This window comes from Paenibacillus sp. RC84 (genome assembly GCF_041260495.1).
In the GTDB taxonomy this organism is placed as follows: Bacteria; Bacillota; Bacilli; order Paenibacillales; family NBRC-103111; genus Paenibacillus_F.
The window spans coordinates 173015-288357 of sequence record NZ_JBGBYL010000010.1 but is presented as its reverse complement, the minus strand read 5'-3'; the positions used below and the strand labels follow the sequence as shown (position 1 = coordinate 288357).

Sequence of the window (115343 nt, the reverse complement as noted above, 5' to 3'; positions counted from 1 at the left end):
GCATAAGCCTCCCAGCCCCGCCAGGGAGCGAAAAGCTGCCGGATCTCTTCGAGAGCCGGCTTTTGCGTGCGGTGCAGGAGCTGCTTCAGCGCGTTGTGAAGCCCCGCGTCCCCGATCGGGAAAGCGGCCGGGTTCCGCAGGCAGCGCATCAGCACGTAATGCGCGGTCCACGGACCGATGCCGCGGATGGCTAGCAGGGTGCGCTCGGCCGCCTCGTAGGAACCGGAGGCGAGAAGCGCCTCCTTCGACAGCGTGCCGCTGTCCATCAGACCCGCCACATGGAGGATATACTCGGCTTTCTTGCCGGTGAATTGGAGCTGCCGCAGCTCTTCCACGGTCACGTCCGCCAGGTCCCTCGGTTTCGGGAAAAGCCAGTAGGTACGGCCTTCCCAGACCAGCTTTTTGCCGTAGTTCTCCACAAGCCTGCGCTTGAGCGTATAAGCGAACGTTAAATTAATCTGCTGCCCGGCGATCGCCCAGCAGAGGGCTTCGAACAAATGCGGCACGCCGATGATGCGGAGCCCGTAATACCCGGAAGCTAACGGACCGAGCAGCGGATCGGACTGTGCCGCCGCATAGAAGGGCGTCATGTCTCTGGCGAGGTCCATCCATTCCGCCGTGTAGGCCACCGCTTCCCGGACGGCGTTTGGATCTGCGGGCGGGCCCTGCAAAAACCGGAGCTGGAGCCGACCGGGACCCGGCTCGCTGATTTCGACCGGCAGCAGTTCTTTTCCCGCTTCCAGGAGCTTGTAAATGCGGCGGTTCTCCACGCTGTGAAGGCACTCAAGGGGAGAGCGCGTCAGGTACAGAAGCGTTTCCGGGTAACTGAACGCCGCCGGAGTTTCGATCTGCGCGATTCCCGTCTGTTCGTCAAAACTGAAAACGGGCGTGTCCTTTTGCCGTATAGTCATGGAATCCCTCCAGTCTGAGCAGCTCTTCTTTGACCTGAAGGCCTCCTCTGAAACCGGTAAGCGTCGCATTTTTGCCAATGACGCGGTGGCAGGGCACGATGATGGGAACGGGATTGGCGCCGTTGGCCGTACCGACCGCTCTTACGGCTGCGGGACTGCCCACGCTGGCCGCAATGTCGGAGTAGCTGCGTGTTTCGCCGAACGGAATTTCGGCAAGAGCCTTCCAGACGGAAGTCTGGAAAGCCGTACCCCGCATATCGAGCGGAACGTCGAATTGTTGGCGGTTCCCTTCGAGATACTCTTTTAGTTGAAGGAGATAGCCAGCCATTCGTTCTTCGTCTTCGATCAGCACGGCTCCGGGAATCTGCCTGGCGGCCCAGCTTTCCAAAGTGTCCAGACTCTCGGTCGGCCACGTAATACGGCATAATCCCCGGTCTGTCGCGGCTACGTATAAAGGTTTGTTCCGGAAAAGGGGATGCACCAGGGCCGCCCAATAAATTTCGGTTGTCGCCGAAAGAGTGTTCATTTTTTAGTTGCCTCCTGCTTGTCTCGGTTTGAATTGAATTGAATTGGTTTTACTTTGGCTTCGGTACTCACTCAAGAGTTTCGGGCATTCTGTTCTCTAAATTCATTCGGCGTACAGCCGGCAGTTTTATGAAAAACGGCGGAGAAATGAGAAGCGCTGCGGAACCCGACTGCCGCGGCGATTTCGCCGATAGGCTGTTCACTCCGTGCAAGCCTGTGCTTCGCTTCCTCCATGCGGGTAAGAAGAAGCTGGCGCGAGGGACTGATCCCGGTCGTCCGTTTGAACGTCCGCTGCAGATGATAAGGGCTCATGTTCAGCTCGGACGCAAGCCCGTGCAGCGTCAGATTTTCGCCATAGCGGGTGCGGATCAGGCCGAGTACGGTTTCCGCCAGCTCCGCATCGGGTCCGTGGGGACTCGGATTCTCGGGCTTGCACCTTTTACAGGGGCGGAACCCGGCTGTCAGAGCTCCTTCGATGCTATCGTACACCCTCACATTTTCGGGCTTGGGAGTCCGGGACCGGCAGGATGGCCTGCAAAAAATGCCCGTAGACGTAATGCCCACATAATACTGCCCGTCGTGACGGGTATCTCTGCTTAAAATCGTCTCGTAGACGGATTTGAAAATAGCGTCCTCGTTCATCCGTTAACCGCACCTCCTTCTCTTAACATTATAAACTTCCGTCCGGTGCTTGATAATAGGAGTGAAATAGGACAGCAAAAATTCGCTAAGACCTTGAATGTGCGAGAATCTGGAAGCAAAAGAAGGATATAGACCTTGATCGGCTGTGCCGTCCGGTTTTCCTCGGCCCCGCTTTCCACTATAATGAAGGAAGATTTTGTACAAAAAGGATGGAGGAGATCAGACAATGAAACGCATAGCGGTTTTCTGCGGATCAAGCAACGGAGCATCTGAAGTCTACAGGGAAGGGGCCGCAAGGCTTGGACGCGAGCTTGCGGAGCGGGGCCTCACACTCGTATACGGAGGCGCCAGTGTCGGACTGATGGGAGCTGTGGCCGATGCGGTTCTGGAAGCCGGAGGCGAGGTTATCGGGGTTATCCCGAAAATGCTCGAGAACCGGGAAATTTCCCATCACGGCCTGACCGAACTGATCGTCGTCGAGTCCATGCATGAGCGTAAAGCGAAGATGGCGGAGCTTGCGGACGGATTTATGGCTCTTCCGGGAGGACCGGGTACGCTGGAGGAATTTGTGGAAATTTACACATGGGGGCAGCTCGGTCTTCACCGGAAGCCGTTCGGGCTTGTCAATCTCAATCATTATTACGATCCCCTCGTCGCCCTCTTCGACCGGATGAATCAGGAGCAGTTTATGCAGGATAAGTACCGCTCGATGGTGCTGGTGAACGAAGACCCGGCCAAGCTGCTTGAACAGTTTGCTTCCTACAAGGCTCCGGAAGTCAAAACTTACATAAAGAACGATCAGACCTGAAATTTCAGGCATCCTTAGTAAAACGCACCGAAAAGAAGCATACTAGAGTCGTTTACGGCCTTCTTGGTGAAGAAGACTGTAAGGGGCTCTTTTTTATGCCCGGGAAAAAGAGCGTAAGAAGCCTAAAGACACAAAAATGACATGAACATAATTTTATGATGTGTTTTACATATGTTCATACGTGTGCTATCATGAAGGCATGAAATTCCTAAACACATTGTCTTTTTAAAGGGCATGATAACTCATAATCAAGGAGTGTAAACACATGAGCATAGCCGGAATGATCGATCACACGCTGCTTCGCGCAGACGCGACAAAGGCTGAAATCACCAAGCTGACGGAAGAGGCGAAAAAGTACGAATTCGCGTCCGTCTGTGTAAATCCGACCTGGGTTGCCTATGCGGCCGAACAGCTCTCGGGATCGCCCGTGAAAGTTTGCACCGTCATCGGATTCCCTCTGGGCGCCACGACGTCTGCCGTGAAAGCGTTTGAAACGAAGGATGCGATCGCAAACGGTGCCGGGGAAATCGATATGGTCATCAACATCGGCGCCCTGAAAGCAGGGGACGATACGCTGGTGGAAAGCGACATTAAATCCGTTGTCGACGCGGCCGCGGGCAAGGCACTGGTGAAAGTCATCATCGAAACAAGCCTTCTTTCGGACGAAGAAAAAGTGCGCGCAAGCGAGCTGGCGGTTAAAGCGGGAGCGGACTTCGTGAAGACGTCCACCGGGTTCTCGACCGGCGGAGCGACACCTGCGGATGTAGCGCTGATGCGCAAAACCGTCGGTCCCGACGTTGGCGTCAAAGCATCGGGCGGCGTACGCAGCCTCGAGGACATGAACGGCATGATCGAAGCCGGGGCAACCCGCATCGGAGCTAGCTCGGGCGTTAAAATCATGGAAGGCGGCCAGTCCACTTCTTCCTACTAAACCCTGACCTTTGAGGAGGACGGATCCATGAAAGACCAGCTGATTCAAGAAGCAATCGAAGCCCGCAAGCAGGCCTATGTGCCTTATTCGGGCTTCCAGGTCGGAGCGGCCGTGCTCACGGGCGGGAAGGTTTACCGGGGATGCAACGTTGAGAATGCATCCTACGGTTTAACCAACTGCGCGGAGCGAACAGCTATTTTTAAAGCCGTTTCGGAAGGCGAAGGCGGGCACAAGCTCGAAGCTATCGCCATCGTGGCGGACACGGAAGGACCGGTATCGCCATGCGGCGCCTGCAGACAGGTTATCGCCGAATTCAGCGACCGGAATACGAAGATTTACTTGACCAATCTTCACGGCAATACCGAAGAATGGACGATCGACCGGCTGCTCCCGGGAGCTTTTCAAGCCGATGACATGGAAAAAAAGTAAAAATCAATATGAAACTTCTTTTTGTAAACTGATTGTAAGCGCTTAATAGTTTTTCAGGTTCAGAGAGCTGTACCTGCAATCAAATCTGCTAATGCTGAGCAACCATTGGGGGAACCACTAACATGAAATATTTAGTTGCTATTCTGGGCGTGCTTGTCGTGTTCGGGCTTACTTACGCCGCCAGCAACAATCGTCACAAAATCCGGTACCGTCCGCTGTTCGTCATGATCGCCCTGCAGGTGGTCCTGGCTTTCGCCCTTCTGAATACAAGCGTGGGCGAATTTCTGATCCGCGGTTTCGCGAGTGTATTCGAATCGCTTCTCGCGTACGCGTCCGAAGGGATCAATTTTGTGTTCGGCGGCATAGCGAACGACAAGACGTCTCCGTTCTTCCTGAACGTGCTGCTTCCTATCGTATTCATTTCCGCATTGATCGGGATTTTGCAGTATACTAAAATTTTGCCGTTTATCGTCAAATACATCGGTCTGGTGCTCAGCAAGGTCAACGGCATGGGTAAGCTTGAATCTTATAATGCCGTGGCATCTGCTATACTGGGTCAATCGGAAGTATTCATTTCGGTGAAGAAGCAAATCGGCCTGCTGCCGAAACACCGCCTGTACACGCTTTGCGCTTCGGCCATGTCCACGGTTTCGATGTCCATCGTCGGAGCTTACATGCAGATGATCGAGCCGAAGTTTGTCGTAACGGCGCTGGTGCTGAACCTGTTCGGCGGATTTATTATCTCGTCGATTCTTAACCCTTACGTGGTTACGAAGGAAGAAGATATTCTTGAAGTGCAGGAAGAAGAAAAGCAGTCTTTCTTCGAAATGCTGGGAGAATATATTCTCGACGGTTTTAAAGTCGCCATTATCGTGGCGGCCATGCTGATCGGTTTCGTGGCCCTGATCGCCTTGATCAACGGTGTTTTCAACGGCATTTTCGGCATTTCGTTCCAGTCTTTGCTCGGGTATATTTTCGCTCCGTTCGCGTTTGTAATGGGCGTGCCTTGGGCCGAAGCGGTCGAAGCCGGAAGCATTATGGCAACCAAGATGGTATCCAACGAGTTCGTCGCCATGCTCGACCTTGCCAAACATACGACTATGTCTCCGCGGACCGTCGGAATCGTATCGGTGTTCCTCGTTTCCTTCGCGAACTTCTCTTCCATCGGGATCATCGCCGGTGCGGTTAAAGGGCTTCACGAAAAGCAGGGCAACGTTGTGGCCCGTTTTGGTTTAAAATTACTGTATGGAGCTACATTGGTCAGCGTCCTGTCGGCTACGATTGCGGGGCTGTTCCTGTAAGCTGAATAGGAAAGGAAGCGAGAAACATGACTACGTTTAAACGGATTCACCTGATTGTACTGGACTCGGTCGGTATCGGCGAAGCGCCGGACGCCGCTAAATTCGACGACTTCGATGTCGATACCCTCGGACATATCGCACGGGAGAGAGGCGGCCTCAACATGCCGAACATGGCTAAGCTGGGCCTCTCCAACATCCGTCCTATCGAAGGCGTGCCTGCGGCGGACAAGCCGCTGGCTTACTACACGAAGATGCAGGAAGCGTCGAACGGGAAAGATACGATGACCGGGCACTGGGAGATCATGGGCCTGAACATCGAAACGCCTTTCCGCGTGTTCCCGGACGGCTTCCCGGCTGAGCTGATCGGGCGCATCGAAGAGAAAACCGGCCGCAAGGTGATCGGCAACAAGCCGGCCAGCGGCACCGAAATCATCGACGAGCTCGGTGAGGAGCACGTGAAAACCGGAGCGCTTATCATTTACACGTCCGCGGACTCCGTGCTGCAGATTGCCGCCCACGAAGACGTGGTGCCGCTGAAGGAGCTTTACGAAATTTGCGAGTTCTGCCGCGAAATTACGCTGGAAGATCCGTATATGCTGGGCCGCATCATCGCTCGCCCGTTCGTCGGCGAAGCCGGCAGCTTCAAACGGACGGCCAACCGTCACGATTACGCCTTGAAGCCTTTCGGGCGCACTACGATGAACGAGCTGAAAGACAAAGGCTTCGACGTGATCGCGCTCGGCAAAATCTCCGACATCTACGATGGCGAAGGCGTTACGAAAGCGGTCCGGACCGTTTCCAACATGGACGGCATGGACAAGCTGGTGGACACGCTTGGCGAGTCCTTCACCGGACTCAGCTTCTTGAACCTCGTCGATTTCGACGCTCTCTTCGGCCACCGGCGTGATCCGCAAGGATACGGACAGGCGCTGGAGGAATACGACGCCCGCCTGCCGGAAGTGTTCGCCAAATTGACGGACGAGGATCTGCTGATCGTCACGGCCGACCACGGCAACGATCCGACCTACCGCGGAACGGACCATACGCGCGAATACGTGCCGCTGCTCGTTTACTCGCCGCGTTTTGCGGATGGCGGCAAAGAGCTGCCGCTGCGCCGCACGTTCGCCGATATCGGCGCTACCGTAGCGGACAACTTCGGCGTCACGCTGCCCGCCCACGGCACAAGCTTCCTGGCGGACTTGAAATAAACCGGGACGATAAACCGTTCCTTCTATCCTTATTTATAACGGAGGTATACGTTCATGAGCGTTCATATTGGTGCAAAACCGGGCGACATCGCCGAAACGATCCTGCTGCCCGGCGACCCGCTGAGAGCGAAGTATATCGCGGAAACTTACTTGTCCGACGTAATCTGCTACAACGAAGTCCGCGGCATGCTGGGCTTCACGGGCACGTATCAGGGCAAGCGGGTTTCGGTGCAGGGATCGGGCATGGGGATCCCTTCGATCAGTATTTACGTTAACGAGCTGGTCAGCCAGTACGGCGTCAAAAACCTGTTCCGCGTCGGCACGTGCGGAGCCATGCAGGAGCATGTCCGGGTCCGCGATGTGATCCTGGCCCAGGCGTCCTGCACGGATTCGAGCGCGAACCGCCATGTGTTCGGCGGCTTCGACTACTCCCCGATCGCGAGCTTCCCGCTCCTTAAGGCCGCTTACGAGCGCGGTGTGGAGAAGGGACTTAAGCTTCATGTCGGCAACATTTTCAGCTCCGACATCTTCTACCGTGACGACAAGACGGTCGTGCAGAAGCTGATGGATTACGGCGTGCTCGGCGTTGAGATGGAGACGACCGCCCTTTACACGCTGGCGGCCAAATTCGGCGTGAACGCTCTGACGATTCTGACCGTGAGCGATCACCTTCTGACTGGCGAGGAAACGTCGTCGGAAGAGCGGCAGACGACCTTCAACGAGATGATGGAAGTGGCTTTGGATACGGCGATTTCGCTGTAGGACGATACTGAAGACATGAAGACAGACGGATGACGGATAAACGGGACACAGGTTTAGATCTGGTGCCCCGTGAATAGGAATTAGTTAAGAGTACTTACTGGTAAAGCGAGGAGAAAAGACGATGAGAATGGTCGATTTGATTGCGAAGAAGCGTGACGGCAAGGAACTGACGACGGAAGAAATCAACTTTATTATCGAAGGTTACACGAAAGGGGATATTCCCGACTATCAGGTCAGCGCACTGGCGATGGCGATCTACTTCAAGGACATGACGGCGCGCGAGCGGGCCGATCTGACGATGGCAATCGTCAACTCCGGCGAAACGATTGACTTGTCCGCGATCGAAGGCGTCAAGGTAGACAAGCACTCCACGGGCGGAGTGGGCGACACGACGACCCTGGTGCTGGCTCCGCTCGTAGCGGCTTTGGATATTCCCGTTGCGAAAATGTCCGGACGCGGTCTGGGCCACACCGGCGGTACGATCGACAAGCTGGAAGCTATCGAAGGCTTCCACGTGGAGATCTCCAAGGACGAGTTCGTGAGCCTGGTGAACGAACACAAAATCGCCGTGATCGGGCAGACCGGCAACTTGACGCCTGCCGACAAGAAGCTGTACGCTCTTCGCGACGTGACGGCGACCGTAGATTCCATCGCGCTCATTGCCAGTTCCATCATGAGCAAGAAAATCGCCGCAGGCTCGGACGCTATCGTACTCGATGTCAAAACGGGCGCAGGCGCGTTTATGAAAACTCCCGAGGACGCGAAAGAACTGGCGCATGCCATGGTCAGCATCGGAAACAACGTAGGCCGCAAGACGATGGCCGTTATTTCCGATATGAGCCAGCCGCTCGGCGCCGCCATCGGTAACGCGCTGGAAGTGCGGGAAGCTATCGATACGCTTCGCGGCCAAGGACCGAAGGATCTGGAAGATCTCTGCCTCGCCCTGGGAAGACAAATGGTCTTCTTGGCAAACAAAGCTGCTTCCCTGGAAGAAGCCGAAGAGAAACTCAAAGAAGTAATCCGCAACGGCAAGGCGCTGGAGAAGTTCAAGGAGTTCATCGCCAACCAAGGCGGGGACGCGTCGGTCGTGGACGATCCCGAGAAGCTGCCTAAAGCGAAGTTCCTGATCGAAGTGCCGGCACGCGAGGACGGTGTCGTAGCCGAAATCGTCGCCGATGAAATCGGTACGGCGGCTATGCTGCTCGGAGCGGGACGCGCCACGAAGGAATCGGAGATCGACTTGGCCGTCGGCCTTATGCTGAACAAGAAGATCGGCGAGAATGTTAAAGCGGGCGAATCGCTCGTAACGATCCACGCCAACCGTGAAAACGTGGACGATGTGATCGCTATGATTTACGACAACATCCGTATCTCGGACCATGCCGAATCTCCTGTCCTCATTCACGATATCGTGACGGAGTAGAGCTTGGGCGAAGCCGCGAACCATACAGCTTTGCGGCTGATAAAATCAGCCCGTCCGGCCGCAGGCCGAAGAAACCGCCGCATCATAAGGGATGCGGCGGTTTTTTTGTGCGCTGCGCGAATGTATCGGGGCGGACGGTCACAGGTTCGCTCGACCCCCGCGCTGCGCCGCAACATGCTTCTTGGTTTTGCGCGCGTTGGAAAACATGGAAAGGACGTTTCTCATTTCGCGGTTGACAACAATTGGAAAGGGGAATAGAATGAACGAAATGATAGTGAGTACTAACAAACATAACGAATCATTTGTTCTCCTTAACGGGAAGAAACATACAGATACGGAAGGAGGGGAAAGCATGAGCGGCAGCTCATCCTCAAGCAGCTCCGACAAACTGCTGCTGGCGGCTATCGATCTCATAGCGGATAGAGGCTATAAATGCGTCACCACCAAAGAAATCGCCGCTACTGCGGGACTGAGTGAAATGACGCTGTTCCGGCACTTCGGAAGCAAACAGAATTTGCTCGAATCCGCCTTCGACCGGTTTCATTACGCCGGGGAGATGCAGAAACTTTTTACGGAAAAGCTGGTATGGGAACTGGAAACCGATCTTCTCCTGATCAGCCGGACCTACCACGAAATCATGAACCGCAACCGCAAAATGATCCAAATCAGCCTGAGAGAATCCGGAAGCCTGCCCGGTTTTCGGGAAAAGACGCAGAAGCATCCCCGCCATTTAAGAGAGTTTTTGACGGACTATTTCGTGAAGATGGCGGAGCGGGGAAAAATGGTCTCGACCAATCCCGATCTCCAGGCGGTCTCGTTCATGTGGATGAATTACGGCGCGTTTATGAATAACCGGGAAGGTTGGGGAGAGGGGACGTTCGCCGATGTTGCGCTCGACGATTTTATCCGGGAAAGCGTAAAGGTGTTCGTCAGGGGGCTGACTCCCTAGTTTTTTCACCCGATCTGTTAGTGAGTACAAACATACAAAGCTTTAATGATAAATGAGGTTAACCGCCGTAATTCGGATATCATTTACATACTGAGGAGGCGAAAGCCGTGTCAACCGCTGTACAGAAAACAACCGGCGATAAAATTATGCGGGTTCTGGCGTTCACTCTGGTCATTTCGGTCATGAACGCCTCGATTTTCAACATCGTGCTGCCGCAAATCAGCGCGGAATTTCATCTGAATTCGGCCCAGGTCAGCTGGGTGGCTTCCATCTACATGTTGGTCTACGCCATCGGGTCGGTCATTTACGGCAAGCTCGCGGATAAATATCCGTTGAAACGGCTGATTACGTTCGGCCTGATCGTTTTTGCGCTCGGTTCCGTCATCGGCCTGTCGGCCACCGCTTACTGGATGGTTATCCTGGCAAGGGGATTTCAGGCCGTGGGTTCCTCGGTAATCCCTGCGGCCGCGATGATTATCCCGATCCGGTTTTTTCCGCCGGAGACTCGCGGCAGAGCCCTGGGCATCTCGGCTATCGGGATGGCGCTCGGCAACGCGCTCGGACCGGTTCTCTCAGGCCTGATTATGAGCGTAGCGGACTGGCGCTGGCTGTTCTGCCTGTCTCTGCTCACGCTGGTGACGCTGCCCTTCTACCGCAAATTGCTGGACGATAAGCGCGGGACGGCGGGCAAAATCGACGCGTGGGGCGGCGCTTTTCTGGCGGGAACCGTCAGCCTGCTGCTGCTCAGCATTACGAACGGCGGCTGGATCACCGTAATCAGCGGAGTCGTGCTGCTTGGACTTTTCATTCTCCGCATTATGAAGGCGGAGGAGCCTTTTATCCAGCCCCGGCTGTTTATGAACAAACATTACGTAACAGGCCTGATCGTCTCTCTGCTGATCGTGGGCATCGGTTTTTCCCTGTCGTTCCTGATTCCCCAGCTCATGTCTCACGTGAACCATATAGAGCCGGGCCTGATCGGCTTTATGATGGTGCCGGGAGCGGCCGCATCCGCAATGATGGGTCTCAGAGGAGGCAGGCTGGCGGATGAGAAGGGCAACTCCTTTCTCGTGTATCTTGCGTCCTTTCTGCTGTTTATCAGCTTTGTTCTGCTGTCCTCCTTGTCCGGTGCTCTTCCCGCGCTCGTGTCGGCTCTGCTCATCTTCGGCAACGTAGGCATGACGTTCATGCAGATTGCGCTGTCCAACACCATTTCGCGGTCTCTGGCGAGAGACCAGGTCGGCGTGGGAATGGGGCTTATGGCCATGATGAATTTTATCGGAATCGCGTCCTCGTCGGCTATTTACAGCAAGCTCCTGGACAACGGGGCGACGGTGACGTGGAATCCCTTCAATCTGTACCAGGGAGCTTCCGTATACAGCAACATTTACTTGGGGCTTGCTGTCCTCGTTCTCGCGGCGGCCGGTATTTATTTCTACCGGTTCGGCAGAACTCCGGCAAACGCAGTGCCGCGAAAAGCGGAAGCTTAAACCCCGGGGGAACGGTATAGTGGAGGAGAAGTACCTAAACACCCTATGCAAAAGCCGCGCCTATCACGTCTATATAGGAGGTTCCCATATGTCTTATACGTTTGAGGAATTTGCACTGCCGGATAAGGATTCGGGTCCGTACGGTTTGACGGCCGGCAAGGACGGGGCCATCTGGTTTACCGAGCAGAAAGGCAACCGGATCGGCCGCATTGCGCCGGACGGGACGATAACGGAATATCCGGTAACCGCCAAAGAGGCCGGTCTCTCCGTGATCGTATCGGCAGCGGACGGCACGTTATGGTTCAGCGGGTATAAAGCTGGTATAGTCGGGCGGATCCGCTTAACGGGAGAAATCACGGAATTTTCGCTGCCCGCGGCGGATTCCGGGCCGTTCGGCCTTGCCGAGGGACCGGATGGAGCCGTGTGGTTCACGGAAATGACGGGAAATAAAATCGGCCGGATCACGGCGGACGGGACGATAACGGAATACGGGCTGCCTCTGCCGGGAGCTTTTCCTTCCTTTATCGCGCGAGGTTCGGATGGGTCGATGTGGTTCACGGAAAATCAGGGCAACCGGATCGGACGCATTACTTCTGCGGGAGAGATAACGGGATACCCGCTCCCGAGGGGACAGGCAGGCCCGGTGGGTATCACGGCAGGCCCGGACGGCGCCTTATGGTTCGCCGAGATTAACGGCAACCGGATCGGGCGGATCTCGACAACGGGCGGGATCACCGAATACCCTCTTCCGGAGCCGGGGGCAAAGCCTCATGCGATTACCGCAGGCACGCAGGGGGATTTGTGGTTTACGGAATGGGGAGGCAACAAGATCGGCAGGATCAATACAGCCGGTGAACTGTCGGAATATGCGATCCCCAGAGAGAAGGCGGAGCCGCACGGGCTTGTCGTCGGGCCTGACGGAGCCGTCTGGTTTGCACAGGAGAGCGGCCAGATCGGCCGGTTAACGGTCCGTTCGTTTTGAATTCGTAAAGACGAAGCACGGGAAAAGGAGATCACTGCGCGTATGCGGTGATCTCTTTTTTTGTTGCTGAAAGAAGGGTCTGATGTCCCCAAATTCAGGGTTGGTTAGGGGAGGATTTTTTTATAAAAAGGTTTCGTATTATGGAATTTTTTTACTGCAATTGTGCTTGTAACCTATGGTTTAATGAAGAGAGATGACAAAATGAGCCTTTTTCTCACATTCGGGCCCTGATCTGGAAACGAACCGGTTTACTTATGCCTGTCCAATTTTTTTGAAACCAGCGGGTCCATCCAACATTTGCGGAGGTTATCATGAAAAATATATGGATACGCAATCTGCTTGCTTTCTCCCTTTTGACCGGAATGGCCTATACCTCGTTTATGACCCCGGAAGCTGCGGCAGAGTCCTCCCGGACTTCGGCCGTGCACGGCTATACCGTACAGTCAGGCACGATAAGGGGAGCGGGCGGGATGACTTCGGCCGCGCCTTTCTTGGCGGACGGTATGATTCTGGCGGCACCCGAAAAGGATGAGAACGTGAATCACATAGGGCTTAAGGAACTCGGGATTTTTGCGGGTATCCTTTTCGTTATCTATCAATCGTTTCGTGTTTTCCGGCAGTGGAAGAGGAAGGAAAAGCTGCTCCGGGAAGCGCAGGCTTATTCTACGGATCTGTACCGGGAGAGCGAGCGCCTCGGGCTGCTGGTCGATCTGTACAAAGGGCCTTCGGCCGATAAGCGCATCCGCCCCGTAGAAGCCGAAATGAAAGATGTTTCTTCCATTCTGGATGAGATGACCGGCATGATCTCGGGCATCAAGATTTCTTTTATCCGCAATATCAAAACGATGGAAGAAACGATGGGAGAATGCCGGGTGCTGTTGAGGCAGTATCAAGGGGTATACGGCAGTCTGAAAGGGAGCATAGACAGGCTCTGCGAGCTGGAGAAGCAGAACGACAAAGTCGTATCGGAGCTTCAGGCAAAAATCGGGTCCCTTCTGGCCAGAGCAAAGGACCGTTCGGCCGCCTACCGGGTGGATGATCTGGAAGAGGAACTGCTCAGTCTGCAAAAGCGGATCGGAATCATCGACCGGGAGCAGATGAGCGATTTTATTGACGTGCAAGAGCATCTTGCGCCGGAACGCGAGCAGCTCGCCGAGATCGAACGGCTGCTTGCGGAGCTGCCTGAGCTGCATAACCGGCAGCAGAAATTCAAAGGTCAGATAGAGAGCGCCCGGGATGACGTGAACCGCTCCATACGCGAGCACGGGCTGGACTCCTCGGATTTAACTTCCTTTGCGAGTCTGGATCGTGCGGAGGCGCTCTCGGCCGCGATGCTGGAGGCGCTTAATGCAGGCCGAATCCGGGAAGCCGCGCGCATTTCCTCGGACGTGACGGGCCTGATCAAACATTCGGTCATCGCGGCGGGAGAACTGGCAGAGCTGAGGGAAAGCCTGACCAAGACACTGCGGCTTCTGAAAAGCGGCATGCGTGAGATGGATTACCCCGAATCGGCCTTTAAGGAAGAGCTAAAGCGGGTAAAAGCGTATTTTGCGGAATCCGTCTGGTCGTTTATGCGCGGTGAATTCGATCAATTTACGGTCTTGTTCCGCGAAATTACTCAAAAGCTTCCCGAGGTGGAAAATCTGCTGGCGGAAGGGCGTTTTAACGAGGGCGGCAAAAAACTCATCGCTCTGATGGAGCAGTACGAGCTGGCCGAAAAGAAACATGCCCGCCTTCAGGTGTATGAAGCGGCCAATAAGGAACTGAACGGTCTGAGGGAGAGCGTGCATGCCTGCTGGATGGATTTTCAGGAGACGGTGTCGTTTATTTTGTCGGAAGGTTTGGAAGAAGCGCTGCACTCCCGCGATCTCGGCGATTTGAAATACAAAATTCATGACCGGAAAGAAATGATCGACCGCCGGATGAGCAGTCCTCCCGTCCAGCTTGACCGAATCAAGCGGGATGCGGAAGCGATGGCTACCGATGTCCAGGCTTACCGCGCGCGTGTCGAGCAAATCGCCGATCAGCAGGAAGAATACGAGGACGAAGAGGAAAGAAAAAGCGTTGTGATCAACGTGAACTTTAAGTGATTTTGCGGGCAGGCGAGGGTTGGGTCTTGTAGCGAAGTTATTTTGATTCTGCTGTCCGGTAAAGGCCGCCGCTTCTAATCATGCAGAAGAAGCCCGTATATCAATCCGAGCCTATTTCCTCGCCCGGAAAACGGCGGTTGTGAAGCCGACGCCGGGTAACAGGAGCAGAAAGGAAGAAAAATTTTCGATGCCATTCATCGTATGGCGGCAAGTCTTGATCCAACCGTTAAAACCCGGCAAGATGATCAAGTGAAGGTGATAGTTACCTCGCCGTACCCGGAACAGCAGGAATCCAAGAAGCAAAAGCGCGGCGAGAAAAGCGGCTAGGAGAACCGCGGGGATGGCCATGTTCCGAAGGGAAACCGAAAATAGGGAATTGGAAAACGGCGAAGACAAGCAACTGCTCTCTTCCCGCAACCGCTCATAAATGCTGATAAACCGTTTCGGCCCGGAACGGTTTTTAGTTTGCCCGCGGGATAGCAGTGAGCCGTTGACATTATGTCAGTTTAGTAATAAACTCATAATTATCAATGAAAGCGGGGTGAGCCGATGGAAGAGAATAAGAGGGAGCCGCTCCTCTCCAAGCAGGAAGAAAAGCTCGGGGTGCTGATCTGGTTCCGGCTGTCTCGCGTGTACAATAAGAGCATCCGACAGTCCAACCAGCATTTGAAGGCCTGGAACTTATCGGCCGCGCAGTTCGATGTGTTGGCTCAGGTCGGTTCGCACGAGCGGCTGACTCAGCAGGAATTGGCGGACAAGCTTCTGGTCACCAAGGGAAATATTACGCAGCTGCTGAGTAAAATGGAGGAACTGGGCTGGATCAGACGCGAGCAGGAATGGAAGACCAAATATATTTCGCTGACGGCGGAAGGACAAGCTTTGTTTGACGAGGCCGTTCCGCAGCAGGAACAGTTTCAGGCTTCCCAATTTGGCGCTTTGGACCGGGAAGAGAAGAAGCAGCTTCTGGAGCTGCTGAAAAAAGTCCAGAAACAATCCTGACAACATAACCGGGGAGGGCATTATCATGGAACTTAAAGGCATCCACCACGTATCGGCCATCACGGCGCAAGCACCGGAAAATTTCGAATTTTACACGAAGGTTCTGGGACTCCGTCTGGTGAAGAAGACGGTCAATCAGGACGATATCAGCGTGTATCACTTGTTTTACGGAGATGAGAAGGGCAGTCCGGGAACGGAATTGACGTTCTTCGAAATTCCGATGGCGGCGCGGAACCGCGAGGGGGTCAGCAGCATTTCGGCCGCGTCCCTGCGTGTTGCCGGCGATGAAGCATTGAGCTGGTGGAAAAAACGGTTCGCCGAATTCGGCGTCGATCACGACGAGATTCAAGACCGAGCGGGACGCGCGACGCTGGCTTTCCGCGATTTCGAAGGGCAGCGCCTGATCCTGGTGTCGGATCAACACAACACGGGAGTTGAAGGCGGAACGCCATGGGACAGAAGCCCGGTTCCCGCCGAATACGGTATCCTCGGACTCGGTCCCGTCAAATTGACGGTACAGGACCCGGAACCGACGGTGATTGTGCTGACGGAGCTTTTGGGCTTCCGCGAAAAAGGCCGCTACGCGGCCGACGTGCCGGGACAGCCGGATATCGTCGTGTACGAAACCGGCGAAGGCGGCAGCGGGGCCGAGGTTCATATCGAGCCGAGGAACGATCTCTCCCGTGAACAGCTCGGCCGCGGCGGCGTACACCATGTCGCTTTCCGAGTGGATAACGAGGAAGAGCTGCGCGCCTGGATCAACCGGGTCCGGCAGGTCCGGTTCCCGAATTCCGGCTTCGTGGACCGGTTTTATTTCCGGTCCTTGTACTTCCGCGAACCGAACGGGATTCTGTTCGAGCTTGCGACGGACGGGCCCGGCTTCGACACCGACGAGGATATCCGTCATCTGGGCGAATCGCTGGCACTGCCGCCGTTTCTGGAATCCAAGCGCCCGCAGATTGAAGCGGGGTTGAAGCCGCTCCACACGAAAGCGGACTAAGCCCGCTGGTTTAGCATCGCTGTGAATGCCTTGCATAAGCCTCCCCTTGGACCGAAAGGTTCATCGGGAGGCTTTTTTAGTTCAGTCGGCTGGTACGCTCTTTGTCGTTTATAACTGAGGAGCGCGATGTACTAGCACGGCACTTGAAATGAATTTTTCATGTTTTGCAAACTCCGCGGCCCTTACCACCATTCTACAGCGGGCAGACGCGGTTTTTATTCGTTTACAAACTTACCCAGGGGCACTGTGATTGACGAAAAATCCTAAAGGGGCTATAGTATCAATATACCCATACGGGTATGAGTATAAAACGAAATGCGATCCGCCAATAAAAAGTCCCGATTGAACTCGGCGAGACAAAACGGCGGAGGTATGCCGCCGCGGAATAACATCAGGGAGGTACTCAACGTTATGAATATTCAAATTCATCAAATACTCGACGCCAAAGGGCTGGCCTGCCCGATGCCGATCGTACGCACGAAGAAGGCTCTGGAGCAGATGGCTTCCGGCCAGGTGCTGGAGGTTCAGGCAACGGACCAAGGTTCTTTGGCCGATATCCGGAGCTGGGCCAAAGCGAGGGGCCACCAGTACCTGGGCTCCACCGAAGAAGGGGAGGTGCTGCACCATTTTATCCGCAAGTCCGATCCTTCCGAGGTTAAAGAAGAGCGGAAATTTCCGCATGCCGTAACCAACAATGAGCTGGAGCAGTGCCTGCGGGAGAAGCCGCTAACGAACGTTCTCGATGTACGTGAGCCCGCGGAATATGCATTCGGGCACATACCGGGTGCGGTATCCATCCCCTTGGGAGAACTGGAGCAGCGGATCGGCGAGCTGAATGCGCACGAGGAGCTGTATATCGTCTGCCGGACGGGCAGCCGCAGCGATATGGCCGCGCATCTGCTGGAGCGCCAAGGTTTTAAGCACATCCGCAACGTGCTTCCGGGCATGTCCGCTTGGACGGGGCCGCTGGAGAAGTCGGCGGGCATTTGACACCCGGCCGGCGGGAAGCTTTTTACCGCCTGAAATTTTAACGAGCTTAAATCCAACATCTTAGGAGGAACTTACCATGAGCAGAAAAGTAGCGATTATCGCATCGAGCGGCGGCATATTCGACGCCTAGAGAACTGCCTGGGCAGACGATTACGGGTTGGATCATTAAAACCATGAATCATTTATAGGAGTAGGGAGGCTGTACGGATGAATGCGAGAAATCAAGAGGAAGGGCGGCTTAAAGGAATGACGGCTGCCGCGCTGGCGGAGAAGGTTCTGGGCAATAAGCCCCTTTTTATAGTGGATGTACGCAATGAAAGCGACTTTGCCGATTGGAAAATCGAAGGCAAGCAGGTCGATGTGCTGAACGTGCCTTATTTCGAGCTGCTGGACGGGGTGGAAGCCGTAACGGATAAAATCCCGACGGACCGTCAAGTGCTGGTCGTATGCGCCAAAGAAGGCTCGTCGAAATTCGTGGGCGAGCAGCTTGTGGAGGCCGGTTTCTCCGATGTTTCGTACCTGGTCGGCGGGATGAAATCGTGGAGCGAGCACCTGGAGCCCGTGAAAGTGGGCGATCTGAAAGACGGAGGAGCCGTCTACCAATTCGTCCGGATCGGCAAAGGCTGCCTCTCCTACATGGTGATCTCGGGCGGGGAGGCCGCGGTGATTGATGCGGTGCGGATGACCGAGGTGTTCGCCGATTTTGCCCGGGAGAAGCAGGCGGTGATCAAGCACGTGCTGGATACGCACCTGCATGCCGACCATATATCCGGAGGCCGCAAGCTGGCCGCAGAAACGGGAGCGGCTTACTGGCTGCCGCCTAAGGACGCGGAAGAAGTGGTGTTCGGCTACTCGGAGCTGGAGGAAGGCGCGGATATCCCGGTCGGCTCCACCCGTATCGCGATTCAGACGTTGTATTCCCCGGGCCACACGATCGGAAGCACGTCGTTTGTGGTGGATGACCGCTACCTGCTGACGGGAGACATCCTGTTCGTCGCTTCCATCGGGCGTCCCGATCTGGCCGGAAAGGCGGAGGACTGGGTAGCGGACCTGCGCACCACTTTATACGACCGCTACAAGAAGCTGTCCGAAGAGCTGATCGTGCTGCCGGCGCACTTCGGGCGGTTTGCCGAGCTGGGGGAGGGCGGAAAAGTGTCCGCCAGACTGGGCGATCTGTTCGCGGGCAATCCGGGGCTGAATATAGGAGACGAAGACGAGTTCCGGAAAACCGTATCGGAGAATCTGCCTCCGCAGCCCAACGCGTACAAGGAAATCAGGCAAACCAACATGGGCAAAATAACGCCGACGGAAGAAGAGCAGCGCGAAATGGAGATCGGCCCGAACCGCTGTGCCGTGCACGACCACTAATACGATATTTTACAAGAGCAATCCTTAACGGGATAAACGATAGAGGAGGACTACAAATGGAAGTGAACGTAACGGTAGACACGAAGGGGATGGCTTGTCCGATGCCGATCGTCAAAGCCAAGAAGGCACTGGATTCGCTGGAATCCGGAGGCATTATGCAGGTTCTGTCCACGGACAAAGGCTCGCTGAACGATTTTCAGGCTTGGGTCAAGCAGACCGGGCACGAGCTGATCAAGCATGAGGAAGATAACGGCGTATACACATTCTACGTGAGAAAACAATAAGACGGGAGCGTCGGGCACAGGTTGCCTGAAAGCTCGGTTTTCCGGGCTTTTTCCGCAACTCCCGTATCAGTTATCGGTATAAACAACACGGACACCCAGATGACCGTAGGTTTCTTCGGTGTAGTGACCGCCGGGGCAGACTTTAACTACGCGGTGCGCGGTAGCCTCATCGCTTTGGAGGGGCTGCCCGCAATGTGGACATACCGAAACGAATAAACGTTTGAGTTGTTGAATCATTTTTAAAACCCCTTTTTCCAACTTAAATACTTGGTATTAGTTTATTATAGCCGGATCGGCGGCACAAGTATAGGGCTTCTTCCTTTTAATTTATGCCGCCGGAATGTCGTGCAGTCATTCGCATCAGGTGAGACAAGGAGGATATTATGGATGTTTTGTTAGCGGTCATCATGCTGGCGCTGGGGTTGGCCGGATCTTTTTTCTCGGGCCTGCTGGGAATCGGGGGAGCCATTATTAACTATCCGCTCCTGCTTTTTGTCCCTCCCCTGTTCGGGGAAGCCGCTTTTACGGCCCAGGAAGTTTCCGCGATCTCGATGTTCCAGGTGTTCTTCGCCTCCTTGTCCGGTGTCCTGTTCCAAAGACGCGGAAAAAACGGACTTTCCCTCGTTCATAGAGGGCTTGTCCTGTATATGGGCGGCGGCGTACTTGCGGGCAGCCTGATCGGCGGACTGGCTTCGAAATATATGCCGGGCGACACGATTAATGTGATTTACGGCGTGCTGGCGGTAATCGCGGTGGTGCTGATGCTGATCCCGGTCAGGGGCAAGCGGCGGGAGGAAGGGAGCGGTTTGTCCTTCAACAAGCCGCTTGCCGTACTTTCCGCGCTGGCAGTGGGTCTGGTGTCCGGGATCGTCGGCGCGGGCGGGGCGTTTATTCTTATCCCGATCATGTTGACCCTGCTGAGAATTCCTACCCGCACCACGATCGCTTCTTCGCTGGCCATTGTGTTTATTTCGGCGGTCGGCGGGGTGATCGGGAAAATCGGGGCGGGGCATATCCCGCTGCTTCCGGTTATTTTTACGGTTATCGGCAGTCTGCTCGGAGCGCCGCTCGGTTCCCGGATTTCGGCCCGGATTAACGTGAAGTATCTGCGGTACGCATTGATTGTGCTCATTGCCGCCACGGCGTTTAAAATATGGCTGCCAATTTTATTGTAGAAAGCTGGTCCGCTGCGGATCGGCTAAAATTTTCACAATTTGTATACCTATAGGTGTATATGTATAAAGGAGTAGCATGATGGAGGAGCAAAAAGAAGGAACGACGATTGTGTTGTTCAGCGGGGAAATGGATAAAGCTATCGCTGCTTTTATTATAGCGAACGGCGCGGCGGCTTACGATCACGAGGTGACGATCTTTTTCACCTTCTGGGGACTGAATGCGCTGCGCAAAGATGAGCCGGTCAAGCTCAAGAAAGGCTGGCTGGAAAAGATGTTCGGCCGGATGATGCCGAGAGGGCCGAAGAAGCTGGGCCTGTCCAAGATGAACTATATGGGCATGGGCCCGAAAATGATTCAGCATGTGCTGAAGAAACACAATGCGCTGACGCTTCCGCATCTCATCGAGCTGGCGCAGGAGCAAGGCATTAAGCTCGTCGCCTGTACGATGACCATGGATCTGCTCGGCCTGCAGAAGGAAGAGCTGCTGGACGGGATCGAGTACGCGGGCGTAGCCGCTTACCTGGGCGATGCCTCGCAGGCGAAGGTGAATCTGTTTATTTGACGGCGGGGGAAAAGAGCGAAGCCGCTGGACGGGCTGACCCTCCGGCGCCGTTGCCGCGTGCAGCTCCCGGTGCCGCCGTATCGCGCGCCCGGGAACTGCACGCGGTGTGAAACACGGCCGCAGGGCAAGGCTGCGGCAAAAAGGGAAGGAGCCGGACTCCTTCCCTTTTTTTGCGCGCGGCGGGCGTCACTCTCCGGAAGGGATCTCTTCGCTGCCGAGCAGCGACCATACGGCATTGCCGTGGAGGTCTTTGGACTGCCGCAGATGCGAGACATGAATATCCCCGTTGGCCCGCTCCCAGACGACTTTAGCTTCCGCTTTGTTGTCGTGCAGAAGCAGCGCATACATGAGATCGCCGGGTTTAAGCCCGCGAGTCGCCGTAATAAAAACTTCATTGAAAGAGGAAGCTTCGTTCCGGCTGAGCTTGCCTTCGAATTCAGCCTCAATATCGGGACCCGCAATCAAATTCCACTGATCTTGCGCGAACGCGGCCGGCTGTTTGGAGTCTTGATTTGCTTCCTTAGAAGGCTTTTGATCAAGCGCCTGAACGGCCCTGTTCCAGGAGCTTTCTAATTTCGAATACACGTTGGGGGCGGAAAATTCTTTATAAGGAACGGGTTTAGAAGAGGCCTCTGGGGCAACCGCTGCCGGATATTTTTCGATAAACGAACGAGCCGTATCGGTGGAGACCGATCCGGTTGTCGTATTCGCGGCGTAAACAACAGTGCCAGATATGATCACAGCAGCTAGGGTGGTAATTCCGATGATTACTTTTTTATTCATTTTATCCTCCTGTTACTTATCATTTCCAAGTTGTACTGCCAATGCGGTACTCTGAGCGCTCATCTCCAGCACGATAATAAAAATTGTGCCATGTTTTCATGAAATATTCGCCTTGAGCAGGATGTCTTTTTCGTTCGATTTCATCTTCTGCCGTTTTCTGACCAATTGTTTGGACTTGATGCTCTCCCATATAAACTCCATCATGAAATAATTGCAGACCTGCAATTAATGATGCAGGTATACCGTCTGTGCCGGAGAAAGATCCTCCAACCATATATCCCTGCTCAGCAGTAAGAATCCTCAGATCGACATTTCCATAATAAGCATGACTTGATGACGGATAGAACAAGCTACTCGTAACTAGAACGATAGGATTGCGATTAATTTATTTCTATTCATCAGTATCCTCCATTAGGTTTAAATGGTCAGGTTCAAAAAAGTATAGCTTACTTCTTGTAAAAATGGCAATTAAAGTTAAATCCAAAAACCATTCTAATCAATTCAAAAAACTTATTTCAAAAACCAGTGATCTAAACTTCACTCCCCCGGCGAAGGTGAATCTGTTCATTTAACGGCGGGAAAAGAGCGATGCCGCACAGCGGCAGGGCAAGGCTGCGGCAAAAAGGAAGGAGTCCGACTCCTTCCCTTTTTTGTTTGCGCTCGGCGGGCGGTATCGCCGTCCGTCTTCCGCGGTACTGGCGGCACCTACCGGAGCCTCTAGGCTCCGTACGGGCACGAGCAGACGTGCATCCGGGCTGCGTAGGGGCACGAAGCCCGCGAGTGCAAATAGAGAGCGCGGCGGCGGATCGGCGTGCTCAAGCATACGCCGCCGCTTCTTGCCGTAAGCTACGCACAGACGATGCTTGTTCCGTCCGCGGCTGCCCGCCGAATGCCGAACGCTGTTCCGCTGCGCCATCAATCGTAAGCTGCTGCGTCAAGCCATCAGTCGTTTTTCTTGTTCTACTAAATGATTTTTTCAAGGAGCACTATTCAGCACATTTTTATGCTTCGTTTCATAACTATTTGATTTTTAATATTATTTTCCCTTTAGCCCTACCAGACTCTGCATATTCCATCGCTTTTTGAGCATCTTCAAAAGGAAAAACTCTATCAATTATAGGTTTGATTTTACCAGTCTCCATAAAGTTTGCGATTACACGTAATTGCTCTCCACTTGGCTTCATAAACAAAAACGTATATTGAACATTATGCTGTTTTTCAAGCGCAGTAAGCTTATGACTTGCTGCTGAAAACAACAACGTTTTAAAAAATCCGGAACCATATTCTTTGCCAAAACGAGCATTCGGTAATCCCGAAACGGAAACAATTTTTCCTCCGCTTTTTATCACTTTGAATGATTTTTCGAGTATCTCGCCCCCAAGTGTATCAAATACGGCATCATAGTTTTTCAGTAGTTCTTCAAATTTTTCTGTCTTGTAATTTATAATTTCATCTGCACCAAGAGATTTTACTAAATTCGCACCAGCTTCACTCGTAGTCGTTGCAACAGTGGCACCCATTAATTTGGCTAGTTGAATAGCAAAGGTACCGACACCACCAGCCCCAGCTTGAATTAAAACCTTTTGTCCCTTTTGTAATTGCAAAATGTCTGTTAGGGCTTGATAGGAGGTTAACCCAACCAGTGGGATCGATGCTGCTTCTTCAAAGCTCAAATTTTTAGGCTTTAAGGCGATGTCATCTTCATGAATAGCGATATATTCAGCAAAAGTACCGATTTTACTCTTACGTGGACGTGCATATATTTCGTCACCAACTTTAAAACGAGTCACTTTTGCGCCAACCTTTGCAACGACACCAGAAAAGTCATTCCCTAAGATAAGAGGCATTTTATATTTAACTAACAATTTCACTTTCCCATCGCGTATCTTAAAATCAATAGGATTAATACTAGCTGCATGAATTTCTGCGAGTACCTCATATTCACCAATTTCAGGTGTGGGCATTTCTGCCAAACGCATTGGAACTTTTCCATACCTATCAATAACCATTGCTCTCATAGCCTATACCTCCAAATAATGTCTGTTTAAATTCCTTCCTTTCAATAAAAGTTCTGCATGAACTTATCCATATCCAACACAAGCGTTCTTAATAAACCTAATTCTGTACGTACATTAATATAATAAAAGTTTTTTGTCCCTTCTTTGCGCATTAAAATAACACCGGCCTCCCGTAAAACCTTAAGATGATGGGACACAGCAGGTCGAGAAAGATGTGTTTGTTCAGTGATTTCACCCACACGTAATCCTGTTTGACAATCCGTCCCCATTAGAGCTAACAAGATCGATTGACGTGTTTCATCACCAATTGCCAATAGTACTTTTTGACAATTAATAAAATCTTCTTTGATTATTTTTAGTTGGTCCTGTTTATTCATTCAGTAATACCTCCAACAATCAGTTTAATGGTTTAAGTTGATGAACCATATCACTGAAGACAACAATATACGATTGCTATGTTAGGTGCAATATTGAGAAAGCAAATCGAGACGAATACATTTTAGAGGGGAAGCATCATTAACTTTTAATGTTCAAGCCGTACGATTATCTCTATTGGGGCAAGAGATGTTTCCAATGTTGGCAACAGACAATATAGAGATTTTGAGGAATATTTACTAGTGTTCAATTCTCTTCTTACTTTCCAATTGGCAATAAAAGTAAAAAGAATTTGGCCGTCTCCCCAAAAAACTTTTTAAAAAAACAGTGATCCAAACTTCACTCCCTTGCGTTACACCCTATGTAAAGACCAAACAAGAACAAGCAGAACCAAAAACGGAAACGCGAAAAACACATAGACCAAGGGAGTGAACGTCCATGCAAATGAAAAAATTACTTCTTCCGGCACTGAGCTTGTCCATCCTCATGCCAACGGTGGCAGCTAACGCCGCTACAGTGGTTAACACGCCGAAACCTACCGTAAACACACCGGCCGCCGATCTGAGGGCCAGCCTGGATCACCTGCTCTCCGAACACTTCGCGCTGGCGGTTACCGCCATGACGAAAGCGTACGACGGCTCCGCAGATGCGGCCGAAGCGTACAAGGCGCTGGATCAGAACGCGCTGGATATGACGCCGGCGATTGCTTCCCTTTACGGAAAAGAAGGTGCGGCCGAGTTCGAACGGATTTTCCGGGCCCACAACAAGTACACGGACGATCTCGTGAAAGCGACCAAGATGAACAACCAGGAAGCCCGCAAGAAAGCGGAACAACAAGTGCAGGGCTTCGTGGACGAATTCTCGGCCTTCCTGGACAAAGCGACCGCCGGCAAGCTTCCGAAGCAGGCTGCCGCGCAGGCGATCCGTCTTCACGAAGATCAGGTTCAGGAAACGTTCGATGACTATATCGCAGGCGATTACCAGGGAGCGTACGCGGCGTACCGCGAAGGCTTCAAGGAAATGTTCACGATCAGCAAAGCGTTGTCCACGGCTATCACCACGCAAATGCCGGAGAAGTTCGACAACACGAAGGCGGATACGCCGGCGGCTGATTTAAGATCGGCCCTGAACAACCTCGCGGCCGAACATCTGGCCCTGTCTACGCTGCAAATGCAGAAGCAGTACGACGGCAGCAAGGACTCCGACGCGCTGATCAAGGCGGAAAGCGGAAATACGGCCGATTTTAAAGCTGCGATCAGCTCGATCTACGGCGCCGAAGGCGGTATGGCCTTCGAGAAAATCTGGGTCACGAACCACGTGAACGCCCAAAGCGACTATGTGACCGCCGTCAAAAACAAAGACGAGGCCGCAAAAGCCGCCGTGGAGAAGAGAATCTACGGGTTTACGACCGAGTTTGCCAATTTCCTCGGTACGGCGACCGCCGGCAACCTTCCGGCCGCTGCCGCCCAGGATGTGCTGCGCCAGCATGAAGGTCAGGTGCAGAAAGTGCTGAACGAATATGCGGCGGGCAACTACGAGGCTTCTTATAAAACGGACCGCGAAGGCTTCAAGCTGATGTTCGGCGTAGGCCAGGCTCTGGGGAGTGCCATCGTGACGCAGTACGGCGAGAAGTTCCAGGAGAAGGCGGACCCGTCCATGACCACGGTCTGGATGCAAATCGGCAGCCATGACCTGAACATCAACGGGACTGTAACGAAGATGGACACGACTCCGTTCATCTGGAATGACATGAGCTACATCCCGCTGCGTTACCTGGCGGAAGGAATCGGCGCGGAAGTGACTTGGGACAATGAAGCCCAGTCCGTCTGGGTAAAGGCCGGGAGCGACAAGATGCAGTTCTGGATCGGCAAAGACTTCATGGAGCTTAACGGCATGAAGAAAAACATCGGTTCCAAAGTATTCGTCAATGCGGATGGCAGAACCGTTCTGCCGCTGCGCTTTATTACGGAACTGCTCGGCTGGGACGTTAAATGGGGCCAGCAGGACAGATCCATCACCCTGACGAAATCCATGTAATTCAAGCATCACAGACCGCCAAGAAAAGTTAACGGCCTTAATCATTCCGCCTCAATCAACTTTCTTCCTTATTGGAAAGAGGCGGAAACTACATTCAAAAGGACTGCCTTTCGAGGTGGTCTTTTTCTTTTTTTATCCATATAAGCATAGGGCTTCGCGCCACGGAACTGACAAAGGCGGTTAGGTTGTATAGGCGGCGGCATGCTATAATCGAGACGGATAACGTTCAGGGAGGGCAGACCGCATGGGTGTCAGGAGAATCTACCGCAACTATTTGAAAAACAACTTGTTTCTGAAAATGATCCTGATGTTTTCCCTGATCACGATCCTGACCATCATTACGCTTTCGTATTTGATGTTTTCTTTCATGTCCCAATCCATCGTGCAGCGGGAGCTGGCCAACCAGAAAAAGGCGATGGAAGGCGTCAGCTCGTACGTTAACGGCAAATTCGAGTGGGTGCAGTCGCTGCTCACGGACATTTACCAGAACGACGCCCTGTCGGCCAACATGTCGTATTTTCTCCAGCATCCTTATCAGGAATATGCCGAGCACCGGCTGGATCAGTTCTATAAAGATACGAATTTCTCGACGGATGTTCTGAAATATTTGCAGAACAAGCTGGACGCGGACCCGGATATCCAGAATCTCATGCTCTACAGCGCGGAGGAACAGTATCTCTACACGTACAATTCCAACCGGCTGAGCAAGCTGATTTCCACGAACGCTTCGCGTTCCTACATTCCAGACATTATGGCGCAGGAGACCCGCACGATTGCCCCGCCGAACGTCTGGATGCGTAAGACGCTGAACCAGTGGGACCCCAGACTGTATTCCATCCGCGTACCGGTTAACGATAAATATTCGCTCAAAAATATCGGGCAGCTGCTTCTTTATTTCAATTCGGACGGGATAGTCCGGGCTCTCGAAAGCTACAAGCCGGATTTGAAAGGGACCATCTTCGTCATGACCCCCGACGGGGATGTGATGTTTGATTCTTCCGGGCAATACTACGGGAAGAAGTTCCCCTACACCGACAGGATCAACAGTTTGTACGATACGGGCACGCTGCAAAACGGCATGTATTTGACGAAACTGACGCAGAGCCGGGGCGGATTTATCGTCATGGGGGCCGCCCCCAAGGAAGAGATTGCGGCTTCCTACCGGGGCCTGCGCAATACGATCCTGCTCGTCAGCGCGATTGCTATTCTGTTCGCGATCCTCATTCCGTCGCTGTTCATTATGAACTTCGCAAAGCGGACGAACCGGATCATCCAGTTCACGCGGCGGGTGAAGCGGGGGGACCTGAAAGCCCGGATCCGCGATACGCGCGAAGATGAGCTCGGGCAGATTTCCAAAAGCTTTAACGATATGCTGGACGAGCTGAACAACTACATCGACCGCGTGTACAAGGCGGAGATCAAGCAGAAGCATACCGAGCTGACCGCGCTCCAGGCCCGGATCAATCCGCACTTCCTCTATAACACGCTGGAGGTGATCCGGATGAGGGCGCTGTCCCAAGGGGCCAGCGATGTCGGCGAGATGATTTACAGCTTGTCCGTGCTATTCAAAAGTTTCGTGCAGCAGAAGACGATTTATACGATGAAGGACGAAGTCGAGGCGTGCCGGATGTATTTGGAGCTTTTCCGTATCCGGTACAAGGACCGTTTTTCGTACGAAATCGTGTGGGAGCGGGACTTGGTGCACGTTCAGATTTTGAAAATGTCCCTGCAGCCGATCATCGAGAACTACGTCGTTCACGGAATCCGCAGCGACCGCAAGGATAACCGCCTGACGATTACGATCGGCGAAGAGGGCGGATTCGTCCGGGTCCGGGTGCGGGATAACGGCAACGGCATGACGGAAGAGAAGCTGGCCGAGATCACGGAGAAGCTGGACCGGGAGGAAACGGAAGGCGAATCGTTCGGTCTGAGGAGCGTTCACGAAAGGCTGAAGCTGCAGTACGGGAGCGAGTACGGGATTGAACTTCACAGCGAGCCGGGACAAGGCACTACGGTAATCGTCCGATATCCCGGCGCAGAGGGACAGGAGGCGGCCCATGTATAGAGTATTTCTGGTGGATGACGAGCCGTTCATTATCGAAGGGCTTTACGATATCATAGACTGGTCCTCGTTCGGGCTCGAAATTGTGGGCCAGGCCGAGAACGGCCGGGAGGCGCTGGAGGCGTTGAAGAAAACGCCGGTGGATCTCCTGATCACGGACATTTCGATGCCGGTTATGAACGGGCTCGATCTGATCCGCGGGGCGCGGGAGTTTCATCCCGACCTGAAGGTGGTGGTCCTCAGCGGGTTTAACGATTTTGTGTATTTGAAAGAATGCATCCGGCTCGGCATCGAAAATTATTTGCTGAAGCCGATTAATCTCGACGAGCTGAAAGCGACGCTGGACAATACGGTGGAGAAGCTGAATGCTTCAAAATCCGAACGCTTGTTCAACGAATACGGCGTACAGATTTTGAAAGATAATATGATGCACCGCTGGCTGACGGGGCAGATTGCGTCCGGCGAGTACAGGGAGCGGGCCGATCTGCTCGGCATCGAGATGGACAAGCCGTATATGGCCGCCGCGGTTATGCGGCTCGAAGAGAACTTCGTCCAGGTGTTCGAGCTGATTTCGCGGCAGATGAAATACAACGAGTCGATCATCCCGTTCCGGGATGTGGACGGAGACCTCGTGATCCTTTTCGTGATGGACGATCCCGAAGAAGGCAAGCGCGAGATGATCGGCACGATCGAAGAACTGCTGGACCGGCTCACGACGTACCAGCCCATCCGCACTTCCATCGGAAGCGTGCAGCCGCTCCCCGATCAGGCGCCGCTCGGCTACCGGCACGCGAAGAAGGCGCAGGAATATTTCCTGCTCTACCCGGAGCACGGCCTCATCGACTACAGCGACCTGCCTTCGGGCAAAGATGCGGGAAAAGCTAAGTTTCCGATTGACTGGAGCGAATATACGAAGCTGATCATGGCCAAAGACCGGGAGAAGCTGCTCCTGCGCATCGAAGAGGATTTCGAGGAGATGCAGACGCTGGAGGGTGTCACCCCCGGGGACATTCAGGATATCGCCATGGAAGTCATTATTCTTTTCAAAATGGCGCTGAAAGAGATCAAGCACGTGGAGGAAACCGAGCTGTACAAGGAAGGTTTCGAGAAAGTGCGGCAGGCGGGCACCCTGCGCGAGCTGATCAAGGCCATCCAGGACGTGGCGGGGCTTACGGTCGATTCGCTGGTCCGGGATATCAAGAGCCCGGTTGTCCAGCAGGTGCTCAATTACATCCACGAATCGTATGCGGAAGAGCTCTCGCTGAAAGCGCTGGGCGCGCTGTACAATATCCATCCCGTCTATCTGGGCCAGTTGTTCCATAGGGAGACAAGCGAAACCTTTACGGAATACATCAACAAATACCGGATCGAGAAGGCGAAGGAACAGCTGAAAACGACCCATCTGAAAGTGCATGAAATCGCCCGGAATGTGGGCTACTGGGAAACGGGTTACTTTTACAAACAATTTAAGAAATATGTGGGAATCTCACCTACGGATTTCAAGGGACTGCTCTAGCGGATGGCCGCGGGCGGTCTCTTTTCTTTATTTTAGACACGATAACTTTAATTTCTCTTCTATTTGAAACTGCTTTCATCACGTACAGTAAAGATAGTCCTCGAAGCAAGCGGACAGCGGCCTAAAGCCCCATGCATAGGGCATTTCCCGGTTCCGCACAATGAATAGAGCAGAAGATCGCGTAGAAAAGCCGTCTGCCCTGTTCGTGCAGAGATGGCGGATTTATTAAAGGGGAGGATACACACATGAACAGAAGCAAGAAAAGTCTGGCTGTCGTACTTGCCATGCTGCTTACGTTTACTCTGGTGCTCAGCGCCTGCGGCGGCAAAGACAGCAAACAAGGCGAGGGAACGTCCGATAAGCCGGTAGAACTGATCTGGTACACGATCGGGACTCCGCAGAAAGACACGGACCGCGTCATGGAAGAAGTCAGCAAGTACACGAAAGAGAAAATCGGCGTTACCGTCAAAATGAGACAAATCGATTTCGGCGACTACTCGCAGAAGATGCAAGTTATGGCCGCTTCCGGTGAGCCGATCGATATCATGTTCACCTCTTCGTGGGCATTCGATTATGTCCAGAATGCAAGAAAAGGCGCATTCCTGGCGATCGACGACCTCTTGAATAAACAAGGCAAAGGCATTAAAGACGCTCTCGACCCGGCGTTCCTCGAAGGCTCCAAAGTAGACGGACACAACTACGGGATTCCGGCTAACAAAGAGCTTCCGGCACAGGAAGTATGGCGCTTCAACAAGCAGCTGCTCGACAAGTACAACCTGGATATCACCAACGTGAACACGCTGGAAAGCCTGGAGCCGCTGCTCAAAACGATCAAGGAAAAAGAACCGAACGTATTCCCGCTGGCGGCGGACAAAAACTTCGGTCTGTACGTTCCTTACGACTACGTCATCGAAAAAATGCCGATGGCCGTCAAGCTCGACAGCACGGATCTGAAAGTCGTTAACGTTTTTGATACACCTGAAATGAAACAGGCGCTTCAAACGATGAACAAGTACTATAAAGCCGGCTACATCCCGACTGAAGCGGCTACACTGAACTCGCTGAGCGACGTTCAAGCAACGGGCAAATGGTTCGCGGACAAAGCGACCAACCAGCCTTTCGCCGACAACCAATGGTCCGCAAGCTACGGCTATCCGGTTGTATCGACTCCGGCCGGTCCGTCCACTATCTTCAACTGGTCCGTAATGGGCTCCATGCAGGCGATCTCCGCCAACTCCAAGTATCCGGAGAAAGCGATGGAATTCCTGAACCTGCTGAATACCGATCCGAAGCTCCGCAACATGGTTGATTCCGGTATCGAAGGCGTGCACTACAAGAAAGTCGGCGACAACGTGATGGAAAACCTTCCGGATGCGAAGAACTACGACATGCCGACCTTCTCGCTCGGCAGCGTTATTATCACGTACCTGAACAAAGAAGACCCTGCCAACAAGTGGGACGAGTTCAAGAAGTTTAACGATGCGGGCAAACCGGCTCCGCTGCTCGGCTTTAACTTCGACACTTCGAAAGTGACAACTGAAATCGCCGCCGTACAGAACGTGAAGGAAGCTTTCTGGACTTCACTGATGACCGGTACGGTAGATCCGAATCAATACCTGCCGCAAGCTAACGAGAAAATGAAAGCTGCGGGCCTGGATAAAATTATGGCGGAAGCTCAGCGTCAAATCGACGAGTGGAAAGCTTCCAAGAAGTAAGAGAATCAGAATCGGATTAGGCGAATGTTTCCCGCATTCGCCTGATTTTTTATGCTCACAAGCGTTACCGGCTTCGAATTATTTCTCAAAAGGGGTGATAGGGTGTGACAAGGATTACGAATTTCTTCAAAGACATCAACAAAAACAAAGCACTCCTTCTCATGGTACTGCCAGGCACGATCTGGTTCCTGTTCTTCTCCTATCTGCCGATGGCAGGTATGGTCGTTGCGTTCAAACAATACCGGTACAGCCGGGACGGCTTCTGGGCCAGCATAGTCGAAAGCAAGTGGGTCGGCCTGCAAAACTTCAAGTTCCTGTTCAGTACGAACGACGCTTACATCATTACGCGCAATACTTTGCTGTATAACTCCGTATTTATTATCGTCGGCCTGGTCCTTGCGGTCCTGCTGGCTATCGTTCTATCCGAAATCGTCAATAAACGGCTCGCCAAAATATATCAGACCGGCATGTTCCTCCCGTACTTTCTGTCCTGGGTCATCGTCGGCTATTTCGTATTCAGCTTCCTCAGCTTCGACAAAGGTCTCGTGAATAAAGTCGGCGCCATGTTCGGCGTAGATCCTACCCAGTGGTACAACAACCCGACATACTGGCCGCTGATCATCATCCTGGTGTTCCTGTGGAAGTCCGTCGGCTACAACAGCGTCGTTTACCTGGCCGCCATTATGGGGATCGACAAATCCCTGTACGAAGCAGCCATGATCGACGGCGCAAGCAAATGGCAGCAGATCATCCACATTACGATCCCGATGCTGAAGCCGCTGATGACGATTCTGACGCTGCTGGCGATCGGCCGCATTTTCTATGCCGACTTCGGTCTCTTCTATCAGGTTCCGAGAGATTCGGGCACGCTCTACTCCGTGACGAACGTTATCGACACGTATGTATACCGCGGCCTCAAAACGACCGGTGAAATCGGCATGAGTACCGCCGCAGGTCTTTACCAGTCCCTGGTCGGCTTTATTCTCGTCATTACCTCGAACTACATCGTACGCAAATTCAACAAAGAGAATGCCTTGTTCTAAGAGATCAGCATGTGAAAGGGGGAATTGGTTGTGCAAGCCCAAACGAGAAAAAAAAGCCGCGATTTTCATCAGCTCCCAACCGTCTGGAACGTTGTCTTTAACTTGATTGCAGCCTTGTTCGCTTTTGCCTGCGTCTTTCCGTTCCTGTTCGTTACGATCATCTCCTTCACGGATGAAACGACACTGGCCGCCAACGGCTATCAGCTTATCCCGGAAAAATGGAGCCTGGAGGCTTACCGCTATTTGTTCAAAGCGGGCGATCAGCTTCTCCGCTCGTACGGCGTCACGATTCTCGTCACAATTGTCGGGACCGTTATCTCCGTCATCATGACGGCGCTGTTCGCTTATGCCATTTCGCGTAAAACGTTCAAATACCGCAATTTCTTCGGATTTTTCGCTTTCTTCACGATGCTGTTCAACGGCGGTATGGTACCGACGTATATCGTCGTAACCCAGCTGCTCGGCATGAAAGATTCGCTCTGGGCGCTCATTCTGCCCTTGGCGGGGAACGCCTTCTACATCATGATTATGCGGACGTTCTTCAGCACCTCGGTGCCGGACGCGATTGTCGAATCCGGTAAAATCGACGGCGCGGGCGAATTCCAGATCTTCTACAAGCTCGTCATGCCGCTGGCTCTGCCCGGTATGGCGACGATCGGCCTGTTCAGTACGCTCGGTTACTGGAACGACTGGTTCAACGCGCTTCTGTACATCGACGATCCGAAGCTGGTTCCGCTCCAATCGATGCTGATGCGGATCGAGAACAGCATGCAGTTTCTGCTGCAGAACACGAACAACCCGTCGCTCGGGATGGGTGTGCTGCAGTCGCTGCCGCAGGATACATCCCGGATGGCGATGGTCGTCCTGGCGACCGGACCGATCATTCTCGCGTATCCGTTCTTCCAGCGTTACTTCATTCAAGGCCTGACGATCGGCGCCGTAAAAGAATAGGCCGAGCGCAGTGCATAACGGCCCTGCAGCCTGCGGGGCCGCTCCTGCATGGAGAGCGGAACGCCCGCCCGGTGCCGCTTTTCGCAGCTTAAGAGCAGAAGCGACATACCGGGTCAAAACCTACACATATAAGAAACGTGATAAATCGAGTAAACTAGCAGACAAACTGGGAAATTATTGGAGGAACCGAAGCCATGGAACAATTCAGACTGCCCAAAATTCCGATGCCTAAGCTGGAGCTCCCGCAGGCCATTCAGGAAGTATTGAAGGAAGCCGAAGTGAAGCTGGCGCACCGCCCGAAGCTTCTTCAGCTGTTCAAAAACTGTTTCCCGAACACGCTGGAAACGACGACGAAACTGCTGGATGACGGCACCACCTTCGTCATTACCGGAGACATCCCGGCCTCCTGGCTGCGAGATTCGGTCGAGCAGGTGATCCAATATGTGCCTTTTGCCAAAGAAGACAAGGATTTGCAGCGTATTATCGGCGGTCTGATCAAGCGCCATATCGCTTACATCCATATCGACCCGTATGCGAACGCGTTCAACGAATCCGCCAACGACTGGCACTGGAACACCACCGACATTACGGACATGTCCCCATGGGTGTGGGAGCGCAAATTCGAGCTCGATTCGCTCTGCTTCTCGATGCGTCTGGCCTACGCGTACTGGAAGGAAACCGAACGGACGGACATTTTCGATGCGGGCTTTAAAGGCGCGATGCGCAAAATCGTCGAGCTGTTCAAAACCGAGCAGCGCCACTTCGAACAATCTCCTTACCGCTTCACGCGCGACAACGGGATTCCGACCGATTCGCTCCGCAACAGCGGCCTGGGGATGCCGGTCAATTATACGGGCATGGTCTGGTCCGGCTTCCGTTCCAGCGACGACGCCTGCGACTTTCATTACAACATTCCGGCCAATATGTTCGCCGTGGTGGCGCTTCGCCATATGCAGGAATTCGCCGAATGGGTTTTCCGCGATATGGAGTTCCTGAAAGAGCTGAAAGACCTTGAAGCCGATATCGACCACGGGATTCAACTGTACGGCATTTACCGCCACCCTGAATTCGGGCCGATCTACGCATACGAGACGGACGGCTTCGGTAACTACTGCCTGATGGACGATGCGGGTACGCCGGGACTCATGTCCATTCCGTACCTCGGGTATGTGAATGCGGACGATCCTATCTACCAGAACACGAGACGCTTCGCCCTCAGCAAAGAAAATCCGTTCTACTACGAAGGGACCGCGGCAAAAGGAATCGGAAGCCCGCACACCCCTCCGGGCTATATCTGGCACATGGCCTTGTCCATGCAGGGACTGACCGCCACAACGGCCGAGGAGAAGCTGGAGATGATCGCGATGCTGGAAGCGACCGACGCGGATACGGGCTTTATGCACGAGGGCTTCCATGCCGATGATCCGAACACGTTCACCAGAACCTGGTTCGCGTGGTCGAACAGCCTGTTCTCCCAGCTCGTTTACCGGGCGATTAAGGACGGACTGCTATGAGCGTGAATCAGCCGGTCGTTCTTTTCTATGATCCGTCGTTTCCGATAAGCACCGCAGAACAAGCAAACGTGAAAACAGGCCGGCAGACCGTGCCGGTCATGAAGGAAGAGGTTCGGCAGCCGGACTCCGCCGCGGGCTTAACGGACGCTGCCGGCGCCGCGCTCCAGACCGATACCCTGGCGGGTATCGGTAACTTCGTCAGCGCAGACGGCTTGGCCGAATCCCTGAACGAAGCGGCCGGCGGCTGCTTCGTGAACCTGCACGCGCCGTATTTCCCGAAGGCGGCGTGGTCGGCCATTCTCGGCTTCCTGTCGAGAGGCGGAAGCCTGATCTCCGTCGGCGGCGCGCCGTTCAAGCATCCGGTGCGCCGCGAGGGCGGCGAATGGCACGTGGAAGCCGAGCAGACGGCTTACCACCAGGAGCTGCACATCCACGAGGCGCTTCGCGTGGACGCTTCTTCCGCGGCGGAACTGTCCGCTTCGGACACGGTACCGCTGCTGGCGGGGCAAGAATCGCTGTTCAGCGTGACGGACACGTGGAATCTCGTGCCGCACGTGACCAAAACAAGCGATCTCCCGCACCAGATGGGCTCCGCCGGACCGATGAGCACGCAGATTTATCCGCTGCTCAAAGGGATTACCGCGGAAGGCCGCGAAGTGTCGGCCCCCGTCGTGCTGTGGGAAAACTCGCGCGGCAAGTTCGAAGGCTCGCGCTGGCTGTTCGTGAACCAGCCGCTCCGCGCGCAGTTCTGGGAGCAGGGCGGCGCCGCGGCGCTCAAGCAGTGGACGGAATTCTGCGCGGCAGGCGTGACCGAGCTGTGGCTGAAGCCGAATTACGCTTCCTACGAAGCAGGCGAGCGTCCGCAGCTTACCCTGCAGACCCAGCGGATGACGCGCGCTTGCGCGGACAGTCGTGCGAAACGGACGGAGGACTGGACGTTCTCCATCACCGTGGAGCACGAGAGCACCTCCGATCGGTGGACGTGTGAGCTGCAGCAGGAGGTAACCGGCGAATTCGGCCTCGTCCGTATCCCGGTCCCGCTCGACATGCGAAGCGGACTGTACCGGGTGGAATGCCGGGCCGAATCGGCGCGCGGCGAGATCCGCATCCTGCGCCAAGGGTTCTGGGGCCTGGACGCCAAGATGCTGGCGGAAGGCCAGCCGATCGGCCGGGACCGCGACTACTTCATCCAAGACGGCAGACCGCTGCCGGTCGTCGGCATGACCTACATGACTTCCGACGTGGCCCGCAAGTTCCTGTTCCTGCCTAACGCGGCGGTATGGGACCGCGATATGGCCCAGATGGCCCGCGCGGGCATCAATTGGATCCGCACAGGCATCTGGACCGCTTACCGCAATATTATGCAGGTGGACGGCCATGTGTCGGAGGATGTGCTTCGGGCGATCGACGCGTTCCTGATGACGGCCAAGAAGCACGGCTTGCAGGTCACGTTTACGTTTTTCTCCTTCACGCCGGAAACGTGGGAAGGGGTCAATCCTTACCTCGATCCGCAGAGCGTGGAAGCGCAGAAGCGGTTTATCCGCTCTATCGTTTCGCGCCACCGGAATACGAAGAACGTGGATTGGGATCTGATCAACGAGCCGTCCATGTTCGAGCCGGAAAAAATCTTCTCCGACGGCCCGCGCTCCTGCCGCGATCCTTTTGAGAAAGCGGCCTTTATCCAGTGGCTCCGCGAGCGGCACGGCTCTATCGAAGCGCTTCAGGAGCGGTGGAACATGTCTCCGGAGCAGCTTCCGGATTTTGCGGCGGCTGCCGTACCGGAAGCCGAGGAAATCAATTTCGATGTGCAGGATATGCACCGCGGCAAGAAAGGGACCCGCTGGCTGGACTACTGCCTGTTCTCCATGGACATGCACAACCGCTGGGCCAATGAGCTCTACGAGACGATCAAAGAGCAGTGCCCGGATCATCTCGTGACGGTCGGGCAGGACGAAGCGCTCGGAGCCCAGAGACCGTCGCCGTTCTTCTACGAAGAAGCCGTCGACTATACGACCGTGCATTCCTGGTGGCTGAACGATCAGCTTCTCTGGGACGGCATTTTCGCCAAAACGGCGCATAAGCCGAATCTCGTCCAGGAAACCGGCATCATGTACGTGGAAACGCCGGACGGCCGGGCGAAACGGACCGAGACGGAGCTGCGGAACCTTCTGGAGCGCAAGTATGCTTACGCGTTCGCGACAGGCGGCGCAGGGGCGGTCCACTGGATCTGGAACACGAACTTTTATATGGATAATGCCAACGAATCGCATATCGGGGCTCTCCGGGCAGACGGCACGGAGAAGCCGGAAGCGGACGTTTCCTATGACTTCGGAACGTTTATGGCCGGTATCCGCGATTTGTTCCGGGAACGGAAACTGGAAGATATCGTCGCCGTTTTCCCGTATTCGAACGATTTTTCGAACCGGAAGCTGGCGTTCGATGCCACTACCCGGCTGACGCGTGTGCTGGCTTACCAGCTTAATCAGCCTTTCCGGGCGGCTTCGGAGTATCACCTGGATGCGCTGGAGCAGGGTCCGGTCAAGCTGATCCTGCTGCCGAGCGCCCATAACGTGGACGATCAAGCGATGGCGGAGCTCGTGGAGTTTGTAAAACGTACGGGAGCCGTTCTGCTTGCGACAGGTCCGCTGGGCATCGACGCGTACTGGAGAGAGACGCCCCGCCTGGACGATGTGCTTGGCGGCGGCAAGCTCGCCAACGTGCGCCGGGAAGAAATGCTGAGCATCGGCGGCTCCATTCAGCCGGTTTCATTCGGGCAGAGACGCATTGCGGAAACCGTCAAGGAAATCCGCCTGAACGACTCCGGACAAGGAGGCGGCATCGGCGCGGGAACCGGAACCGGTGGTGTAACGGGACAAAAAGCTGACAGCCCGCAAGGCGACGCTGTTGTGGATATCCCGCTCGGCAAGGGCCGCCTGATCTGGAGCCCGCTGCCTGTCGAGCTTAACGAGAGAACCGAAGCCGTCGCCGAACTCTACCGGTATGCTCTTGAGGCGGCGGGCTGCGAGAGCGGTCTGGAATGGCGCCGCGGGGGTAATCTGCCGGGCGTGTACGGCCGCAAAATCAGCTTCAAGGAAGGCTCGCTCTTCGTATTCGTTTCCGAATTCGCCTGGGATGCCCCTGTAGAAGTGAAGGACACGGAGACCGGCGCGGTCTACTCCTTCCTGCTGGAGAAAGAGCGGTCCGTCTTGTTCGCCGCCGATTCGGCAGGCAAGCTTCTCGCCGTTTACCGGCCGGATGAGGTTCAAATTCGCGTAGGTAACGAGTAAAACGCGAGGGAGCGTAAGGGTACGTGTTCGGGTACGTCTGCACGTACCTGCGTTATCCTTAACCCGTCAGGCAGACCCTTTTAACTAACGACAATTCATGCTGGAGAACACGCCGCTCGGATGCGGAGCTCTCCGGCCCTTTTTTCAATAGAAGATCTGCAAACAAACGGCACCACGACAAAGAAAGGCCAGGAGGCGAAAGATCATGAGCAAAAAAAGAACGGCGCACATCATTTCCCATACGCATTGGGACCGCGAGTGGTACCTGCCTTACGAAAAGCACCACGTCCGGCTAGTCAAGCTGGTCGATACGCTGCTGGATAAATTGGATGCGGGACCCGAGTACAAAAGCTTTTATCTCGACGGCCAGACCATCATTCTCGAAGACTATTTGCAGGTCCGCCCGGAGCAGAAAGAGCGCCTGGAGAAATACATCCGCGAAGGACGTATTTTTATCGGCCCCTGGTACATTCTGCAGGATGCTTTTCTGACCAGCCCCGAGGCGAACGTGCGGAACATGCAAATCGGGCATCAAGATGCCAAACGGTACGGCCCGGTATCCAAAATCGGCTATTTCCCGGATACGTTCGGCATTTACGGGCAGGCGCCCCAGATTTTGCAGCAGGCGGGCATCCGCAACGCGTTCTTCGGACGCGGCGTGAAGCCGACCGGCTTTAACAACACCGTATCGGATTCCGGATACGAATCGTCGTTCTCGGAGCTGATCTGGGAAGGAACGGACGGCTCCAAGGTGCTTGGCGTCCTGTTCGCGAACTGGTACTCCAACGGCAACGAAGTGCCGGCGGGAGAAGAGGAAGCGAAGGCGTACTGGGCCCGCAAGCTTGCGGACGCCGAGAAGTACGCGTCCACGGGCGAGCTGTTGTTCATGAACGGCTGCGACCATCAGCCGATCCAGCTCGACCTGCCCGAAGCGATCGAAACGGCGCGGAAGCTGTACCCGGACACGGAGTTCGTCCATTCGAACTTCGCGGCTTATCTGGAGGCGCTGGGCGACAGCGTGGAGCGCGAGCTGTCCTCCGTCAAGGGCGAGCTGCGCAGCCAGCGTACGGACGGCTGGTCTACGCTCGTCAACACGGCGTCGGCCCGCGTCTATTTGAAGCAGATGAACCAGGAAGGCCAGGCGCTGCTTGAAAAAGTAGCCGAGCCGCTCGCTTCCTTCGCGCATCTGCTCGGAGAGCAGTACCCGCATCATCTGTTTACGTATGCCTGGAAAACGCTGATGCAGAACCACCCGCATGACAGCATCTGCGGCTGCAGCGTGGACGAAGTGCACCGCGAAATGGTGACGCGGTTCGAGAAGAGCCGCCACGTGGCGGAATCCATCGTGGACGACAGCAAGCGTGCCATCGCCGAAGCGGTCGACACGAGCGTGTTCGCGGGATTCGGCGAGGATGCGCTTCCGGTCGTCGTGTTCAACACGACAGGCTGGGAACGCACCGGCACCGTCTCCATCGAGCTTGATGCGGCGCGTCTGTACTTCCGGGAAGGCTATTCCCTGGAAGAAACGGCAAGCCGCATGAAGAACGTGGACCTGTCGGGCCGCGTGCTCGTCGACGCGGAAGGCAAGGTCATCCCGTGCACGGTGGAGGACCTTGGACTCCTGTTCGGCTACGACCTGCCGGACGACCAGTTCCGCCAGCCGTATTCGTGCCGCAAGGTGAAACTGACGTTCGAAGCGCGCAACGTTCCGGCGCTCGGACTCCAGACCTACGCGTGGGTGCGCAGCGATAAGGCGCCGTCCGCGCCTGCTTCCTTGTTCGCAGGCGAACGCGTGCTGGAGAACGAGAGCCTCAAAGTCGAGATCGCGCAGGACGGATCGTTTGCGCTGACCGACAAAGCAAACGGACGGACGTACCGCGACCTCGGCGTGTACGAGAACACCGGAGACATCGGCAACGAGTACATGTACAAGCAGCCGGAAGGCGAAACCGCGTTGACCACGAAAGGTCTTCCGGCACAGGTCCGCGTGCTGGAAGACACGGCTTTCCGCGCTTCCGTGGAAATCGTCCACGAGTGGGAGATTCCCGTGTCCGCCGACGAGACGCTGGACCGGGAGCAGCGGGAAATCGTCTATTTCCCGCACCGCAAAGCCCAGCGTTCCGCCGAAACCGTGCCGATGGTCATCCGCACCGTCGTCAGCTTGGACCGCGGAGGCAAGGGCGTGGAGCTGTCCGTCTCCTTCAACAATCAGGCGAAGGATCACCGTATCCGCGCGCTGTTCCCGACGGACCTTCAGGCAAGCTCTCATGCGGCCGACTCCGTCTTCGAAATCGCCCGCCGGGACAACGAGCCTGCGGCTGAGTGGGAAAACCCGAGCAACACGCAGCATCAGCAGGCGTTTGTCGATGTGAGCGAGGCTCAGGCCGGGCTGACGGTCGCCAACCTCGGCCTGAGCGAGTACGAAGTGCTGCGCGACGGGCGCAACACCATCGCCGTGACGCTGCTCCGTGCGGTCGGAGAGCTCGGCGACTGGGGACTGTTCCCGACACCGGAGGCACAGTGCCTGGGCGAACACATAGTCCGCCTGATGCTGATCCCGCACAGCGGAGACGGCATCGCCTCCGGCGCTTATGCGCAGGCGTACCAGTTCCAGATCCCATGGACTCTCAGCCAGACCGGCGTGCATACAGGCGCCGTTAAGCCTGTCTACGCGCCTGTCCAATGGGAGAGCCGGGAGCTGGCCTTCTCCTCGCTTAAAATGAACGAGGAGTCGGGAGACATCCTGCTCCGCTGGTTCAACATGAGCCCGCAGCAGGCGGAGCTGCCTGTGCGGACCTCGCTTCCTCACAGCGGCTTCTACAAGAGCAGCATCATGGAGGAAGCAGGGGAGGAGATCTCTGCGGAGAACGGCGCTATCCGCGTGTCTGTCGCGCCTCATGAGATCGTGACAATCGGGCTTCGCCGTTAGAAGATCAATCAAACAAATCGGGCAGACTGCGGCTGTTAAGGCCGGAGTCTGCCCGATTTTATTTTTGTCCTCAAAGAAGGGTCTGTTACGGAGCCTGTTACCTTAATGGAGGATGTCTGCGGGTATATGGTTTTTATTCGGCAGCTATTGCGTCCGCTTTCGTTCTATGAATCGTACCGAACGGATGCTCGGGCGGCGCATAAATAGAATAAAGCTTAAGCGGTGTATGGCCCGTATTGGTTACATTGTGCCATTTACCGGCGGGTACCATGATCGCGTATTCATCATAAACTCTTTTTTGGAAATTTAAATGATCTTTGGTATCACCCATTTGAACGAGACCTTGACCCTGTTCAATACGCAAGAATTGGTCCGTTGTGGGATGAACTTCTAAACCGATGTCTTCTCCGGGGTTGATACTCATTACCGTGACTTGTAAATGATCTCCTGTCCATATGGCAGTGCGATAAGTATTGTTTTGCTTTGCAGCCTCGCTAATATTCACGACAAACGGTGTTCTTCCATAATCTTTCAACTCGGTTTTGCCGTTCATGTTCGAAGGTTGCCGATGACCCAATCGGTCTGCATTCTCTAATTCATGTGGAATAGCCCGGTACACAGGCTGTCTGGCATAGTTATACACGGGTGCGTTAACGTAGTATGGATATGGAAACCTATTTCCGGCGTAATACATGGAGTTTCCTCATTCCCTTCACAGAAGTATAGAATAGGGTATTCATGTGGCTTGGGCATGGGTACACTTAAAAATATCCTCGATCGGTTGACAGAACAGGTGCGCCTCATGAGATCGTGACCATCATCGGGCTTCGCCGATAGAATAATAAAATGATTAAAGCCGGAGCGCTCTGCTCCGGCTTGTACTTTTTGCAACGAATAGTTAAGCAAGCGAAATTTTCCTGAAAGTGTACAGGTGGTACAAATTACATCGGTTGTTCATTATCTTGCTTACTGGCTCGGAGGTGCACCTACCAGGCGATTCGTCATGTTTATAAATGGCTTGAATCATTCTACCTTAGTTCAACTGCTCGTACATGGTTATTTGTTTTGTTAATCGTGAGGATTATTCGATGTGCAAATCGTGAAAAATAAGCTAAAGTCTCGGAAGTGAGAAGCTCGTCGCTAAAAAGCCAGTTTTGAGGAACTAGAATAATGTTACCATCGAAATCGAGATGCGTCTCTTTGAAGAACTTCCATAAGGAATCATTCATCTCGTCAAATGATTTCTTGTTTTTCATCTACATTCCAGCTCTTTTGTAGCTTCCGAATATAACAGATTTGACCAATGTGATATGCATTATGAGTTGATAAATTTCCAAGTAACTCCCACCACTTGGCACACACTGGAAACCCGATTACATCACTTTCGACTTTTTCTTCAGTAAGTAGATCTTGCCATTTTAAAAGCACATCTAATAATTGATCTTTTAAATCAGTGAATTTTTTGTCCTTAGGAATTATAAAACTTTTATTATTATTTCCTATGGAAGGCACGGTATTGACATCAGATTTTTGGTACCTGGTTTGCCAGGTTTCATTCCAATAAAGTAAATGCTGCACAATTTCAGCGATACTATTACTATCTTCACTAGGTTTCCAAAAAGCTACTTCCTCTGACAAATTTTCGACTGCAGCTGAAAATGGTAGGTACCAACTAGGGTCATTAGCATTTGCTAATAACTGATCGGATAAAATATCTTTTACATGAAACATACTTTCCACACTCCTCCTTACTAATATGCGGCGACCTGCTAGTATTCATGTTGAACCAACTTTCGCCGTTAGTTCAATGGCAAAATTCTATTCTAGTATTATTTTCCCATCGAACCTGTCGCGCCTCATGAGATCGTGACGGTTGGGCTTCGCCGATAGAATACTAGAAATAAACAAAGCGGGAGCAGAGCGCTCCGGCTTTTCTTTTTGCCATGAATATTAAGCAAGCAAATTGTGCCTGACTTAAAAATAGTGGGCATTATTGTGGAAGGGGTCAGGGAACAACTCTTACCTTCATACGTTAAAGAGAGTGTTTTACCTTAGTTCAACTGCTCGTACATGGTTACTTGTTTTGTTAATTGTGAGAATCATTCGGTGTGCAAATCGTGAAAAATAAGCTAAAGTCTCGGAAGTGAGAAGCTCGTCGCTGAAAAGCCAGTTTTGAGGAACTAGAATTATGTTTCCCTCATAATCGAGATGCGTCTCTTTGAAGAACTTCCATAAGGAATCATCCATCTCGTTAAATTCCAATCTGCAAAGGTTGCGAAATTCCCGAATCATTATTTCAACATTCTCACAGTCGATTGCTCCCTTTGTTTCCGAACCGAGATCTTTCCTCATATAAAAGTCATTAACAATCGGGCTTAGCTGCATATTCTCTTTCTTGTCTTGAAAATAATTTTGAGTCGCCAATTTAAGTTCGCTGAGTCTGATCATCGTAAGTTTTTGATTTTCATAGATACCTTGAACGGTATTAAAGTGGCCTGCCACATGATTTAAAATGTAAGTTTGTATTTCCGGTGTATGAATCGGAACCTGGTAGCACAACCCTTCCTTCTTCTTAAGAAATGGGCAGATGATCCACTGTAGAATTAAATCATCTTTAATTCTATTCAATGCAGGTGAATTAGTAGATGGTATGGTTGAGATAGAAAAATCAGGTTCATCAATTTCTTGGTAATTATCATTTTCGGGTTCCTGAAATATACGGTACCAAGTCATATGGTTCTCCTTTACGAGCAAAAGGGCTGCCCTGATTAGGACAGTCCTTTCTTTATTAATATACTGTTACGCCCGCGGCTTTATGGGGCCCTTATAAAGAGGTTGCTTATAACTTCGTTTGTTCCTACAGTATCACGAATTTAGTTTTTACTTCAAAAAAACCCAGCTTTTATTTTTTACGTTGGGAGTCTGATTACAAATAAAAGGAAAATTTAATTAGTCCTAGAATGTTAAATGAAATAAAGTACGAAGTCTATGATTTTCCGTTTTTTAGACACGGATCAGGCGAGGTGTATTTGTGAAAACACAATATGAATGGAAACGTTATTGGTGCTCAAGAGAAGGTACTATAAGACTTACTTCCGAAGGTTTCTTGGAAGATCCGCATGCATATATGAAATTAGGTCATGTCGTATCCTCTGAAGAAATATCGCAAAAAGAATGCTTGGCATTATTGGGTGAACCTGGAATTGGTAAAACAAATTCATTAAAACTGTTTGTTGAATCTATGAAGGACGTAAATAAGCCAATTTATTTAGATCTAAGATCATATAGTTCAGATGAAAGGTTGATTAAAGATTTATTTGAAAGTCCGTTATTTCTTGATTGGAAGAGATCCAACAGCGGTGACATATATATTTTTTTGGATAGCTTGGATGAATGTTTGCTTAGAATGGATCATATTAGTTTTCTTTTGTCGCAAGAATTTGAAAAATACGATGTAGAACGTATTAAATTACGTATTGCGTGTCGAACTGCTAATTGGCCTAGAGAATTAGAAGAGGAATTGATAAAGCTATGGGGTAAGGATTCATATGAAGCCTTTGAACTTGCGCCTCTCCAGAAAAAAGACGTTTATGAGGCTGCTTTAACTAATGGGATCAATGCCAGTCAGTTTATTGAAGATATTATTAAAAAAGGTGTTGTATCTTTTGCTATAAAGCCAGTTACCCTTCAATTTTTGATAAATACGTATACTAGATACAGAGGTTCATTGCCATTAACTCAGAAAGATATATATCTAGACGGTTGCGCTATACTTTGTGAGGAACTAAATAGTAAACATAAAAAACACACTAACTTATCAGTTAGAGAAAGACTAAATATTTCAACTAGAATTGCTGCCCTTACTGTATTTACTAATAAATTTGCTGTTTGGACTGATGTTGATTTAGGAAATGTTCCCGATGAAGATATTACTCTTGGCGAAATAGCTCACGGTTTAAATAGAGGGATCGACTCGACGCTAGTATTAAAGGAAGAAGACATATTAGAAGTTTTAGCTACGGGGTTATTCACTTCTCGTGGATTAAATCGCTTTGGTTGGGCTCATCAAACATATGCAGAATTTCTAGCAGCCTTATTTGTAATAGAAAACAATTTTTCTTTTGAGCAAATAATTTGTTTAATCGAGCATTCTAATGATCCCCAATTAAAAATAGTTCCACAGTTACATGAAGTTACAGGATGGCTTGCCTCGTACAACTCTGAAATTTTTAATTATGTATTAGGAAGAGACCCAGAGGTTCTGTTAAAAAGTGATGTTATTAGCATGAACGATGAAGATAAAGAACTTATAGTTAATAGTCTCCTAGAAAGCTATAACGACGAACTGATTATTGACTTTGATACAGATTTTACGAACTACTATTATAAATTAAAGCATAAAGATCTTAAAAGTCAGTTAGAACCATATATTTGTAATAAAAATAAGGGGTTTTTAGCTAGAAGAGTTTCCATAAGAATGGCAAGAGCATGTGAACAAACTGATTTACTTGAGGATTTATTGAAAGTTGTATTAGATAAAGAAGATGACTATAACATTAGAGTTAAAGCCATACATGCGTATTACCATTTGAGTAATGCTGAACAGAAATTAATGCTTATTCCCTTAACACAGATTGATGTATGTGAGGATCCTGATGAGGAATTAAAAGGAATTGCTTTGTCGTCTTTATGGCCCGATATGATGTCCGCCAAGGAACTTTTCACCTTATTAACATTACCAAAAAGAAGAAATTACGTCGGGAATTATCGCATGTTTTTACGTCATGTGATTATTGATAGCCTGAATGATACCGATCTTGTTTATGCGCTTGAGTGGATTGTTCCTTATCTTAGAAATAATATGATAAAGAGCGATGTAGAGCCTTTATTTCATCATGTAATGAACAAATCATTGGATTATCTTAACGACATTAATATTTTAAAAATCTACATTAGAATATTACAGATTAGAATAAGACGTTTTGATCATTTTCACTATTTGGAGCGAATTAAATACTACAAAGAAATAAGAAGATATTTAATAAAAGAATTAGTTGGGTCTCTAGATCTTAATAATGAACGAATAGGAATGCTTGCTTTCTCTCGTTTTGTTGCGGATGAGGACTTCCCATGGTTAGTAGACCAGATTACCAATGAAACAGATGTGTTGCTACAAAACAAGTGGGTTGAAATTATAATTAGACATTTTAGAATAAATGACCTCAGCCATGTACAATTAATACATAATGCAATGCAAGAAAGTAACATTTTGAATGAAAATTTTTCCCGATTATTTAATAGTATTTCCTTAGATTCTAATGAGGCAAGAGCAGCCAAGAAGGAATACTATAGAAATCTTAAAATTAAGAAAAAATTAGAGGAACGAGAGCGTAAAGTTTCAGCAGCCTCTTTACATGAAAAAATAAAAAATAGAGTAAAAGAAATTTATTCGGGAAACGTAGATGCATGGAGGTTGCTCTGTATAGAGGCAGGGTTTGATACCGGAAAAGATACATTAAAGGAATTAATAAATGATGAAATCAGGGATAGTATAGTTCAATGTTCTAAAATTTATCTTTTAGATGAGGAATCAAATCCCGAAGAAGGACTTATTAAAAATTCCCCGTTTGCAACTTATATAGCATTGAGACTGTTGTATGAGTATGATTATCAGTTTTTAATTCAGATACCCTTTGAACGATGGCACAACTGGTCTCCAGTTGTTCTGTTAAAGTGGACGGATGAAGACGATACCATACGAACTGAACTATTGAGTATGGCATATGAACGTGTACCCGATTCAATAATCAGTGATTTACTAGTTATACTATCTAAAGAAAATGCTCAAAACTCAGATCTCTATATATTAAGGAATTTAGAGAAGTGCTGGGATGAACGTTTAGGTCAAGCTTTATTTGATTGGCTTGAGTCAAATGACCTGCAATTAAGGACTAAGCAAAGCTTAACCGAATATTTGTTGCACCACTCAGTAACAGGTGTCGAAGAACATGTAATTAGTGTAATAGATAAAGATATCTGCTCTTCAGATGATATAGAAAAGAAGAATGCATTAATATCTTTAGCTGCGCTTTGTAGTCACTTTGAAGGTGGATTAAAAATAGCTTGGAGTTTTATTGAGGACAACGATAACTTGTTTAAAAAATTGATGTTAATGATTTCAGGTAATGGTAGTTTTAAAATTAAAATTAATAAGCTAGATGAGAAAATTCTAGCCGACCTCTATATCAAATTAGTTTTGCAGTTTCCCTACGAAGAAGATCCTAAATTTGATGATGAAGAAATGGCTCATTTTGTTGGACCTAGGGAACATGTGGCTGATTTTAGAAATGATATCTTAAGTATATTAATTAACCGAGGTAACGATCATTCGCGGGATGAAATGTTACGAATATTTGACGAGTTACCTAAAGAAAAGTGGTTGAAACTACGGTTGATACAGGCACAAAAAGTAGCACGGCAAAAGTTATGGGTTCCACCTAGTGCATTAGATATTATACTGTTAACCGGCAATGATGAAGGAAGACTTATCTATAATGGTGAACAGCTTTTAGAAGTTATTCGTACATCGCTTGAAAAAATTGAAAGAAAGCTTCATGGAAACACACCAGAAGTATTTTTACTATGGAATGACCTGGGGGATAAGAAATTTAAGCCACGGACAGAAAATGAATTTTCTGACTATGTTAAGCAACGATTAGAAGATGATCTCACAGGAAGAGGGATAATTTTAAATAGAGAAGTTGAAATTCGTAGAAGTTTTGGCTCTTATCCCGGAGAAAGAACAGATATTCAAGTTGATGCTGTATTAAAGAATGAAAGAGGCAATTACGACAACATAACAGTTGTTATAGAGGTTAAAGGAAATTGGAACAACAATGTTTCTCAGGCGCTTGAAACTCAATTAGTAAATCGATATTTGAAAGAAGAAAAAAATAAATATGGAATATACCTAGTAGGGTGGTTTGAAAGTGGGCTATGGGATAAAGAGGACCCACGTTATAAGAAAGCAAATACTATTAAAAAACATGAGCTTGAAGTGATACTTTCCGAGCAGGCCCGAAAATGCTCAACCCATTCTTTAAAAGTGATGCACTATATCATGAATTTAGAATATTAAGTTGAGTTAATCCTCAACCCGTATCTCGCCGTTCTTCTTCTCAAATTCTTCAACGTATTGTTCAATTAAATACTCTATTTGCATCGCGATAGAACGTTTGTTTCTTTCAGCGATGTATTTTATTTTCTCGAAGTTTTCTTCCTCTAGACGCAGAGTGAAGACTCTTTTATTGGTAGCCATAAAACGGGCCTCCTTCAAGGTGATGTCATTATTATAGCAATGTGAAATAAAACGATATACGATCACCTTGACATCGTTATGATGTCACTATAAAATTGGGATTAAGTGACATCACTTTGATTTCTAAAAGGAGTGGGAGCTATGCTCGAAAACTTAAACGGCTATTTGAAATCATTTATTGAGAAAAGAACGGATGAATTAGGACAAAATGTTCTTATGGGACATAAGGATTATCAACTTTTATCTGAGCTACTTAAGACAAAATTTAATGAAGTTCTTGAGCAAGCCTCGGATGAACAAAGAGAGTTGCTGTTGAAATACGAAGAAGAGGGACAAATTCAAACCGCGTTGGCAATTGAGCTTATGTACAAGCAAGGGTTAATGGACGGCATCTACATTTATCAGCGCGTATTTGGGAATTAATTGCTGAATATTTTCTTTTTATTGTCCTACTACTAGAAATATCATCCCATCCGGTTGACACAACTGGGGGAGATGTTATAATACTCTACGAACCCAAATGATAATGAATCTCATTATTAATGAGAAACATTCTTACTACAAAGCTACATAACCAAATTACCCGCCCAAAGGACAGCTTATGAAAAAGAGATATCTGGTGATCGCGCTTATCGTTTTATCCGTCGCATCGATCTTTATCGGGGTGAAAGATATCAGCCCGTTGGATCTGTTCAACCTGAGCGACGATAAAGTCCATATCCTGCTAGTCAGCAGACTCCCCCGGTTAATCAGCATCCTGATCGCAGGCATGAGCATGAGTGTCATCGGCCTGATCATGCAGCAGCTGAGCCGCAATAAGTTCGTGTCGCCGACTACGGCCGGTACGATGGATTCCGCAAGGTTCGGCATACTGGTCTCGATGATGCTGTTCACTTCGGCCGGTCCGCTGGAGAAGATGTTGATCGCCTTCGTTTTCGCTCTGCTGGGAACTTTCATCTTTATGAAGATTCTCGACCGCGTCAAGTACAAGGATACGATTTTCATCCCGCTGGTGGGTCTGATGTTCGGAAATATCGTAAGCTCTATCACTACCTTTTTCGCTTACAAAAACAATCTCATTCAGAACATGTCCTCGTGGCTGCAAGGAGATTTCTCGATGGTGATGAAGGGCCGGTACGAAATCATGTACATTTCGATCCCGGTGCTTGTTATCGCGTATCTGTACGCCAACCGGTTTACCATTGCCGGCATGGGGGAGGAGTTCTCCACCAACCTGGGGCTGAAATACAAACAGGTGGTCAACATCGGGCTCGTCATCGTGGCCCTGGTATCCTCCGTGGTCATTCTGACGGTCGGTACGCTGCCGTTCCTGGGGCTGATCATCCCGAACATCGTCACGCTCTATATGGGAGACAATCTGAAAAGGGCGCTGCCCCACACCGCCCTGCTCGGAGCCGTGTTCGTCCTTTTCTGCGACATTCTGGGACGGATTATCATTTTCCCGTATGAGATTTCGATCGGGCTTACGGTCGGGGTAATCGGAAGCGGCATCTTCCTTTACATGCTGCTGGCAAGGAGAAAGGCCTTATGAATTCACAAGCAAAAGTTAAAATCAGCATCCTTGCCGTACTCGCTCTTGTGCTTATCGCGGTCTTTCTCCTGATTGACGCCTCCGGCAACTGGGATTACGTGCTTCCCCGCAGGGGCAGGAAGATCCTGGCGATTGTCATAACGGGCGGCGCGATTGCCTTCTCGACGATGGTGTTCCAGACCATCACGAACAACCGGATTCTGACGCCGAGCATTATCGGTCTCGATTCGCTCTACATGCTGTTTCAGACCGCGATTGTGTTCCTGGTCGGCTCCGCCAGCTTCCTGATGAATAAGAATGTGAATTTTCTTATCTCCGTCGGCTTGATGGTAGCCTTCACCGGCGTGTTATATAAGCTGCTTTTCAAGAAGCAGGGGCAGAACTTGTACTTCCTCCTGCTGGTAGGACTGATCTTCGGGACGTTTTTCCAGAGTATCTCTTCCTTTATGGAAGTGCTGATCGATCCCAACGAATTTCTGATCGTGCAGGACAAAATGTTCGCCAGTTTCAACAACGTCAATACGGACCTGATTATTATTTCGGTCGTGCTGCTTGCTCTGGTGGGTGTTTATTTTGCAAGATTCACGAAATACCTGGACGTCCTGGCGCTGGGCAGAGAGCACGCCGTTAACCTCGGCATCGATTACGATTATGTGGTCAAAAGGCTGCTCGTCGTCGTCGCCATCCTGATCTCGATCGCTACCGCTCTGGTAGGTCCGATTACGTTCCTGGGCCTGCTTGTCGCGAACGTGTCGCACGAATTTCTCAAGACGTTCCGGCACAAGGTGCTGATCACCGGCTCCATTCTTATCTCCATTATCGCTTTAGTAGGAGGCCAGCTGATTGTAGAGCGGGTATTCACCTTCTCGACAACTTTGAGCGTGATCATTAACTTCATCGGTGGTGTCTACTTTATCTATCTTCTATTAAAGGAGAAAAAATCGTGGTAGAAGTCAAGGGCGTATCCAAACTATACGGCAGCAAACATGTGGTCGAGAACGTGTCGGTCCAGATCGCCAAAGGCAAAATCACTTCCTTCATCGGTCCCAACGGCGCCGGCAAAAGTACGCTGCTGTCCATGGTGAGCCGCTTGATCGACAAAGATCAAGGGGAAGTGTTCATTGAGGGCAAGGAGATCGGCCAGTGGAAGAGCAACGATCTTGCCAAAAAAATCTCCATTCTCAAGCAGTCCAATCACATCAACATTCGTCTGACGATCCGTGATCTGGTCGGCTTCGGACGGTTTCCATACTCGCAGGGCCGGCTGACCGCAGAGGACAAGAAGTATATCGACGAGGCCATTCAATACATGGATCTGGGAGATATCCAGGACAAATATTTGGATGAGCTGAGCGGCGGCCAGCGGCAGAGAGCCTATCTCGCCATGGTGCTTGCCCAGGATACCGAATACATCCTGCTTGATGAGCCGCTGAACAATCTCGATATGAAGCACTCGGTCCAGATCATGAAGGTGCTGCGCAGGCTGGTCAGCGAGCTGGGCAAGACGATCGTTATCGTCATTCACGATATCAATTTCGCTTCGTGCCATTCGGATTATATCGTCGCTCTGAAGAACGGCCGTGTCGTGAAAGAGGGCACAACGGACGAGATTATCGACTCCGCCGTTTTGAAAGAGATTTACGACATGGACATCGAGATTCATAACCTTAACGGCAACAGAATCTGCACCTACTTCGCTTAGGAAGCAGATTCCCGCAGACAGCCGTTTTACAGATGGTAACCAATTAGACGGATGATGCCGGACGGTATCATGCCGCTAACTAAAAAAACCAATTAAACCCATAGGAGTGATTAGAATGAGTAAGAAATTATCCTTGCTTCTCATGACCCTCGTACTAGCCGTTATGGCTGCCGCGTGTGGTAATAAAGAGGTGGCTACAACGTCTTCCAAAGAAGGAACGGCTCCAACGGCTGCCGCTTCCAAAGAACTGACCATCAAGCATCAACTGGGCGAAACGAAAGTGAAGACGAACCCTGCGAAAGTTGTCGTATTCGATATGGGCGTGCTGGATTCCCTGGATAAACTGGGCGTAGAAGTAGCCGGCGTACCGCAGGACGGACTGCCGACTTACCTCAAAAAATACAAAGACGCTAAATACACGAACGTCGGCAGCCTCAAAGAACCGGCTTTTGAAGTGATCAGCAAGCTGAAACCGGATCTGATTATTATTTCCGGCAGACAGCAGGATGCTTACAAAGAATTGAGCAGCATTGCCCCGACTATTTTCATGGGCGTAGACGCGAAGAAATACATGGAATCTTTTAAAGAAAACGCGAAACAGCTCGGCCAAATTTTCGGCAAAGAAGCTCAAGTGGATCAAGAGCTTGCCAAAGTAGACGAAGCGATCAAAGGTATCAAAGATAAAGTGGGCGCCGGCAGCAAAAACGGTCTGATCACTCTCGTGAACGGCGGTAAAATCAGCGCTTACGGTCCCGGCTCCCGTTTCGGCATCATTCACGACGTATTCGGCGTTCCGGCCGTAGACAAAACGATTGAAGTGTCCACGCACGGTCAAAGCATTTCCAACGAATTTATCGTAGAGAAAAACCCGGATTATCTGTTCGTTATCGACCGTGACTCCGCGGTCGGTACGGAAAGCGCGGGAGCCAAGAAAGTCATCGAGAACGAACTGGTGAAAACGACTAAAGCGTTCAAAGAAGGCAACATCGTTTACCTGAACCCGGACTACTGGTACCTGTCCGGCGGCGGACTTGTATCCGTAGCCGAGATGGTTAAAGAAGTCAGCGCAGGCATTAAGTAAGTTTGCAGCGGTTAACGGCCCTTACGGGGCCGCCCGGCACTTCCTCCCGAGTCTCGGGAGGAAAGATGCCAAAAGGCCTCCAGTCACACCCGAAGGGGTGGAACTGGAGGCCTTTTGGCGTGGTGCGGCAGTTGTCTTCTTCAGCGCAGTATCACAAGAAGCTTGGCATCCCGCCGGCGTCGCTATTCAGCATCGCGAGGAGCCCGGTTGCCGCTGGCGCTTGCCTAGCATCAGCGGGAGAGGCTTCCTTAATGCGAAGCGGGCCCGTGCTGCTGGTTGGGGTCCAGCTTCTCCCGGCTCATCGCAATGGCGCATACGAGCGCCAGCGCCGCGGGCAGCACCGTCCATGCGAACGTATGGACGATGGAGGAGGACAGCGCCTGCGTGATCTTATCGAGCACCGGAGCGGGGATAAGCGCCCGTTTGGCCGGATCGAGCAGGCTGCGCGCGTCGCTCGTATCGAGTCCCTGAGGCGCCTGCGCCTGTCCGGCGAACGATTCCGTGAGCTTGCGGGTGAACGCGTGGCTCTGGATGATGCCGAAGATCGTAATGCCCAGCGTCATGCCGAGCGAGCGGAGGAAGTTCAGCGTACTGCTCGCGGAGCCGCGCTGGCGCGCATCGAACAGATGAATCGCGGCATTGCTCAGCACGGAGAAGGAAGCTCCGATTCCGAGGCCGACGATCACCATATAGATCGTGACCAGCCACCGGGGAGAATCCGCGTTCAGCGTGGTGAGCAGGAGAGTCCCTGCCACGAGAATGGCGGTAGTCGGGATCATGATGGTGCGGTAGCTCACCTTGTTCATGAGGAAACCGCCTCCCGTGGCCGTCACGACGGAGCCCAGCATCATCGGCAGCAGAACCATGCCGGAATTCGTGGCCGAGCCGCCGAGTACGCCCTGGACGAAGATCGGGATATAGACGGACGCCGTAATAAAAGCGGCTCCGCTGAAAATCGCGGTCGCGTTGCTCGTGGCGTAGAGCCGGTTTTTGAACATGCCGAACGAAATAATCGGTTCGGCCACCCGTGTTTCGATGATCAGAAACAGGACGGCCAGAACGGCGAAACCTGCGAACAAGCCCAGAATAATCGCGGAATCCCAGGCGTATTCTTTGCCCCCGAGCTCCAGAGCGAACATCAGGCAGATAATGGCCCCGACCAGGGTGACCGCGCCCAGCCAGTCGATTTTTTGCTTGGAATGCTCGTGCGATTCTTTGTAGAAAGCCGCGATAAAGACCAGAGCGATTAATCCAAGTGGAAGGTTGATATAGAAAATCCATTCCCAGTGGATGTAGTCCGTGATATAAGCGCCCAGGAGCGGTCCGAAAATGCTGGACATGCCGAACACGGCGCCGAACAGTCCGCCGAGCTTGCCGCGCTGCTCCACGGGAACCGCATCGAACATGATCGTGAACGCGATAGGAACGAGCGCTCCGCCGCCGATTCCCTGAATCGCCCGGTAGATGCTGAGCTGGACGATCGAAGTTGCCGTTCCGCACAGGATGGAGCCGATCATAAAGACGATAATGCCGAATACAAAAAACCTCTTGCGGCCGTACATATCCGACAATTTGCCGAAAATCGGCATGCCGGCCATCTCCGCTACCATGTAAGCGGAAGTAACCCACACGAATTTGTCGAGTCCGCCGAGCTCCCCGACAATCGTTCCCATGGCCGTCGAGACGATCGTATTGTCCATGGAGGCCATCAGAATGCCGAGCAGGAGCCCCGCAATGACGATGCCCAGATGTTTGGTTTTAGCTGGTGCCATAAAGCTTGTTTCCTCCGATTCAATGAAAATGATTTACAGAACCGTGATACGATCCCGGTTCGCTTTGTGTCCTTTAAGGGCCGCTCTTTCCTATAGAAGCAGGTCCGGGATATGTTAAGCCGTTTCCCAGTTGTTCTTGTTCCTATGGTAAATCCGGATTCCTTTCTCCGTAATGCGGTAATTCAAGTTTGAAGCTAATTTGCTGTCTTTATCCGCGAAAACCTCGCCTCCCGCATTACAATATAAACAGAAGCACTTTGCTTGTCAAAGTAATTTAGGTGTCTTAATCCCACTCCCCGATTGAAACTTCGTCCCTGCGGCCCTAGAATGGAAATGTCCGGAAAGGAGCGCGAGGTGATGGAATATGTCCAAAGCGGATAACATGCTTGCCGTGCTGTGGCACTTGAAGTCGGGGAGAAAAATGACCGCCCGGGAACTGGCCGAGACGCTTGAAATCAACATCCGGACCGTGTACCGGTATATAGATGCGCTTTGCGCCAGCGGAGTGCCGATACTCGCGGATTCCGGACATAACGGCGGCTACAGTCTGCTGCCGAATTTCCGGGAGGCGCCGCTGTTCTTTAATGCCGCCGAGCAGAAAGCCCTCGTTCATGCCGCCATATTCGCGCAGGAAGCGGGCTACCCGTTCGGGGACGCGCTGAACAGCGCCGTGGGGAAGCTCAAGCAGTATACAAACCCCGAGCAGCTCAGTGCGATCGAGCGGCACGAAGCAGGCTTCGATGTCATTCACCCTCCGACGGATTCTTCGCTGGAGGCTTACCTGCAGATGTTGGAGATAGCCGTTGCGGACGGGCATACCCTGCACATGGAGTACAGCAAGGGAAACTCCCTGGCGGTCCAGAGCAGGAGCATTGATCCGTACGGGCTCGTTCACTGGAAGAGCAAATGGTATTTGGTCGCCTATTGCCACCTTCGCGGCGAGCTTCGAAGCTTCCGTGTCGACCGTATCCGGGCGTTGTCCCATACGGAGGGCGTCTTCAGCAGGCCGCCGGGATTTTCCGCCCGCCAGTTTTTTATGAATAATCTTCTCCCCGACACTAGCCGGCAGGAACAGCTTGTCTCCATCCGGATTCAAGGGGCTCCCCAGGCGATAGCCGAGCTGTGCGATCACTGGCTTTTCAGCCATACGATCGTGGAACGCACGACGGATCAGATCCATATGAAGCTGGAGGAGAAAGCGATCCGCAGCTATGTCCCTTATTTTCTGATGATCCAAGGGAAGTCGATCCGGGTTCTTGAACCTGCTCTGCTGAAAGAGCAGCTGATTGACGTGACGTCCGATCTGCTTGAATTTTATAAACAGCTTTAGCTTCACTGACCGGAACTGTCAGCTAATCCGGGTTATCCTAAGAAGGCAAGACCCCAACATATCCACAGGAACAGGGAGGAACCGGAATGTCATCGGATACGCAGCATCAGGAACAGGAAAAGGCGGCTTTGTTAAGCGGTTATGCGGAGCAGCAGTACGACTACCATGTGTGGGCAAACGGGAAGGTTTTCGCAGGTCTTAGGGCACTGCCCAAGGAGCTGTCCTTCGAGCAGATTCAGAGTATTTTTCCGTCCGTCGCGGACGCTTTGAACCATATCTACATGATGGATGAAATGTGGCTGGTCATTATGAAAGGGGGCGGCTATGAAGAAGCCAGGAAAGTCGTGACGGATCTCTACGCGCAGGGCCGGGGAGATTCGCTGGACGAACTACAGAAGAGATTCGCTCTTGCCGAGGAGAAGTACCGGGCTTTCTTCGCCGAGGGAGAAGGCGCGGCCGCCGAAACGGCTCCGTCGCATCCTCAGTTCGGTTCCCTTGAAACCCGGGTCTATGCGTTGGTTCAGCATGTGGTGAATCACGGGACGTATCATCGCGGCAACATATCCGCCATGCTGCGTCAGCTCGGTCATAGGGGGACTCCGACCGATTATATCGCGTTTTTGTTCGAACGCGGCATTCGCTAAGGAGTTAGTTTGATTAGCGTGAAGAGCGCCGTACATAAGTTTCATGAGGAAAATGTCTCGAAAAGAACTCCGAAAACGGAGTTCTTTTCTTTTATTTTGGAAAGGATGATGGTAAGATATAAAACCCGCCGTTAAGTGGGGAGGAACATATACACAGGGTTATACACAAATCAACAGTCCAAAATCGCAGGCTGTGCATAAGTTTGAAATTTTTATAAACATATCCACAGATAAGGTTGTCCACAGTTTTTGGCGCGGACTAGTCTGTAATTTTTATGTTGACAGTTAGGATTTTAAAACCTATCATAGGAATATACCCGTACGGGTATTTATTTCAGGATGATAAAGACAGAAACGATATAGGAGAGCTGGAATGGCCTTTCAAATACCTAAGAGCTGTACCCCGCAGGATCTGGCGCGGCGCATTCAAGACGGAGAGGATCTATATATCCTGGATGTCAGGGAAGATGAGGAATGGGCGGAGGGGCATATCGAGCAGGCCGTTCATATCCCGTTGGGACATTTGATGCAGAGACTCGGCGAACTGGACCGGAATCGGGAAATTACGGTGGTATGCCGCAGCGGCAACCGCAGCGGATTGGCTTGCGAACTGCTGACGGAGCAAAACTTCGACGTCGTTAATATGACCGGCGGTATGAACAACTGGTCGGACCGGATTTCATACGGACGTTAGTTAGAACGAAGAGCCGAAAAGACGAGAAGCCGGCAGATAGACCGGAAACCGATTTATAGCTGTCAACAGCGTGAATAGGGAGGGATTGTCGAATGATTATGTGGGAGATCATCGCGGGAATGATGGTCTTGGCGCTTGTGCTGAACTGGCTTCCGGTAAAGGGCCTGAATTATCTCAGTCAAGAGAAGGCAAGAGAGCTTCTGGCTTCCAAAGAAGAAGGACGGATTAAGGTACTGGACGTGCGGGACGCTTCGGATTATGAGGAAGCGTCCGGCTTTCCTTCCATTAATATGTCCGTCGGCCGTCTTCCTTACTTGTGGAAGGATGAATTCTCTCCGGAAGACCGTGTTCTGCTGGTCGGGGATTCTAACCGTCACATCAAGAAAGCGGCCCGTTTTTTGAAAAGGCGCGGATTCAAGGGGCTCTACGCCATGCAGCTTCGTTCCGAACTTCGCGCTTTGGGAACTCGTCCCGAGAAGACCTGCGGGGCCGGCTGTTCTTAACATGGAAGCAATCAGCAGCATACGGAAAGGAAGATCGCGATGAACTACGACGAGAGCATAGTCCGCCGGCTGAAGCGGATGGAAGGCCAGGTACGCGGCATTCTCAAAATGATGGAAGAAGAAAAAGACTGCAAAGACGTCGTCGCTCAGCTTTCCGCAGTCCGAAGCGCGGCCGATAAGGCGATGGCCTATATCGTAGCCACCAACCTGGAGCACTGCATCCGGCAGGAGGAAGAGAAGGGCAAGGATACCGGCAAACTTGTGCAGGAAGCTGTCGAGCTTCTTATCAAAAGCCGCTGACCCGGAGCCTTTCGGGCATCCGCCGAGGCGTTAAATAACAGGAGCTTTCCAATGATTCCTTAGGGGATTAATGGAAAGCTTCTTTTTCTTGACATGGGCAAATTTTTAACAATTTATTAAAATATGGTATGATCAAGGCTGTTCCCGATCTCTTTGTTCAGGACCAGGAATCAGTGAAGAAAGGAAGACCTTTTATCGCAATGAATACGAAATTAAACGTTTTGCTGACCCGTTCTTTTCTCGTTTGTCTCTTACTGGCCTTATGCTTCGGTATGGTGGCGCTGCTTGTCAGCCGCCAGCAGATTGCCTGGTTCGACGAAACGATCATTTCGTTCGTGCAGGGGGCGGAAAGTCCCGGCTTAACCGCGGCTGCCGGTCTGCTGTCCGAAATCGGTTCCTCCGCCGTCGTCCCGTTTATAACGATCGCCGCCGCTCTGTATTTATACTTCGTGCTGAAGCACCGGTCGGAAGTCATTCTGCTTATTGCCGCTATCGGCGGCTCCGCTATTTTGAATACGATTCTTAAAAAGATCTTCCAGCGGGAACGTCCGACCATCCACATTATTATGGAAGAAGCCGGATTCAGCTTCCCCAGCGGACATTCCATGGCCGTGGTCGGTTTGTATGGAATTCTGGTCTATTTGCTGTGGAGGCATATTTCCAGTGCGGCGGGAAAAGCCGTTCTCATCGTGCTGGCAGCCGCAATGATCGTGGGGATGGGACTCGCCCGGATCTACCTCGGTGTGCATTATCCCAGCGACGTGCTGGGCGGTTATCTGGCCAGCGGTTTCTGGCTGGGCGTGTGCATTTGGACGTACCGGAGCTACCGGAACAGGCGGCAATCGGCCGTGAGGTAGCCCGCGGATGCGGATGTGACAGGAAGCCGGGAGTAGGGAGTATTTCTTGTACAAAAGTTAGAGCGTGGAAGCTCCGGCATGTCCCGGCCGGCCCTGGCGGGCGGCATGGCGACCGGCGCTAACACGCACGTGTGCCTGCGCCTTGGGCGCAAACAAGCAAAAGCCCTTCGCATGTGCGAAGGGCTTTTGCTTTAGGGCTGTTCGGCCTTCAGGCGGTCGAACAGCAGCTTCGCGGCGCCGAACATGCCTGCCGTGCCGCCGAGCTCGGCCGGCACGATCGGGACAGGCGCCGCCGTGTAGGCCGGCATGGTCATGTCCAGGACATGCCGGCGGATCAGATCGAACAGGAAGTCCCCCTGTTCGGTGACGGCCCCGCCCACGACGATGGCGGGCGGGTTGAACGCGTGGATGAGACCGCTGAGCCCCGTGGCGACGTACTCGGCGTACAGCCGCACGATGGCCATCGCGGTCTCGTCCCCGGCGCGGGCGCGCGCGAACAGCTCCGGCGGAGACGCTTCTTCCAGCGTCTCCCCGCCCCGTTCGCGAATAAGGCGCTTCAGCGCGGTCACGGACGCGTACTGCTCCCAGCAGCCGCGGTGGCCGCAAGTGCAGGGCTCGCCGCCGAAAGCCACGACCATGTGGCCGTAGGCTCCCGCGAAGCCGTCCCGCCCGTGCAGCGGGCTGCCCTCGCGGATGTAGCAGCCGCCCACCCCGGTGCCCAGCGCCACGCAGAGGAAGGTGTCCCAGCCGCGTCCGGCTCCGAGCCACTGCTCGCCGAGGGCGATGACGTTGACGTCGTTATCGACGGCAGCGGGCAGGCCGGAAAGCTTCTCGATATCCGCGCGCAGCGTCGTTCCGCTCCAGCCGGGCAAATTATCGGTCGCGAAAGCTACGGTTCCTTCGCGGTTAATGTAGCCGGCGCTGCCGATTCCCGTTCCGGCGAGCTTCACGCCTGCGGCAGCGGCCTCTTCTGAATACGTTTGCAGAAGTCCTGCGAGCTTAGCCATGAGACCGGATTTGCCGGCGGACGCTTCCGTCTCGGTTTTGTGGGAGGCAAGCACTTTCCCGTCGGGAAGGATGAGCCCGCTTTTAATATGGGTGCCCCCAATGTCGATGCCGATCGCTGCGTAAGAAGACATGAACCTTTTCCCCCGCTTCGTGATTTTAGAAGAATTAATTTTCCTTAATTAATAAATATAAAAGAAATTTTACTTCTTTATTATAGGAGAAGCCTGCTGCCCTGTAAATGAAAAACCGGCAGTTTATCCGTACCCGGTTCCACCTGCAAAGCCGTCTTCGTCCCGTAAAGTTCCCGCGCAATCAAACTCCTTCCCCTCGGTAAGATAGGAATACTTCCTCCGTATTACCCGGCACACTTTACTTGAATAGAATAGCGAGGCCGCTTTTATCCCCGCACTGTACTCTACATGTGCCTTCCAATTCACCGGCGTTTCCCTAGGATTTCCGTCTTTTTACCAGACCCCGCGCGGTTTCTTTAAAACCCACAAAATTTTTTAGAAAAAAACCGAAAACCCTGTTTCAAGTTTAACGGAAGCGGGTATAAAAGCGCATCAGCGTGCCATAATGTCGAAAAATGTTTCGAAGCCCGGATTTTTTACCGGGAATTGTTGCTGTGACAATTTTTTTGCAAACAGAAACTATCTTCACATGGGGACGTAATTACAAAGGACGTGTAAGGACCAAAGGGAACAAACCTGTCATTTGAGCGGAAAAGGGGGACAAACCGGCGATATGTAAGCGGTAACGCAGCGGGAATCGTACTTAGACTGAGAGGGGCTCCCGCGTGCGAATAGGCATACAATTTCCTCTACTTGCTATTGTATTCGGTTTTTAGAAACACTACTATTAAAGTTGACATAATTCAAAATTTCGATTTATTTTTTTCTATATATACAAATTCGGAGGAAAAGCCGTATGTCGGAACAAGACCAGAGATCCAATGATTCCCTAGATGTTTTGGACGAAAAACAGTTGCTTCAGGTGTTGCTGGCTTTTAAGAAGGGCGACTTTTCCGTGCGCATGCCCTATGACCTGAACGGAATGCCGGGCAAAATCGCCGATACGCTGAACGATATCCTCGATATGCAGGAGAACGTGGTGCAGGAAGTGCAGACGGTCGAGCGGGTTGTCGGCAAGGAAGGCAATACCAACCGCCGCTTTATGTGCCGGAGCACGGGCGGAAGCTGGAACGCGTTCAACGATTCCCTGAACAATCTGATCAGCGATCTGATTCAGCCTACGAGCGAGATGGTGCGGGTTATTAATGCCGTGGCGCAGGGCGATCTTTCGCAGAAAGTGGAGCTTGAATTTGAAGGGCGCGCTCTTACGGGCGAATTTTTGCGAACCGCCAACAATATCAACCGCATGGTCAATCAGCTCGGGACGTTTGCGGCCGAGGTTACCCGAGTGGCGCGTGAAGTGGGAACGGAAGGCATTTTGGGCGGACAAGCCGAAGTGACGGACGTATCCGGTACGTGGCGCGATTTGACGGAGAGCGTCAATAACATGGCGAGCAACCTGACGGATCAGGTACGGAACATCGCGGATGTGACGACGGCTGTCGCGAAAGGCGATTTGTCCCGCAAGATTACCGTTAACGCGAAGGGCGAGTTTCTGGAGCTCAAAAATACGATTAACACGATGGTGGATCAGCTCAGCACGTTTGCTTCCGAGGTTACCCGTGTGGCCCGGGAAGTAGGAACGGAAGGCAAGCTGGGCGGGCAGGCCGACGTTAAGGGTGTGTCCGGTACCTGGTACGATTTGACGGAGAGCGTTAACGACATGGCGAGCAACCTGACGAACCAGGTGCGCAACATCGCGGTCGTCACGACGGCCGTTGCGAACGGCGATTTGGGCAAGAAGATTACGGAAGAAGCGCAGGGCGAAATTCTGGAGCTCAAAAATACGATCAACACGATGGTGGATCAGCTCAGCACGTTCGGTTCCGAGGTTACGCGTGTGGCGCGCGAGGTGGGAACGGAAGGAATACTGGGCGGCCAGGCCGACGTCAAAGGCGTGTCGGGCACATGGCGCGATCTGACGGAAAGCGTTAATTACATGGCGACCAACCTGACGAATCAGGTGCGGAATATCGCCGAGGTCACGACGGCGGTTGCAACCGGCGACCTGTCGAAGAAAATCGCCGTAGACGCCAAGGGCGAGATTTTGCAGCTGAAAAGCACGATCAACACGATGGTGGATCAGCTCAGCACGTTCGCGTCCGAGGTTACCCGAGTGGCCCGCGAAGTTAGTAACGACGGCAAGCTGGGCGGCCGGGCCGACGTTAAAGGCGTATCCGGCACTTGGAAGGACTTGACCGACAGCGTGAACTACATGGCGAGTACGCTGACCGATCAGGTGCGCAACATTGCGGACGTCACGACCGCCGTCGCGAAGGGCGACTTGTCCAAGCAGATCACGGTTAACGCGACCGGCGAGATTTTGGAGTTGAAGAACACGATCAACACGATGGTGGATCAGCTCAGCACCTTCGCCTCCGAGGTTACCCGTGTGGCGCGTGAAGTAGGAACGGAAGGGAAGCTGGGCGGCCAAGCCAACGTGAAGGGCGTATCCGGAACGTGGAAGGACCTGACGGAGAGCGTAAACGACATGGCGAGCAACCTGACGAACCAGGTGCGGAACATCGCCGTCGTCACGACGGCCGTCGCGAACGGCGACCTGTCCAAGAAAATCACGGAAGACGTACAGGGCGAGATTCTGGAGCTGAAAAACACGATCAACACGATGGTGGATCAGCTCAGTACGTTCGCGTCCGAAGTTACCCGTGTGGCGCGTGAAGTAGGAACGGACGGACGCCTCGGCGGCCAAGCCCAGGTTAAAGGCGTTGCCGGAACGTGGAAGGACCTGACGGAAAGCGTAAACGACATGGCGAGCAATCTGACCGACCAGGTACGGAATATCGCCGATGTAACGACGGCGGTTGCGAAGGGCGATCTGTCCCTCAAGATTACCGTTGACGTTAAAGGCGAAATGCTGCAGCTGAAGAGCACGATCAATACGATGGTGGATCAGCTCAGCAACTTCGCATCCGAGGTTACCCGTGTGGCGCGTGAGGTCGGAACGGAAGGGAAGCTGGGCGGCCAGGCGGATGTAAAAGGGGTTTCCGGTACGTGGAAGGATCTTACCGACACGGTGAACTACATGACCGGCAACTTGACCAGCCAGGTGCGGAACATCGCGGCCGTTACGACCGCCGTCGCCAACGGCGACTTGTCGAAGAAGATTACGATCGACGTTAAGGGCGAACTCCTGGAGCTCAAAGAGACGATCAACACGATGGTGGATCAGCTCAGCTCGTTCGCCTCGGAGGTTACGCGTGTAGCCCGCGAGGTAGGAACGGACGGCAAGCTGGGCGGCCAGGCGCATGTGAACGGGGTCGGCGGAATCTGGAAAGACTTGACCGACAACGTTAACATTATGGCGACGAACTTGACCAACCAGGTGCGAGGCATCGCGAAGGTCGTTACGGCCGTCGCCAACGGTAACCTGAAGCAGAAGCTGATGGTGGACGCGGCGGGCGAGATCTATGATCTGAGCGAAACGATCAATAACATGATCGACACGCTCGATACGTTTGCCGACCAGGTTACGACCGTGGCCCGCGAGGTAGGGGCCGAAGGAAAGCTGGGCGGCCAGGCGCACGTGCCGGGGGCTGCCGGAACGTGGCGTGACTTAACCGATAACGTGAACTACATGGCGTCCACGCTGACGACTCAGGTGCGCCAGATTACAAACGTTGCGACTGCGGTGACGAAGGGCGACTTGTCGCGGACAATTGATGTCATTGCGGCGGGCGAAGTCGGAACGCTCAAAGATAACATCAACGAAATGATCCGCAACCTCAAGGAAACGACGCGGATCAATACCGAGCAGGATTGGCTCAAGACCAACCTGGCCCGGTTCAGCCGTCTTCTCCAGGGTCAGCGCGACCTGTACGAAGTGTGCCGCATGATCATGTCGGAGCTGGCTCCGCTTGTTTCCATGCAGCACGGCGTGTTCTACATGAACGAAGCGAACGGCGAGGAGCAGGTGCTGCGCATGTTCTCCAGCTATGCGTACCAGCAGCGCAAGCACCTGTCCAACGAGTTCCGTCTGGGTGAGGGCCTGGTCGGCCAGTGCCTCATCGAGAAGCAGCGGATTCTGCTGACGAACGTGCCGGAGGATTACGTGATGATCGCCTCTGGACTCGGCGAAGCTGCGCCGCTTAACATCGTGCTGCTGCCGATCATGTTCGAGGATCAGGTGCTGGCCGTGATGGAGCTGGCTTCCTTCCGCCGCTTCACGGAGATCGACATCGCGTTCCTCGACCAGTTGACCGAGAGTATCGGAATCGTGCTGAACACGATGCAGGCCAACATGAGAACCGAAGAGCTGCTGTCGCAGTCGCAGTCTCTCGCGGAAGAGCTCAAGAAGCAGCAGGAAGAGCTGCAGAACACGAACGACGAGCTGGAAGATAAAGCGAAGCTGCTTGTCATTCAGAAAGCGGAAGTCGAAAGCAAGAACAACGAAGTCGAGCAGGCGAAACGCTTCCTCGAAGAGAAAGCGGAGCAGCTTGCGCTGACGTCCCGGTACAAATCGGAGTTCCTCGCGAATATGTCTCATGAACTGCGGACGCCGCTGAACAGCCTGCTTCTGCTGGCCGAGCAGCTTTCCGAGAATCCGGATCATAACCTGACCGACGATCAGGTGAAGTTCGCGCGTACCATCCATGATTCGGGTCTTGACCTGCTCAACTTGATTAACGACATTCTCGATTTGAGCAAAATCGAATCCGGTACGATTGCGCCGGACTTCACCGAAATCAAGCTGACCGAAATTACCGGTAATATGGAGCGGACTTTCCGACATATTGCTCAGGATAAGAAGATTGATTTCAAAATCAAGGCGGAAAAAGCGCTGCCGGAATCCATTATTTCCGATTCCAAGCGTCTTCAGCAGATCTTGAAAAACCTGCTTTCCAACGCCTTCAAGTTCACCGAGAAGGGCGAAGTCGTTCTCCTCATGCGCCGGGCGAGCAGCGGTTGGAGCCAGGACAACGAATCGCTGAACCGCGCCCGCATGGTGCTGGCCTTCTCCGTCGGAGACACCGGGATCGGCATCTCCGAGGACAAGCAGCAGATTATTTTCGAAGCGTTCCAGCAGGCGGACGGCAGCACGAACCGCGAATACGGCGGAACGGGCCTGGGTCTTGCCATTTCCCGTGAAATCGCGGGCATGCTCGGCGGGGAGATTACGCTGTTCAGCGTTGTCAACGTCGGCAGCACCTTCACGCTCTTCCTGCCGGTCGATCTCGATCCGGCCATGTTGGAAGCGGCCGCCGCTTATGTGCCGGAAGTGATCGACGTACCGGCTGCGCAGCCTAAAAAGTACGAATACGACCGGTTCGATACGACACAGCTCGTAGATGATCGTGCGAACATTGAAGCGGGCGACCGTGTATTCCTGATCGTGGAAGACGATATGAAATTCAATGAGATTCTGCTCGATATGCTTCACCGGAAAGGCTTGAAGGCGATTATTACGCCGAAAGGCAACAAGGCGGTCGCTCTCGCCAAGAGGTACAAGCCGGTTGCGATTACGCTTGACCTGCGTCTGGAGGACATGAACGGGTCTTCCGTTCTGGATCAGCTGAAGGAAGACATCGAGCTGCGTCATATCCCGGTAACGGTGATGACGATCGAAGACGATGCGACCGAGCTTTTGCAGAAGGGCGTGTTCGACTTCCTCTGCAAGCCGATCAAGAACGAAGATCTGGAGAACGCGATCGACAAGCTGAATGCTTTCGGCAATAAGCCGTTCCAGCAGCTTCTGGTCGGCATGTCCGATTCCGAGCGCCGCAGACAGACGGTGGATCTCGTGAAGAACAGCGACATTAAGGTCAGCGCGACCGATACCGCCCGCAAGGCGCTGAACCAGCTGAAATCCAAGGACTTCGACTGTGTGCTCGTCGATACGGACCTGCCGGACATGGGCCCGGCCCAGTTCGTGAGAGAGATGCAGAAGAACGCCAAAAATAAATACAAGCCGGTCCTGATCAACCGGAGCGAGAAGCTGACCAAAGAGGAAGAGGACGATCTTGAGGAACTGCGTTCCATGGCGGTCATCAAGGAAGTGAAATCTCCGATTCAGATTGTGGACGAAACGATGTTGTTCCTCCACCGCAAGCTGGAAAATCTCAATGACAGCCAGAGAGATATTCTGATTAAAAAGCACCAGTCCAACGAAATGATCGATTCGAAGAAGGTGCTGATCGTCGACGACGATATCCGTAATATTTTCGCTCTGACGACCATTCTGGAGCGTCAGAACATGAAGGTCATATCCGCGGAGAACGGCCATGACGCCATCGAGATCCTTGAGCAAATGCCGGACATCAATATCGTCCTGATGGATATTATGATGCCGGTTATGGACGGGTACGAGACCATGCGTGAAATCCGCCGCAGACCTCAGTTCCAAGACCTGCCGATCATTGCGCTTACGGCCAAAGCGATGAAAGGGGACCGCGAACAGTGTCTGGAGGCGGGAGCCTCGGACTACATCACCAAGCCGGTGAACAGCGCCCAGCTTCTCGCTATGCTGCGGGACTGGTTCCTGGCCCAGGACGGACTTCAACCGAGTCCGGCCGAGCTTCCGGGTTCCGAACCTTTCGGATGGATGAAAGGACAGTAACGCCGTTTTTAAGCCTTGTGCGCAAGCACAGGGCTTTTTTTGTATGGCCGGGACTTCCGGAGGGTGCCTTGCATGAGCCGCTTCAAAACAGGACGAAAAAGTAAAAAAATGCGGAATATGTAACTTTTTGTTGAGAATATGTGTCTATAAAAGTGAACATGCAAAGAGCCGGGAGTATGGGAAGGAGTCACGATAAACTAAAAATAAAGAAAAAATGCTCCAAAATTAAGTTGAATTACGGATAATTACTTCATATAATAAAGTGACGGGTTTTCTTATAAATGCCGGCAGCGGTGCCGGACGGTCTTATAACTAACGGAGGTACAACTATGGAAAAACACAGCCTATTGGAAGCAGTCAAGGGAGGAATTATCGTGTCCTGCCAGGCATTGCCGGATGAACCTTTGTTCGGAAGCGAGATGATGGTCAGGATGGCGCTGGCCGCGGAGGCCGGGGGAGCAGTCGGCATAAGGGCCAATACGCCGGTCGATATCGCCGCGATTAAATCGAGAGTAAAGCTGCCGCTTGTCGGGCTCTGGAAGCGTGACTATGAAGGCAGCGATGTATATATCACGCCTACCTTGGAAGAGGTAGAGGCCGTTTGGCGGGCGGGAGCCGATATAATCGCGCTGGATGCGACGATGCGGCCGCGTCCCAAAGGGGAAACGCTGAAGGAAATCGTGTCCGAAATCAAAAAGCGGGCCGGCGTTCTCCTCATGGCGGATATCTCTACCGTCGAAGAAGGGCTCCATGCCCAGGAAGCCGGCTTCGATATCCTGTCTACGACGATGTCCGGGTATACGCCGTACAGTCCTCAGCAGGAAGGGCCGGATTTCACGCTGATCCGCGAGATGGCGGCGCGGGCCGATATCCCGGTATTTGCCGAAGGGCGTATTCATACCCGGGAAGATGCGACAGAATGCTTCCGCAGCGGTGCGCATACCGTCGTTATCGGGGGCGCTATCACAAGGCCTCAGCAGATTACAAAACGTTTTGTCGATTTCGTACGTATACACGTTTAGACCGGCTCCTGCCGGACGATTGGCGCAATTATCACTTTTTCTGATCAGGGGAGATCATTGGGATGACGAAAATCGTATTTGTACCGCTCGACGAGCGGCCGTGTAACCTGGAATACCCGCAGCGCCTGGCCGAGATGACCGATTTGGAGCTTGCCGCTCCGCCCATGTCCATTCTGGGACGCAAGAAAGCGCCGGGGGACACCGAGGCTCTTGGAAACTGGCTGCTGCGGGAAGCGGAAGGGGCGGACTATGCCCTGGTGTCGCTGGATATGCTCGTTTACGGAGGCATCGTACCTTCCCGGCTGCACTATTTGACCCGTGAAGATGCGCTGAAGCGCCTTGAAGTGCTGCGCGAACTCAAAAGGAATAAGCCGGACCTGCGGATCCACGCTTTTAATCTGATTATGAGGGTGCCCGCCTATTCCAGCAGCGAAGAGGAGCCGGATTATTACGCGGATTACGGCCGCGAGCTGTTCCTCTACGGCTGGTATACGGACAAGAAACAGCAGGAAGCGCTGACGGACGAAGAAGAGCGGATTTTCGCCGGCATTCTGGACAAAATTCCGCAGGATGTGCTGGAGGATTTCACCGGACGGCGCGAAATCAACGCGTTCGTCAACCGGACGGCACTGGAGCTTGCGGAAGAAGGGATTATCGACTATTTGATCATCCCACTCGACGATAATTCCCAGTACGGCTTTTCCCCGCTGGAGCAGAGAGCGCTCGCCATCCTCTCGGAAGAGCTGGACCTGACGGATCGCGTTGCGATATACCCGGGGGCGGACGAAATCGGCTGTACGCTGTTTGCCCGGATTTTCTGCGAAAGCAAAGGATACCTTCCGAAGCTGTTCGTCCGGTATTCCTCCACGAGGGGACCTTTCTGCATTCCGAAGTACGAGGACCGCAGCTTGAACGAGAGCATCAAGGCGCACCTGACGAGTGCAGGCGCTTTTATGGCGGACAGCTCGCAGGGTGCAGACGCCGTGCTGATGGTCAATTCGCCGGCCGTGGGCGAATCGGACATGGCGGAAACGTCGCAGGCGTGGAGCCAGCGGCACCGGTCCTACTTCTCCGAGGTGAATTTGCGCGAGTTCGCCCAGGCGATGCGCGTGTATCTCGGAGAAGGGCGGACCGTAGCCCTGGCCGACGTGGCGGTCTGCAACGGCGGCGACACCGTGCTGCTCAAGCTGCTTGCCCGTCAGGGCCAGCTTGAAGGGCTTTCCGCGTATGCCGGGTGGAACACCTCCGGCAATACGCTGGGCACCGTCATCGCGCACGCCGTCATCGAGGCTTACTACGCGGGCGCGAGGGAAACGGCCGGCGGGACGGACGCGGACACCCCGGCGGGAGGCCGTTTGCGCAGCGAAGCACAGAAGCGGAGCAGCCGGGCCTTCTACTTCTACCGGCTCGTAGAAGACTGGGGCTACCAGGCCCTCGTCCGCAAGGATGTGACGGCGAACGTGCTTCCGGCGTTCGGAGCGGGATATTTCGGGCTCGCCGGCAAGCAGCCTGAAATCGAAGCCGTCATCGCGGAGAAACTGCGCGCGTTTGCCAGTGAGCGCCTCGCCGGGCTGACGTCCGGACAGATCCGGATCGCCAACGTTCATTTGCCGTGGAACCGGATGTTCGAGGTCGGGTTTGATCTGGATCTGGTCGGGGACGGCAGCCCTGATCCGTCCCGCGAAAGTAAAGAGACCGCCCGGAGCTGATCGGGATCGGGTTTTGTTTTTGCAGATGTCTTCATGTATCGCCATCGGATTCGGGCATCGGATCGGAAGATGTAAGCGCTTCGGCTTAAGGGCCGGGGCGTTTTTTTTGTACAGGGGAGAGTAGGGAAGGGCGCGATAAGCTTTGCAAAAGGATAGCTGGCCGACGGCTTCGTTCTCGGGAATGCGGTTCATCTGCATATGCAGACTGTCCGCCATCCGGTTGGTTGATGGCCTGAACTCAACTGCCGGCAACGCCCCGCCCTTCAAACCGCCTCCAAATTGGACCCGGAAATTTCGCGGAATACGTTAAATTCCTGGGAAAATCGGAATTGGTGTCCTTTTTTCCGGAAAGGCCCCATACACTATAACGGAGGCCAAATTAGCGCATCCAGCGGGAAACGGGTATAATGGGGGTATTATAAAAGTCAGATTGTGCCCATGCAATCTTAACATCAAGGAGGTACCCTATGTCCGGATTTATCGGGAAGATTAAACAGGGCGCAGCCGAAGCGGGGAAAAAAGCGCAGCAGACGATCGAAGTTAACCGGTTGAAGCTGCAAATTGCGGCGAAGCAGAGAGATATGCAGAAACTGTATACGCAGATCGGCGAATTCGTCTACGAAGCGGGCAAGCAGAAGCAGCCTTACCCGGAGACGCAGGTCGCGGCCGTAACGGCTGAGCTTCAGGCTATCGAAGATGAAATCAAGGCGATGCAGAACCGGATTTACAGTCTGTACGACGAGAAATCGTGCGAATGCGGACACGTGGTCGCGGTGGATACCCGGTTTTGCCCGAACTGCGGGCGGAAATTCGAACCGATTCACGAGCAGGCGGATTTTACGGCTATTATGGAATTGAAGCCTTTCTGCCCCCAGTGCAAAGAAGATATCGAACCCGGTATGCAGTTCTGCACGACCTGCGGATACCGGCTGACGGAAGAAGAAAGCTAGACTGCCGGTTAGCCTGCGGAAGGCGTCATACATGCCATAGGATAAAGACGATTATACAGGCGACATGCCAAAAAGGATGAAGGGATTCTTCGCGAATGCCTCATCCTTTTTGGCATGTTTATCTACTTCTCGTCTTCGCAGTCGTCCGCGGGTTCCTTCACCTGAGCGTTTCCCGTCCTGCGGGTATCCGAACTGTTGCCGTATTCTTCTACGGTCTTCCAGGCGTCCGCGTCGTCGATTTCGGCGCGGCCCGTGTCGTCATCGTTCGGAGACTCCAGGATCGGTTCGAGAATTTCTTCTTCTACCGGGCGTTCTGCGGGATCGCCTTGCGCACGTATCTCCGAATGTTCAACGCAGGTAGAAGCCCATGGAATCGCCTCCAGGCGTTCGAACGGAATCGGCTCCTTGCATACTTCGCATACACCGTAAGAACCGGATTCAAGCCGGCCGATCGCATGTTTGACGTCTGTAAGCTGTTGTTCCATATTTTCATCCACCGCCTGGTCCCGGCCTCTTTCGAACGCTTCGGTTGCGATGTCGGCGGGGTGATTGTCGTATGAGGATAGTTCTCCGGTAGAGTCTCTCAGAGAGTCTTCTTCCCGGTCGGACTCAAGCACGTGCTCCAGCTCGCTTTTTTCCTTGTAAAGCCGCTGCTCCAGCTTGTTTTTTTCTTCTTCGGTCAGCGCTGCCATCGGACATTCCTCCCCTTCGGATACGTGGTTGGGACGGTTTCTCCTGAAGAGATGAACACCGCCCGATCGTACTTTTTTATTACCCGAAGATCCCTTTCTTTGACGCAAAAGCGGAGGATGGAAACATACGGAAGCGGGTATCTGGAGCTTGCCGGAAATAGACGAGCTCGGTTCCGGCCGTTTTTTACGGGAAAATTTAACTTGTAATTGGAAAAAGGATAAGGTAAGGTTAAGATAACCTTATATGTTTCGGGAGCTGGATGAAGTCCGGCTGAGAGTGTGACCGCGAATGTCACTAACCGTATCTGATCTGGGTAATGCCAGCGTAGAGAGAATAACCCTGCCGACCAAGGCCGCACGGTATATTCCGTCCGGTCTTTTTTAGTTCACTGCAAGCCTGAGGCTGCTACCGGTTGTTCCGGAAAATCTTGTCCGCTTACGAACCGCCCGGCGGCCGTAGGCGCGAGAAGACCGGAATTGGAGAAATACCGGTACGGTCGGTCGTTTCCGCCAATCGGCGGAGCGGCGTCCAGGCTCGCGTGCAACGGTGTACGGGAAAACCACTTTCTGCGGAAAGTGGTTTTTTTGCGTTTATTGCCGCTTCGTCTGTCAGAAAGCGGGACCTGCCCGAGGATAGATTATAAGCCGCTCTATACAAGCCGAGAGGAGAAGAACGAGATGACCCCTTATCCCGCCGGACCGGAACTCCACGCCATCTCAACCGGAAGGCAGAAACCGGAGGAGCTTATACGGGTTGCCTCCGCCATTCATCCTTACGTAACGGCCATTCATGTGCGTGAAAAAAAGCAGTCCCCGCGGGAGCTGTGGGCGCTGCTCTCGGGGCTTGCCGCCTGCGGGGTCCCGCCGGGCAAGATTGTCGTCAACGATCGCGCCGATGCGGCCCGGCTGTCCGGAGCGGCCGGCGTGCAGCTTCCGGGAAGCGGCCTGCCCGCCTCCGCCGTGAAAAAAGGGTTCCCCGGCCTGCGCGTAGGCGTCTCCGTTCACGGGCCGGAGGAAGGCGGCCGTGCCGCGAAGGAGGGGGCCGATTATGTGATATTCGGCCATGTATTCGCCACAGGCTCCAAACCCGGAGCGGCCCCGCGCGGCGCGGAAGCGCTGCGTGAGACGGTGCTGGCTTGCGGACGCCTCCCGGTTATCGCGATCGGAGGGATTCTTCCGGAGAACTGCGCCGAGGTGATTCGTGCGGGAGCAGCGGGCGTGGCCGTAATGAGCGGCATATGGGAAGCGGAGAATCCCGCGGAGGCTGCGGAGCGTTACCGGCACGAGCTGGAGCTTGTCCTGCAGCCGGAGAAAACAGGAGGAGAGCTGAGATGAATCGGGATACGGATATTGTCGTGATCGGAGGAGGCGTCATCGGCTGCTCGATCGCCTATCAGCTGGCGAAGCGGGGAGTCCGAGTGACTCTGTTGGAAAAGGAGCGTATTGCCGGGCAGGCGTCGGGCGCGGCAGCCGGGATGCTTGGGGCCCAGTCCGAAATGCACGAGGCGGGGCCGATGTTTGATTTTGCCCGCAGGAGCCGGGATTTGTTCCCGGAACTGGCGGAAGAGCTCAAGGAGCTGACGGGCCTGGACATCGGCCTCACCCGCCGGGGGATGCTTAAAGCCGCTTGGACCGATGCCGAAGCGGCGGCGCTCAAAGCGGACGGCCGTTTCCAGCAGGAGGCCGGCGGCCGGGCGGAATGGCTCAGTCCGTGCGAGACAGGCTGGCTGGAGCCCGGGCTGAGCAAGGAGCTCCGCGGGGCGCTTCACCTGCCCGACGAGGGGCACGTGCTGGCGCCGGAGCTGTCGGCCGCTCTGGCCGCCGGAGCGGCGCGGCTTGGCGCGCGGATCATGGAGCACGCCGACGTGACCGGACTCCTGACGGAGTCGGGCCGGGTGATCGGCGTGCAGACCCGCGAAGGGAAGATCCGCTGCGCCGGCGCGGTGCTGGCGTCCTCGCTTTGGAGCGCCCAGATTCTGGCGCCTCTGGGCGTGGAGCTGCCCGTGTATCCGGTGAAGGGAGAATGCTTCTCCCTCACCGTACGGCAGCCTCTTCTCGCGAGGACGATCGCTTCGGGCGGCTGCTATATCGTGCCCAAGCCGGGCGGGCGGATCATCGTGGGAGCCACGGCTCAGCCCGGCTCCTTCGACCGCAGTCCGCGTCTTGGCAGCCTGCTTTCGCTGGCCGCGCAGGCGCAGCGGCTCGTGCCGGGGCTTGCGGATGCCGAGTGGGAGCGCGCCTGGGCGGGGCTGCGGCCTCAGACGCCCGACGGGATGCCTTACATCGGCGAGGTAACGGCCTGCAAGGGGCTTTTCGCAGCCCTCGGGCATTACCGCAACGGCATCTTGCTGTCGCAGGCGACCGGCGTGCTTGCCGCTTCGGTGCTCACGGGCGGGGCCGCCGCTGCCGAAGCGGCTCTGCCGGGGGCGAGTGAGCTGCTCGAAGCGTTCCGGCCGGACAGAAAGGCGGCAGCCGCGGCTGTAAGGCAGTAGACCCCGCCGGCTGGGGAGCATGGCTCCGTGTACCGGCCCGGAGTCTGCATTTTGCAAGTGAAGGAGGCATTTGACGAGTGAAGCTGCATGTAAACGGAGACGACATTACGGTGCCGGAAACGGTACATACCGTAGAAGGGCTGATCCGGCACCTTGGATTAAAACGCAATCTGCTTATCGTGGAGACCAACGGGCATATTTTGCAGGCGGAAGAGCATGCGGATGCCCCGGTGGCGGACGGCGACCGGATCGAAATCGTTCATTTTGTAGGAGGAGGCTGACTCTATGCTGAAAATCGGACCTTACGAATTCAACTCCAGGCTGCTGCTGGGAACGGGAAAATTCCCGGATTTTACGATTCAGAAAAAGGCGGTCGAGGTTTCCGAAGCGCAGATTTTAACTTTTGCCGTGCGGCGGATGAATATTTATGACCCGGAACAGCCGAACTTTTTGTCCATGCTGGATGTAAGCAAGTTCAAGCTGCTGCCGAATACGGCGGGAGCCAAAACGGCCGAAGAAGCGGTCCGCATCGCCAAGCTGGCGAAAGCATCCGGACTCTGCGACATGATCAAAGTGGAAGTGATCGGCTGTGACAAGACCTTGCTGCCCGATCCGGTAGAAACGCTGAAGGCCACCGAAATGCTGCTGGCCGAAGGGTTTCTTGTCCTGCCGTATACGTCGGATGATGTCGTGCTGGCGCGCCGTTTGCAGGAGATGGGCGTTCATGCGATCATGCCGGGGGCATCGCCGATCGGTACCGGTCAAGGCATTATCAACCCGCTGAATCTCAGCTTCATTATCGAAGAAGCGCGCGTACCCGTCATCGTGGACGCAGGCATCGGGGCTCCTTCGGACGCCGCGCTGGCTATGGAAATGGGAGCGGACGGAGTGCTGCTGAACACGGCGGTTTCCGGCGCAGCCGATCCTGTGCGGATGGCGTATGCCATGAAACTGGCCTTGGAGGCCGGAAGGGCCGGGTACGAAGCCGGACGAATCCCGCGCAAGCGTTATGCGACCGCGAGCAGTCCTTTGGAGGGAGTCAGCGTAGGCTGACGGATGTGGTGCAGGCGGGAGGCGAAGATTACTCAACGCCATCCAAAACCGCAGCATCGAACGGAAGGGACGAACGGCCAGACCAACCGGCATCAGAAGCAGGACTTTCCTCAAGAATTTCAAGACCTGCCGCTGACTGTGTGACTACCTATATCTTTATAGTCGTGTAGACCTATGCGAAAAAGAGGAATTATGTCGGCCACTGCAAGTTAATGGAGGTGCAACCTGATGAACATGTCCTTAAACAAACAGCAGCATCCGCCGGAACCTTGCCGTCAAGCTCCGCTCGTTCCTGCGGCGGCCACGATTGCCGGTTCCGACAGCGGAGGAGGGGCGGGCATCCAGGCCGATCTCAAAACATTCCAGGAGCTCGGCGTATTCGGAGCAAGCGCTTTGACGGCCGTAACGGCACAGAACACGCTTGGCGTTCACGGAGTTCATCCGATCCCTTCTTCTATGGTGGCGGCTCAGATCGACGCGGTTGCCGGAGATATCGGGCCCGCCGCCTGGAAGACGGGCATGCTTTTCAGCGCGGAGATCATTGAAGCCGTAGCGGACCGCGCGTCTTTCTACAAATGGTCCCGTCTGGTCGTGGACCCCGTCATGATCGCCAAAGGCGGAGCAAGCCTGCTGCAGGAGGATGCCGTGCAGGCGCTTAGGAGCCTGCTGCTTCCGCTGGCGCAAGTCGTGACGCCGAATATCCCCGAGGCGGAGGTTCTGACGGGAATGCGGATCGCAACGATGGCGGACCGCAAAGAAGCCGCCCGCCGGATTCATGCGTGGGGAGTGAAATACGTGGTGCTGAAAGGCGGCCACGGAGGGAACCGCGCCCAATCGCTGGACCTGCTGTACGACGGCCGCGTGTTTACGGAATTTGCGGCTCCCTGGATAGAGACGCGGCATACGCACGGCACCGGCTGCACCTTCGCCGCCGCTTTGACGGCGGGTCTTGCTTCCGGGCTACCTATGGACGAAGCGGTGCTGCTCGCCAAACGCTTTATCCAGGCGGCTCTCGCGAACCCTCTGAACCTTGGAGCGGGGCATGGCCCGACCAATCATTGGGGGTACAACAGACCGGGGACGGCAGGCGCTTTCTTCAAAACGGCACCGGCCGCGGCCGGAGAAGGAGAGGGATGGCTGTGATGACAAAAACGGCTGCCGAAACCCGGTATACCGGCAATCTCAGGGAAGCGTTGAAGGTTTATCTCGTGATGGGGAGCCCCAACTGCGGGGGCAGAGACCCCGCTGCCGTATTGCAGGCGGCCATAGAAGGCGGCGTCACGCTGTTCCAGTTCAGGGAGAAGGGCCCCGGCGCCCTGCAGGGCCAAGAACGGACGGAGCTGGGGAGCCGGCTCCTCGGCGTCTGCCGCCGGGCGGGAATCCCGTTCATCGTGAACGACGATCTCCGCCTGGCGGAAGAGCTGGAGGCCGACGGAGTTCACGTCGGCCAAGAAGATCTGGCGCAGTGGGACACGGCCGGACTGCGCCAAAGATTTAAAGGGCGGATACTCGGCATATCCGCCCATGACCCCGCCGAGGCGCGGGAGGCGGTCCGCTGCGGCGCCGATTACCTCGGCGCGGGCCCGATGTACGCCACGGCGACGAAACCGGATGCCCGTGCCGTGCAGGGTCCGGGCATCCTTGCCGCCATGCGGGCGGACGGCATTGCGCTGCCGCTGGCGGGCATCGGCGGCATCACGCCGGAGGGCGCGGGCGCCGTACTGGCGGCCGGAGCCGACGGCGTGGCGGTCATCTCGGCCATCAGCGGCGCCGACGATCCGCGCGAAGCGGCCCGGAGGTTTTCCCGCCTGTTTACGGGGGGATAAGCCGGCGCCGACAGTTAATTTTACCGGTTGGCTGCAGGCAGTCTATCAGCGAGCATAAACGCGTTCGAAAAGGTATGCCAAACCGCCGTTTAAGCCATAAACGTCCATTAATAAGGCTTTTACAACGAGCCAATAAAGTTCGGGAGGGGTTTTTAAAATGACCAAAAGTACAGAAATCCAGGAGCCTAACGTATCCGCTTTTCCGGGGAGCCGCAAAGTTTATGTGGAAGGCTCTCGTCCGGACGTGCGCGTAGCGATGAGGGAGATTCAATTGAGTCCGTCCTCCGGGCGTTTTGGCGAAGAAGAGAATGCCCCGGTCCGTGTTTACGACACGAGCGGTTTGTACACGGATACCGAAGAGGCAACCGATATCCGCAGGGGTCTGCCTTCGAACCGGTACGGCTGGATTGTGGAGCGCGGCGACGTGGAGGCTTACGAGGGCCGCACCGTGAAGCCGGAGGACAACGGGCTGCGCAGCGAGGAAGCGCTGGCGAATACGGAAGTGTTTCCCGGCCTTAACCGGAAACCGCTTCGTGCCAAGCCGGGCAGCAATGTGACCCAGATGCACTATGCGCGCAAAGGGATCGTTACGCCGGAGATGGAGTACATCGCCATCCGCGAGAATGTGGCGCCCGAATTTGTCCGTGATGAAGTGGCCCGGGGCCGTGCCGTTATTCCTTCGAATATCAATCACCCGGAAAGCGAGCCGATGATCATCGGGCGCAATTTCCTTGTGAAGGTGAATGCGAACATTGGCAACTCGGCCGTAGCTTCTTCGATTGAGGAAGAGGTGGAAAAAATGACCTGGGCGACCCGCTGGGGAGCCGATACGGTTATGGACCTATCCACGGGCAAAAACATCCACACGACGCGCGAATGGATCGTGCGGAATTCACCGGTGCCGATCGGAACGGTGCCGATTTATCAGGCGCTGGAAAAAGTGGGAGGCAAGGCCGAAGAACTCACGTGGGAGATCTACCGCGATACGCTTATTGAACAGGCCGAACAAGGGGTCGATTACTTCACGATTCATGCGGGCGTGCTCCTCCGCTACATTCCGCTGACGGCCAAAAGAACGACGGGCATCGTTTCCCGCGGAGGCTCGATTATGGCTGCCTGGTGCCTGGCGCATCATAAGGAGAACTTCCTCTACACCCATTTCGAAGATATCTGCGAAATTATGAAAGCTTACGATATTTCGTTCTCGCTCGGAGACGGATTGCGTCCCGGTTCGATTGCGGATGCGAACGACGAAGCGCAGTTCGCCGAACTGGATACGCTCGGAGAGCTGACCCGGATTGCCTGGAAGCATGACGTCCAGGTCATCATCGAAGGCCCCGGCCACGTTCCGATGCATCTCATCAAGGAGAACGTCGACCGGCAAATGGAAGTTTGCCAGGAGGCGCCGTTCTACACCCTCGGTCCGCTGACAACGGACATCGCGCCGGGTTACGATCATATTACGTCCGCGATCGGTGCGGCGATGATCGGCTCGTTCGGTACGGCGATGCTCTGCTATGTAACGCCGAAGGAACACTTGGGCCTGCCGAATAAAAACGACGTGCGCGAAGGCGTAATCGCCTATAAAATCGCTGCACATGCGGCAGACCTGGCCAAAGGCCATCCGGGAGCGCAGGACCGGGATAACGCCCTTTCCAAAGCGCGGTTCGAGTTCCGCTGGCGCGACCAGTTCAACCTTTCGCTTGATCCGGAACGGGCGATGGAGTACCACGACGAAACGCTCCCTGCGGAAGGGGCCAAAACCGCCCATTTCTGCTCCATGTGCGGTCCGAAGTTCTGCTCCATGAGGATTACGCAGGACATCCGCGAGTATGCCCGCGAGAACGGCCTCGGCGAACAGGAAGCGGCGGAAGCGGGCATGGCCGATAAAGCCGCCGAATTCCGGCGCGAAGGCAACGTGATTTATAAGTAGGCCAAGAATCGGCCTGCGAATGACAGCGAATGACGGCGCACGAGTGCATGACAGTGCATGACAGCCCGTCCGTTTGTCCGCCAAGCTTGCAGTGCAGTATGAAGCCGCAAAAGCAAAAACCGTATTTCTCCTGTCCAGTGGAGGAATACGGTTTTTCTTATGAGCGAAATCTCGAGAGAATGAGAATGTTGCGGGCAGCCCCGCAATCGGTCCGAAGCGGGCTAAAACGGGCGCTAGCCGTTCGGCTGCTTCTCCTCCGAAGCGGCCTCCGAAGCGGCTTCCGAACCGGCGCGCAATTGAACAGGCTGCCGGCTGTGTATTCCATCCGTCCGTGCGCTATCTACTTCCGCAGTCGCCCATTCCTTGACGGAGGCACTGTCCGGTCCCGGTTCCGCCATCCATTCATGATGGGCTGCGGACGTGTGCTCTTCCTCTTCGTAATCAAAGGATGACACGCCGTATTGGTCCCGGGCACCTTGGATACTTTTTATGAAAACGGTTACAACTAAAAAGCCGAAAATGAGCAATGTTAATGTTCCCCATAAGGCTGTCATTTTGAGCTGCCTCCTTGAACGTACGAATCGACTGCGGAAGAAAAGAGCCTTCCTACCATATGTACGCGTAAGTTCCGGAGAAGTTTCTGCTCACGCCCAGGAAATATCTAGTTTTTTTGATGGCATATTCGTGTGTAGGAAAAAAGAATGAAAAAACAATGTTAATTACATGTCGTGTATATTGAATCTTTAAATTTTTTATATCGAAAAAAGCGGCGGACCGCATGACGGCCACTAGCTTCCTCGCAGAGCTCTCTGCGGCCTCGCGGAAAAACGAAGAAGCCTCCTCCCGCCCGGGGAAGAGGCTTTTTCATTTTTCCTTAGTTCGCGTGTGGCGATATTTCGAAATTTTACATCGTGTATTGCTGCTGTGCTTGTCCCGCCTGATTGTAAGGAGGTTGTGTGTAGGAGTATCCTTGGTGCTGGCCTCCGGAAGACAGGTAGGGATTCACGAGTTGCTGGGTTTGTTGTCCCGATTGCTGGGAGTGCTGAATTTGTTTGTCGATATCCTGACGCAGGGCTGGAGAGGGAGTGGTGTACATGTTATTTTGTTTCATAAACGTGTACAGTTCCCCTTGCAGATGCAGGGTATCCAGCGTGAGCTGGTTAAACAGCTGGCGGATCGCCGGGCAGTTGGATTCCGTCGTTGCCGTTGCATATTCTCTGACCACGCGCTTATGGTCGGCAAGGATTGCGAACAGGAGGTCTTTGTCGCTCAGGATGGAGCCGCTCTGGCGGTTCTGCTGTTGATTCGGCTGTTGATTTTGCTGGAAACCTTGCGAGTACGGATACGCGGACTGCTGCTGAAAAAGCTGCTCCAACTGCTGTTGGCGCTGGTTATGCTGTTGCTGCTGCTGGTAGGACAGCTGCCGGTTTTGGCTGTTTGGTTGCTGGTTCATAGGAAATCCCTCCTTTTGTCGGGCTTGAATAAAGTTATTGCTGCTGCGGCTGGTTCGGAGCAAGCTGGGCATGCTGCTGAAGAGCGGACAAAATTTGAGCGTAATGCTGCTGGTGACTCTGGATCAGATGCTCCGCGATCTGCCGGATAGCCGGGTTTTGAGCATGGGCGATGGCATTCGCCGTCTGTTTAATCAGCAGATCCTCATTGGTGAGGGAATCGGCCAGGTAGTCCAATTCTTTGCTGGTTATCGGTTGCATGGAAAATCCTCCTTTCCGTTCCTTAGTAATGTAACCCGGTTTTATGGAATTATTCGGAAAAAGTGATTTTACCGAAAATTGCAGACCGAGCAGCCGGCCCAGCGCAGCAAAAAGAACCCCGCTTCTACGAAGGGGGCGGAAAAAGTATGGATGTTTACTTGCGCGGAGGCCGCTTGGCGATTTCCTCCGTCACCACAAAGGCAAGCTCTTCATTGCCGAACATGGACAGCACGCCGAGCAGAGTGTCGTCGGGGATTTCTCCGGCTTCTTCCTTGGAAACCGTAAGCTCCAGCGCCTGCTGAAGCTCCGTGTTGTTCCCCTGCTGGGGATAGGCCTGCGCATACAGGGCGGCCGGGTCCAGTCCGTGATTAATGCACCACTGGGCAAAAATCAGAATCATCATTCGTTCGTCGCGCTGATAGTTCTCGATGATGCGTTTTTCCATCTCCTGCTGATTCATGTTCATAGGGTAGTGCCTGCTCCCTTCGATCGTGTGAATTAGAGACATCAGATTTAAAAGCTGCCGGGGAGTCTCATCGCCCGGTTATGCCATTTGCCCAGAAGCAGCAGGGAAAGGACGGCGCCGATCAGAGCGCACATCATGTCCCATTGGGTGTCCCAGACATCGCCTTGAGTGCCGAGGAAAGATTCCGCCGCCGTCCCGGTCAGCTTGGCGACAGTGAACTCCAGGAGTTCGTAGAAAGCGCTGAACCCCAGGCAGACGCTGAGCGTAAGAAACGTAAGCCAGCCTCCGGGCTGTATGGGAACTTTGCGGATTAGAATCTCGCGCGTGAGAATGGCGGGTACAAAGCCCTGCATAAAATGACCGAGCCGGTCGTAATAATTCCGCTCCAGATCGAAGGTATCCCGAAGCCAGTTGAAGAGGGGGACCTCCGCATACGTGTAGTGCCCGCCTACAAACAAAATCATGACATGAGCCCACACCAGCGTATACGTGAGAAGGGTAAGCGGAGTCTGCCGGTAAATGCCGATTAATACGGCTACCAGAATCAGCCCCGGCGTCACTTCCAGCAGCCAGGTGAAATAATCGTGAGGCCGTATGCCTGACCAGATGAAGACGGCCGCCAGGCTGCCCAGCAGAGCGGAATAGCTCCGGGTGGGGACACGGGAAGATTTCATGGGGCGGAAGAACCTCCTGTAAGTTATTGTGCGTGCTTTTTTGCATTTCGTCCAATTTTTGAGCCTGATTCGTGCGCATCCTATATCCGGAACCGGAGCGGTAAGCTATACTGACTCTATCGTACCATGAAAGCGGGAAAGGGAGGTAGACCATGTCATCTTCGAACCGAAAAATAAGGTGGGGCATTCTTGGGTGCGCTTCCATCGCTCTAAGGGCAACCGTGCCCGCCATTCAGGCATCGTCTACGGGGGAGCTTGCCGTTATTGCCAGCCGCGACGTGTTCAAAGCCAGGGAAGCGGCCCGGCGTCACGGAATACCTGCCGCCTATGGAAGCTATGAGGAGCTGCTCGCCGATCCGACCCTAGATGCGGTGTACATTCCGCTCCCGAATCATTTGCACTTTGAATGGACGATTAAGGCCGCAAGAGCGGGGAAACATGTGCTCTGTGAAAAACCGCTTGCCCTTACGGCTGCCCAGGCGCAAGGAATGGCCGCGGCGTGCAGGGAAGAGGGCGTCCTCCTTGCGGAAGCCTTTATGTACCGGCATCATCCCCGGTACGACCGAATCCGCGAGATTCTCGCGGCCGGGGAACTGGGCGTTATACGCGCGATGCGCGCCTCCTTCACGTTCGATAACTCCGCGGATACGGGAAATGTCCGCTGCCGCAAAGAGTGGGGCGGCGGTTCGCTTTACGATATCGGCTGCTATACGCTTAATGCGGCCCGTTATCTGCTTGGCGAAGAGCCGGAAGCCGTTACGGTGCAAGCTTTCTTCTCGCCCGGGCACGGCGGCGTAGATATGATGGCGTCTGGGCTTGCGGAGTTTCCGGATGGCGTCGCCTTGACGTTCGATTGCGGCATGTGGGCCGCCTCCCGCAATACGATCGAAATCGTCGGGACGACGGGGACGATTGAAGTGCCGAGCGCTTTTGTCGCACCGGAGGGAAGAGGAGCCGACTTTACCGTCACGGTGAACGGTGCTCGCCGGACGGAGGCCGCGCCTTCCGTGAACCAGTACGCCGTGCAGTTCGACGACTTCGGACGGGCCGTTTTGGGCCGGGAGCCCTATCGTTTTTCGGCTGAAGATGCCATTAACGGCATGAAGGTCCTGGAGGCCTGCCTTCTTTCTGCGGAAACCCGGGCAAGAATAAGCCTCTAAACTAGCAAAAAAAGGATGGCGCCCGGGAACGTTTTGTACTATGATGGTACTAACAGGGACTTGGAGACTAGTCGGCTAGTCTTACATCCCGAAAACCAAGCCAGGCGCCTATCTTCGGGATAGCGGCGCACAGTGGAGCGAGGAAGTCACATGGGGTCTGTGACCGCAACACTGCTATGAGCTTGGTTTTTTTGCGTTTTTTTGCGCTCGGGGGCGGCTGTTCGTACAATAGGAAATAGGAGATAAAGGGAAAAGAAGCGGCCGGATCGTTCGGCCGCGGGCAATCGGAGGAGGAACATGCGATGAACAGGAAAAGATATACGAACATGGACCCCGCAGCGGGACTGAGTACATTCTCGGATCTTCGCAAATGGCGTAAGGAAAGAAGCGGCAAAGTGAAGGATCTTTCCTTCGTTGTAAAAACAAGTCCGGATAAAGATCCCGACTACTTGAAAGCCAACCGGAGCGAGACGACGATCACGTGGATCGGCCATTCCACCTTTCTGCTTCAGAAAAACGGCCTAAACCTGGTCACGGACCCGGTATGGGCGAGCCGTATGGGGTTCGACAAGCGCCTGGCTGAACCTGGGCTTAAGCTCGGCGAACTGCCTCCGGTGGATGCGGTTCTGCTCTCGCACGGGCACTACGATCACCTCCATATCGGTTCCTTGCGTGCTCTTCCCGGAAAACCCAAGCTGCTGGTCCCGGAAGGGCTGGGGAAGACGCTTCGGCGTAAGGGCTTCGACGATATACAGGAGCTTTCCTGGTGGGGAAGCCATGAGCTCGGCGGTCTGCGCCTTCATTTCGTTCCAGCGCAGCACTGGACCCGCCGTTCGCTGACGGATACGAACACCTCCCACTGGGGAGGCTGGATCATAGAGGATGCCGGCAAGCCGGGGACGGACCCGGACAGTCTCTATTTCGCGGGCGACAGCGGGTATTTCCAAGGCTTCCGGATGATCGGGGAACGATTTCGCATTGGCTGCGCCCTGATGCCTATAGGAGCTTACGAGCCCGAGTGGTTTATGTCCACTCAGCACGTTTCCCCGGAAGAAGCCGTGCAGGCTTTTGTGGACACCCAAGCGGACATTTTCGTGCCTATGCATTACGGCTCGTTCCGCCTTGCCGACGATACACCGCAAGAAGCGCTGGACAGACTGCGGCTGAATTGGGAACAGCGGAAGCTTGATCCCCAGCGTCTGAAGGTGCTGCTGCACGGACAAACACTGAAGACCGCTTTAAGCGGCGCAGTAAATAAATTTCCCGCTGAATAAGGACAAACCCGTCTTTTTCGGCTTCCGGACGGCATATACATCATGAGGGACCCTGCAGGCACGATGCGGTCCGAACGAATACCGAGGAAGCGGGGGAGGAAGATGAAGAACTGGAAAGTCGTGCTGATCCTCGGTTTTGCCGTATATGCGGCTGCGGTAGGATTTTATTTCGGCAGAGGGGACATCTACAGTCTGCCGCCAGGCTCGGCGGGCACCACCATAGATCCGCACACGTTTATGAGCGAAGGAGAGATCGATCGGGCAGAAGTGTTGTCGCGCATCCGCTCGATTGTGTACTTTTTGCAGACTCCCTTGCAGCTTGTTCTGCTGATTTTGCTTGTGGGCACGGCTATCCGGTTCAGGGACCACATTGAAGGCTGGACCCGGCGCTATCTACTGCGGACAGGCTTGTTCGTTTTTCTGTTCCTGCTGGTCGTGTATGTCCTTATGCTGCCGTTCGACTACTTTATGCTTAGTGTGGAGAGACACTACGGAGTTTCCAACGTCGGCTTAGGCACCTGGCTGGTTGACCATGCGAAGAACCTTGGGATCGAATGGCTGACCACGACGTTCCTTCTCTTGCTTGTCCTTGCCTTGATGAAACGAAGCCCCCGGAAATGGTGGTTGTGGCTGTGGGCTTTTTCCGTACCGCTCCTGCTGTTTCTCCAGTTTATCCAGCCGGTAATTATCGAACCCCTATACAATGAATTTACGCCGCTGCGGGCGGGTGAACTGAAAAAAGAGCTGCTGCATCTGGCCTCGCAGGCCGGAATCGCGGCGGATGACGTATACGAGGTCAACATGTCCGAGAGGACGAATCAGCTCAACGCCTACGTGTCCGGAATCGGGTCCAATGCCAGAGTCGTTCTGTGGGATACGCTTCTGCAAAAAATGGACACTCGCGAAATTCTGGTCGTCATGGCGCACGAGATGGGGCATTATGCGGAGCGGCACGTCTTCTGGGGGAGCGGATTGGGGCTTGTCATGAGCTTCGGCCTCCTCTGGGGCGGAAGCCGGATTTACGAGATAGCGGTGCGCAATTGGGGCAGAGCGAGAGGACTTCGCGGTCCTCGGGATATGGCCGGACTGCCGCTGCTGCTCGCCATTGTCTCTCTGCTGAGCCTTGCGGTAACTCCTATAGACAACGCCGCTTCGCGGCTGATGGAAGTCAGGGCCGATTCCTATGCGATGAAAATGACCGGAGACGGCCAGGCGGGCGTGAGCGCTTTTCAGAAGCTTGCCGCAGCGAATTTGAGTCCGGTCACGCAGCCGGCGCTCCTGCAGTGGTTTCTCGGTTCCCATCCGACCATAGAGGAACGGATCCGGTATTTCGGCGAGTTTGCCGCGCAAAAAGCCCGTTAAACTAAAAAGCGTACCGTTTTCCGATTTGCAAACAGGTTTTGCGAATCGCGAAAAGGCACGCTTTTTTTCATAGGGAAGAGCTATAGGGCACGCGTCCGAGCAGGGTGATCTTCACAACGGGGTAAGAGACCGCTTTAGTCCTGCTTAGGCGCGTCGATTCCTTGGCGGCTGCGTGTCATTTGCTGCCAGACCGAGCCTTCCGCGGCATGTCCGCCCTCGATGCGGGCAATTGCCATCTGGACCTGCATGCTGATTTCGAATTCCGGATCGTCCGCCGCTTCGCGCAAGGCCTCGAGGCAGGAATCGTCACCGACTTCGTACAGAAAACGGGCGGCACGCCAGCGGACCAGCTTGTTGGGATCTTTCAAGGCAGTGGACATAGCCGGAACGGCTGCCGGATCCCCCAGATCGGACAAAGTGTCTCCCGCCGTACGGCGGACGGCCGGGGTGCGGTCCTCCAGAGCCTGGAACAGGTAAGGAAGCACTTCCGGTTCCTTGATATCGCCGAGATATACCGTTGCAAGTCTGCGTACGGACGTTTTCTCATCTCCGAGAGCCTTGGCGAGCAGAGGCAGCGTCTGGGGAGTGGCTTTGACGCTTTGCAAAGCGGCATACCGTTTTTTCCAGTCGGGATCGTCCAGGAGCCGGGCGATTTCCTCTTCGGTCAATTCGGCCGGACGCTGGGCTTCCGCATAGTCCGTATCGGACAGCCCTTGAGCGGCCTGTTCCGTAAGCAGGCTCAACCTCTTGTCATCGTAAGACGCATCCACTTCCTGAACGACCTCATTCAGCACATCCTGAAGCTCTCCGTAACGGACATCGAGCTCTTGCAGCTTCCGCTCCTTGAGCAGGTGAGGAGAATTTTCGGTCGCTTTCATCGCAGCTTGTGTAAAACGTTCCGGAAGAGCGGCACGAGCTTCTTCGCCGCCTGCGTTTACCCGGATCTGCATAGGGATGCCGCGGAAGGTCTGGAGCAGTACCTTAACCTCTCCGAAACCGGACCCCGCTTCGTCTTCGCCGGGAAGAGAGGCTTGAGAGCCGCCGCTGCCGAGCAGTTCCCGGGCCTGTGTGAGAATCTGCTTCCAGTCTCCTTTGGGGGAGCGGTCAAGCGCGATAAAATCGGCTACCTGAAAAACGCTTGTTACCCCGGGGATATCGAGGAGTTGTTGAATATAGCCGGGCGCATTGTCGCGCTGTTTCCGGGTAAAAGTCAGGCTGCGGCCCTTAGGCAGCGCCTTATCTAAGTTAAGCTTCATGGTATTGGGACTCGGGGTTGGCTCAATCGATACTAAATTCACTGGATCACACCCTCCTTTGTTCCTCTTTATGATACCACATTTTTGCTAAAAGACCTTTCGGGCCAAATCTCTGTGAGAAAAGTCACTGCATGCAGGTATAAATTACCTATAATTAACTAAAATGGAATTTTGATATCTCTGTTTTGTTGAGTTTCTTCTATATAATAAGCTGCTTCTGAACCCCGTTTAATACAGGTAAAAAAGAAAACCGGAACGTGAAGTCCCGGTTAGTTGCAAAACATTTCCGATTAGCCTCTTTCCACAAGGCGGGGGGTCTATCCGAAGCGAAGCTTAAAAGGTAGTTAGCCAGCTTGCTGATAAAATGCCGGCTCAACGCAGGCCGCTGACTACCTGCCGCGCTTGGAACCGCCCCGCGGAGCAGGTCCGCTGCTTCGCGAACCGCCACTGCGCGGGCCTGCACCGCGGCCGTTAGAGCCGCCGCTGCGTGATCCGCGCCCGGCGCTGCCGCCGCTTCGCGAGCCGCCGAAGTCGCTGCGGCCGGAACCGCCTCCGCGTGATCCGCGGGAATCGGCGCCGCCGCGTCCGCGGCTGCTGCGGGCTTCCGCCTCTTCACGCTGCTTGGCGCTTACGCCCCAGCCGGCTTCGCCGAACGGGCCCGCCGCGCTGTTGCGGTCGCCGCGTCCGCTGTCGCGCGCGCTCTCGCTGCGCGGTCCGCGCCCGGCGCTGCCGCCGCGTGCGCCGGCAAAGTCGTCGCGGCCCGAGCCGCCGCGTGGGCCGCCGAAGCCGCCGCGCTCCGAGCCGCTGCGTCCGCGTCCGCCGCGGTCCGCGCCGTCGCGACGCTCCGCGCTATCGCCGCGGAAGCCGCCGTCGCTGCGTGTGCCGCGCCCGGCGCCGCCGCTGCGCGGTCCGCCCGCGTCGCGCGCATCCGCACGGCCGCGGTTCCGGCCGCCCGCACCGCCGCGCGGTCCGTCGGTGCGGTGCTCCCAGCGGCCTTCGGAGCGTCCCGCTCCGTCGCCGCCGCGGGAGCGCCCGCCGCCTTTGCCCGCAGGCTTAGCTCTGTCGCCGCCGAAGTTCCGCTCGCCGCGAGGGCTGCTTCCTCCGCGCTCGCGGCGCTCGTCGGTCTCCTCGCCGCGTTCGCGGCGTGGAGCGTCCTGCCGCCGGAGCTGCTGGCGGATGCCCTGCTCGATCTGGTCGACGTAGACCTGATCGCGCGGGCTGGCGAACGTGACGGCGACACCGGTTTGGCCCGCCCGTCCCGTCCGACCGATGCGGTGGATGTAGCTTTGCGCGTCGTGCGGGATGTCATAGTTGAAGACGTGTGTAACGCCTTCCACGTCGATCCCGCGCGCAGCCACATCCGTGGCGACCAGCAGTTGGATGCTGGCGTCGCGGAACCGCTTCATGACCTGCTCGCGCTTGGCTTGCGACAGATCGCCGTGAAGCTCGTCCGACTTGTAGCCGCGCTCCTGCAGGTCGGCGTTCAAGGAAGCCGCTCTCCGCTTCGTGCGGCAGAATATCATCGCGAGGTAAGGCTTATCCGTATCGATGGCTCTGCATAAGGCGTCAAGCTTGCCGCGATCCGATACGCGCACTACGGATTGGTCAATCTCCGTGAGTGTAACTTGCTTCGCTTTTACCCGGATTTCTTCCGGATTGACCATGTAACGCTTGGCCAGGTTCCGGATCGGGTCCGGCATCGTTGCGGAGAACAGCATCGTCTGCCGTCTCTGAGGAGTCTGGGCAATGATTTCCTCGACTTCATTCAAGAATCCCATATGAAGCATTTGATCGGCCTCGTCGAGGACCAGCATGGAAATCTTGTACAGAGCGACGGATCCTCTGCGCAGGTGATCGAGCAGGCGTCCGGGAGTTGCGACGATCAGATGGACACCGCCTGTCGAGGAAAGCTTGCGCAGCTGTTTCTCGACATCCTGTCCGCCGTATGCGGCCAGTACGTTAATGCCGAGGGCGGGCGCCAGCTTGGCGGCCTCCGCGGCGATCTGTATGGCAAGCTCCCGTGTAGGGGTCAGAATAAGCCCCTGCACTTCGGCGCGTGTGGGATTAGTCCGCTCCAGCATGGGAAGCAGGAAGGCGAGCGTCTTGCCGGTTCCGGTCTGTGCCTGGGCAATCACATCGCCGCCGCGGAAAACAACGGGCAGCGCCTGCTGCTGGATGGGAGTCGGATCGGATACGCCGCTTCGAGCCAGCAGTTTGGCCAGCTCCGGACGAACGCCGAGGTCTATAAATGGAAAAGACATATTGGTGTAAGCTCCTTCGAATGTAGGGATGCTTCCCATTCTACCCTAACGGCCGCACGATGGAAAGCTATGGCTTGGTTTCCTCTGTCTGCTTATTAACAAGAAGCATGCCTCCGCATGACTTTCTTCCTATAAAAAGGTGTTTTTTCTGACATGAATCTCCTTTTACGGTTACGGCTGCGGTTTCGTCCCGAATATCCGTGTCGCTCCTTGATTAAACTCGTTCACATAAGGTTTGAGGGAAGCGCCCGACAGGGCATCCAGTTTATAATGGTTGAGCTGGTTAATGAATTCACGGTTAGCCGAGATGTACACATCATGCACCGTCGGATCGAGCTGTCTGATTTTAAGGGCTATTTCCTGCTTGAAGTTATGGGATAAATTTTTATGATCCTGGACCGTCACGTAGCCGAGGAAGTCCGAAGCGAGTTCGTTCGTATACAGGTTCTCGTAGTAGGGCTGGGGAATTTGGTTTTTCATGTCCCCGGGGCCATGCGTTTTCGTTTCGCTGCGCCCCGCTTTGGTTCCGGATGCGGAGTTGTCCACCATGATGGCGGCGTAGGCATTTCGGTCTGTTCTCATCACGATAGCTCCCATCACCCCGTGCATGGCCGCAATTTGCGTGGATAGCTCATGATCGTACGCGAAGAAAGTATTGTTGTGGGAAACGGCGCTGACCTGCTGCTGGGTCTGATAAGCCCGGCTCTGGCCTTTTCCCTCAATCCGCTGCTTGGGATGCCCGTAACTGGTTTCCTTCGGATACGTATTAGTGCATCCCGATACAGTTACAATAATGAAGCCGGCCGCGGAAAGGGCAGGGATGAAACGGCGCATGATCTTGTTCATGATTGCTCCTCCTTGTTGAAGACTGACTTAAATTTAGGATGAAGCGGGGAGGTGTGAATTATACGGGACGCAATGATGCATCCTAATGCTAAAAACCGAGCAGGAAGGAAATCAATGCAAGACAAATCAACAAAAAAATCGCAAAATGCAACAGCTTTTAGAACAATTTGTGAACTTTCCAAGAAGAATTGACAAAAAAGTTTTACCTAATTATAGTTAATTAAGTGATAAGGTTGATTGACATAGGCCTGTCGTTCGTGGTAAAAATATTGGTTTACAAAGTGGGGTTGATAAGCAATGAGTCGATGGAAAAAGAATTGGCGTCTAGTCCCCCTATTTGCGGTGATGACGTTCCTCCTTGCGGGTTGTGGAGACCCGACGCTTTCCGCTTTGCGACCTAGAGGGCCGGTGGCATCAGAACAGCTGTTTCTGATGAAGATCTCGATCGCCATCATGCTTCTGGTTGTAGTAGTGGTATTTGCATTGTATTTGTTCGTAATCATCCGTTTCCGTAAACGGAAGGGACAAGAAGGCATTCCGAAGCAAGTGGAAGGTAACCACGTGCTGGAGATTGTCTGGACGGTTATTCCGATTCTGCTGCTTATCGTGCTGGCCGTACCGACGGTTTACTATACGTTCAAGCACACTACGAACTACGTGCAGGATAAGGATGCTATCCATGTTAAAGTAACCGCTCACCAATTCTGGTGGCAGTTCGAGTATCCCGAGCTCGGCATTTCGACCGCTCAGGATCTTGTAATCCCTACAGGAAAGAACATCGCGCTTGAGCTTACCTCCGCGGATGTTACTCACTCCTTCTGGGTTCCGTCTCTCGGCGGTAAAATGGATACGAACACTAACATGACGAACGTGTACTATTTGAAAGCTGATGATGTCGATGTCTTCAAAGGTAAATGTGCGGAGCTTTGCGGCGCGTCCCACTCCTTGATGGACTTTAAAGTGAAATCGCTCGCACAAGGTGATTTTGACGCTTGGGTGACGAATATGCAAACTCCTGCCGCTGTTCCTGCAGATGCGAAGCAAGGCGAAGAGCTGTTCAAACAGAAATGCCTGCAGTGCCATGCGATCGATCCGAAAGGACTCGGTTTCGGTCCTAACCTGAACGGTTATGCGGACCGTGAAATGCTCGCCGGTGTTCTGGAACACAACGACGAGAATTTGAAAAAATGGATCAAAGATCCGCAATCCGAGAAGCCGGGAACTTTAATGCCTAAAGTGCCGCTCGAGGATAATCAGGTTAACGAGCTTGTTAAATATCTGAACAGCTTGAAGTAAGACTTCTCAGGAAAAAGGAGGTTAATACGTTGGCACAAGCACACGCCCACGCGCATGCGCACGCACACCATCAAGTGAAGCGGTACACCGGCTTGATGGATTGGCTGACCACCGTGGATCATAAGAAGATCGGTATTTTGTACTTTATGGCCGGCGGACTGTTCTTCCTGATCGGTGGACTGGAAGCCATTCTCATCCGGATTCAGCTTATGAATCCAGATTTGAAAATTTTTATCGGTGATACGTTCAACCAGCTGACAACCATGCACGGTACGACGATGATCTTCTTCGCGGCCATGCCTATGATTTTCGGATTTATGAACGCGATAATCCCCTTGCAGATAGGGGCCCGGGACGTTGCGTTTCCGTTTCTGAACTCCCTTGGATTCTGGCTTTTCTTATTCGGGGGTATCCTTCTGAACCTGTCCTGGTTCATGGGGGGCGGAGCCAATGCCGGTTGGACGGCATACGCTCCACTTTCATCTATAGTAGATAGTACGAAAGCCATTACGGTTGGTGGCAATATTACCGGGGTCGATTTCTATGTTCTCGGTCTGCAGATTGCCGGCCTTGGAACCCTCCTCGGGGGGATTAACTTCCTCGTAACGATCATTAACATGCGTGCACCCGGCATGACCTACATGCGTATGCCGATGTTTACCTGGGCGTCCTTTATCACGTCCGCACTGATCTTGTTCGCTTTCCCTGCGATTACCGTAGGTTTAGTTGAACTGATGTTTGACCGTATCTTCGACGGAGCCTTCTTTGATCCGGCCCGCGGCGGCAGCACCGTCCTTTGGGAGCATCTCTTCTGGATCTTCGGGCACCCCGAAGTTTACATTCTGATTCTTCCTGCGTTCGGTATCATTTCCGAGATCGTAAGTACCTTCTCCAGCAAGCGCCTTTTCGGTTACAGCTCGATGGTATTCGCGACCGCTCTGATCGGTTTCCTGGGCTTCATGGTTTGGGTTCACCATATGTTTACCGTAGGCCTCGGTCCTGTTGCCAACTCGATTTTCTCCATCGCAACGATGGCGATCGCGGTTCCGACAGGGATCAAAATCTTCAACTGGCTGTTCACCCTTTGGGGCGGACAAATCCGCTTTACGACGTCCAGCCTTTTCGCAACGGCTTTCATTCCGACGTTCGTAATGGGCGGGGTAACCGGGGTTATGCTTTCCGTACCGGCTGCCGACTTCCAGTATCATGATACTTATTTCGTTGTCGCTCACTTCCACTACGTTATCGTCGGTGGTTTGATTCTTGGCTTGTTCGCCGGTTCTTACTACTGGTGGCCAAAAATGTTCGGCCGTGTGCTGAACGAAACTTTGGGTAAAATACATTTCTGGACCTTCTTTATCGGGTTCCACCTGACCTTCTTCCCGCAGCATTTCCTCGGTCTGATGGGTATGCCTCGCCGCGTATTCACTTACGATCCGGGCCTTACTGCAGGTAACCTTGTCAGTACGGTAGGCGCATTCCTGATGGGTATCGGTACTCTCGTGTTCATCATCAACATGATCGCGACGAACAGAAAACCTCAAGATGCACCGAACGATCCGTGGGATGGCCGTACGCTGGAGTGGACGATTCCTTCTCCGGCGCCGGAATACAACTTTAAACAAACTCCGCTTGTTCGCGGTCTTGACGCTCTGTGGAAAGAAAAAATGGCTGGCAACAAAGAGATGACTCCGGCTGAACCGGTTGGTTCGATTCATATGCCGTCTCCATCGATCCTGCCGCTGTTCATGGCTCTCGGGCTGTTTATCTCCGCATTCGGCTTCATGTACCACATCTATGTGATCTGTATCGTGGGTATCGGCATTACACTCCTTTGCATGCTGCTTCGTTCCGTCTTTGACGACCACGGTTGGCATATCGAACCGGAGGAGCTTAACGACAAGGGGGTTAAACGATGAGCACGCAAACGCACGACGCGGGTACGTTGCCGCTGGAGCCCGAGAAGGCAACGCTGGAAGGCAAGAATAAGGTTCTTGGCTTCTGGCTCTTCCTCGGCGGCGAGATGGTTTTGTTCGGTACGCTGTTTGCCACCTATATCGCTCTCCGGAACCAGATTCCGGAGGGGCCGACTCCGATGGAACTGTTTAAGCTTTCTACGGTCGCCTGGGCAACGTTCATCCTGTTGACGTCCAGTTTGACCAGTGTATTCGCCATCATGGCGATGCACAAAAACAACGTAAAAGGCTTGCTGTTTTGGTTAGCCATTACGGTATTGCTCGGTCTTGGCTTCCTTGGGCTTGAAGTGTATGAGTTCTACGAATATGTCCATGAAGGACATGGGTTTACGACCAGTGCGTTCTCAACCTCCTTCTATACGCTCGTAGGCTTCCACGGCGGCCACGTTGCTTTCGGGGTTCTGTGGATCACTCTGCTGATCATCCAGGGAACACGCAAAGGTCTAACCGTCGTTACGGCACCGAAGTTCTATGTTGCCAGCTTGTACTGGCACTTTATCGACGTAGTATGGGTATTTATCTTTACGGTCGTTTATCTGATGGGGAAGGTAGGTCCTTAAGATGAGCACAAACGAAACAACTTCACCAAGTAAACGTTACAAGAAGGAAAGCCCGGCTAACCATTACTTTTCGTATATTGCTTCGATTCTCCTGACCATGATTGCTTTCGCGCTTGTCATGTACGGCGGCTTGGATAAGTCTTTCCTGTACGCATTCCTTATTTTCATGGCGTTGATCCAAATAGCCCTTCAACTTGCTTATTGGATGCACATGAAGGAAAAAGGCCACTTGTTCCCGATCGTGGGAATTATCTTTGGAGGCATAGTCGCCTTAACGGCCGTAGCCGCTGGGGTTTACTGGACCTGGTGGTAAGATAAAAAGAAGAAGAGCGGCTTCGTTGGCTATTGTTGCAACAGGCCGCTCCTTTTTTCATCCGGGCCAGAAAATAAAAGGTAAAGGAGCTGACACAGCGATGGGTTTTTTTGAGATGTGGAACCCTGTTGTTCTGCTGTTCGTTGTCGTTGTCGGTCTCGTCTATCGCAGTTTGACCTCTCCTTCCAAGGCGGCGGCCGCGGGAGAAGAACCTGTAAGTTCCAAGGTCAAGCTCTCGTTCTACACCGGAATTGCCTTGTTCTACATCGGGCAGGGAAGCCCGATCAACTATCTGGGTCATCACTATCTGTTCAGTGTTCATATGCTGCAGCAGTCTCTCTTGTATCTGATCATGCCGATCTTTATCTTGAACGGGCTGCCGGCCTGGTTGATCCGTCCTCTTTTCAAAGGGACGGTTATGAACCGTCTGCTGCGATTCTTCACCCATCCGCTGATTTCGGTTCTGGCGTTTAACCTGCTTTTCTCGATTTACCATCTGCCGCTTATCATGGATACCCTGATGGAAAACGAATGGATGCTGCTCGGTTATCACGGAATCCTGCTGTTTACGGCTTTCGCCATGTGGTTCCCGGTCTTCACGCCGCTGCCGGAGCACGAAAAGCTGTCCAGCCTGATGAAATTGGCTTATATCGCGGTGAACGGAATTTTGCTCACTCCGGCCTGTGCGCTCATTATTTTCGCGAGCGAACCGATCTATGCGATGTATGCAAATGTGGTAATCCCGTTCAATGCGCTGCCTTTGCTTGACGACCAACAGCTTGGCGGAGTCCTGATGAAAGTGATTCAAGAAATTGTTTACGGTTCTGCCCTTGCTATGATTTTCTTCAAGTGGTATCGTACGGAGAGGGCACAAGAGGACGAATTGTCGGACGACCCGCAGGGAAACAACGGTCTGACGACGGCTTGAGTTTTTGCCACTGACTCTGTGTCTTAATATAGGGAATGGATGGGATTTAAATCATGCATGTACTGCCGACGATCAGCACGATGTTCATCGTGATCAGCGCCATCTTCGTCGCTTTCGGTTGGTATCAGATTCGTAAGGGCAACCGGGAGACTCATACGAAATTGATGATTGCGGGGGCAATCTCTGCGCTGATCTTTTTCACCATTTATATGTCGCGTACCATCTTTCAAGGCAATACTTCATTTGACGGACCGGAAAGCCTTAAGCTTGCGTACCATATCTTTTTATTTTTCCATATTACGCTCGCTACGGTGGGAGCCGTGTTCGGTATCGTCACCTTGATTCTGGCTTTCAAAAAGAACTGGATACGCCACCGGAAAGTAGGCCCTATTACGGCAACCATTTGGATGTTCGTGGCACCTACGGGCGTAGTGGTTTACATTCTGCTCTATATTCTGTTTCCTGGCGGGGAGACGAAACCTCTTATCGATGCGATTTTTGGCTTGTAAAAGTACAGAAGCTTTACACATAGCCGCGTAGGCGAGATTAAACAGCCTTTTGTTTTCTAACGAAAACAGGGGGCTGTTTTTTTGTTTTGTGACAAACGGAGTGATAAGGAGGGAGTAAATATGAGGGAGTGAGTAGGTGGCAGGGGGGATAGGGCGGAACTTATAAGGTAAGGTAGCGAGCAAGAAAAGTGAGCAGGAGCAAGTGTGTATGGGGTGGAGAATAGGGGGCAGAAAAAAGTGGAAAAGGGGTTGCGGAAGTGTGTGCTTACTGTTAATATAAATATACACAGTAATCACAGCAAGCACAGTGAGTACAGTAAACACAGTGAGGTGTTCGCATGAGTGTGTGGAAAAATGTATGGTGGCTGACCAAACAAGATATTAAAATGGTCCGCTATGGTGGATATATCTGGAGCCTGCTTTATTATTTGAATGCCATGTTTGTGCTCTTTGTTTTCATGAAGCCCGAAGTTTCGATGGAGGGCGGGGTGAACGGGTTTTTGACGGTGGTGTTCAACCTGTTTGTCCTATCGGTCATTCAAGTGGTCGGTTACCCGATTGATACAAGAAATATGAACTATTGGAAAAACGATGCCTATACGAAGCGAATTATGCAGTTGAAAATGCTGCCGGTCACAAATAAGGAAATCGTGACGAGCCGATTTTTGGTTTACATCCTGTACTCAAGCTTTTTTATTCTTCTTCTGCATGTGGGCATCCGTGTGATGATGTCCCTGCAATGGCTCGAACCGGTAGGATGGGGGACGTGGCTGGGCATGATCTTCTTCTGGTGGGGAACGGTGCTCGCCGTCGGTTCATTTTACCTGTACGGAGAAATGTCGATGAAGGGAAAAGCCTTCTTCCGTTTCAGTCTGCTGATGCTCTTGGCCACTCTGATCTTTTCCATTCTGCTATGGTGGACCGGGAATTACATGGTATGGCCTCTTGTGATAAGCAGTGTTGAACGATACGGGGTGACTGTGCCGGCTTGTTCGGTCATAATCGGTGCGACTGCGTTGGGAATCTCGTGGAAGATCCTCGGGAGAAAGATCGGACACCGGGATTTGTTTGCATCATGAGTGACGTACCTTTTGCCTAAAATGACGAAAGTTTGAAAGCAGGTGATGCAGTTGCATATTCCGATCCAAATTTCACCGGATAATCCGGAGCCGTTATATCATCAGATTCAAGTTCAGCTCAAAGAGCTAATCCTCAGCGGGCATTTGCCAGAAGGTACGCTGCTGCCATCCATCCGCGAGTTTGCAAAAGATTTGTCATGCAGCGTTATCACGATCCGGCGTGTGTATCAGGATCTGGAGAACGAAGGTATTCTGAGGACCCGTCAGGGAACCGGCACTTTTGTCGCCAAGGTGGGCACAGTGACCCGAGAGCAATACCGGAAGGAAGCGGTGGTGGAAGCGATGAAAGATGCTCTGCGCAGCGGACTGCGTGTCGGCTGTACCATTGAGGAACTCAAGCAGTTGTTTGAAGAGGCTTTGCTGGAAATTACGAACGAGGGACAGGGAACACCTGAGAATCGTCAGCCGGGCACGAATAATTCGCAAAATAAAGGATCGACGAATACGGAAGTCCCTGGTTTGGCCAAAGCTGCCGTCGAACCGGAAGAAGGGGGAAGCGGAAATGAATAGGGAGGCTGGGTGTTACGGAGATTGTGCCATCCGGCTGTCCGGGGTGGACAAGATGCTGGGCGATATGCGCCTCGGGCCGCTCGAACTGGAGGTGGAAACCGGAACAGTGGTGGCTCTGGTCGGACAAAACGGCTCGGGCAAAAGCACGATTTTCCGCATGCTCATGAATTTGACCAAAGCGGACAGCGGTAAGGTGGAGCTGCTCGGCAGGCTGTACGGAGAGGACGATACCGAAACCGACATCAAGCGACGTATCGGTTATGTGCCCGAGGAGTCGAACTGGGAAGAGCTCGGCTGCACGACGATCGGAGAGCTCCACGATTTCGTATGCCGCTGGTATCCGACGTGGAACGAAACCCTCTACCGCGGCATGATGGAAGAGTTTGAGCTTAGCGGCAAGCTGAAACTGAAGACGCTGTCCAAGGGAATGAAGCGCAAGCTGAGCTACATTCTGGCAGCCGCTCACGAGCCTGAACTGCTGCTGTTGGACGAAGCGACGTCCGGTCTGGACCCTTTTGCCACCAAGCGGATGATAGAACATCTAGTGAAGTTTATGGAACGGGAAGGCCGGAGTATTTTCTTCTCTACCCATGTGATGGAGGAAGTCCGGCGGCTTGCGGACTACATCGTGTATATCAACCGGGGCCGCCTCATAGGTGTCTATGAGAAGGATCAACTGCTGGATGACTGGAAGCGCATATGGGTCCGCGAAACGCCGCAGCCGGCTTCAGGTCCCCTGCCCGGTGTAGTGTCCATGGGTACAGGAGATCACGGAGGGCTGATCCCGATTATATCCCGGTCCTCCAGTGAAACGGAAGCGGCGCTCGCTTCGCAGGGTAACTTACCGGTGCGGACGACCGCTATGGAACTTGAAGATATTTTGGAGCTTTTGACTCAGGAGAAGATAGCGAAAAAGGCAGAAAACAAAGAGAGATAGAGAAAAATCAACCATTCAATCGAGAAGGGAGCAATCACTATGTTGCCGCTGGAACTGGAACACGTTACGAAACAATATGGAGAGAAAACGGCCGTCAACGGAATTTCCCTGCAAGTGAAGCCGGGAGAGATTTACGGTTTGCTCGGAGGAAACGGCGCGGGAAAAACGACGACGATGCGTATGTCGCTCGGACTTATTTATCCCGATGGAGGAACCATTCGCTGGAACGGCAAGGGGTACGGCGACGAACTGCGCAGATTGATGGGGTATCTTCCCGAGGAACGGGGACTGTACCCGAAATACAAAGTATCGGAGCAGCTCATTTACTTAGCGGAACTCCGGGGCATTAAGCGGAAGCAGGCGGACCGGACGCTGAAGGAGTGGCTGGCCAAGTTCGAAGTGCCCGAATACTACGATAAGCGTGTAGAGGAGCTGTCCAAAGGAAATCAGCAGAAAATCCAGTTTATCGCGTCCGTTCTGCACGACCCGTCGATCATTATCATGGACGAAACGTTCAGCGGCCTGGACCCGGTTAACGTCGAGCTTTTGAAAGGAACGGTCAAAGAGCTTCGGGACAAGGGAAAAGCGATTTTGTTTTCCAGCCACAGGATGGATCATGTCGAAGAGCTTTGCGAGAATATTTGCATCCTGCATAAATCCAACACGGTGTTGCAGGGCAACCTGCGCGAGATCAAGCAGTCGTTCCCGAAAGAGCGCGTTCTTCTGGAAACGAAGGAGGCGGTCCCTGGATTGGAGACGATCGAAGGAGTCGCTTCCGTGGAAAAGCATCTGAACGGCTACGAGATCCGTATCCGGGAAGCCGGCGCCGCACAGCGTATTTTGGCCCACGCGGCCGCAGCGACGGATATTTACCGCTATCAGCTCATGGAGCCGACGTTGAACGAAATCTTTATCGCAAAGGTGGGATCGTCTCATGAATAGCATGCTGACCGTGATCCGGTTTACCCTCTTGAACCGGTTAAAAACGAAGTCGTTCAAAATCACGACGCTTATTTTCGTACTGCTGATCTCGGCCGTTGTGAATCTCCCGGCTATCATCCAGCAATTTTCCAAAGAAGACGGCAAGGAAGCCGTCAAAATCGGGGTGATGGCTAACGGCACCGATATTCAGCAGAAGCTGACGGATTATTTTGCCGCTGCCAAGACAGGCACGGGTACCATTGAAATTGTACCGCTGGAAAGCAAGGGCGGTGCGGAGGCGGATGCCGCACTGATCCGTGAAAAACTGAAAAACAAGGATGTCAAAGGTGTCCTGACCGCTAAACCGGCAGGCGCCGGGGAATTCCCGCAGCTTCTCTATCAAACGGGAGCAAGCGGGTTCTCGATGAATCCGGGCACCGATGAGACGGCAGGCCTTCTGAAAACGGCTCTCCAGACGATCAAGACAAACAGCGCGATTGCTCAAGCAGGCATAGAGCCTGCCGTGCTGGCGAAGATCCAGGAGCCCGTCAAGCTGACGACGGAAACGGTAGCCTTGAAGGAAGCGGAAACGCCGGCTAAATCCAAGGAAGAGCTGGGAATTGCTTTTATCCTGGTCTATGCCTTGCTGTTCCTGCTTTACATGAGCGTAATCGGCTACGGAAGCATGGTTTCCACCGAAATCACCGCGGAAAAAAGCTCGCGCGTGATGGAGATTCTGATCTCCAGCGGTTCGCCGCTTAAGCAGATGTTCGGCAAAATCATCGGCATCTGCCTGATGGGACTGCTGCAAAACGTGGTGTTCGGCATAGTGGTCGCCGTGAACCTGACTCTTCCTTGGAACGGGGCGGCGCTGCAGTCGATGGATCTGGATTTGTCCCTCATTCCTTATGGATTGCTCGGCTACTTCCTTCTGTTTTACCTGGGCGGGTTCTTTATCTACGCGACTATTTTCGCGGCAATCGGTTCGCTTGTCAGCCGCAGTGAGGAAGTGCAGCAGGCCGTTATGCCGGTCACGCTACTTATCATCATCGCCTTTATGACGGCTATGTTCGGGCTGCAGAATCCCGAGGCTCCGTTCGTCATCGCGATGTCGTATGTGCCGTTCTTCTCGCCGCTCATTATGTTCCTGCGTATCGGTCTTGGAAGTCCGGCTTGGTGGGAAATCACGATTTCAATCGCGATCATGCTCGGTTCGATCTTCGTGCTGGGCTGGCTGTCGGCGAAAATTTACCGCACCGGCGTGCTGATGTACGGCAAACGCCCATCGTGGAAGGAACTGCGGAAAGCGATGAAGGCTTTTCAGGCGTAAAGTGCATCCGCACATCCGTTTCCGTAGGTAGTAGTAACGGGTTAACACCCGATTTAAAGCTATTCTTCTCATCTATGTTTAGGAGGCAGGTTTGAACATGAAAAGTCATCTATGGAGCAAGTGGAGCCGCAAGACGGCAGCCGGCGTATTAGGGGTTACGATTCTGCTCGGGGGAACAAACTTAACCGTAAGGGCAGAGCAAGCTCCCGCTCCAACCCCATCTATCAGCACGTGGTCCCTCTCTACTCTTAACGAGGGAGAGAAATACGGAATCTACCCGACGGGCTGGTACTATGACGGCAAGTTTCAACAAGCGATTGACGCTGTAAAGTTTAAATCGTTAATCGAAAGCACGGCGGCCAAACTCGATCAGCTCGGTTTCAGTAAAAAAGATCTCCCTCTGCCGGCATCGGAAAATAAAGTGATCACCAGAGACACGGTTATGCGTGCCATGCACGGGTTACTGGCCCGCTACGAGCTGCCGGCCGCTTTCGGGATCGGATCTTCTTCACCGATCGAATATCTTCAGCAGAAAGGCATCGTACAGGGATCAAGCGAAGGATTGGAGCTCGATCAGCCTTGTACGGCCGAACAGGCCGCCGTACTCGCCTCGAGATTGGTGGAATTCAGTTACGATACGGCAGGGCAAGGAGCGAAAGGCGTATTCTGGAAGGTGAAGCATAACAATAACACCCTGTACCTGCTTGGGTCGGTCCACCTGGGAATCCCCGAGATGTATCCGCTCCAGAAAAACATAAGGGAAGCCTTCGAATCTTCGGATGATCTGTGGGTGGAAGCCGATACTTTATCCGGGGATATGAGCTATTTCGCCAATCTGATGGTGTATGACGACGGCACGAAGATCCAGGATCATGTGTCTAAAGAAACGTACGAGAAGATGCAAAAAGTACTTAAAAAAATGGAGATTCCGGAGCAGGCGTTCGACGAGTATAAGCCCTTTGCCGTCTCCAGCAATTTATCCATGCTTTCCCTGTTCGATCGGCCCGAACAAATTACAGCGGCATCGGCGTCCGGAATTGATCACTATTTTCTCACTAAAGCGCTGCTGACGGGCAAACCGGTCCATGAACTGGAAGGAATTAAATTTCAAGCGGACGTGTTCAACTCTTTGACTCCCGAAGCCCAGGAGAAGGATCTGAACAGCCTGCTGGATACTCTGCTTGCGGACGGAGGCAAGGAAGGGGCCGACTCCTTCAAACAGCTTCAACTGGATTGGAGCAAGGGCGATGCGAAAGGCGTTGCGGACGGACTTGTCCGGGGCGGCTTGATGGAAGGCGAGCTGAACAAGAAACTGATCGGCGAGCGCGACAAAAACATGGCCAAGAAAATTGCGGATCTTCTGGAGCAGGACGGGGAAAGAACTACTTTTGTGGTCGTCGGCTCTGCGCATTATGTGGTGAAAGATATGGTCATCGACCAGTTGAAAGCGAAAGGTTATGACGTTCAGCCGGTTAAATAAGCGGAAATCGGAAGCGTAAAACGTGGATGACAGGCGGTCTCTTCAAATATCTTGGGAATATGACGGCAAAATGAACGACAATTTATCCTAGAGACATTGATATTACAGAGTTTTGTAAATCTACTTTCGTGTGTACGATATAGGGATAAAAACGTAACCAGTCATCTTAGATGGCTGGTTATTCTATTTTCGTAAATTAATTAAAGCCCAGAGAATTAAGCTAACGGCCAGTTTATTTGAAGATTAATTACGGTGAACCGTATCATAAGTAACGGCAGAGTGTTGATGTGAAAAGGTATCAAGTGACAACAATAAGTCTTTGTAAAAAGATGTTTTTTGTTATTTTGCTTGTTTAAAAGATTTAATGGATCGTATTAATTGTTCATTTAAAGATTGCTTTTTTGTAGTTTCCGTATCAGTTAGGTCTGGTATCACATCCGCGATTACACTTGTAATATCTTTAAAAGCATCTAGAATTTTTACAGAATCATTTAGACAATTGAGAATTTTATCAGAGTATTGGATTATTTTTTTTGAATTAAATGGCGGAGTTTCGGTGTCACTTATATAATATCTCAACATCATAAGCATGTGATATCTAAATTTTCTGTACAATGTATCGATACTTTTATTTCTAAAGAAAAACTCAAGTTTATATAATGCATATGTGCTTGTGTAATACGGCAACAATTCATGAGACTCGTTAAATGTTCTCCCACTCATGTCTTTCACAAGAATACCATAATATCGACTGGCGGTATGTGGTTGATCAAGAAACATAGAGGCGAAGCTTTTTAACTGGGTTGGAATATTGACAATTCGGACTTTCTCAATGTCTGTCAGTGAATTAAATTGTTTAGAGCGCCTTTCATAATATAGTTTTGCATTACCCTCGAAGGTTTCATAAAAAGATTCTAGCTTTTTATGGAACTCTGATAAGGCAATCAATTGTTCATCCGTCACTTCAGTCTGACGATTTGTTGCTTTGATAATTTTGTTAATAATCTCCTCATTTTTAGTGCTAATCAACTTTATTGGTATGTGAACCTTACTTTGCTTCAAGTTATCCTTATTGTTATATAGAACATGGCTTGTCTGACAACCATTAACAACCTGGTAATCTTCCAAAGTAAACTTATTTCTGATATATGTTAGCGTTTTTGAAACAACAGTAACTCCATTATTTAGTACAACAAAAGAATTAGCATCATCAGATTGTAGTGTAGAATTTATTTCGACGTTAACGCTATTGTCCCCTTGAAAATCTCGAACATTATCGTAAAAAATTGATTTTCTTATCTTTTCGTTTTCATCAATAATCAAATTGAAGTATTCCTCGACAGGCAAGGTGCCTAGGTAGGCCTGCTCAATACCGTCAATTTCCGGCAACAAAACTTTATTGTCAAAATTAATTTCTTTTTTTACAATGTCTTTGGTATTACGATAATATTTTTGGATAGTGTCTGCATCGACTGGGAAAAAATCTACAGCATTGAATAGTTTCAATCCGTAGAGATCCTTCTTTATTACATCAATACGAGCAAGCAGGTTAGGATCATCTTGCCATTTTCCTGTTGAAACATAGTATAGAGTGCAATTTGGTTTTTCTTTCATCTGTGGGAACTTGCTGATTATGTACTCGATTATTTTTGATTTTTCCTGAATAAATTCGTTTCTTACCAACTGGGGGTTCTCTGAGAAAAAATCGATAGCACCGAAGCCAAAAGTCCCGATTTCGCCACCTTCAAAATTGGCAGATGTCTTGGATTGTATTAAAACAAAATGCACATCTTGCAACGAATTGTTCATCTTAATTAGATCGTCTATCTCATCAACGGATGTCACAAGCTTTCCATTAGCAATAATAGCTATACCATCAATGCCACAATCTCCACCTTCACCTACAGCAATATCTTGAATTTCAAAACTTTCATCGTATTCTTTAGATACGATGCAAAAGTTTACAAAGTGTTCAAACAACTTGCTTGTATCACTAATTGTAATTTGTTGTGATTTAGAAAAATCATCTAGATAACTCTTTGTAATTCTGTCCACTTAGAAACACCACTCTCTAAGATTATTATACAAATTATTATACCAGTTATTTCATGTTTAGCGAGATTAACCGTTTATAATGAACGCAGGAAAATATAAAGTGTTTCTTGCCGTTACAGACAGCACGGTGAACCGTATCATAAGTAACGGCAAGTTTTTGGGAAAACTCGGAGGGGGCTTTTGCTTACGAAAAGCAAAAAGCCCCCTCCGCCGTTTTGGCGAAAAGGGCCAACTCAAAAAAATGCTCTTGGACGGTCGAGTCAAGTTCCAGTTCGATGCCTTCGACCTTGCACCCGCCTTTGATGTGGATCGGCATGACCACCGTTTGGAGGAGTGTTTTTTGCGTTTCGAGAGGCTATTCGGTAGCAGTTTTTGAAACTGCGTGAGTGCCTGCCGGACTTGCTGGAGCGCGATGGGATCGGATTGCTGTCCGCCAACTGTCCTTCTGTTTCGGCTTTGCGCCGCGACTTTGTACGTATGGAGTTATCTACATCGAGCAGTTCGACGTACTTGGAGTGCCATCATGAACAGGAAAATGTAGTATGGTTGGTTGCTTTTTTTCTTTGAAATTAATGTCACATTACTTCAAGTTCGTTAGTTATATTGGCGTATTTAACATCGATCTCAGGGAGGAGGAAAAGCGGTATGAATATCGAGGAAGTAATTCGACGGGTCAGGAAAGGAGATTCAAATGCTTTCGAGCCAATTATTCACGCTTATCAGCAGAGACTGTTCGCCTATTGCTTCTATATGTTGGGGAATCGACATGCATAACGAAAAAGAGGGGCAGGCTACCCCTCTTTTTTACATTTCGTTGCCTTTTCCTACGCCGCGCTCCAAAATGGCGGAGGCAATGCGAAATTCGAGCGGTTTGCGGCCCTCATCTGGACTTACAGTATTTTGCCAACTCTCCAACTTCCGTCATTAAATACAAGGTTCGGGTCTGGATCGTATAGTTACGGCAACGCCCCCGGCTCGGTCCTATCAGCGGACCGTACCTGTTTGAACTTCGTCTTCCAACCATACGTGCCTTTGCGCCACAGCCACTCCAGCGGACCTTGCGAGAAACGAGCCAGCCAAATACGACTTAATACAACTTGCACGGCATAGACGCCGAGACAGTAGAACAAGACTTGCCATAAGTGCAGAGCCGCCGTGTTCTCCACGAACAGGGCTACGCCAAGCATCGTCACAACCGTATGCATCACATAGTTCGTCAGCGCCATTCTTCCCGCATAGCTGAGCGGGGACAGCAGCTTTTTTCCACGAGCACTGGCATGCAATCTGATGAGCGACACCACATAGAACAGCGCCAACGCCTTGCCTTGGATAAAGAGAAACAGAATGATGCCAGAACTTGTGTAGACCGGTTCGGTTGCATAATGGACCACGATCGGAATGCTCAGCAGCACCGAAGATGCCAAAGAAATCCATTGCACACGGGGCAGCAGGCGACCAGCCTGTGCATCCAGACGCTGCAGCAAGCCTGTTTTCGCAACAAACAGACCGAACAGAAACAAGGGCAGCGTATCCAGCAAAAAAATAACAGTCGTCGCCCACTTCTCAGGAAGATAAATGGTGGCGCGCGCCACAAATTCGGCTGCATAGTCCGAAATGGCGTTGTAAGACTCCGGAACAGTTACCGCCGCCGTTGCAGACGGTACGATAACATACGTGACGATCCCCACAACGAGCCAGAATGTAACCATAAGCGACATGGCCCAAATCAGAATCGTTTTCGGTTTTCTTTTGTAAAACAGCAGCATCGCCAGTCCATGCACCGCATAGAATTCCAGGACATCGCCTTCCCACAAAAGCAGTCCATGCAGCAATCCGAAGCCCAGCAGGACGGCTGAACGCCGCAAATAGACACGCGGGGCATTGTTCCCTTTCGCCTCTGCACGGCTGATAAAGAGCCAGAAACCAGCCCCAAACAACAAAGCGAAAATGGGGTAAAACTTGTTCGTCGCCAACAAATCGAAACCCAACTTCATAACCGAATCGAATCCTTCATACCCTCTGACCACATTCGCAGGCTGCATGCCGAGCATACTCGGCGCGTTGACCAGAAAAATACCCAAAATCGCGAATCCTCGGCAAATATCAAGCAACTGCACCCGATCTGTTTTTGAAATAGGCATCAAATTCATCGCATCCACCTTCTCCTAATAAATAAAATTCGTTCAATCCGGCCGTCAGCGCAATCAGCACGCCCGCCGCATCGTCAGCCCGGAATAAGCGGGCTGAGGGACATAGCCACTCTTGCGCAAGACGCTGCATAACAAGCGGTTGATGTCATCATCGTCTTCCACGACCATAATATGGACGGGTTTTTCCATTTGTTCACCTCTGGGGGCCGATATGGGCGTAGGTAGCAATTTAGTCTAGGTTATCCTATAAAAAAATTCTTAAGATGATGGGAAAGTTATTCTAAAGAAATTCTTAATTTTCTTCTAAAGCCCGAAGTGGAACCATCCGGCGACTCCCGGCAGCAAACATTTGATTTATATACACCAATCATTAAGGGCTCCGACTCGAGAAGGGTTATCCAGCGGATGGCTGCCTATAAGAAAGGGAGTATCTATGCAAATAGAATCGCTTAGTTATAGCGATAAGTTGTGGCAAGTCGTTGCTGACTATGCGCAAAATTGTCCATGGAAAGCAGGAGCCACTTTAGCGAAACAAATGAAAGAATGCCATTTTTCAGACTGGGAATCAGCGACCATGTTAATTTGTACGAAAAATATGGTTTCGTGAAGATAGATGAGAAAGAAGCACCTTGGGGAGCAATGGAGACAATTTTTATGCACCTGACGTAACATGCTGCCAAAGTAAAGGGCCATCCGTAAAGGATGGCCTTAAAACTTGCCGTTACAGACAGCGCGGTGAACCGTATCAAATAGGGCGAAATTTTTCGGTGGGATCAAGTAGAAGCTAATTAGCGTAGAAGAAGGCGAGGCCACGTATGAAATGCAGGCTTCGGAACAACATGCGAATCCGCAAGGCACATGCAACGGCGGCATCATCGGCATTCTTGCCGATATGGCCATGGAAATTGCCTACGGATCTACCTTGCAAGAAGACGAAACCTTCACCGCGATCGAGATGAAAGTAAACTTTTTTAGACCTGTGTGGAACGCCAAAATAAGGCCCATGCTACGCTGTATAAGCGGGGACAAACAATTGGATTCATCCAATGCAATACTACTGACGAGAACGGGAAACTCATCGCTCATGCCTCAAGCACTTGTATGACATTAAGGGGCGATAAAGCACAGGGCAGGTAGACCCGCAGGACATACCCATGAAACGAGCGGCGATGGCTTCAATGACTCGCTGTTTATTTGATGACAGGACTGATGCTGTATGCGACGATGTAATGGAATACAAATAAACGGCAGGTTAACAAGAGGAGGAAACATAGCATGCATGAAACAGTGCTCACGATCGCTTCGATGCAGACACTCGAAGAAGCTCTGGCCTTCAAAACACTTAACGAGGAATGGATCGCCCGAATCTTCACCATCGAAGAGGCGGACCGGGTCATCCTCGATAACCCGGTGGAGAACATCATGAACAGAGGAGGAGACGTACTCATCGCACGCGATGGCGATTCGATCGTCGGATGCGTTGCACTCGTGCCGACTGGGGCTGGCGTGTTCGAGCTCTCGAAGATGAGCGTTACACCCGAGTTGCGGGGGCGCGGATACGGACGGAAGATCATTCATGCCGCCATTAACCACGCACGTAGGCTTGGCGCAACATCGCTGTTTTTGGGCAGCAGCACCAAGCTACCGAACGCCGTTCATCTTTATGAATCGGTTGGATTCAAGCACGTTCCTGTCGAACGGATCGGGCCCATGCCCTATGTAAGAGCGGATGTGTTTATGGATATGGAACTAGTGAATACGAAGACAATATTATCGACGTAGACGTTCTGGTTTTAACGGGAGAATATAGCACAATAAAAGCAGCGGCAGTCTAAGATAATATTTTTCAAGTCTTAGTGGCCGTTGATCGTGAATTTCAGAAAGAAACGAAGAAACCAGGCAGCGGACCGCTGCCTGGTTTCTTTGCTATTTCGTTTTATTTATTCTTCAAATCAATTTTGAATACATCGCCCGCATGACCGCCGAAAACGATCAGCCCGCCCTCAGGCAGTACGGTCGAATAATTTTTGCTGATCTTGGAGAAGTTCACAAGCTTTCCCTTCGCATCATAAATGGCGAATCCCCCGCTTGCCGGAGCCTTAACGGTTAACACCCGGCCGGCTGATTGTTTATCAATCTTGTACCATATGGCCTGACCGTTGGATGGTATGCTGCGAATTGAGGAGCTTCCTTGGGAGAAGGGCTGAATACCATCTTCGTTGATATACGATTGTCCATCGATTGTTAAATACTCTGTATGATTCTTTTTATAAAAATTCAAGTCAAAAGAGTCTCTGCCGTTTATGACCGGAACAGCCGTTACATTGACGGCTTTATTCGGGTTCACAATTTTAGTGCCGGAGGCGTATCCGTAATCGGCATTAACGGTTATTTCTCTGGTTAAAAGCGCTTGGTTCCCATAACCGACGGAAGTTATTTTTTCATCCAAGGCGTAGTATTTCTTTCCGTTTCTTTGTTCCCATGCCTTTTTAGTTGTTTGGTCCAGACGGTTGGCATCCAGTTTTTGATATTCATAGGTGACCATAACCGTTTGACCTAATCCCGGAAGATTCAAATAAGCGTTAAGTTTTAAATAGGTGTTTCCATTTTTCGCTTGGTCAAAGCTAAGGGTTAAATTTCCATCTCTATTTTTGAATTGTCGTTTGCCCGTATAGACATATTTTTGAGCCGGTACCAATCCGCCGAACAGAGCGGGGAAATCAACCTCTCCGTTCTTGAACTCCAGATTTACCGTTTTACCCGTGGAACCGTACAATCCGGAGGAAGCCCGCAGCTCCGACGGCATATCCACTTTTACGGCCGGTTGGAATGTTTTTGCAGGCAAAATCTCTTTAATGATGCCTTTGGTTTTTAAATATTCCAGTAAAATAGTCGAGCTCATAATACTATTGAAAGTAGAGGACCCTCCTGATGAAAGCACCGCTACAGAAATATCATGTTCAGGCAGGGTGGTCAGATTTGCATGATACATTTGCGTATCCCCGCCTTTGGATAACGCCGTGATCCCGTAATCATCGAACGGGGCTAACTTGACGGCGTCCCAACCGAGGCCGTAATTAATGGTGTTGGTTTCTTCCGGAACCCACAGTCCCTTCCGATACTCGTGACTTTGCACGGCCTTGGCCGACTTCTCGGATAAAATATCCGTTCGGTTCCCGATCAGGACATCGCCGAACTTGCTTAGTTCTTCAGCCGTAGAGTAAATGCCTCCCGTCCCGATGAGATTGACATTTTCTACAGGCAAAGCCTGATCGTCCTCGGGAGCATACGTTTTTGCAAGCTTGTTTCTATCAAATGTATCGCGCGGTGTTTTGGTAGAGTTCAAATCAAGAGGCTTGCTAAAATGCTTATTCAGGAATTCGCTGTAGCTTAACCCGGTTACTCGTTCAACCAAGATTTCAAGCAGCTGAAAACCATCGTTGCAATAGACCGAAAACTCACCGGGGTCTGCCTTTAAGTGTTCGGATCGCAATTTGGCCAATAATTCATCATGAGCTTTCGTATCATTGTCATCGAACAAAAAGCCATTCTCATAGTGACTGCCGTAAAGTCCCGAAGAATGATTCATCAACATGCGCGGTGTAATTTTTTTGTACCGTTCATCAGCCATCTTAAAGTCTTTCAAATACGTGGTCAGCGGTTTATCGAGTTCAATCTGATTGGTATCCGCGAGCTTCATCGCTGCAGCCGTTACATACACTTTACTTACGGAACCTATTCCGAACATCGTGTCCTTCGTTACCGGGCTGTTGGCAGCTTTGTCTTTTAAGCCTGCGCTGCCGGATAGAACAACGGATCCGTGATCCCTGATCGCATACTGTATCCCGCTTACCCCATAGTCGGAAACAATCTTCGAAGCCAGTACCTTTGCCTTTTCCTTAACAGGATCCTGAGCCGTTTGAGCAAATGCAGAGGTGACCGGTACCGTTAAAAGCATGGTGGTTATCAATACGGAAACCATCTTCTTCATGAATAATTCCTCCTTGTGGTTCAGTTTGAAATTTACTTGCTGAATTAATCATATATGGAAAATGATAGATAGATAAAAAAACGCCCTGAAACGAAAAAAACAATCCCTAAACGACATATTGTCTAGGGATTGTTCGTTAAGAAGGGAAGGAGAACCATATTATTAAACTGTTTATGTTTCGTTTCAAGTGTCATATGACCGCCGTACTTGTCGCAAATTCTGGCGATATTGGTTAATCCGATCCCGTGAAATTCGGGATTAGGTTTCTGGCTGTGCAAGCGGGCGTCTTCCTTCTCCATATGGTTCAAGATGTGAATGAGAAGGGCAGACTCGGTCGCATGTATTTTGATAAGAATGTACCTGTCTTCCGCGATCTTGATATGTTTGGAAGCTTCAATTGCGTTATCCAGCATATTTCCCATAACCACACATAAGTCGTAACGGTCAATCGGGATTTCTTGCGAGCGCAGGTTAAGCTTGGTATCGATTCTTATCCCGTTGGCTTGCCCGATATCAAGTGTATTGGTGACAAGGGCGTCAATAACCAGATTTCCCGTATTCACCCTTTGATAGGCTCCTTCGACTTTGTTTAGGGTCGTTTTAATATGTTCCACTGCCGCCGCCGGCTCATTTCGCTTAATACACTCTTCGATATATAAAAACTGTTGGTTCGTATCGTGAATGATTCTTTTGATGGATTTGAAGCTGTGAACGACTTTCTCGTAATTCGCATCCTGATAGTCCATCTGCTGCTGGAGCTGGGCGTTCTCGTGCATGAATTGAAATTTATCCATAATCGTATCAAAAATATAGATAATCATCACGTTTAAGAAAAGAAAGCCGATGGCGGAAAGGAAAGAATAGAAGCTCTTATACGTTAGAATATTCAGGTGATAGAAACTTAGGAGCGGAATGACCAAGAATAGGACGTAGTAACGATAAGGCAAAGAGAAGCTTCTGCGTTTGGCAATGAGTCGTATAATCTGAATGACGACGAACATGATCATGCAGCTGAGGAAAATAAGCTTCGTGTAGGGAATTTGAGCGGCGGGCTGAGTTACAAGGTCAAGGGTGTCAAATTCAACGTTATCCAGCGTATATAAAATATAAAGGGAGATCGTATTAGAGATAGACATCAAAACGCCGTAAAGCAGGGAAAAAATGATTTTCATTCTAAATTCCACTTGATAAGAGTGCGCAATAGTAAATATGAGAAGCAAGGATACAATCGAAGATAACGCAGGCGATAAGGAAGTAACGAGGTACAGGTAATCGAGCAGCCCGAGGATAAGAAAGTAAATGATACGGTTGCGTTTGTGCGTGGTTTTATCGAAAACCGAGTTGAAGAAAAAATTAATTTGGACGGCCATTACAACTACCATGCTAAAGAAAATGGGCAAATTAGTTTGAATCATAGCCATCGACCTTCATAATCATAAATTTGGTGTATACATCTTTAACCTCTTTAACTTTAGAACGGCCTATGGGTAATTCCATGCCATTGGACATGAGAACAACTCCCTGGGCAAACTTTCTCACATGAAGCAGGTTAATAATAATGGATCGGTGGATTTGTAGAAATTTATGATCTTTTAAGGCAAGAGCATAATCTGAAATCGTTCCTTTGCTTTCATAGGTTTGATTAACGGTCGTAAAATGCAGCTTGCTTTTTATGGTTAAGCTTTTGGCAGCCTCGATGCTAATGAGGTCATCGTATTTGATAACGACTTCGTCATAGGCCGACTTGATGACCATAAATTTTTTATCAAGGGCTTGAAAGTATTGGCACAGCTTAATGATTTTCTCTTCCAGGACCCTAGGGGCGACGGGTTTGATCAAATACTGGAATGTCATGACGTCAAAACTTTCGACCATATATTCGGGGTAGCCGGTCAGAAAAATAATTTGTTCATCCAAGTGATTTAACTCTCTTATTCTTCGGGCGGTTTGAATGCCGTTAATCCCGCCCATTTCAACATCCAACAGTAAAATATGAAACGGGGTTTCCTGGCGCTCATAATAGGCTGAGAGCTGCTCGCCCGAGCTGAATAATTCGATTTCAAATTGTATGTTGGATTTTATCGACAAAGCGATCAGGATGTTTTTAACAAGTTCTCTTTGTTTTTCCTCATCGTCGCAAATAGCTACTCTGTACATAAGATGCACCCCTCAGTTCCATTCCCTTATTCTGGGACCCTATCTAAGCATGATATCATTTTTGAACTTTGTATAGATCATTTTTGGATGAAATGCACTTTTGAATCCCTCAAATCACTTTTTGCGCCTGTTCAAGTTTCGTGCGCCTTCTCCTCCTTAAGTTTCCGAAAAAAGAAAGCGGCTTATCTGAAAGGATCCGAGCGTTTTCAAGCATTCGGCGGTTTCATCTGTTCAAGCAAGTCCTGTGAGGATACGGAGCAATGGCTGGATGCGGGGGAGGCTTACCGTTCATTGACCGCTATTTAAGCTGGACGCAGTACAGGAAGTTTTAAGAGCGGCAACGAAGTTTGCCGAGTTCAAGAGAATGAGCAATCAAGGAAAACAAGAATTCATGGGGCCGCGCAGATCCTTTGAATTCTTTTTTTATTTTACAAAAAGTTAATAGAGGAAAAATTCAGATGATGACGAATAGATTAAGTGAAATTAATAAATCCAATAGATATATAAAAGAATTGTGGAGAAGAAGCGTTTAACTGTGGTTGTATTCTGCCAGAAGAAAAAAAGGAGATGAGTTGAAAGTGAACAAGAAACTGTTTACTAACTGCTTCACCTGTCTCATGGCTATCCAGTTGGCGGCGGGTTCATCGTTTGCCTTGGTCCGTCCTGCGGCCGCAGAAGAAGCGAGAACGCCTTCAGTTGCCGCAGCGTCTGCCACGCCTCGAATGCTGATTACGGAGATCGTGCCCGATTCGGGTGGGGATACGGAAGCGGGAGAAGACCCGTACGAGTATCTCGAGGTGTACAACAACAGCGATCAGCCGATTGATTTCAAAGATTATTCGATTCTGTACCGGTATCCGGGGGAGCCGGGAAAAGACTTGTTCTGGCGCCCTTACACGGATCAGCCGATTGTGATTCTGCCTGGGAAAGCGATGGTTTTCTGGGCGGTCACACCATCGGGAGAAGTAAAAAGCGTAGCGGATTTCAACGCGCACTTCAAGACCTCCCTCACGGAAAACAAAGACATCGTCCGCATTCCCGGAGGGCTGAACAACTTGCGGGAAAGAACAATCGTCGTGGCGACCAACACGGGCCAGGACATCGTACGAGCCAGCTATAACCAAGGCGTCCTGGAAACCGCGGCGGATAGGAGCATCGAGTATGGTACGCCCGATGCGGGAAGCCTGGACATGAAGAAGCTGAGCGTGCTTCAGTCGGAAGCGACTCCGGGCACGTTCAATCCCGCCCATGTTCCCGCGGAGCCTGTCCCCACCGTTGCCGATACCGTCGCACCGACCGTAAGGGATGTTACCGACACGTCCGGAATAGATCTGGTCAGTCCTATTGAGCTGACCGCCGAAGCGGAAGACGACCGGCTGCTGGCGTCGGTGAATGTCTATTACAAGTCCAATAAGACTACGAATTATAAAAAGGTCACGATTCCCCGCGGGAAGGACGGCCGGTTCCGGTATTCCGTTGAAATGATGGAATGGTTCGGCAGCCCGTCTTTGCAGTACTATTTCGAGGCTTCCGATACTTTCAACACCGCGGCCACCGCGCCTCGCACCCTAAGCCTCGCCGGCAGCGAGAAAAGCCCCGCGCTGAATGTGCGTGACGGGGAGACACTGTCCGGAAGCCGTGTCTTGATCGGCTCTTCGGACGCAGCGGCCGGGCCGATGACGCTGACCGTCGACGGACAGGCAGTTTCGCCGACGGCCAAAGCGCTGGAGAAGACCGCTTATTTCGTATTCGAGGCGGACGATATCGACAAAGGGCAGAACGTCGTGACGATGGGGGCGGATACGCTCTATCTCATTCCGTTCGGGACTCAGGATTACAAAACGATGGTCGTGCCCGTCCGCCCCGAGCTTTTCAAATACGGGCAGGCTAACCCGATCACCATCCGCGCCGGGTCTGTCAACCGCCCTTACTACGAGGACAAGCCTGAAACCGGACTGGACGATTTTAATATCCGCAACGTCCGGCTTGTCCTTGCGGACGGCACGGTTGTAAAAGACCCCAAATATGCCAATCCGGCTACGGTATTGGATATGGGGGACAACGGCCGTTTCCTGCCGGTCGTCACCTTTAACTTTGCCATTCCGGAATCGTACTGGAAAGGCGTTTCCTACCGCTGGGATACGACTGCTTCGGCAGACGGCGCCCATAAGGTGGAGGTGAAGCTGGCGGACGGCAGCAAAGCTTCGGCCGATGTGAAGGTGGATAACCAGGGGCCTGTCGTTACGACGAATATAGAGGAAGGAAAATCTTATAAAGGACCGTTCGACATCCGAGCAAGCGCCTCTGACGCGGCTTCCGGTGTGAAGTCCTTTGAAGTCAAGCTGGACGGCAAGCTCATCCGGGTACCGTACGCGGCTTCATCGGCTTCGCTGCAGCCGGGCGGGCATACGCTCCTTCTCAAAGCGGCCGACGCGGGCGGCAAGACGACGGAGAAGACCGTCAAGTTCACGACGCCCGAGGAGCTGCCGAACAAGCCGGTCCTCTTGTCGCCGGCGGAGGGGACGCAGGATGCGGACGGAAACGTTTCGCTGGAAGTATCGGTCTCCGATCCGACAGGCGATCCGCTGAACGTGAAGTTCTTTAAAGGAAAGCGGATTACGGCGGGCGATCCCGGGATGACGGCCTATTCGCACGCTGCGGACATAGAGCCTCCGGCGGCGTTATCCTTACCGGGAGAGACGCCGTTCTCCCCGGAGGACATGGCTTCGGCGGGAACGTCCGACGACCGTTACGTGACGACCGACTCCGACGGCCAGTTCCCTTACCAGCGGTTCGAGGTGGAGGTCGGCGAGGAAACCGGCGCCGGCGACCGGATCGAGCTGAACTGGGAAGGCCACACCTTGAAGGGCCGGAAGGTCAGCCTATACGCGTGGAATTACGGAATGGAGAAGTGGGATTCCCTTGCTTCGATGGTGGCCCCATCCGAGGAGGATTTTACGCTTTCCGCTGGAATTGACGCTCTTCCTTATGCGCGGAACGGGAAGGTGCAGGCGATGATTCAGGATGAAATCCCCCGCCGGGACCAATATGATTTTACATTCGTGTCCATGCCGGATACGCAAATTTATGCGGAAATTTTACCCCAGTACTTCGAGTCTCAGGTGAATTTTATCCGTGACGCCAAGGATGACATGAACATCAAATACGTGATGCAGGTAGGAGATATCGTCAATTCCGCCGGGATTAAAGGGCAGTGGGAACGGGTAGACAAGTTCATGAACGTGCTGGACGAGGCGAACATCCCTTACGGGGTGGCCGCAGGCAACCATGACGTGTTTGACGGAGGGGCCAATTCGGAGCCGGATTACTCGGAATTCTCGAAATACTTCGGTGAAAATCGGTTTAAGGACAAGCCTTATTACGGCGGCTCGTATAAAGACAACAGGGGCCACTACGACCTCATTTCTGCGGAAGGCAACGACTTTATTTTCGTCTACATGGGCTGGGATATGAGCGACGAGGATTTCGCCTGGATGAACGGGGTATTGAAAGAGCATCCGGACCGCAAAGCGATCATCGTGGTGCACGAATATCTGCAGAACAACGGAAACCGCTCGGCGACCGGCAACCGGATTTACGAGAAAGTGGTGGTGCCGAATCCGAATGTGAAAATGGTCATGAGCGGGCATTTTACGGGCAGCGCCCTGCGTACGGATCAGCTTGACGACGATAAAGACGGTACGCCGGACCGCAAAGTGTACCAGATACTCAACGACTATCAGGGAATCCCGAACGGAGGCGACGGATACCTCAAGCTGATGCATTTCGACACAAGCACCGACACTGTCTACGTGAACACGTATTCTCCTTATCTGGACGATTATAATTATTACGACCCGGCGAAGGATGAATTTAAG

Annotated in this window: 97 protein-coding genes (2 of these 97 running past the window's edge); 69 read left to right on the top strand and 28 right to left on the bottom strand. The window is 52.5% G+C overall.

The genetic code is table 11. The features are described 5' to 3' along the window. From ABH899_RS22835 to ABH899_RS22825, 3 genes are all read right to left on the bottom strand, one after another. Nucleotides 1-911, bottom strand: the 5' portion of a protein-coding gene (locus tag ABH899_RS22835; protein WP_370000822.1) for a DNA-3-methyladenine glycosylase family protein. 82 nt of this gene lie to the left of the window's left edge; only the first 911 of its 993 coding nucleotides appear in the window; its start codon is at nt 909-911; its stop codon lies beyond the left edge, outside the window. Beyond that, a complete protein-coding gene (locus tag ABH899_RS22830) occupies nt 871-1437 on the bottom strand; it encodes a methylated-DNA--[protein]-cysteine S-methyltransferase (protein WP_370000820.1) in 567 nt (188 codons plus the stop codon). Before ABH899_RS22830 ends, ABH899_RS22835 begins: the two co-directional genes overlap by 41 nt. Nucleotides 1438-1508: 71 nt before the next feature. After that, nucleotides 1509-2078, bottom strand: coding sequence for a bifunctional transcriptional activator/DNA repair enzyme AdaA (locus tag ABH899_RS22825; protein ID WP_370000818.1), 570 nt, complete (start codon nt 2076-2078; stop codon nt 1509-1511). Nucleotides 2079-2304: 226 nt separating this feature from the next. Here ABH899_RS22825 and ABH899_RS22820 point away from each other — a divergent pair, with 226 nt between their 5' ends. From ABH899_RS22820 to ABH899_RS22745, 16 genes are all read left to right on the top strand, one after another. Continuing rightward, nucleotides 2305-2886 (top strand): LOG family protein, encoded by a 582-nt coding sequence (locus ABH899_RS22820; RefSeq protein ID WP_009674810.1) that lies wholly within the window; start codon nt 2305-2307, stop codon nt 2884-2886. A gap of 265 nt (nt 2887-3151) precedes the next feature. Next, entirely contained in the window at nt 3152-3817 is a 666-nt protein-coding gene (deoC, locus tag ABH899_RS22815; protein ID WP_370000816.1) for a deoxyribose-phosphate aldolase, read from the top strand. Nucleotides 3818-3844: 27 nt separating this feature from the next. Beyond that, complete coding sequence (locus ABH899_RS22810) at nt 3845-4246, top strand: cytidine deaminase (protein ID WP_009674813.1); 402 nt, start codon at nt 3845-3847, stop codon at nt 4244-4246. Between the two features lie 122 nt (nt 4247-4368). Continuing rightward, nucleotides 4369-5547: a NupC/NupG family nucleoside CNT transporter gene (locus ABH899_RS22805; RefSeq protein ID WP_370000814.1), complete on the top strand. Its 1179-nt coding sequence runs from the start codon at nt 4369-4371 to the stop codon at nt 5545-5547. A gap of 26 nt (nt 5548-5573) precedes the next feature. Continuing rightward, nucleotides 5574-6755 (top strand): phosphopentomutase, encoded by a 1182-nt coding sequence (deoB, locus tag ABH899_RS22800; RefSeq protein ID WP_370000812.1) that lies wholly within the window; start codon nt 5574-5576, stop codon nt 6753-6755. A gap of 54 nt (nt 6756-6809) precedes the next feature. Next, a complete protein-coding gene (gene deoD / locus ABH899_RS22795) occupies nt 6810-7517 on the top strand; it encodes a purine-nucleoside phosphorylase (RefSeq protein ID WP_218231197.1) in 708 nt (235 codons plus the stop codon). Nucleotides 7518-7638: 121 nt separating this feature from the next. Next, nucleotides 7639-8940 (top strand): pyrimidine-nucleoside phosphorylase, encoded by a 1302-nt coding sequence (locus tag ABH899_RS22790; RefSeq protein WP_370000810.1) that lies wholly within the window; start codon nt 7639-7641, stop codon nt 8938-8940. A 352-nt stretch (nt 8941-9292) separates the two neighbouring features. Next, nucleotides 9293-9889, top strand: coding sequence for a TetR/AcrR family transcriptional regulator (locus ABH899_RS22785; protein WP_370000808.1), 597 nt, complete (start codon nt 9293-9295; stop codon nt 9887-9889). Nucleotides 9890-9996: 107 nt separating this feature from the next. Further along, nucleotides 9997-11379 (top strand): MFS transporter, encoded by a 1383-nt coding sequence (locus ABH899_RS22780; RefSeq protein WP_370000806.1) that lies wholly within the window; start codon nt 9997-9999, stop codon nt 11377-11379. A gap of 88 nt (nt 11380-11467) precedes the next feature. Beyond that, complete coding sequence (locus ABH899_RS22775; RefSeq protein WP_370000804.1) at nt 11468-12361, top strand: Vgb family protein; 894 nt, start codon at nt 11468-11470, stop codon at nt 12359-12361. Between the two features lie 311 nt (nt 12362-12672). Next, nucleotides 12673-14451 (top strand): hypothetical protein, encoded by a 1779-nt coding sequence (locus ABH899_RS22770; RefSeq protein ID WP_370000802.1) that lies wholly within the window; start codon nt 12673-12675, stop codon nt 14449-14451. Nucleotides 14452-15000: 549 nt separating this feature from the next. Further along, nucleotides 15001-15450: a MarR family winged helix-turn-helix transcriptional regulator gene (locus ABH899_RS22765; protein ID WP_370000800.1), complete on the top strand. Its 450-nt coding sequence runs from the start codon at nt 15001-15003 to the stop codon at nt 15448-15450. A gap of 25 nt (nt 15451-15475) precedes the next feature. Continuing rightward, nucleotides 15476-16450: a ring-cleaving dioxygenase gene (locus ABH899_RS22760; RefSeq protein WP_370000798.1), complete on the top strand. Its 975-nt coding sequence runs from the start codon at nt 15476-15478 to the stop codon at nt 16448-16450. 411 nt (nt 16451-16861) lie between these two features. Continuing rightward, nucleotides 16862-17440, top strand: a complete 579-nt coding sequence (locus ABH899_RS22755; RefSeq protein WP_370000796.1) for a sulfurtransferase TusA family protein — start codon at nt 16862-16864, stop codon at nt 17438-17440. Between the two features lie 246 nt (nt 17441-17686). Then, nucleotides 17687-18808 carry an MBL fold metallo-hydrolase gene (locus tag ABH899_RS22750; protein WP_370000885.1) on the top strand — a complete coding sequence of 374 codons (1122 nt, stop codon included), beginning with the start codon at nt 17687-17689 and terminating at the stop codon, nt 18806-18808. 56 nt (nt 18809-18864) lie between these two features. Then, the gene (locus ABH899_RS22745; RefSeq protein ID WP_370000794.1) at nt 18865-19092 is read left to right on the top strand and encodes a sulfurtransferase TusA family protein; all 228 of its coding nucleotides are present in this window, start codon (nt 18865-18867) and stop codon (nt 19090-19092) included. Nucleotides 19093-19158: 66 nt separating this feature from the next. On the opposite strand, the gene ABH899_RS22740 is transcribed toward ABH899_RS22745, so the two are convergent. Beyond that, on the bottom strand, nt 19159-19329 hold the full coding sequence (locus ABH899_RS22740; RefSeq protein WP_370000792.1) for a hypothetical protein: 171 nt from the start codon (nt 19327-19329) through the stop codon (nt 19159-19161). Nucleotides 19330-19475: 146 nt separating this feature from the next. On the opposite strand from ABH899_RS22740, the gene ABH899_RS22735 reads away from it, so the two are divergent. Then, nucleotides 19476-20267: a sulfite exporter TauE/SafE family protein gene (locus tag ABH899_RS22735; RefSeq protein WP_370000790.1), complete on the top strand. Its 792-nt coding sequence runs from the start codon at nt 19476-19478 to the stop codon at nt 20265-20267. Nucleotides 20268-20346: 79 nt separating this feature from the next. After that, the gene (locus ABH899_RS22730) at nt 20347-20829 is read left to right on the top strand and encodes a DsrE/DsrF/DrsH-like family protein (RefSeq protein ID WP_370000788.1); all 483 of its coding nucleotides are present in this window, start codon (nt 20347-20349) and stop codon (nt 20827-20829) included. A gap of 186 nt (nt 20830-21015) precedes the next feature. Here ABH899_RS22730 and ABH899_RS22725 read toward each other — a convergent pair whose 3' ends face one another. The 4 genes from ABH899_RS22725 to ABH899_RS22710 form a co-directional block, all read right to left on the bottom strand. Continuing rightward, nucleotides 21016-21612, bottom strand: a complete 597-nt coding sequence (locus ABH899_RS22725) for a hypothetical protein (protein WP_370000786.1) — start codon at nt 21610-21612, stop codon at nt 21016-21018. A 19-nt stretch (nt 21613-21631) separates the two neighbouring features. Beyond that, the gene (locus ABH899_RS22720; RefSeq protein WP_370000784.1) at nt 21632-21886 is read right to left on the bottom strand and encodes a hypothetical protein; all 255 of its coding nucleotides are present in this window, start codon (nt 21884-21886) and stop codon (nt 21632-21634) included. 745 nt (nt 21887-22631) lie between these two features. Further along, complete coding sequence (locus ABH899_RS22715) at nt 22632-23630, bottom strand: NADP-dependent oxidoreductase (RefSeq protein WP_370000782.1); 999 nt, start codon at nt 23628-23630, stop codon at nt 22632-22634. A 41-nt stretch (nt 23631-23671) separates the two neighbouring features. Then, nucleotides 23672-24007, bottom strand: coding sequence for an ArsR/SmtB family transcription factor (locus tag ABH899_RS22710; RefSeq protein WP_370000780.1), 336 nt, complete (start codon nt 24005-24007; stop codon nt 23672-23674). Between the two features lie 436 nt (nt 24008-24443). Between ABH899_RS22710 and ABH899_RS22705 the strand changes: the two genes are divergently transcribed. The 9 genes from ABH899_RS22705 (at nt 24444) to ABH899_RS22665 (ending at nt 41059) form a co-directional block, all read left to right on the top strand. After that, nucleotides 24444-26042: a copper amine oxidase N-terminal domain-containing protein gene (locus ABH899_RS22705; protein WP_370000778.1), complete on the top strand. Its 1599-nt coding sequence runs from the start codon at nt 24444-24446 to the stop codon at nt 26040-26042. A gap of 244 nt (nt 26043-26286) precedes the next feature. After that, nucleotides 26287-28107 carry a sensor histidine kinase gene (locus ABH899_RS22700; protein WP_370000776.1) on the top strand — a complete coding sequence of 607 codons (1821 nt, stop codon included), beginning with the start codon at nt 26287-26289 and terminating at the stop codon, nt 28105-28107. Further along, nucleotides 28100-29620 carry a response regulator gene (locus tag ABH899_RS22695; protein WP_370000774.1) on the top strand — a complete coding sequence of 507 codons (1521 nt, stop codon included), beginning with the start codon at nt 28100-28102 and terminating at the stop codon, nt 29618-29620. The genes ABH899_RS22700 and ABH899_RS22695 overlap by 8 nt, the downstream gene beginning before the upstream one ends. A 245-nt stretch (nt 29621-29865) precedes the next feature. Next, nucleotides 29866-31335, top strand: a complete 1470-nt coding sequence (locus ABH899_RS22690; RefSeq protein WP_218231216.1) for an ABC transporter substrate-binding protein — start codon at nt 29866-29868, stop codon at nt 31333-31335. A gap of 161 nt (nt 31336-31496) precedes the next feature. Beyond that, entirely contained in the window at nt 31497-32378 is an 882-nt protein-coding gene (locus tag ABH899_RS22685; RefSeq protein WP_170318649.1) for an ABC transporter permease, read from the top strand. 30 nt (nt 32379-32408) lie between these two features. Further along, a complete protein-coding gene (locus ABH899_RS22680) occupies nt 32409-33329 on the top strand; it encodes a carbohydrate ABC transporter permease (RefSeq protein ID WP_009673528.1) in 921 nt (306 codons plus the stop codon). A gap of 194 nt (nt 33330-33523) precedes the next feature. Next, a complete protein-coding gene (locus ABH899_RS22675) occupies nt 33524-34843 on the top strand; it encodes a glycoside hydrolase family 125 protein (protein WP_370000771.1) in 1320 nt (439 codons plus the stop codon). Beyond that, nucleotides 34840-38130, top strand: coding sequence for a beta-galactosidase (locus tag ABH899_RS22670; protein ID WP_370000769.1), 3291 nt, complete (start codon nt 34840-34842; stop codon nt 38128-38130). The genes ABH899_RS22675 and ABH899_RS22670 overlap by 4 nt, the downstream gene beginning before the upstream one ends. A gap of 205 nt (nt 38131-38335) precedes the next feature. Beyond that, entirely contained in the window at nt 38336-41059 is a 2724-nt protein-coding gene (locus ABH899_RS22665) for an alpha-mannosidase (RefSeq protein ID WP_370000767.1), read from the top strand. Between the two features lie 133 nt (nt 41060-41192). Here the strand turns inward: ABH899_RS22665 and ABH899_RS22660 are convergent, their stop codons facing one another. The 3 genes from ABH899_RS22660 to ABH899_RS22650 all read right to left on the bottom strand — a co-directional run bounded on the left by ABH899_RS22660 (nt 41193) and on the right by ABH899_RS22650 (nt 43792). After that, nucleotides 41193-41753, bottom strand: coding sequence for a cupin domain-containing protein (locus ABH899_RS22660; protein WP_370000765.1), 561 nt, complete (start codon nt 41751-41753; stop codon nt 41193-41195). Between the two features lie 539 nt (nt 41754-42292). After that, nucleotides 42293-42790, bottom strand: a complete 498-nt coding sequence (locus tag ABH899_RS22655) for a DinB family protein (protein ID WP_370000763.1) — start codon at nt 42788-42790, stop codon at nt 42293-42295. 315 nt (nt 42791-43105) lie between these two features. After that, nucleotides 43106-43792: a hypothetical protein gene (locus ABH899_RS22650; protein ID WP_370000761.1), complete on the bottom strand. Its 687-nt coding sequence runs from the start codon at nt 43790-43792 to the stop codon at nt 43106-43108. A 298-nt stretch (nt 43793-44090) separates the two neighbouring features. Here ABH899_RS22650 and ABH899_RS22645 point away from each other — a divergent pair, with 298 nt between their 5' ends. Next, complete coding sequence (locus ABH899_RS22645) at nt 44091-48197, top strand: NACHT domain-containing protein (RefSeq protein ID WP_370000759.1); 4107 nt, start codon at nt 44091-44093, stop codon at nt 48195-48197. A gap of 6 nt (nt 48198-48203) precedes the next feature. Here the strand turns inward: ABH899_RS22645 and ABH899_RS22640 are convergent, their stop codons facing one another. Next, complete coding sequence (locus ABH899_RS22640; RefSeq protein WP_146065507.1) at nt 48204-48377, bottom strand: Arc family DNA-binding protein; 174 nt, start codon at nt 48375-48377, stop codon at nt 48204-48206. 141 nt (nt 48378-48518) lie between these two features. Between ABH899_RS22640 and ABH899_RS22635 the strand changes: the two genes are divergently transcribed. From ABH899_RS22635 to ABH899_RS22615, 5 genes are all read left to right on the top strand, one after another. Further along, nucleotides 48519-48800 carry a hypothetical protein gene (locus ABH899_RS22635; RefSeq protein ID WP_370000757.1) on the top strand — a complete coding sequence of 94 codons (282 nt, stop codon included), beginning with the start codon at nt 48519-48521 and terminating at the stop codon, nt 48798-48800. 178 nt (nt 48801-48978) lie between these two features. Then, nucleotides 48979-49929: an ABC transporter permease gene (locus tag ABH899_RS22630; protein ID WP_009673533.1), complete on the top strand. Its 951-nt coding sequence runs from the start codon at nt 48979-48981 to the stop codon at nt 49927-49929. Next, on the top strand, nt 49926-50879 hold the full coding sequence (locus ABH899_RS22625; RefSeq protein ID WP_370000755.1) for an iron chelate uptake ABC transporter family permease subunit: 954 nt from the start codon (nt 49926-49928) through the stop codon (nt 50877-50879). The genes ABH899_RS22630 and ABH899_RS22625 overlap by 4 nt, the downstream gene beginning before the upstream one ends. After that, nucleotides 50873-51631 carry an iron ABC transporter ATP-binding protein gene (locus ABH899_RS22620; protein ID WP_009673538.1) on the top strand — a complete coding sequence of 253 codons (759 nt, stop codon included), beginning with the start codon at nt 50873-50875 and terminating at the stop codon, nt 51629-51631. Before ABH899_RS22625 ends, ABH899_RS22620 begins: the two co-directional genes overlap by 7 nt. 115 nt (nt 51632-51746) lie before the next feature. Next, complete coding sequence (locus tag ABH899_RS22615; protein WP_370000753.1) at nt 51747-52712, top strand: siderophore ABC transporter substrate-binding protein; 966 nt, start codon at nt 51747-51749, stop codon at nt 52710-52712. Nucleotides 52713-52960: 248 nt separating this feature from the next. On the opposite strand, the gene ABH899_RS22610 is transcribed toward ABH899_RS22615, so the two are convergent. Further along, the gene (locus ABH899_RS22610) at nt 52961-54484 is read right to left on the bottom strand and encodes an MDR family MFS transporter (protein ID WP_370000751.1); all 1524 of its coding nucleotides are present in this window, start codon (nt 54482-54484) and stop codon (nt 52961-52963) included. Between the two features lie 364 nt (nt 54485-54848). On the opposite strand from ABH899_RS22610, the gene ABH899_RS22605 reads away from it, so the two are divergent. The 6 genes from ABH899_RS22605 (at nt 54849) to ABH899_RS22580 (ending at nt 58812) form a co-directional block, all read left to right on the top strand. Next, nucleotides 54849-55814 (top strand): helix-turn-helix transcriptional regulator, encoded by a 966-nt coding sequence (locus tag ABH899_RS22605; RefSeq protein ID WP_370000749.1) that lies wholly within the window; start codon nt 54849-54851, stop codon nt 55812-55814. An 86-nt stretch (nt 55815-55900) separates the two neighbouring features. Next, nucleotides 55901-56458, top strand: a complete 558-nt coding sequence (locus ABH899_RS22600) for a DinB family protein (RefSeq protein ID WP_370000747.1) — start codon at nt 55901-55903, stop codon at nt 56456-56458. Between the two features lie 373 nt (nt 56459-56831). Beyond that, nucleotides 56832-57152, top strand: a complete 321-nt coding sequence (locus ABH899_RS22595; protein WP_370000745.1) for a rhodanese-like domain-containing protein — start codon at nt 56832-56834, stop codon at nt 57150-57152. Nucleotides 57153-57244: 92 nt separating this feature from the next. After that, nucleotides 57245-57655 carry a rhodanese-like domain-containing protein gene (locus ABH899_RS22590; protein WP_370000743.1) on the top strand — a complete coding sequence of 137 codons (411 nt, stop codon included), beginning with the start codon at nt 57245-57247 and terminating at the stop codon, nt 57653-57655. A gap of 39 nt (nt 57656-57694) precedes the next feature. Then, nucleotides 57695-57955, top strand: coding sequence for a metal-sensitive transcriptional regulator (locus tag ABH899_RS22585; protein WP_218231228.1), 261 nt, complete (start codon nt 57695-57697; stop codon nt 57953-57955). A 200-nt stretch (nt 57956-58155) separates the two neighbouring features. After that, nucleotides 58156-58812 (top strand): phosphatase PAP2 family protein, encoded by a 657-nt coding sequence (locus ABH899_RS22580; protein ID WP_370000741.1) that lies wholly within the window; start codon nt 58156-58158, stop codon nt 58810-58812. A gap of 191 nt (nt 58813-59003) precedes the next feature. On the opposite strand, the gene ABH899_RS22575 is transcribed toward ABH899_RS22580, so the two are convergent. Next, nucleotides 59004-59951 (bottom strand): ROK family protein, encoded by a 948-nt coding sequence (locus ABH899_RS22575; protein WP_370000740.1) that lies wholly within the window; start codon nt 59949-59951, stop codon nt 59004-59006. A 796-nt stretch (nt 59952-60747) separates the two neighbouring features. Here ABH899_RS22575 and ABH899_RS22570 point away from each other — a divergent pair. From ABH899_RS22570 to ABH899_RS22555, 4 genes are all read left to right on the top strand, one after another. Further along, nucleotides 60748-66525 (top strand): HAMP domain-containing protein, encoded by a 5778-nt coding sequence (locus ABH899_RS22570; RefSeq protein ID WP_370000738.1) that lies wholly within the window; start codon nt 60748-60750, stop codon nt 66523-66525. Nucleotides 66526-66854: 329 nt separating this feature from the next. Next, on the top strand, nt 66855-67547 hold the full coding sequence (locus tag ABH899_RS22565; protein ID WP_009672282.1) for an N-acetylmannosamine-6-phosphate 2-epimerase: 693 nt from the start codon (nt 66855-66857) through the stop codon (nt 67545-67547). 62 nt (nt 67548-67609) lie between these two features. Beyond that, nucleotides 67610-69256, top strand: a complete 1647-nt coding sequence (locus ABH899_RS22560) for a DUF4127 family protein (RefSeq protein ID WP_370000735.1) — start codon at nt 67610-67612, stop codon at nt 69254-69256. Nucleotides 69257-69723: 467 nt separating this feature from the next. Beyond that, nucleotides 69724-70206, top strand: coding sequence for a zinc ribbon domain-containing protein (locus ABH899_RS22555; RefSeq protein WP_218231233.1), 483 nt, complete (start codon nt 69724-69726; stop codon nt 70204-70206). A 122-nt stretch (nt 70207-70328) separates the two neighbouring features. Here the strand turns inward: ABH899_RS22555 and ABH899_RS22550 are convergent, their stop codons facing one another. Next, entirely contained in the window at nt 70329-70898 is a 570-nt protein-coding gene (locus ABH899_RS22550; RefSeq protein ID WP_370000733.1) for a TraR/DksA C4-type zinc finger protein, read from the bottom strand. A 678-nt stretch (nt 70899-71576) separates the two neighbouring features. Between ABH899_RS22550 and ABH899_RS22545 the strand changes: the two genes are divergently transcribed. The 7 genes from ABH899_RS22545 to thiC all read left to right on the top strand — a co-directional run bounded on the left by ABH899_RS22545 (nt 71577) and on the right by thiC (nt 78202). Then, complete coding sequence (locus ABH899_RS22545; RefSeq protein WP_370000731.1) at nt 71577-72233, top strand: thiamine phosphate synthase; 657 nt, start codon at nt 71577-71579, stop codon at nt 72231-72233. Beyond that, nucleotides 72230-73390, top strand: coding sequence for a glycine oxidase ThiO (gene thiO, locus ABH899_RS22540; RefSeq protein WP_370000729.1), 1161 nt, complete (start codon nt 72230-72232; stop codon nt 73388-73390). Before ABH899_RS22545 ends, thiO begins: the two co-directional genes overlap by 4 nt. Nucleotides 73391-73467: 77 nt before the next feature. Beyond that, complete coding sequence (gene thiS / locus ABH899_RS22535; RefSeq protein WP_042234269.1) at nt 73468-73671, top strand: sulfur carrier protein ThiS; 204 nt, start codon at nt 73468-73470, stop codon at nt 73669-73671. 4 nt (nt 73672-73675) lie between these two features. Next, entirely contained in the window at nt 73676-74443 is a 768-nt protein-coding gene (locus tag ABH899_RS22530; protein ID WP_009672289.1) for a thiazole synthase, read from the top strand. Nucleotides 74444-74671: 228 nt separating this feature from the next. Then, nucleotides 74672-75586, top strand: a complete 915-nt coding sequence (gene thiD / locus ABH899_RS22525) for a bifunctional hydroxymethylpyrimidine kinase/phosphomethylpyrimidine kinase (RefSeq protein WP_370000726.1) — start codon at nt 74672-74674, stop codon at nt 75584-75586. After that, nucleotides 75586-76269, top strand: coding sequence for a thiamine phosphate synthase (gene thiE / locus ABH899_RS22520; RefSeq protein WP_370000882.1), 684 nt, complete (start codon nt 75586-75588; stop codon nt 76267-76269). Before thiD ends, thiE begins: the two co-directional genes overlap by 1 nt. A gap of 157 nt (nt 76270-76426) precedes the next feature. Beyond that, entirely contained in the window at nt 76427-78202 is a 1776-nt protein-coding gene (gene thiC / locus ABH899_RS22515; RefSeq protein ID WP_370000724.1) for a phosphomethylpyrimidine synthase ThiC, read from the top strand. A 233-nt stretch (nt 78203-78435) separates the two neighbouring features. On the opposite strand, the gene ABH899_RS22510 is transcribed toward thiC, so the two are convergent. The 5 genes from ABH899_RS22510 to ABH899_RS22490 all read right to left on the bottom strand — a co-directional run bounded on the left by ABH899_RS22510 (nt 78436) and on the right by ABH899_RS22490 (nt 81054). Next, entirely contained in the window at nt 78436-78756 is a 321-nt protein-coding gene (locus ABH899_RS22510; RefSeq protein WP_370000722.1) for a hypothetical protein, read from the bottom strand. Nucleotides 78757-79106: 350 nt separating this feature from the next. Further along, nucleotides 79107-79655: a spore coat protein gene (locus ABH899_RS22505; protein ID WP_370000720.1), complete on the bottom strand. Its 549-nt coding sequence runs from the start codon at nt 79653-79655 to the stop codon at nt 79107-79109. Nucleotides 79656-79689: 34 nt separating this feature from the next. Further along, a complete protein-coding gene (locus ABH899_RS22500) occupies nt 79690-79914 on the bottom strand; it encodes a hypothetical protein (protein ID WP_370000718.1) in 225 nt (74 codons plus the stop codon). Nucleotides 79915-80068: 154 nt separating this feature from the next. Further along, entirely contained in the window at nt 80069-80374 is a 306-nt protein-coding gene (locus ABH899_RS22495) for a hypothetical protein (RefSeq protein WP_036739927.1), read from the bottom strand. Between the two features lie 53 nt (nt 80375-80427). Next, nucleotides 80428-81054 carry a DUF2238 domain-containing protein gene (locus tag ABH899_RS22490; protein ID WP_370000716.1) on the bottom strand — a complete coding sequence of 209 codons (627 nt, stop codon included), beginning with the start codon at nt 81052-81054 and terminating at the stop codon, nt 80428-80430. Nucleotides 81055-81206: 152 nt separating this feature from the next. On the opposite strand from ABH899_RS22490, the gene ABH899_RS22485 reads away from it, so the two are divergent. The 3 genes from ABH899_RS22485 to ABH899_RS22475 all read left to right on the top strand — a co-directional run bounded on the left by ABH899_RS22485 (nt 81207) and on the right by ABH899_RS22475 (nt 84850). After that, nucleotides 81207-82214, top strand: a complete 1008-nt coding sequence (locus ABH899_RS22485) for a Gfo/Idh/MocA family protein (protein ID WP_370000714.1) — start codon at nt 81207-81209, stop codon at nt 82212-82214. Between the two features lie 302 nt (nt 82215-82516). Further along, entirely contained in the window at nt 82517-83488 is a 972-nt protein-coding gene (locus ABH899_RS22480) for an MBL fold metallo-hydrolase (protein ID WP_370000712.1), read from the top strand. A gap of 102 nt (nt 83489-83590) precedes the next feature. Continuing rightward, entirely contained in the window at nt 83591-84850 is a 1260-nt protein-coding gene (locus tag ABH899_RS22475) for a M48 family metallopeptidase (protein ID WP_370000710.1), read from the top strand. Between the two features lie 134 nt (nt 84851-84984). On the opposite strand, the gene ABH899_RS22470 is transcribed toward ABH899_RS22475, so the two are convergent. From ABH899_RS22470 to ABH899_RS22460, 3 genes are all read right to left on the bottom strand, one after another. After that, nucleotides 84985-86148 carry a conserved virulence factor C family protein gene (locus ABH899_RS22470; RefSeq protein WP_370000708.1) on the bottom strand — a complete coding sequence of 388 codons (1164 nt, stop codon included), beginning with the start codon at nt 86146-86148 and terminating at the stop codon, nt 84985-84987. 347 nt (nt 86149-86495) lie between these two features. After that, the gene (locus tag ABH899_RS22465) at nt 86496-88367 is read right to left on the bottom strand and encodes a DEAD/DEAH box helicase (RefSeq protein WP_370000706.1); all 1872 of its coding nucleotides are present in this window, start codon (nt 88365-88367) and stop codon (nt 86496-86498) included. A gap of 171 nt (nt 88368-88538) precedes the next feature. Next, nucleotides 88539-89213, bottom strand: a complete 675-nt coding sequence (locus tag ABH899_RS22460; RefSeq protein WP_009671715.1) for a hypothetical protein — start codon at nt 89211-89213, stop codon at nt 88539-88541. A 297-nt stretch (nt 89214-89510) separates the two neighbouring features. Between ABH899_RS22460 and coxB the strand changes: the two genes are divergently transcribed. The 12 genes from coxB to ABH899_RS22400 all read left to right on the top strand — a co-directional run bounded on the left by coxB (nt 89511) and on the right by ABH899_RS22400 (nt 101112). Next, nucleotides 89511-90509: a cytochrome c oxidase subunit II gene (gene coxB / locus ABH899_RS22455; RefSeq protein WP_370000704.1), complete on the top strand. Its 999-nt coding sequence runs from the start codon at nt 89511-89513 to the stop codon at nt 90507-90509. Between the two features lie 95 nt (nt 90510-90604). After that, nucleotides 90605-92428, top strand: coding sequence for a cytochrome c oxidase subunit I (ctaD, locus tag ABH899_RS22450; RefSeq protein WP_050803004.1), 1824 nt, complete (start codon nt 90605-90607; stop codon nt 92426-92428). Further along, nucleotides 92425-93045 carry a cytochrome (ubi)quinol oxidase subunit III gene (locus ABH899_RS22445; RefSeq protein WP_009671668.1) on the top strand — a complete coding sequence of 207 codons (621 nt, stop codon included), beginning with the start codon at nt 92425-92427 and terminating at the stop codon, nt 93043-93045. The genes ctaD and ABH899_RS22445 overlap by 4 nt, the downstream gene beginning before the upstream one ends. 1 nt (nt 93046) lies before the next feature. Next, the gene (locus tag ABH899_RS22440; protein WP_009671683.1) at nt 93047-93358 is read left to right on the top strand and encodes a cytochrome C oxidase subunit IV family protein; all 312 of its coding nucleotides are present in this window, start codon (nt 93047-93049) and stop codon (nt 93356-93358) included. Nucleotides 93359-93458: 100 nt separating this feature from the next. Next, nucleotides 93459-94286 carry a cytochrome c oxidase assembly protein gene (locus ABH899_RS22435; protein WP_009671673.1) on the top strand — a complete coding sequence of 276 codons (828 nt, stop codon included), beginning with the start codon at nt 93459-93461 and terminating at the stop codon, nt 94284-94286. A gap of 53 nt (nt 94287-94339) precedes the next feature. Then, entirely contained in the window at nt 94340-94795 is a 456-nt protein-coding gene (locus ABH899_RS22430) for a DUF420 domain-containing protein (protein WP_009671726.1), read from the top strand. Between the two features lie 338 nt (nt 94796-95133). Continuing rightward, complete coding sequence (locus ABH899_RS22425; protein WP_370000701.1) at nt 95134-95874, top strand: ABC-2 transporter permease; 741 nt, start codon at nt 95134-95136, stop codon at nt 95872-95874. Nucleotides 95875-95925: 51 nt separating this feature from the next. Then, nucleotides 95926-96444, top strand: a complete 519-nt coding sequence (locus ABH899_RS22420) for a GntR family transcriptional regulator (protein WP_370000699.1) — start codon at nt 95926-95928, stop codon at nt 96442-96444. Continuing rightward, nucleotides 96437-97381 carry an ABC transporter ATP-binding protein gene (locus ABH899_RS22415; RefSeq protein ID WP_370000697.1) on the top strand — a complete coding sequence of 315 codons (945 nt, stop codon included), beginning with the start codon at nt 96437-96439 and terminating at the stop codon, nt 97379-97381. The genes ABH899_RS22420 and ABH899_RS22415 overlap by 8 nt, the downstream gene beginning before the upstream one ends. A gap of 39 nt (nt 97382-97420) precedes the next feature. Next, nucleotides 97421-98323 (top strand): ABC transporter ATP-binding protein, encoded by a 903-nt coding sequence (locus ABH899_RS22410; RefSeq protein ID WP_370000695.1) that lies wholly within the window; start codon nt 97421-97423, stop codon nt 98321-98323. Then, on the top strand, nt 98316-99632 hold the full coding sequence (locus tag ABH899_RS22405) for an ABC transporter permease (RefSeq protein WP_370000693.1): 1317 nt from the start codon (nt 98316-98318) through the stop codon (nt 99630-99632). The genes ABH899_RS22410 and ABH899_RS22405 overlap by 8 nt, the downstream gene beginning before the upstream one ends. A gap of 97 nt (nt 99633-99729) precedes the next feature. Continuing rightward, nucleotides 99730-101112: a TraB/GumN family protein gene (locus ABH899_RS22400; RefSeq protein WP_370000691.1), complete on the top strand. Its 1383-nt coding sequence runs from the start codon at nt 99730-99732 to the stop codon at nt 101110-101112. A 339-nt stretch (nt 101113-101451) separates the two neighbouring features. Here the strand turns inward: ABH899_RS22400 and ABH899_RS22395 are convergent, their stop codons facing one another. Continuing rightward, the gene (locus ABH899_RS22395; RefSeq protein WP_370000689.1) at nt 101452-103167 is read right to left on the bottom strand and encodes an AIPR family protein; all 1716 of its coding nucleotides are present in this window, start codon (nt 103165-103167) and stop codon (nt 101452-101454) included. A gap of 79 nt (nt 103168-103246) precedes the next feature. Here ABH899_RS22395 and ABH899_RS22390 point away from each other — a divergent pair, with 79 nt between their 5' ends. After that, nucleotides 103247-103543 (top strand): hypothetical protein, encoded by a 297-nt coding sequence (locus ABH899_RS22390; RefSeq protein ID WP_370000687.1) that lies wholly within the window; start codon nt 103247-103249, stop codon nt 103541-103543. 580 nt (nt 103544-104123) lie between these two features. On the opposite strand, the gene ABH899_RS22385 is transcribed toward ABH899_RS22390, so the two are convergent. Beyond that, nucleotides 104124-105317 carry a DUF418 domain-containing protein gene (locus tag ABH899_RS22385; protein WP_370000685.1) on the bottom strand — a complete coding sequence of 398 codons (1194 nt, stop codon included), beginning with the start codon at nt 105315-105317 and terminating at the stop codon, nt 104124-104126. A gap of 820 nt (nt 105318-106137) precedes the next feature. On the opposite strand from ABH899_RS22385, the gene ABH899_RS22380 reads away from it, so the two are divergent. Both ABH899_RS22380 and ABH899_RS22375 read left to right on the top strand, forming a co-directional pair. Next, the gene (locus ABH899_RS22380) at nt 106138-106422 is read left to right on the top strand and encodes a PaaI family thioesterase (protein WP_370000683.1); all 285 of its coding nucleotides are present in this window, start codon (nt 106138-106140) and stop codon (nt 106420-106422) included. A 170-nt stretch (nt 106423-106592) separates the two neighbouring features. Further along, nucleotides 106593-107099 (top strand): GNAT family N-acetyltransferase, encoded by a 507-nt coding sequence (locus ABH899_RS22375; protein ID WP_370000681.1) that lies wholly within the window; start codon nt 106593-106595, stop codon nt 107097-107099. 154 nt (nt 107100-107253) lie between these two features. Here ABH899_RS22375 and ABH899_RS22370 read toward each other — a convergent pair whose 3' ends face one another. The 3 genes from ABH899_RS22370 to ABH899_RS22360 form a co-directional block, all read right to left on the bottom strand. Then, nucleotides 107254-109308, bottom strand: coding sequence for a serine hydrolase domain-containing protein (locus tag ABH899_RS22370; protein ID WP_370000679.1), 2055 nt, complete (start codon nt 109306-109308; stop codon nt 107254-107256). A gap of 122 nt (nt 109309-109430) precedes the next feature. Then, complete coding sequence (locus ABH899_RS22365; protein WP_370000677.1) at nt 109431-110723, bottom strand: ATP-binding protein; 1293 nt, start codon at nt 110721-110723, stop codon at nt 109431-109433. Next, nucleotides 110710-111465: a LytR/AlgR family response regulator transcription factor gene (locus tag ABH899_RS22360; RefSeq protein WP_370000675.1), complete on the bottom strand. Its 756-nt coding sequence runs from the start codon at nt 111463-111465 to the stop codon at nt 110710-110712. The genes ABH899_RS22365 and ABH899_RS22360 overlap by 14 nt, the downstream gene beginning before the upstream one ends. 578 nt (nt 111466-112043) lie before the next feature. Here ABH899_RS22360 and ABH899_RS22355 point away from each other — a divergent pair. After that, nucleotides 112044-115343: the 5' portion of an FIMAH domain-containing protein gene (locus tag ABH899_RS22355; protein ID WP_370000673.1), read on the top strand. It continues 762 nt past the right edge of the window; 3300 of the gene's 4062 nt are visible here — the first part of the coding sequence; it begins with the start codon at nt 112044-112046; its stop codon lies beyond the right edge, outside the window.

What these genes read in the sequence shown, in the direction of transcription:
- ABH899_RS22740 (WP_370000792.1), bottom strand. Translation starts at nt 19,329, where the DNA reads ATGATTCAACAACTCAAACGTTTATTCGTTTCGGTATGTCCACATTGC.
- ABH899_RS22690 (WP_218231216.1), top strand. Translation starts at nt 29,866, where the DNA reads ATGAACAGAAGCAAGAAAAGTCTGGCTGTCGTACTTGCCATGCTGCTT.
- ABH899_RS22495 (WP_036739927.1), bottom strand. Translation starts at nt 80,374, where the DNA reads ATGAATCAGCAGGAGATGGAAAAACGCATCATCGAGAACTATCAGCGC.
- ABH899_RS22545 (WP_370000731.1), top strand. Translation starts at nt 71,577, where the DNA reads ATGACCCCTTATCCCGCCGGACCGGAACTCCACGCCATCTCAACCGGA.
- ABH899_RS22745 (WP_370000794.1), top strand. Translation starts at nt 18,865, where the DNA reads ATGGAAGTGAACGTAACGGTAGACACGAAGGGGATGGCTTGTCCGATG.
- ABH899_RS22530 (WP_009672289.1), top strand. Translation starts at nt 73,676, where the DNA reads ATGCTGAAAATCGGACCTTACGAATTCAACTCCAGGCTGCTGCTGGGA.
- ABH899_RS22755 (WP_370000796.1), top strand. Translation starts at nt 16,862, where the DNA reads ATGAATATTCAAATTCATCAAATACTCGACGCCAAAGGGCTGGCCTGC.
- ABH899_RS22465 (WP_370000706.1), bottom strand. Translation starts at nt 88,367, where the DNA reads ATGTCTTTTCCATTTATAGACCTCGGCGTTCGTCCGGAGCTGGCCAAA.
- ABH899_RS22675 (WP_370000771.1), top strand. Translation starts at nt 33,524, where the DNA reads ATGGAACAATTCAGACTGCCCAAAATTCCGATGCCTAAGCTGGAGCTC.
- ABH899_RS22630 (WP_009673533.1), top strand. Translation starts at nt 48,979, where the DNA reads ATGAAAAAGAGATATCTGGTGATCGCGCTTATCGTTTTATCCGTCGCA.
- ABH899_RS22710 (WP_370000780.1), bottom strand. Translation starts at nt 24,007, where the DNA reads ATGAATAAACAGGACCAACTAAAAATAATCAAAGAAGATTTTATTAAT.
- ABH899_RS22485 (WP_370000714.1), top strand. Translation starts at nt 81,207, where the DNA reads ATGTCATCTTCGAACCGAAAAATAAGGTGGGGCATTCTTGGGTGCGCT.
- ABH899_RS22430 (WP_009671726.1), top strand. Translation starts at nt 94,340, where the DNA reads ATGCATGTACTGCCGACGATCAGCACGATGTTCATCGTGATCAGCGCC.
- ABH899_RS22490 (WP_370000716.1), bottom strand. Translation starts at nt 81,054, where the DNA reads ATGAAATCTTCCCGTGTCCCCACCCGGAGCTATTCCGCTCTGCTGGGC.
- ABH899_RS22595 (WP_370000745.1), top strand. Translation starts at nt 56,832, where the DNA reads ATGGCCTTTCAAATACCTAAGAGCTGTACCCCGCAGGATCTGGCGCGG.
- ABH899_RS22760 (WP_370000798.1), top strand. Translation starts at nt 15,476, where the DNA reads ATGGAACTTAAAGGCATCCACCACGTATCGGCCATCACGGCGCAAGCA.
- ABH899_RS22650 (WP_370000761.1), bottom strand. Translation starts at nt 43,792, where the DNA reads ATGACTTGGTACCGTATATTTCAGGAACCCGAAAATGATAATTACCAA.
- ABH899_RS22575 (WP_370000740.1), bottom strand. Translation starts at nt 59,951, where the DNA reads ATGTCTTCTTACGCAGCGATCGGCATCGACATTGGGGGCACCCATATT.
- ABH899_RS22560 (WP_370000735.1), top strand. Translation starts at nt 67,610, where the DNA reads ATGACGAAAATCGTATTTGTACCGCTCGACGAGCGGCCGTGTAACCTG.
- ABH899_RS22685 (WP_170318649.1), top strand. Translation starts at nt 31,497, where the DNA reads ATGGTACTGCCAGGCACGATCTGGTTCCTGTTCTTCTCCTATCTGCCG.
- ABH899_RS22730 (WP_370000788.1), top strand. Translation starts at nt 20,347, where the DNA reads ATGGAGGAGCAAAAAGAAGGAACGACGATTGTGTTGTTCAGCGGGGAA.
- ABH899_RS22735 (WP_370000790.1), top strand. Translation starts at nt 19,476, where the DNA reads ATGGATGTTTTGTTAGCGGTCATCATGCTGGCGCTGGGGTTGGCCGGA.
- ABH899_RS22610 (WP_370000751.1), bottom strand. Translation starts at nt 54,484, where the DNA reads ATGGCACCAGCTAAAACCAAACATCTGGGCATCGTCATTGCGGGGCTC.
- ABH899_RS22830 (WP_370000820.1), bottom strand. Translation starts at nt 1,437, where the DNA reads ATGAACACTCTTTCGGCGACAACCGAAATTTATTGGGCGGCCCTGGTG.
- ABH899_RS22580 (WP_370000741.1), top strand. Translation starts at nt 58,156, where the DNA reads ATGAATACGAAATTAAACGTTTTGCTGACCCGTTCTTTTCTCGTTTGT.
- ABH899_RS22765 (WP_370000800.1), top strand. Translation starts at nt 15,001, where the DNA reads ATGGAAGAGAATAAGAGGGAGCCGCTCCTCTCCAAGCAGGAAGAAAAG.
- ABH899_RS22500 (WP_370000718.1), bottom strand. Translation starts at nt 79,914, where the DNA reads ATGCAACCGATAACCAGCAAAGAATTGGACTACCTGGCCGATTCCCTC.
- ABH899_RS22375 (WP_370000681.1), top strand. Translation starts at nt 106,593, where the DNA reads ATGCATGAAACAGTGCTCACGATCGCTTCGATGCAGACACTCGAAGAA.
- ABH899_RS22585 (WP_218231228.1), top strand. Translation starts at nt 57,695, where the DNA reads ATGAACTACGACGAGAGCATAGTCCGCCGGCTGAAGCGGATGGAAGGC.
- ABH899_RS22475 (WP_370000710.1), top strand. Translation starts at nt 83,591, where the DNA reads ATGAAGAACTGGAAAGTCGTGCTGATCCTCGGTTTTGCCGTATATGCG.
- ABH899_RS22385 (WP_370000685.1), bottom strand. Translation starts at nt 105,317, where the DNA reads ATGAATTTGATGCCTATTTCAAAAACAGATCGGGTGCAGTTGCTTGAT.
- ABH899_RS22635 (WP_370000757.1), top strand. Translation starts at nt 48,519, where the DNA reads ATGCTCGAAAACTTAAACGGCTATTTGAAATCATTTATTGAGAAAAGA.
- ABH899_RS22695 (WP_370000774.1), top strand. Translation starts at nt 28,100, where the DNA reads ATGTATAGAGTATTTCTGGTGGATGACGAGCCGTTCATTATCGAAGGG.
- ABH899_RS22440 (WP_009671683.1), top strand. Translation starts at nt 93,047, where the DNA reads ATGAGCACAAACGAAACAACTTCACCAAGTAAACGTTACAAGAAGGAA.
- ABH899_RS22770 (WP_370000802.1), top strand. Translation starts at nt 12,673, where the DNA reads ATGAAAAATATATGGATACGCAATCTGCTTGCTTTCTCCCTTTTGACC.
- ABH899_RS22405 (WP_370000693.1), top strand. Translation starts at nt 98,316, where the DNA reads ATGAATAGCATGCTGACCGTGATCCGGTTTACCCTCTTGAACCGGTTA.
- thiO (WP_370000729.1), top strand. Translation starts at nt 72,230, where the DNA reads ATGAATCGGGATACGGATATTGTCGTGATCGGAGGAGGCGTCATCGGC.
- ABH899_RS22550 (WP_370000733.1), bottom strand. Translation starts at nt 70,898, where the DNA reads ATGGCAGCGCTGACCGAAGAAGAAAAAAACAAGCTGGAGCAGCGGCTT.
- ABH899_RS22600 (WP_370000747.1), top strand. Translation starts at nt 55,901, where the DNA reads ATGTCATCGGATACGCAGCATCAGGAACAGGAAAAGGCGGCTTTGTTA.
- ABH899_RS22790 (WP_370000810.1), top strand. Translation starts at nt 7,639, where the DNA reads ATGAGAATGGTCGATTTGATTGCGAAGAAGCGTGACGGCAAGGAACTG.
- ABH899_RS22665 (WP_370000767.1), top strand. Translation starts at nt 38,336, where the DNA reads ATGAGCAAAAAAAGAACGGCGCACATCATTTCCCATACGCATTGGGAC.
- ABH899_RS22555 (WP_218231233.1), top strand. Translation starts at nt 69,724, where the DNA reads ATGTCCGGATTTATCGGGAAGATTAAACAGGGCGCAGCCGAAGCGGGG.
- ABH899_RS22805 (WP_370000814.1), top strand. Translation starts at nt 4,369, where the DNA reads ATGAAATATTTAGTTGCTATTCTGGGCGTGCTTGTCGTGTTCGGGCTT.
- ABH899_RS22615 (WP_370000753.1), top strand. Translation starts at nt 51,747, where the DNA reads ATGAGTAAGAAATTATCCTTGCTTCTCATGACCCTCGTACTAGCCGTT.
- thiC (WP_370000724.1), top strand. Translation starts at nt 76,427, where the DNA reads ATGACCAAAAGTACAGAAATCCAGGAGCCTAACGTATCCGCTTTTCCG.
- ABH899_RS22810 (WP_009674813.1), top strand. Translation starts at nt 3,845, where the DNA reads ATGAAAGACCAGCTGATTCAAGAAGCAATCGAAGCCCGCAAGCAGGCC.
- ABH899_RS22750 (WP_370000885.1), top strand. Translation starts at nt 17,687, where the DNA reads ATGACGGCTGCCGCGCTGGCGGAGAAGGTTCTGGGCAATAAGCCCCTT.
- ABH899_RS22360 (WP_370000675.1), bottom strand. Translation starts at nt 111,465, where the DNA reads ATGTACAGAGTAGCTATTTGCGACGATGAGGAAAAACAAAGAGAACTT.
- thiD (WP_370000726.1), top strand. Translation starts at nt 74,672, where the DNA reads ATGAACATGTCCTTAAACAAACAGCAGCATCCGCCGGAACCTTGCCGT.
- ABH899_RS22825 (WP_370000818.1), bottom strand. Translation starts at nt 2,078, where the DNA reads ATGAACGAGGACGCTATTTTCAAATCCGTCTACGAGACGATTTTAAGC.
- ABH899_RS22605 (WP_370000749.1), top strand. Translation starts at nt 54,849, where the DNA reads ATGTCCAAAGCGGATAACATGCTTGCCGTGCTGTGGCACTTGAAGTCG.
- ABH899_RS22775 (WP_370000804.1), top strand. Translation starts at nt 11,468, where the DNA reads ATGTCTTATACGTTTGAGGAATTTGCACTGCCGGATAAGGATTCGGGT.
- ABH899_RS22480 (WP_370000712.1), top strand. Translation starts at nt 82,517, where the DNA reads ATGAACAGGAAAAGATATACGAACATGGACCCCGCAGCGGGACTGAGT.
- ABH899_RS22715 (WP_370000782.1), bottom strand. Translation starts at nt 23,630, where the DNA reads ATGAGAGCAATGGTTATTGATAGGTATGGAAAAGTTCCAATGCGTTTG.
- ABH899_RS22570 (WP_370000738.1), top strand. Translation starts at nt 60,748, where the DNA reads ATGTCGGAACAAGACCAGAGATCCAATGATTCCCTAGATGTTTTGGAC.
- ctaD (WP_050803004.1), top strand. Translation starts at nt 90,605, where the DNA reads ATGGATTGGCTGACCACCGTGGATCATAAGAAGATCGGTATTTTGTAC.
- deoD (WP_218231197.1), top strand. Translation starts at nt 6,810, where the DNA reads ATGAGCGTTCATATTGGTGCAAAACCGGGCGACATCGCCGAAACGATC.
- ABH899_RS22370 (WP_370000679.1), bottom strand. Translation starts at nt 109,308, where the DNA reads ATGAAGAAGATGGTTTCCGTATTGATAACCACCATGCTTTTAACGGTA.
- ABH899_RS22460 (WP_009671715.1), bottom strand. Translation starts at nt 89,213, where the DNA reads ATGAACAAGATCATGCGCCGTTTCATCCCTGCCCTTTCCGCGGCCGGC.
- ABH899_RS22435 (WP_009671673.1), top strand. Translation starts at nt 93,459, where the DNA reads ATGGGTTTTTTTGAGATGTGGAACCCTGTTGTTCTGCTGTTCGTTGTC.
- ABH899_RS22640 (WP_146065507.1), bottom strand. Translation starts at nt 48,377, where the DNA reads ATGGCTACCAATAAAAGAGTCTTCACTCTGCGTCTAGAGGAAGAAAAC.
- ABH899_RS22725 (WP_370000786.1), bottom strand. Translation starts at nt 21,612, where the DNA reads ATGAATAAAAAAGTAATCATCGGAATTACCACCCTAGCTGCTGTGATC.
- ABH899_RS22720 (WP_370000784.1), bottom strand. Translation starts at nt 21,886, where the DNA reads ATGGTTGGAGGATCTTTCTCCGGCACAGACGGTATACCTGCATCATTA.
- coxB (WP_370000704.1), top strand. Translation starts at nt 89,511, where the DNA reads ATGAGTCGATGGAAAAAGAATTGGCGTCTAGTCCCCCTATTTGCGGTG.
- ABH899_RS22565 (WP_009672282.1), top strand. Translation starts at nt 66,855, where the DNA reads ATGGAAAAACACAGCCTATTGGAAGCAGTCAAGGGAGGAATTATCGTG.
- ABH899_RS22505 (WP_370000720.1), bottom strand. Translation starts at nt 79,655, where the DNA reads ATGAACCAGCAACCAAACAGCCAAAACCGGCAGCTGTCCTACCAGCAG.
- thiE (WP_370000882.1), top strand. Translation starts at nt 75,586, where the DNA reads ATGACAAAAACGGCTGCCGAAACCCGGTATACCGGCAATCTCAGGGAA.
- ABH899_RS22365 (WP_370000677.1), bottom strand. Translation starts at nt 110,723, where the DNA reads ATGATTCAAACTAATTTGCCCATTTTCTTTAGCATGGTAGTTGTAATG.
- ABH899_RS22625 (WP_370000755.1), top strand. Translation starts at nt 49,926, where the DNA reads ATGAATTCACAAGCAAAAGTTAAAATCAGCATCCTTGCCGTACTCGCT.
- ABH899_RS22590 (WP_370000743.1), top strand. Translation starts at nt 57,245, where the DNA reads ATGATTATGTGGGAGATCATCGCGGGAATGATGGTCTTGGCGCTTGTG.
- ABH899_RS22510 (WP_370000722.1), bottom strand. Translation starts at nt 78,756, where the DNA reads ATGACAGCCTTATGGGGAACATTAACATTGCTCATTTTCGGCTTTTTA.
- ABH899_RS22445 (WP_009671668.1), top strand. Translation starts at nt 92,425, where the DNA reads ATGAGCACGCAAACGCACGACGCGGGTACGTTGCCGCTGGAGCCCGAG.
- deoC (WP_370000816.1), top strand. Translation starts at nt 3,152, where the DNA reads ATGAGCATAGCCGGAATGATCGATCACACGCTGCTTCGCGCAGACGCG.
- ABH899_RS22390 (WP_370000687.1), top strand. Translation starts at nt 103,247, where the DNA reads ATGAACGCAGGAAAATATAAAGTGTTTCTTGCCGTTACAGACAGCACG.
- ABH899_RS22425 (WP_370000701.1), top strand. Translation starts at nt 95,134, where the DNA reads ATGAGTGTGTGGAAAAATGTATGGTGGCTGACCAAACAAGATATTAAA.
- ABH899_RS22705 (WP_370000778.1), top strand. Translation starts at nt 24,444, where the DNA reads ATGCAAATGAAAAAATTACTTCTTCCGGCACTGAGCTTGTCCATCCTC.
- ABH899_RS22380 (WP_370000683.1), top strand. Translation starts at nt 106,138, where the DNA reads ATGCAGGCTTCGGAACAACATGCGAATCCGCAAGGCACATGCAACGGC.
- ABH899_RS22660 (WP_370000765.1), bottom strand. Translation starts at nt 41,753, where the DNA reads ATGTATTACGCCGGAAATAGGTTTCCATATCCATACTACGTTAACGCA.
- ABH899_RS22410 (WP_370000695.1), top strand. Translation starts at nt 97,421, where the DNA reads ATGTTGCCGCTGGAACTGGAACACGTTACGAAACAATATGGAGAGAAA.
- ABH899_RS22785 (WP_370000808.1), top strand. Translation starts at nt 9,293, where the DNA reads ATGAGCGGCAGCTCATCCTCAAGCAGCTCCGACAAACTGCTGCTGGCG.
- ABH899_RS22400 (WP_370000691.1), top strand. Translation starts at nt 99,730, where the DNA reads ATGAAAAGTCATCTATGGAGCAAGTGGAGCCGCAAGACGGCAGCCGGC.
- deoB (WP_370000812.1), top strand. Translation starts at nt 5,574, where the DNA reads ATGACTACGTTTAAACGGATTCACCTGATTGTACTGGACTCGGTCGGT.
- ABH899_RS22415 (WP_370000697.1), top strand. Translation starts at nt 96,437, where the DNA reads ATGAATAGGGAGGCTGGGTGTTACGGAGATTGTGCCATCCGGCTGTCC.
- ABH899_RS22655 (WP_370000763.1), bottom strand. Translation starts at nt 42,790, where the DNA reads ATGTTTCATGTAAAAGATATTTTATCCGATCAGTTATTAGCAAATGCT.
- ABH899_RS22670 (WP_370000769.1), top strand. Translation starts at nt 34,840, where the DNA reads ATGAGCGTGAATCAGCCGGTCGTTCTTTTCTATGATCCGTCGTTTCCG.
- ABH899_RS22700 (WP_370000776.1), top strand. Translation starts at nt 26,287, where the DNA reads ATGGGTGTCAGGAGAATCTACCGCAACTATTTGAAAAACAACTTGTTT.
- ABH899_RS22820 (WP_009674810.1), top strand. Translation starts at nt 2,305, where the DNA reads ATGAAACGCATAGCGGTTTTCTGCGGATCAAGCAACGGAGCATCTGAA.